The following is a 115,343-nucleotide window of genomic DNA, read 5'->3' on the forward strand; positions in this document are numbered from 1 at the left end:
CCAGGTCAATCAGGCGGTGAGCAATCTGGACCAGATGACGCAACAAAATGCGGCGCTGGTTGAGGAGTCCAGTGCAGCAGCGCTTTCCATGCAGGATCAGGCGCGGCGGCTGGCGCAGGTGGTCTCTATCTTCAGGCTGGGCGCCGATGAAGATGTCTCGCAAATGCCCCCTGTGTTGGCTCCTGCGATGGCACCGAGGCGCATGGGCCTTTCGGGCTCCGGGCCTGTTGCGACCTCTGCGGCGGCTTTCAGGTCAGCCAAGACTGTAGCCGTGGCAGCGCCTGTAAGGCCCGGTCTGGCTGCAGCCAGACCCAAGGCGGTAGCGGCTCCTAGCACGGCGGATGACGATAACTGGGAGCGCTTTTAAGCCAAGTCCTGGGATTAAATAAAAACAGGAGCGCGTCGCGCATGTCAATTCTTGACTTCAGAGGGTTTTGTATCTGAAGTCAAGGAGTGGCAAGCGCAAAGCGCTCTTTTTTGTTCTTTCTCAGGCGCTCGTGTCCGCTTAGAAAAGAGACGTTTTTAAAAGCCCATATTGCCTGCACCACCTTCAAAGTCCTGCGCGGCCTCTACCAAGAACTGCACCTTGCGCTCGCCGCGCCATTCGTTGATGTCCAGGCGGTAGGCCAGCGTGGTGCGTGCGGGCAGCGGCTCGGTGTGGTTGAACCAGATGCCGTCTATTTTTGAGCCGTGGTGCAGCAGCTCCAGCTTCAGGTGCTTTTCGCCAACCAGACGTTGTGAGGTGATCTCCAGCTCTTCGCTGAAAGTCGGCGCGGCAAAGCCCTGACCCCAGACGGCCAGCTGCATTTGCTCGATGAGCTGGGTGTCCAGCCATTGAGGGGATAGCGGGCCGTCGGTTTCGAGCCTGCGCGTCAGCGTAGCGGCGTCCAGCCACTCTCTGGCGACCTGGGCAAAGGCCTGCTCGAACGCGTCAAACTGCGCTTTGTCGATGGTGCAACCCGCCGCCATGGCGTGACCGCCAAAACGCAGAATCAGACCGGGGTGGCGTTTGCTGACCAGGTCCAGCGCATCGCGCAGGTGAAAGCCGGGAATGGAGCGGCCCGAGCCCTTGAGCTCATGCTCCTTGCCCGGCGCACCGCTGGCGGCAAACACAAACGTGGGCCGGTGCAGCTTGTCCTTGATGCGTGAGGCTACGACGCCGACCACGCCCTCGTGAAAGTCGGGGTCGAACACGCTGATGGCGGGCGGCGGTGTCATGCCGTCTTCAAACAGGCCTTCGGCCATGAGCAGCGCATGCTCGCGCATGCTGACTTCGATTTCGCGGCGCTCGCGGTTGATGCTGTCCAGCATGCGCGCCAGATTGTCGGCGCGGCTGGCATCTTCCGTGGTCAGGCATTCAATGCCTATGGTCATGTCGGCCAGGCGCCCGGCGGCGTTGATGCGCGGGCCCAGGGCAAAACCAAAGTCGATGGTGGTGGCCATGTCAAAGCGCCGGCCTGAGGCGTCAAACAGCGCGCGGATGCCGGGCTGCATGACGCCTTTGCGAATCTGCTTCAGGCCCAGCGCCACCAGGCGGCGGTTGTTGGCGTCGAGCTTGACCACATCGGCTACCGTGCCCAGGGCCACCAGCGGCAGCAGTTGCTCAAGGCGGGGCTGGCTGTGGCGGTCAAAATGGCCACGGTTGCGCAGCTCGGTGCGCAGCGCCAGCAGCACATAGAACATGACGCCCACACCAGCCATGGATTTGCTCGCGAACTCGCAGCCGGGCTGGTTGGGGTTGACGATGGCATCGGCCAGCGGCAACTGGTCGCCTGGCAGGTGGTGGTCGGTGACCACGACCGACATGCCCAGCTCCTTGGCTACGGCCACGCCTTCCACGCTGGCAATGCCGTTGTCCACGGTGATCAGCATGTCGGCACCGGTCTCCTTGACGCGGCGCGAGATGGGGGCCGTGAGGCCGTAGCCGTCCACCACGCGATCGGGTACCAGATAGTCGGCGTGCCGTGCCCCTAGCATGCGCAGGCCGCGCAGGCCCACGGCGCAGGCGGTGGCGCCATCGCAGTCATAGTCGGCCACGATGCACAAGCGCTTTTGAGCGGTGATGGCATCGGCCAGCAACTGCACGGCGGCATCCATGCCGCGCAGGCCGGAGGGCGGCAGCAGCCGTGCCGGGGCATCGTCGAGCTCATCGATGGAGCAGACACCGCGTGCGGCATAGAGCCGCGCCAGCAGGGGGTGAACCTGGGCTTGCAGCAAGGCGGAGACGCTGTCGTCAGGAATGCTTCTTGGAATAATTTTCATAGCATTTCGCGCAGATCAGGCAAGCGTTTGGCTCCAAAAAAACTCTTGATCTTGTCTATGAAGTCGCGCGGCTGGCTTTCCCACTGCACGGCATTGCGCTCGCCGCAGAGCGTGAGCTTGACGGGCTCACCCCTGGCGGCGCGCTGCTGCAGGCTGGCAATCAGGCTGCTGTCCAGCTCCCGCCACGCCTTCTGCCAGCCTTGCACATCGCCTTGCAGTGTGGTGTGGCGCAGATCATCAATGCAGACGGCTTGCGCAGGCGTCGCTGGTATGGAGGGCAGGCTGCCCGTGCCATGTACCCAGAAAGAGTTGATGGGCGGCAGTCGGCGCTCGGCGCGCTGGTCGTTGAAGGGATTGGTGTAGAGCAGCATCTGCAGCTCGGTCTGCAGCCGCTGGATGATGGCTCCCTGAATGGGGTCGGGTATCCAGGGGCGCACATCACGGCCCAGGGCGCGATCCATGGATGCGGTGGCGAGATCCTTGAAGGCAGTGCCACGGGCCAGCCAGAGATCGGCGCGCAGATATTCCAGCGTGATGCCGTCGTCGCTGAACCATGGGGCAACCAGAGCCAGCAACTGGCGTGATTCGTCCTCATTCAGCGGTGCGCTGGCGGGATCGGTCTGGTGAACCTGGTCAGGGGCGATATGCCAGTGGCAGGGCGTGATGAAGGCGCAGGCCTGGGCAGTGTCACCGGCCGCCAGTGCGGCCCAGGGAATGAGTCCGGGCACGTCTGGCAGTTGCATGGCCTGAGCCAACGCGCGCTCATGCGGGGGGGAGAAATCCATCTCGTCACCCTGCACCAGCTTGGTGGGAGCAAGAGTTGCCAGCAAACCCTGCAAGTGGGGAAGTTGCAGACCCTCCCATGCCTGGGGAATGTCGGCGGGGCCGCTGGCATAGGCAACGATGATTTCAGAAGCATCGGTTGCCAGGGCTTGGGCGGCAGAGAGCAAAGGCGCGGTCAAAGACATAGGGCTTATTGTCGTGCATGGCTGGCGGCTATGTCCCTGCAAGGGTAGAAGCTCACTGCAGGTAAAAAAATGCACAAGGCTGGGACAGCTCTCAGGACATTCCGGGCAATGCCACAATGCAGGCAACATGCAATTTCCCTACGAACTGGCCGTGGGCTGGCGCTATACCCGCGCAGGGCGCGCTACACGCCGCAATGGCTTCATTTCCTTTATTTCGGGTGTCTCCATGCTTGGCATTGCGCTGGGCGTGGCGGCGCTGATCATTGTGCTGAGCGTGATGAACGGCTTCCAGAAGGAGGTGCGCGATCGCATGCTCAGCGTTGTCTCCCACGTGGAAATTTATGCCCCGCAAGGAGCTCCTTTGCCGGATGTCGAGCGCACCATGCGCGAGGCGCGCTCCAACCCTGATGTGGTCGGGGCATCGCCCTTTGTTGCTGCACAGGCCTTGCTGGCGCGTGGCGAGGACATGAAGGGCGCTCTGGTACGTGGCATTGATCCTGCGCACGAGGGTGACGTGACCGATCTTGCCGCCACCAGCGGTGAAGTGCTCAAGCGCCTAGTGCCTGGTGAGTTCAAGGTGGTGCTGGGCATCGAGCTGGCACGCAGCTTGGGCGTTATCGAGGGGGATGTGATCACCCTGATCGCTCCCAGCGGCCAGGTCACTCCGGCAGGGGTTGTGCCGCGCATGAAGCAGATGACGGTGGCCGGCACTTTTGACTCTGGTCACTACGAATATGACTCGGCGCTGGTCATGCTGCATTACGAGGATGCGCAGCGCATCTTCCGCCTGGAAGGGCCGACTGGCATCCGTCTCAAGCTCAAGGATTTGCACGAAGCCCCACGGGTGGCCCATGAGCTGGCCGATACGCTGACGGACAGGCTCTTCATCCGTGATTGGACGCAGCAGAACAAGACCTGGTTTGCCGCCGTGCAGCTGGAAAAACGCATGATGTTCATCATCCTGACCCTGATCGTGGCCGTAGCGGCCTTCAATCTGGTGTCCACCCTGGTGATGAGCGTGCAGGACAAACGTGCCGACATCGCCATCCTGCGCACCCTGGGCGCTTCACCTTCGTCCATCATGGGCATCTTCATGGTGCAGGGCGCCATGGTCGGCGTGATCGGTACGCTGGCCGGTCTGGCGCTGGGGCTGGCGATTGCCTTCAATATCGATGTCATCGTGCCCGCCATCGAGCAGGCTTTGCATGCCAATTTCCTGCCCAAGGACATCTACCTGATCAGCAAGATGCCCAGCGAGCCGCAATCCACCGACATCGTGCCGATTGCGGTGATTTCCTTGATTCTTTCTTTTGTGGCCACGATTTATCCCAGCTGGCGTGCCAGCCGCGTGAACCCTGCGGAGGCATTGCGTTATGAATGATGTTGTGATGGGGCAGACCGTGCTGCAAGCGCAGGGTCTGACCAAGCGTTTTGCCGAAGGCCGGCTGGATGTGACGGTGCTTCAGGGCGTGGACCTGCAGGTCAGAGCGGGCGAGACGCTGGCGATTGTGGGCGCTTCGGGCTCGGGAAAATCCACTTTGCTGCACTTGCTGGGCGGTTTGGACGCTCCCACGACGGGTAGTGTCAGTTTGATGGGTCAGCCTTTGCATCAGCTCAGCCCGCAAAAGCAGGGCGTGCTGCGCAATCGGCACCTGGGCTTCATCTACCAATTCCACCATCTGCTGGCGGAGTTTTCGGCGCAGGAAAACGTAGCCATGCCGCTGCGCATTCGCCGTGATGCCAAGGAGGACTGCATGGAGCGTGCGGCCGAGATGCTGCGCGCCGTGGGCCTGGGTGAGCGCATGTCGCATCGACCTGCCGAGTTGTCCGGTGGTGAGCGTCAGCGCGTGGCGATTGCGCGTGCGCTGGTCACCCGCCCGGCTTGCGTGCTGGCGGACGAGCCTACGGGTAATCTGGATCGTGGAACTGCCGATTCGGTCTTTGCCCTGATGCTGGATCTGGCGCGCAGCCATGGCACGGCGTTTGTGATGGTGACCCATGATGAAGGGCTGGCTGCCCGCTGCGATCGCATGGTGAAGCTGGTGCGCGGGCAACTGGCCTGAGTGCTGAGCGGCGCGGAGGCACCGCCTCTCCATCCCGGTCCGCCATGGATGTGGTGCCGGGATTTTTTGTGTCAAATTAGGCTGTAGAGCTTTGTCAGTAAGTGCTGACAGCTGCGTTTCTGATAGCGAGGCTGGCCTGAGCCGGGGCTTGTCTTGCAAGTCGACCTTGATGGCCGCTGCTGTGCCGGCTTTCTACATCTTGGGCTGTGAGGTCATCTGTCACTTCACGCAAGCTGGCCGATTGTGTCAGCGAGGTCTGCACAACCTCGCTCATGATCTGCGTGACCTGGCGTGATGAGTTGACGATCTCGGCCATGGTGCTTCCAGCCTGGCGCACCTGCGTCACGCCCTGGGTGACCTGAGTGACGGAGGCCTGAATCAGCTGCTTGATCTCCTTGGCGGCCTCGGCACTGTGCTGGGCCAGTTGGCGCACCTCACTGGCCACCACGGCAAATCCGCGCCCCTGATCGCCTGCACGGGCCGCCTCCACCGCCGCGTTGAGGGCCAGCAGATTGGTCTGGAAGGCGATGGAGTCCATCATGCCGATGATGTCGCTGATCTTGCGCGAGCTGGCGCTGATGGATTCCATGGTGCTCACTACCTCCTGCACGGTGCGTCCACCGGCCTCCGCCACGCTGCAGGCAGCCTGGGCCAGCTCGTTGGCCTGGCGTGCATGGTTGGCACTTTCGGTCAGGCCTTCCACCGTAACTCGCAGTGTCTGGGCGGCAGTGACACGGCGCGTGATGTTGGTGGAAAATTTCACAACCTTGAAGAGGCGGCCTTCTGCATCGAGGATGGGGTTGTAGCTGGCTTCAATCCAGACCTGACGGCCCCCTTTGCCAATGCGCAGGTACTGACCGGCATCGTGATGGCCCATGCCCAGCTTTTGCCAGAAGTGCTGATAGGCCGGGCTTTGGCGTTCATGGGGCTGCACAAACATGCTGTGGTGCTTGCCCAGAACTTCATGCAGCTGGTAGCCCATGGTCTGCAAAAACAGGTTGTTGGCCGTGAGGATGTTGCCGTTCAGATCGAATTCGATGATGGCCTGCACTTTGGCAATGGCCTCCAGCTGCCCGCGTGCGTCGTCTTCATGCTGCTGTTGTTCGGTGATGTCGGTGGCGTATTTGATGACTTTTCGGGGTTTGCCCTGGCTGTCAAAAATCGGGTTGTAGCTGGCTTGCAGCCACACATCCTGGCCCAGCCGGTTGATGAGGCGGTAGCGGCCGCTGTCATGCACGCCTGCGGCAAGCCGTTGCCAGAACTGCGCGTACTCGGGGGTCTCGTGGGTTTGCTCATCGACAAAGATGCGATGGTGCTGGCCGATGATCTGGGGCAGCTCATAGCCCATGGTGCTCAGAAAATTGTCATTGGCCGTGAGCACATGACCTTGCAGGTCGAATTCGATGACGGCCTGCACCTGATCCAGCGCAGCCAGTTTTCCGTGCATATCGTTTTGCTGGTGGCTTTGGCTCAGACGTTGCCAGAGAGAGCTTTGCAGAAGACCTGTCATAACTGCTCCTTGGGCAAGTCGATGAGGGCATGTAGGGCGAAGTTGCTTTATGTTTTGTTTGTTTCAATTTGTTTTTTGTAGGACGAATGAGGATCTTGGGTGTAGGTGCTTGCCGGCTCATTGCCGGGCCTCTCAAGTTGCCAGTTCGCAAGTCGGTGCATGATGTGCAGATGCCAATCTGGATAGATACCCATTGCCACCTGGATGCAGCCGAGTTCGATGTGGATCGTGAGACGGTTCGAATCGCTGCACATGCCGCCGGTGTGCAGCATCTGGTGATTCCTGCTGTGCAGCGCGCGCACTGGCAGGAGGTGATTGCGCTGGCCCATCGACACGGTGACAGCTATGCGCTGGGCATTCATCCGCTTTACACACCTGGCGCACAGCAGTCCGATATCGCGGCTCTGCGAGAGTTGCTGGGCCGGCAGCGCAGCGATTCGCACCTGGTGGCCGTTGGGGAGATTGGTCTGGATTTTTTTGTGCCGGGTCTGGATGCCGAACGCCAGATCTGGTTTTACGAACAACAGATACAACTGGCGCGTGAGTTTGATTTGCCCGTCATCCTGCATGTGCGCAAGAGCAGTGATCGGCTGCTCAAGACGCTGCGCCAGCACAAGGTGGTGGGTGGTATTGCCCATGCTTTCAATGGCAGCGCCCAGCAGGCGCAGGCCTTTATCGATCTGGGTTTCAAGCTGGGTTTTGGTGGCGCGGTGACGTATGACCGAGCGCTCAAACTGCGCGAGCTGGCGGCCAGCCTGCCGCTGTCGGCGCTAGTGATGGAAACCGATGCCCCCGATATTCCGCCGCATTGGCTCTACACCACCGCCGAGCAGCGCGCCGCAGGCCAGAGCCAGGGCCGCAATAGTCCGGCCGAGCTGCCGCGCATTGCAGCGCAGGTGGCGCAGTTGCGTGGCATCAGCGTTGAGGCGTTGGCCCATGCCAGCACAGTTAATGCACAGCAGGTGCTGGGTCTGTCCATGCTGAATATGTAAGAAATTGGCCTCTAACCCATAGCTGATAAGCGCAAGCAGCTATTGTTTTGAATAGCGCTGCCCAACGCAGGCCGATGGCAGCTGGGCGACAATCAGCCTATGCCCAAAGATCGCACTATCCAACCCAATGCTCCTGAGCCAGTTCGCTGGCAGGGGCTGGCTGCGGTGGCTGATAAGCGCACCCTGGCGCTGGTGCTAGGCAGCTTTCCTGGTGTGCGTTCGCTGCAGTTGCAGCAGTACTATGCCCATCCGCAAAACCAGTTCTGGCGCTTGCTCCAGGCCCTGTGGCCCCAGCATGCTCAGCCGCCGCGGGGCGATTACGCGGGTCGCTGCGAATGGTTGCTGGCGCGGGGCCTGGGACTATGGGATGTCTATGACAGCTGCGAGCGCGAAGGCAGTCTGGACAGCGCCATTCGCGCCGCCCAGGTCAATGACTTTGCGGGATTGCGCCAGCGCTGCCCATACTTGAAGCTGGCGCTGCACAACGGCGGCGAGAGCTACAAACATGCACGGCAGACTGAGGCCTTGGGGCTGACGGCCATCAAGCTGCCATCGACTAGCCCGGCCAATGCCAGCTGGTCATTCGAAAAAAAACTGCAGGCCTGGCGCGAGGCATTGAGCGCGCATGGCCTGCTTTGAATATTGGTGAGAAACGTGATTCGTAAAACCCGTGGCGGTGCCAAGTCCGCACAAGACAAGAATGCGCAGGCTATGCCTGAGTTGCCCGAAGTCAGCGTCTCCGACGACGGCGATGTGCGCTATCTGCACCTGGGCACACCCTGGGTGCAGGGCTCCATGCGTATACGTGACCCTTTCGATATCGACCTCGAGTATGTGCAGCGCATGATGGGCTGGCTGCTGTTTGTCGATCCCACCGAAGTGCCCAAGATGCACGCCATGCAATTGGGTCTGGGCGCTGCGGCAATCACCAAGTTCTGCCATAAAAAACTGCGCACCAAAACCACTGCGATTGAGCTGAACCCGCAGGTGCTGGCTGTGTGCCGCAGCTGGTTCAAGCTGCCACCCGACAGCAGTACGCTGCAGGTGGTGCTGGCCGATGCGGCGCAGGAGATCAAGAAGCCCGAATGGCAGGGCACGGTCGATGCGTTGGCCGTGGATCTGTACGACCACGAAGCTGCAGCCCCGGTGCTGGATAGTGCTGAGTTCTATGCCGACTGCCGCAATCTGCTGACCGAGGACGGCATCATGACCGTCAACCTGTTTGGCCGCTCGTCGAGCTTTGATAAAAGTCTGGATCAGATGGCTGAAGCCTTTGGCGAGGACGCACTTTGGGCCTTTCGCCCCACGCGTGAAGGCAATACCGTGGTGCTGGCCCAGCGCACACCGCGCGTGCTGCAGGGCGTGGAGCTGGAAGTGGCCTGCGATCAGGTGCAGGCCCGCTGGGACCTGAACACCACACGCTGGGCCAAGGTGTTTGTGCCGGCGCGGGATGCGGAGGCCGGCAGCAAGGTGGCCAAGCTCAAGCGCATCGGCCGCAGCGCTGCCGACTGAAGGTATAGGCGGCGTCTCGGGCTGTAGCGGCGGCAGTGAAGGCATTTGCGCTGTATCAGCGGCTCGGTGCTTGGTCGCTGGCTCTGGCGTGGAGTTGCGGAGACTCAGAGCTGATGGCGGTACAGTCAAGGCAATTTTGTTGCCCTAGCCTGCCATGTCATTGACTGCTAACTCCTTGCCTTCGACCATCAAGCCCGCTCTTCATCAGGGGCCGCTGGACTGGCGCATGCTGGTGCAATGGTTGAAGGAGGATGGCGTCATCACGGCGCAGGAGGCTGAGCGTACGGTGGCGCGCTGTTCCTCCGCAGAAAGCGCGCAGCTGCCGCTGGTGCGGCTGGCCAATGTGGGCGTGGTCAGTGCGCAGACCACGCAGCCGCTGGATCTGGAAACCCTGACCCAATATCTGGCACAGCGCAGTGGTCTGGCCTATCTGCGTATCGACCCTCTGCGCGTGGATGTGGGCCGCGTGGGCGAGGTCATGAGCGCAAGCTATGCCGAGCGGCACAAGGTGCTGCCGGTGCAGGTGACAGCCAAGGAAGTGGTGATTGCCACTGCCGAACCCTTCATCACCGATTGGGTCGGTGAAGTGGAACGCCAGGCGCGCCGCAGCGTGCGCTGTGTGGTGGCCAATCCTCAGGACATCAAGCGCTACACGGCAGAGTTCTTTGCGCTGGCCAAGTCGGTGCGTGCGGCTGAAAAAGCCGGGGGGGCTGCAGGCGGTGCCAGCTTTGAGCAACTGGTGGAGCTGGGCAAGAGCAACAAGCAACTGGACGCCAACGACCAGGGCGTGGTCAAGGTGGTGGACTGGCTGTGGCAGTACGCGTTTGACCAGCGTGCCAGCGACATCCATCTGGAGCCGCGACGTGAGCAGGGTGTGATTCGCTTTCGCATCGACGGTGTGCTGCACCCCGTCTATCAGATGCCCATGGGGGTGCTCAATGCCATGGTGGCTCGCGTCAAGCTGCTGGGCCGCATGGACGTGGTGGAAAAGCGCCGCCCGCTGGATGGGCGTATCAAGACCCGCAACCCGCGTGGCGAAGAGGTGGAAATGCGCTTGTCCACCTTGCCTACGGCCTTTGGCGAGAAGATGGTGATGCGTATCTTCGATCCGGAAAACACGGTCAAGAACCTGGATGCACTGGGCTTCAGCACCCATGATGCGCAGCGCTGGGAAGAGCTTGTCAAACGCCCGCACGGCATTATTTTGGTGACCGGCCCCACGGGCTCGGGCAAGACCACCACGCTGTACTCCACGCTCAAGCGTGTGGCGACCGAAGAGGTGAATGTCAGCACGGTGGAGGACCCCATCGAAATGATCGAGCCCAGCTTCAATCAGACACAGGTGCAGCCTCAGCTCGATTTCACCTTTACCGAAGGCCTGCGCGCCCTGATGCGTCAGGACCCGGACATCATCATGGTGGGGGAGATTCGAGACCTGGCTACGGCCGAGATGGCGGTGCAGGCAGCGCTGACCGGGCATTTGGTTTTCTCGACCTTGCACACCAATGACGCACCCAGTGCGGTCAGCCGCCTGATGGAGCTGGGCATCCCTTCGTATCTGATCAATGCCACCTTGCTAGGCGTGTTGGCCCAGCGGCTGGTTCGCACGCTCTGCCCCAGCTGCAAAGTGCTTGACAAAGAGGCCAGCTCGCAAGAGCTGATGGAATCCGTTCGCCCCTGGAAGCTCAGCGGTAGCTACCAGCCCTACAAGCCCGTGGGCTGTGAGGATTGCCGTTTCACAGGCTACCGTGGCCGAATGGGTTTGTATGAGCTGCTGGTAGTGAGCGAAGCCCTCAAGAAGCAGATTCACGATGCTCCGTCCATGGATGCCTTGCGCCGTCAGGCTGTGCAAGATGGCATGAGACCTCTGCGCCTTGCCGGTGCATTGCGCGTCGCAGAGGGGGCAACTACCTTGACGGAGGTGCTGGCTTGTACACCGTTGATGAGCGAAATTTGATGCAGGTGTGTGAGCAAATACTTTTCTTGGGTGTAAGCCAGGAAAGCCCAAGTTGTATGAGTGCTAGTTGCGGTACATCGATATCAAACGACGGTATTAGGGTAAGCCCTTTGTAGGTGGAATCCACATCGGTTTGGCTTTTGTATGAAACGAGAATCGCAAAGTCGTGATTTCCGTAAGGAGACGTTTTGTGAAAATCAAGAGCCAAAAAGACTTTTTCTCCGGTCTGATGTTCTTGGTTGTCGGCATCGCTTTTGCGATCGGCGCAACCAACTACACCATTGGCACCGGCGCCCGCATGGGACCTGGTTACTTTCCGTTGATCCTGGGTGTGCTGATGGCCATTCTGGGTGCTGCTATCTGTGTTGGTGGTCTGACCAAGGGCCCCTCCGATGGCGACAAGATCGGTAAGTGGGCCTGGAAGCAAGTGTTCTTCATCCTGGCAGCCAACTTTGCCTTCGGCATTTTGTTGGTCGGTGTTCCCGGTCTGGGCATTCCCCAGTTCGGTCTGATCATTGCGATCTATGCACTGGTCTTCATCTCCAGCCTGGGCGGTCATAGTTTCAACTTCAAAGAAACAGCAATCCTGGCCACCATCCTGGCCGTGGGCAGCTATTTCGCTTTCGTGTGGGCGCTGAATCTGCAGTTCCCCGTGTGGCCTAGCTTCATTGCTGGCTAATCAGGAGCATCGTCCATGGATCTGATTCAGAACTTGTCGACGGGTTTTGGCGTGGCTTTCACGTTCCAGAACCTGATCTACTGCTTTGTGGGCTGTCTGCTCGGTACGCTGATTGGTGTGCTGCCAGGTATTGGCCCTGTGGCGACCATCGCCATGCTGCTGCCCGCAACCTATGCACTGCCCCCCGTGGCGGCGCTGATCATGCTGGCCGGTATTTACTACGGCGCCCAGTACGGTGGCTCCACCACCGCCATTTTGGTGAACTTGCCCGGTGAATCCTCGTCCGTTGTGACGGTGATTGACGGCTATCAGATGGCCCGAAAAGGCCGAGCAGGCCCTGCGCTGGCAGCGGCCGGTATCGGCTCCTTCTTCGCAGGCTGCGTGGGTACCGTGATTCTGGCTGCTTTCGCACCTCCGCTGACCGAAGTGGCGTTCAAGTTCGGCCCCGCCGAGTACTTCTCGCTGATGACCCTGGGTCTGATCGGTGCCGTGGTGCTGGCTTCCGGCTCGTTGCTCAAGGCGATCGCCATGATCGTGCTGGGTCTGTTGCTGGGCATGGTCGGTACCGACGTGAACTCCGGCGTGGCGCGTTACAGCTTTGATATTCCTGAGCTGACCGACGGCATTGACTTCGTCGTGATCGCGATGGGTGTGTTCGGCTACGGTGAAATCATTGCCAACCTGTCCAAGCCCGACGAAGAGCGCGAAGTGTTCGCCGCCAAGGTGACGGGTCTGCTGCCCACGGCTGAAGACTTCAAGCACATGATTCCTGCCATGCTGCGCGGCACGGCCCTGGGCTCGTCCCTGGGTATCTTGCCCGGTGGCGGTGCCATGCTGTCGGCCTTTGCTGCCTACACCATCGAAAAGAAGACCAAGCTCAAGGCTGGTGAAGTTCCTTTCGGTCAAGGCAACATCCGCGGCGTGTGCGCTCCTGAATCGGCCAACAACGCCGGCTCGCAGACATCGTTCATTCCTCTGCTGACTCTGGGTATTCCTCCCAACGCCGTGATGGCGCTGATGGTGGGTGCCATGACGATTCACAACATCCAGCCCGGCCCTCAGGTGATGACCAGCAACCCGGAACTGTTCTGGGGTCTGATCGCCTCCATGTGGATTGGTAATCTGATGCTGATCATCTTGAACCTGCCGCTGATCGGCGTCTGGATCAAGCTGCTGACTGTGCCTTACCGCTGGCTGTTCCCGTCCATCGTGCTGTTCTGTGCGATTGGCGTGTACGGCACCAACAACAACGTCTGGGACGTGTGGATGGTGGGTCTCTTCGGTTTCGTCGGCTATGTGTTCCACAAGCTGGGCACCGAGCCTGCCCCCTTGCTGCTGGGCTTCATTCTGGGCCCGATGATGGAAGAAAACCTGCGCCGTGCCCTGCTGCTGTCGCGTGGTGACTGGTCCGTGTTCGTGACTCGCCCCATCTCTGCCGGTCTGCTGATTGCTGCGGTGATTCTGCTGGTGATCGTGCTGATGCCTGCAGTGAAGAACAAGCGCGAAGAAGCTTTCGTGGAAGACTGATAGTTTCCTGATTGTTGAACCAAGCTTGAAGCGGCCCGCAAGGGCCGCTTTTTTTATCTGAGGACTTTTGCTCGGAAAAATGCTGATTCGGCCGGCAAAATAGCAGCAGTTACTGGAAAGATTGCATGGCCTTGTCTCAATTGCCGACTCAGCACCCGCAACGGGTGCTGCTGCACAACGAAATTCACGCCCGCCCTGCGGAGGTCATTCAGGCCCCGCTGGCCATTACACATGTCGTGATGCTGACCGATGCTGCGCAGCGCGAAGCCAGCCGCGAGCATGTGGCGGCCTTGCTGCGCAACCATCACCAGCCTTTGCCCGATGAGGGAACGACCCATGTGTTGATTGACCTGGGGGCGTTTCGCCTGCGCTGGGAGCAGCACACCGAGTTTGTGGCCTGGACGTTTGCCACGCCCATGGAGCAGGCTTCGGTCACGGATGTGCGCGAGCCTGAAACGGCCATCGACGAAGTGCCGCGAGAGTGGCTTTCGGCCTTGCCGGGGCAATGCCTGAGCAGCATGCATCTGTGGGTGCTCAATGCGCAGAAGGTGGAGGTGCAGCATCTTGTCAGGCACATGCTGCAGACCGATACCTTGGTGGGCTCTGGCGTGGCCGGTGATAGTGCACATCTTTATACGGACTTCGCCATTCATGCTGATGGCTTTTCGCGCATGTTGCTGCTGGCCGATGAAAACCTTTCACCGCGCCGCCTAGGACGACTGGTGCAGCGGGTGCTGGAGATCGAGACCTATCGCATGGCGGCGCTGCTGGGCCTGCCCGCCGCGCGCAAGGCGGCAGCCGTGCTGGCCACGGCCGAGCGTGAGCTGGCCGAGCTGGCCAATGCCATCCGCGATGCAGACCGCGACACCGAACCGGCGCTGCTGGATCGCCTGACCAGGCTGGCCGGGCAGGTGGAGAGCGAATATGCAGCCACGCATTCGCGCTTTTCGGCCAGTTCGGCTTACTTTGAGCTGGTGGAGCGGCGCATTCAGGAGCTGCAGGAAAACAGGGTCGATGGCATTCAGACCATTCGCGAATTCATGGACCGGCGCCTGTCTCCGGCGCGCGCCACCTGCGAATGGGCCACGCGCCGCCAGAATGCGTTGTCTGAGCGGGTGTCGCGCGTCAGCAGCTTGCTGCGCACGCGTGTCGAAATCGAGCAGCAGCAAAGCAGCCAGCAATTGCTGGGCACCATGAATGACCGTCAGGGCATGCAGCTCAAGCTGCAGTCCACGGTGGAAGGTCTGTCGGTTGCAGCCATCACCTACTACATCACCGGCCTCATCAGCTACCTGGCCAAGGGAGCGCAAAAACTGGGCTGGCCCTGGTCGCCAGAGTCAACGGCGGCGGTGGCCATCCCCATTGTGGCTTTCAGCGTCTGGTGGTCGCTGCGCAGGCTGCACCACAAGCTGTTTGGTCGTCATGCATGAAATATGCCTCTAGCGCTTATGTGGCAAGCGCTGGTAGCTATCTGTTTGATATTTCTGGACAAGGGCGTCCAGATGAAAACTATGAAAGGAGTCGGAAATGGACTTTGGTATTGCCGGGCGCTGGGCTTTGGTTTGTGGTGCCAGCAAGGGACTGGGTTTTGGCTGTGCCAAGGCACTGGCTGAAGAGGGCGTGAATCTGGTCATCAATGCCCGCAGCGCAGATTCGCTGAAGGCTGCTGTGCAAAAGCTGCAAGCCATTGCCCCGCAGATCAAGGTGATTGGCGTGGCAGCCGACATCACAACCCCCGAAGGCCGCACGGCCGTGTTTGAAGCCGCAGGCGGCCCCGGCAAGGACTATGACATCGTCGTGACCAATGCCGGCGGCCCGCCTCCCGGCGACTTCCGCACCTGGGATCGCGAAGCCTGGATCAAGGCCGTGGACGCCAATATGCTGACCCCTATCGAGCTGATCAAGGCCACGGTGGACGGCATGGCCGAGCGCGGCTTTGGCCGCATCGTCAACATCACCTCCAGCGCGGTCAAGGCACCCATCGACATCCTGGGTCTGTCCAACGGCGCACGCAGCGGCCTGACGGGCTTTGTGGCCGGTCTGGCACGCTCGGGCATTGCTGCCAAGGGCGTGACCATCAACAGCATCCTGCCCGGCAAGTTCGATACAGATCGTCTGGTTGCCACGCACCAGGCAACGGCTGCCAAGACTGGCCAGGCGCTGGACGCCGTGCGTGAAGCGCAGGCCGCCCAGATTCCTGCCAAACGTTTTGGCACGGCCGAAGAGTTCGGTGCTATCTGCGCCTTCCTGTGCAGCCGCCAGGCGGGCTATATGACAGGCCAGAACATCCTGCCCGACGGCGGCCTGTACCCCGGCACTTACTGATAGCCAGCCGGTCGCCTACAAAAAATCCCCGCATCGCGGGGATTTTTTTATTTGCGCGAGGACACCACGATGCCGGCCACGATGAGTGCAAAGGCAAGCACGTGATACAGATGCGGAGTCTCTCCCAGCACGGGAATGGATAGCAAGGCCGTGAACAGTGGGATCAGATTGCCAAAAAATCCGGCAATGGCGGGTGTGGCGCGCTGCACGCCCATGCTCCAGAAGCGGTAGGCAAGAATGGCAGGGCCAATGGCGATAAAGAGCAGCGTGCCCAGCAATGGCCAGCCTGCTACAAAGCGAAAGCCCCCCAGCAAGGCCTCACCACCGGTGAACAGGCCGGACCAGAGCAGGCCAAAAGTGATTTGTGCGATTAAAAAGCTGGCCCAGTGCGACTTCACCTCTTGCGGGCCGGTGCTGCGCGACAGCAGCCAAGTGTAGAAGGCCCAGGCAATGGTGGCCAGCACCATGAAGAGGTCTCCAGCGACAAAGCGCAGGCTCAGCAGGGATTGCAGATCTCCGCGCGACATCACCACGACAACACCCAGCACGGACAACACGGCCCCACCCATTTGTCTGCGGCTGATGGGAATGCCCCAGCACAGACGGCCAATGGCCAGCATCCACACCGGCATGCTCGAGCCCACCAGCGTGACGTTCAATGGCGTCGAGGTCTTGAGTGCCAGATACAGCAGCGCGTTGTAGCAGCCAATGCCCAGCAGGCCCAGCAGCATGTACTGGCGCCACAGCGGCCAGATGGGGCTGTCCTTGCGCAGCACCCGCCATGCCAGTGGTAGCAGCAGCACAAAGGCGATGCACCAGCGAAAGAAATTGAGTGCAAACGGAGAAATCAAATCGTGAGCGAGGCGACCCACGATGGCATTGCCGGCCCACAGTGCGGGAGCCAGGCTGAGCATGGCCACTGTGGAGGGTTTGAGGGGGGAAGTCATGGAGCGTCACTGTAACGTGCCGAAGCTGGGTGCCTGGCTTTGCGCTCGCTCCAAAGCTGGGTGGGACAGGGTTGCCAGGCACTGCAAATAGTGAGGAGCGTCATCCCGCTTCACGAAGCTGCGCACAATGGCTGCATGGGAGGTTATTCGTGAACCAGAAACTGACACCTCAGCAGCGGCAGTGGCTGCAAACACAGCATGAAAATGCCAATCAGCCAATGCTGCGTATGCGCTACCCGCTATGCATTGATGAGCAACAGGTTGGCAGCATAGAGGCGGACTTTGCCCAGCGGCTGGACGAGCAGCTGCAGGCAAGCTATGGCATCAGCCTGGAGCTGGCCCAAGGCCGCTGGCATTTGCGAGGGCATGGCAGTGCGACGCACAGGCTCAATCAACTGGCGCAAGCCATGCGCAGCCAGGGGCTGGCTGGTGCCTGGCGCGATGAACAGTTGGCAGTATTGGGTGCTGATGGGCAGCCATTGGCGACGGTGGAGCGCGCTGCGGTAAGGCCGCTGGGCATTGCAACCCGAGCCGTGCACTTGGTGGGCACTTGCGCCGATGGCTCAATCTGGGTGCAGCAGCGCTCTGCGGATAAAGCCAACAATCCCGGCATGTGGGACACCCTGATGGGGGGGATGGTCTCCGCTGCTGACAGCCTGCCAGATGCGCTGGCGCGCGAAACCTGGGAGGAGGCCGGCTTGCGGGTGGCCGAGCTGGCGGCCGTTCATCATGGCGGGTATGTGCGCTTTTGCAGGCCCAGCGATGAAGCTGAAGGACAGGGCTATATGGTCGAGCGTATCGACTGGTTCTTTGCACTGGTGCCGGATACTTTGCAACCCGTCAATCAGGACGGCGAGGTGCAGCGCTTTGAGCGCTTACCCCGCACGGAGTTGCAGCAATGGATGCTGCAAGACCGTTTTACGCCAGAAGCAGCACTGGTGCTGGCCGCCTATCTGGGCTGGTAGGCGAAGGGGAAGTTGCCCGCTTTAGCGCTTGGCGTCGGGTGCCGTCGTTTTGAGGCGGCTGGGGGCCAGGGCGCCGGCCTGCTCCAGAATGGGATAGGCGACGGAGCACAGCAGGGAGTTGATGCGCTTCAAGTCGCTGATCATGTCGATGTGCAGCGAGCTGGTCTCGATGCTGGAGACCGTGTGCTGCGACAGGCGTTCAAGGTGAGTGGCCGCATAGGCCAGCTCCAGATCGCGAAAGCGCGCTTTTTCTTCCAGCAGCTTTTGTGCCTCGCGCACATTGCCGTTGAGGAACACGCTCATGGCCAGTCGCAGGTTGTCCAGCAGGTGCTGGGTCAGCTCGTTGATTTCCTGCATGCCCGCTTCAGAGAACTGCCGGCCCTTCTTGATCTTCTTGTCTTCCAGATCCAGCAGCACGCGCTCGATGATGTCGCCGATCTGCTCCATATTGATGGTGAAGCTGATGATTTCCGTCCAGCGCTGACCTTCGCGCTCGTCCAGTTCGGCGCGTGAGATCTTGGTCATGTAGTACTTGATGGCCGAGTACAGATCGTCCACCGTGCCTTCGAGCTCGCGCACTTCGCGGGACAGCTTGGTGTCATCGGTCTCTGCCACCTTTTGCATGCCGATCAGCATGGACTCCACCACATCCGCCTGATGCAGTGATTCGCGCACGGCGCAGGTAATGGCCAGAGAAGGCGTGGACAGTGCAGAAGGGTCCAGGTGGCGAGGGCGCAGCAACTTGGAAGTGCTTTCTTCTTCGGGCTTGGGCAGCATGGCAGTCACCCAACGGGCCACCATCTGCGTCAGGCCAATAAAGCACAGGCTGTTGAAGATATTGAAGGCCAGGTGGAACATCACCACGTTCTGGCCGGCATTGGGCAGATAAGGTTGGGCGTATTGCGTCCAGAGGCCGACAAAGGGAGCGACGATGGCCACGCCCATGATCTTGAACAGCAGATTGCCGATGGTGACCTGGCGCTCTTCCACGGCGGACTTGGCCGTGGTCAGTGCAGCGACCAGGCCGCTGCCCAGGTTGGCGCCCAGCGTCAGGCCCAGAGCCACATCCAGCGGAATGGCGCCCGAGCTGGCCATGGCGGCAATCAGCAGCACGACCGCCAGGCTGGAGTAGGCGAGCACGGCCAGCACGGCACCCAGCAGCAGCTCCATGAACAAGTCACTGCTGATGGAGGCCAGCAGGGCGCGAACGGCTTCGGCCTGCAACAGTGGCTCGGTGGCTTCCACCACCAGGCGCAAGGCCAGCAGCATCAGGCCCAGGCCAATCAGCACGCGGCCGATACGGCCCGGCTTGGAGTCTTTGCGCGAGATGTACAGCACCACGCCGACAAAGATGAACAGCGGCGACAGCCAGGAGAGGTCGGCCGAAAACAGCACGGCCATTAAGGCCGTGCCTACGTCGGCACCGCGCATCACGGCCAGTGCCGAGGGAAGTGTGATTAGACCCTGGCCCACAAAGGAGGAGGTCATCAGTGAAGTGGCCGTGCTGGACTGCACCAGGGCAGTCACGCCCATGCCCGACAGGGCTGCAGAAAAACGGTTGCTCATGCTGCGCGCAAGAATGTTGCGCAGATTGGCGCCAAAGACCTGCAGAACGCCAGTGCGAACCATCTGTGAGCCCCAGATCAGGAGGGCAATGGCTGCTAAAAGATTCAATAAATGCTTCATGTTCTGCCCGCGAAGGAGCGATCTAATATACCCCTGAGTAGGGGTAGTCTGCTGGGGCAGCTCGCTCATCACGCACTCGTAGGTGCGGAATAAGGAAAAAAATAGAACAAAACCGAACTGTTTGCAACATCGTTTTTACCGATAAAAAACCATCTCTGCGCGGGCTTATGCTTGCGCAGTTTTCGTTTGTTGCTATCAAAACAGGTGTTCCATGATTCCTGCCGTACCCGCTGCCGCTTTGGCCGGTCTGGTCCTGATGCTGCTGGCAGCCTTGCTGGGGGCTGGCCTGCTTTCATGGTGGGGCTGGCGCTTGTGGCATCAGCGCCGTGGCAGGCCCAGGCCGCCGCTGCGTATCTGGCAATGGGGGCTGGCGGTGCTGCTGTCCATCCTGCCGATATCAAGCGTGGTGGGACTGGCGGAGTTTGCCTGGAACGATCACCGACAGACGCAGCAGGTGGCCGAGCAGGAGCGGCTGATGCACATCACGCTGGCGCAACCGGTGGTCTGGGGCGAGATCACCTTGCCGGCGGGCAGTCATATCGAGCGCGACATGCCTGAAGCGGGGCTGGAGCGCCCCGATGGCCAGCCGGATCTGAGTGCGCTGCGCAATGTGCGCTTTCCCAAGCCGCTGCAAGTCGATGGTCTGTGGGTCAATGCCTTGAGCGTCTACAACCAGCTGGTGCTGGAGCTGGCCCAGCCTCATCACCTGGCCGCGCGGCCCGGCCAGCCTGCCCAGGACTGCCCGGCGGGCTACATGCTGCAATACGGCAACCGGCAGAAGCTGGCCGAGCAGGACATGTTCCGCATGGCCTTGCCGGTGCTGGCACCTACGCTGGTCATGGCGGACTGGGTGGTGGACACCTGCTATCAGACCACGCCCATACAGCTGCGCTACTGGCAGGGCGATCAACTGGTCTGGGCCAAGACTCCGGAATATGCCTTGCCGGAATGAAAAAAGCCCGCAGCATGCTTGAATGCAGCGGGCTTGGGTGTGTCGATGGGCAGTGCTTTTCAGGTGGGTGACTGGTCTTGTTTCTTGGCCCGTCTGGCGCGCAAGATTTCGTCCAGGATGAGCAAGATGGCGCCCAGGGTAATGCCCATGTCCGCCACGTTGAAGGCCGGGAAGTGGCTTGTGCCCCAGTAGAAGTCCAGAAAGTCCACCACATAGCCGTGCTGCAGGCGATCGACCACGTTGCCGATGGCCCCGCCCAGAATGCTGGACAGCGACAGGCAGAACATTTTTTCATCCGGGTGCTTGCGCAATTGCCAGACAATAAGCACGGTGGCAATCACGCCAATGCCGACGAACAGCCAGCGCTGCCAGCCGCCGCTATCCGCGAGGAAGGAAAAGGCGGCGCCCGTGTTGTGCGCCCGCACGATGTTGAAGAAGCTGGTGATCGGCATCCAGTCCCCATACTGGTAGTGGCTCAGAATCATCTGCTTGGTGATCTGATCCACGCCGATGATGACAAGCGCCCAGAGCAGCCAGGGCCAGATTCGGCCTGTGCCTGCAGAAGAGGTTGGGGTGTTGCTCATGACAGCTCTTTGCTAGAGGGTTGGATAGCGGTTTTTGATAGCGGATAGCGCTGGATTCAAAAGGCTTTCAGTATGGATCAATGCTGAAAATGGCTGCCAGCAAGCGCTGGCAGCTCACTTTTTGAAGGCCTTTCGTCGGTTTACGCCTTGGTGCGCACTTCACCTTCGCCGTGCAGGTTGCTGTCGCAGCGGCCACAGATCGTGGGGTGCGCGGGGTTCACGCCCACGTCTTCGCGGTAGTGCCAGCAGCGCTCGCACTTGGCGTGCTCGCTGGCCTTCACGGTGGTGGTCAGTGCGTCGCCGGCCACGGCAGTCGCCGCCGAGGTGATGAAGACGAACTTCAGATCATCGGCCAGGCTTTGCAGCAGGGCCAGGTCTTCGGGCTCGGCCGTCAGCGTGACTTCGGCTTGCAGGGACGAGCCCACAGCGCCGGTGCCGCGCACCACTTCGATGTCCTTGTTGACCTGATTGCGGATTTCGCAGATGCGGTTCCACTTGGCCAGCAGGGCTTCATTGCCTTCAGGCAGGTCAATGAACTGCTCCAGGAAGATGGATTCGCTGTGGCCCACGATCTTCCAGGCTTCTTCGGCCGTGAAGGACAGGAAGGGTGCCATCCAGCGCAGCAGCGCCTGGGTGATCTGGTGCAGGGCGGTCTGGGCCGAGCGGCGGGCCAGGCTCTTTGGGGCGCTGGTGTACAGGCGGTCCTTCAAGACGTCCAGATAGAAGCCGCCCAGGTCTTCCGAGCAGAACAGTTGCAGCTTGGCGACCACTGGGTGGAACTCGTACACCTTGTAGTGGGCCAGGATGTCTTTTTGCAGCTCGGCCGCGCGGGCCAGCGCAAACTGGTCAATCTCCAGCATCTCGCCGTAGGCTACGGCATCGGTAGCGGGGTCGAAGTCGCTGGTGTTGGCAAGCAGGAAGCGCAGCGTGTTGCGGATGCGGCGGTAGGCGTCCACCACGCGGGCCAGGATCTTGTCGTCAATGCCCAGGTCGCCCGAGTAATCGGTCGAGGCCACCCACAGGCGGATGATTTCCGCGCCCATTTTGTTGGACACGTCTTGCGGCGCCACGGTGTTGCCCACGGACTTGGACATCTTCTTGCCCTGACCGTCCACGGTGAAGCCGTGGGTCAGCAGGCCGCGATAAGGCGCGCGGCCGAAGATGGCCGAGGCCAGCAGCAGCGAGCTGTGGAACCAGCCGCGGTGCTGGTCGTGGCCTTCCAGATACAGGTCGGCTTCGGGGCCTTGGTCGTGGTGGTGCTCGGGGTGGGTGCCACGCAGCACATGCCAGAAGGTACTGCCGGAGTCGAACCAGACTTCCAGAATGTCGGTGCTCTTGGTATAGCTCTTGGCCTCTTCAGCGCCCAGGATTTCCTCGGTGGTCACGCGGCTCCAGGCTTCGATGCCGCCTTCCTCGACCATGGCCGCAGCCTGGTCGATGATCTCCATGGTGCGCGGGTGCAGCGCACCGGTATCCACATGCAGGAAGAAGGGGATGGGAACGCCCCAGCTGCGCTGGCGTGAGATGCACCAGTCGGGACGGCCGGCGATCATGGCGCGCAGGCGGTCCTTGCCGTTTTCGGGGTAGAAGCTGGTTTGCTCGATGGCGTCCAGCGCAATCTGGCGCAGCGTCTTCTCGGGCTTCTGGGCGGGGTCGGTGAACACGCCTTCGCCTTCATCCATGCGCACAAACCACTGGGCGGCGGCGCGGTAGATGACGGGTGTCTTGTGGCGCCAGCAGTGGGGGTAGCTATGCTGCAGGCCGGTGGTGTCCATCAGGCGGTTGGCGACCTTGAGTGCGTCCAGAATGACGGGCACGGCCTTCCAGATGTGCTGGCCGCCGAACATGGGCAGATCGGCTGCGTACACGCCGTTGCCTTGCACGGGGTTCAGAATGTCCTTGTACTCCATGCCGTTGGCCACGCAGGAGTTGAAGTCATCCACACCATAGGCAGGGGCGGAGTGCACGATACCGGTACCGTCTTCGGCGGTGGCGTATTCGGCCAAGTACACGGGCGAGATGCGGTCAAAGCCCTTGTCCACATGGGCCAGCGGGTGCTTGAAGGGCATGTGATCCAGGGCCTTGCCCTGGGCCGTGGCGATGACGGTGCCGTCGATCTTCCAGCGCTCCAGGCACTTTTCGACCAGGGCGGAGGCCACGATCAGCAGGCCGCGCTCGGTGTCGACCAGGCTGTATTCCAGATCGGGGTTGACGTTCAGCGCCTGGTTGGCAGGGATGGTCCATGCGGTAGTCGTCCAGATCACCACAAACGCTTCCTTGGAGAGCTTCTCCAGGCCGAAGGCGGCAGCCAGCTTGGCTGGCTCTGCGGCGGGGAACATCACGTCCAGCGTCTGGCTTTGCTTGTCCTGGTATTCGATCTCGAACTCGGCCAGCGAAGACGAGCAGTCAAAGCACCAGTACACGGGCTTGAGGCCACGGTAGACAAAGCCACGCTCCATCACCTTCTTCAAGGCGCGCAGCTCTGCGGCCTCGTTGGCGTAGTTCATGGTCTTGTAGGGGTGGCCCCAGTCGCCCAGCACGCCCAGGCGCTTGAAGTCCACCATCTGCTGCTCGATTTGCTCGGTGGCAAAGACGCGGCTCTTGGCCTGCATCTCGTCGCGGGGCAGATTGCGGCCATGCAGCTTTTCGATGGCGTTTTCAATCGGCAGACCATGGCAGTCCCAGCCGGGTGCGTACAGCGCATCAAAGCCTTCGAGCTGGCGGCTCTTGACGATCATGTCCTTCAAGATCTTGTTGACCGCGTGGCCGATGTGCAACTTGCCGTTGGCGTAGGGAGGGCCGTCGTGCAGGATGAACTTGGGCGCGCCGCTGCGGGCATCGCGCAGCTTTTTGTAGATGCCCTTGTCGTCCCATTCCTTGGCCCAGGCGGGCTCGCGCTTGGGCAGGTCGCCGCGCATGGGGAAGGGGGTGTCGGGCATGTTCAGCGTGGCGCGGTAGGCGGACGCTTCGGGCTTGTTGGACTTCGAATCAGACATGGGGAACCTTGAAAGCAATGCTGTGCCCGGGCAGAACTGCCTGGGCGTGATAAGTGAGGTATGCGCCAGAGCGCTGCGGCGCATGTGGCGTGCGGGCAGCGAGCGTCAAATTCGGTCGCGCGTGGTCTGGCGACGAGTCTCGGCGTGCGATGAAGTATGAGACGGTATGTGGGCTGAGGCGAAAAACGCGCGCGCGTCATCGCAGTCCTTGGCAATGCCCGCCGTCAGGGCATCGAGACTGTCATACTTCAGCTCGTCGTGCAGTTTGTGCAGAAGTTCCACGCGGATGATTTTACCGTAGGCCCCTTCTCCACCCAGCTGTGCGGGCCAATCAAAACAGTGGGTCTCCAGCAGTACGCGGCCGCCGTTGATGTCGTTGGGGTCCAGCGAAGGGCGTACGCCCAGGTTGGCCACGCCGCGCAAGGGCTCGTCTGAGAGCCCGTGCACCAGTACGGCAAAGATGCCGCTGGCCGCAGGCTTCCAGTGGTCAAAGCGCAGGTTCAGGGTGCGAAAGCCGTCATCAGCCCCGGCCTTGGTCTCTGCCAGTTTGCGGCCCAGCTTGCGGCCGTGAACCACGTGGCCAGAAATCGTATAGGGGTGGCCTAGCAGCTTGGCCGCTTGCTGCATGTCGCCAGCCGCCAGGGCTGCACGCACTTCGGTGCTGGAGACACGCAGGCCGTGCACCTCATAGCTGTTCATACGTGCCACATCAAAGCCCAGCGCCTGGCCGGCGCTGTCGAGCATGGCATAGTCGCCGGCCCGCTTGCGGCCAAAGCGGAAGTCGTCGCCGACCAGTACATAGCGAGCTCCTAGACCCGAGATCAGCACGTCCTGAATGAAGTCTTCGGGGCTTTGATTGGCCAGCGCGTCATTGAAGGGCAGGATCACGACCTGATCGACGCCGCAGATCTCGAGCTGGCTGAGCTTGTCGCGCAGCGTGCCCACGCGGGCCGGAGCCAGTTCGGGTTTGCCGAGCTTCTGGGCAAAGTAGTCACGCGGGTGCGGCTCGAACGTCATGGCGCAACTGGGGATGCCGCGCTGGGCCGCTTCGGCCTTGAGCAGGCCGAGCATGGCCTGATGTCCCCGATGTACACCATCAAAATTGCCAATGGTCACAGCGCAGGCTGGGGCAAGGCCGGGGTGCTTGATTCCACGGAATATCTTCATGGGCTGCTTTGTTATTTGTAGCAGCTGGCGCCGATGCATGCGGCACAAGCCGTCAATTTGACATAGTTTCAGAGTATATTGCTTCAAATCAGGCAGCTGGGGAGGCTGCCAGAGTCTGCCAAAGAGCGCCAAGACGCTCTGCCGTTTTCTGTGTCTGTGTTTGACTGACTGGAGGCGTGTTGTGAAAGTCTTGAAGCTGACAGCCCAGGGGCTGCCGCAGTCCTGGGTCACGCTGGAGCAAGCGGCACTGCATTACGCAGCACAAGATGTGCGCTGGGAAGCAGGCGTGGAAATCGCCTGCTTTCGGGGTGGCCACAATGCGGTGACCGGCAAGCAGTCAGTCATTCACATCAACTCCATCATTGGCACCAAAGGTGTCTCCAATATCAATCCGCATGAGCTGCAGCCGGCCTTGACCAACGCCAAGCTGTTCGCGCGCGACCGCTGTATCTGCGCCTATTGCGGGCGGCACTTCCATGAGGGTGACCTCACGCGCGAGCACATTGTTCCCGTCTGCAAAGGGGGGCAGCACACCTGGATGAACCTGGTCACGGCCTGCCGTGCCTGCAATCACCGCAAGGGGCCTAGAACACCGGAGCAGGCCCGAATGCCGCTGCTCTACACGCCCTATGTGCCCACACTGTGGGAGGACTTCATATTGCGCAACCGCCGCATTCTGGCCGATCAGATGGAGTTCCTCATTGCGCATGTGCCGCGCAACTCACGCTGGCATAACTAAGTGACTGTCTTAGTGGGAGTTGTCAGAAGCGCCTGAAAGCTCTGTGCGCCTGTGTTTGAATCCGTCTTTAGTTTTTATTTCGCGTTTTCATGATCGTCAGAGATCGGCCATCGGGCTTAAAGCTGCTGTGGATTGTCAGAGGCTCGGTGCTCCAGCGCATCAAAGGTGTTCTGGCCCTGAACATCGTGCTGGCCATCATCGTCACGGTGGCTCACGGCAACCTTTTTCACACCAAGATTCCCATTACGCCGATTCCGTTCACGCTGATCGGTCTGCCGCTGGCCATCTTTCTGGGCTTTCGCAATAACACTGCCTATGCGCGGTATTGGGAGGGGCGCAAGCTCTGGGGTGAGATTCTGATTTATGCCCGAACGCTGTCGCGTCAGTGCCAGAGCCTGATTGATTTCGACCACCCCATAGACCCGCGTCAGCGCGCCAACGATGTGCGCGTGCGCATGATTCACCGTGTCGTGGCTTTTTCCCATGCCTTGCGTGCCCAGTTGCGGGGCCTGAATGATGATGTGGCGGCCGAGCATTGGCTGACGCAGGCCGAGTGGCAGCGACTGCAATTGCTGCCGCTGAACCAGCGTACCGATATGTTGATGCAGGCCATGGGGCAGGATCTGGGGCAATGCGTGCGTGACAAGCGCATAGACCCGTGCCTGGCGGTGTCGGTGGACAAGACGCTGAATGGCCTGACTGCGGCCGCAGCCTCTTGCGAGCGCATTCACAACACGCCCATACCGTTCTCATACACCTTGCTGCTGCACCGAACGGCCCATCTTTACTGCTTTTTGCTGCCTTTTGGACTGGTGGATGTGACGGCCTTCATGACACCCTTTGTGGTGGCCATCGTTGCCTATACCTTCTACGGTCTCGACGTGCTGGGGGACGAGCTGGAGGAGCCGTTTGGTGTGGAGAGCAACGACCTGGCGCTGGACAGCATCTGCAGGGGCATCGAGATCAGTCTCAGTCACTCCCTGGGCGACCCTCAGATTCCTGCGCCGCTCAAGCCGGTGGACTATCTGCTGACCTGAGCGTCTTTGCACTCCACAAAAAAGCCCTGAACTCATCACTCAGGGCTTTGTTTTTGATAGCTGCTAACGCATGTACAGCTTGGGTTGCAGCTTAAACGGTGGCTCGGTCTTCATCCACGGCTTTTTGCCAGGCTTCGTACAGGTCTTCTCCGGCGTCACGCACGCGGTGGTTGATGACGGGCATCTCGCGCTTGTCTGCGGGGCGGGCCAGTTCGTCGTAGCCGCGCGAGGCAGACAGGTCATAGGGCTCGCCGTCTTCGTTGGAATAAGCCACAAAGACTTTCTTCACACCCGACAGCAGCATGGCCGTGTGGCACATGCTGCAGGGGTAGCCGCTGGCATACATCACAGCGCCAGACAGGTCGGTGCTACCCTGGGCCTTGGCGCCAATGCGCAGCGCCTGCATTTCGGCGTGGGCCGAGGGGTCGCACAGGTCTTCCACCTGGTTGACGGCACGGGCCAGCACCTTGCCGTCCTTGACCAGCACCGCACCAAAAGGCCAGGTGGCGCGCTCGCGGCCCTTGACGTTGCCCATGGCCAGGCGGATGGATTCCAGCAGGTATTTTTCGGTGTCTTGATTGCTCATTGGTGTCTCCTTATGCGCAGTGATGCGCCGATCATAGGAAGCGATGCCGCCTGCATAGCGCACCCTTAAAGCAAAACAGCACGCCAGGGCGTGCTGTTGACTTGTTGAAAGTTGGCTGAACGTTGCTGAAACTTAGGCAAATACGCCCGCAGAATCCTGCATGTTGGCCGACACAATGCCCAGATGGTGCAAGGTGTCGCCGCCCGTCATCTCCATCTGCGTCAGTCGCTTGAAGTAATGGCTGCCCACATATTCATCGGTCACGCCGATGCCGCCATGCAGCTGTACAGCTTGCTGGCCCACATAACGCATGGACTGGCCCAGCTGCACCTTGGCGCGGGCAATGGCGACATGGCGCTCCTCGGCGGGGGCCGCCAGCTTGAGCGTGCCGTAATAGCTCATGGATCGCGCCAGCTCCAGCTGCATCTTCATATCGGCCACGCGGTGGCGCAGAGCCTGGAAGCTGGCAATGGCCACGCCAAACTGCTTGCGCTGGTTCATGTACTCGGCGGTCAGCTTGAGCGTTTGCTCCATCGCGCCCACACCTTCGGCGCACAGGGCGGCATTGGCCACATCCTGCGCCAGCGTCAGCGCGGGCAGGCCGTTGGCTGTGATCAAGGTGGCAGGCACTGCCTTGCAGATCAGATCGGCGGCGCGGGCTTCATCCTGCGTGGCATAGCTGCGGGTGCTGACGCCCTGAACGCCGTTTTCCACCATGAAGAGGGCCATCTTGCCGTCCAGCAGCGCGGGCACGATGAAGGCATCGGCCTGATCACCTGCGGGAACTATGTTTTTCGTAGCGTCCAGCGCATATCCATCGGCGGTTTTTGTAGCTTTTGCAGTGCAAACGTCAATGCGGTAGCGCGCTTTATGCTCCTGCGATGCGAGCACCACCAGCTTCTCGCCGGTGGCAATCTGGGGCAGCCACAGCTGCTTGGCAGCGTCGTCACCAAACTGGGCCAGCACGGCAGAGGCGACAAACGCCTGCGCCAGCGGCTCCATCACCAGGCCACGGCCCAGCTCCTCCATCACCACCATCACATCGACCGCACTCTGGCCCAGGCCGCCGTATTGCTCGGGAACAGTGAGGGCTGTCAGCCCCAGCTCGGCCAGCTCGCTCCACACCTCGCGTGAAAAGCCGCCTTGCTTGACGATGCTCTGGCGGCGCTCGAAGGTGTAGCCTTTTTCCACCCAGCGGGCCACGGCGTCACGCAGTTGTTGTTGGTCGTCGGAAAAATCGAAATCCATATTTGTCTCCTGCCACCGGGCGCAATTGGCGCGAAGCGCCAAACTCCAACCCAGCGAAGCTCAATCTAGAACCCCCTCCCGGAGGGGGCACGGGGGAGCAGAACGTGAAATCTGTGCCAGACAGTGCTCGGCTTAGCCCAGCACTGTCTGAGCAACGATGTTTCGTTGCACCTCGTTGGAGCCGCCGTAAATCGTGGTCTTGCGCATATTGAAATAGGTGGCAGCCAGCGGCGCATTGCCCAGCACATCGCCGGGGAAGTCGCCCTGGTAGCCTGCCTCCATCGCTTCCTGGATATAGGGCAGGGAATAGGGGCCGGCGGCCAGCATCATCAGCTCCGCATAGCGCTGCTGAATTTCGCTGCCCTTGATCTTGAGCAGACCGGCAATCTCCAGCGGGTTCTTGCCCGACTTCATGGCCGAGAGCACGCGCAGCACCAGCATTTCCAGCGCAATCACATCCACTTCCAGCAGGGCGATCTGGTCGCGGAAGCGCTGGTCGTCCCACACGCCTTCGGTCTTGGCAATGCGTTTGAGGCGCTCCAGCTCACGCTTGGCGCGGTTCACATCGGCGATATTGGTGCGCTCGTGGCTCAGCAGCAGCTTGGCGTAAGTCCAGCCCTTGTTTTCCTCGCCAATCAGCTGGTCGGCAGGCACTTCCACATTGTCGAAAAAGACTTCGTTGACCTCATGGCTGCCGTCCAGCAGCTTGATGGGGCGCACGGTCACGCCGGGGGATTTCATGTCCAGCAGCAAAAAGCTGATGCCGGTCTGGGGCTTGCCTTCGGTGCTGGTGCGCACCAGGTTGAACATCCAGTCGCCGTACTGGCCCAGGGTCGTCCAGGTCTTCTGGCCGTTGACGATGTATTTGTCGCCCACGCGCTCGGCGCGGGTCTTGAGGCTGGCCAGGTCCGAGCCGGAGCCGGGTTCGGAATAGCCCTGGCTCCACCAGACTTCGCCGCTGGCAATGCCGGGCAGAAAGCGCTTTTGCTGCTCGGGTGAGCCATAGGCCATGATGACCGGGGCCACCATCACGGGGCCAAAGGGCACGATGCGCGGCGTGCCCGCCAGCGCGCATTCTTCCTCGAACAAATGCTTTTGCACGGCGCTCCAGCCGGGGCCGCCAAATTCCTTGGGCCAGCCATAACCGAGCCAGCCTTTTTTGCCAAGAATCTTGGCCCAGCGCTGCATATCGTCGCGCGTCAGGCGTAGATCGTTGCGCACCTTGTGCGCAATATCTTCGGGCAAGTTCGCCCTGACCCAGTGGCGGACTTCCTCGCGAAAAGCCTGTTCTTCCGGGGTGAATGCCAAGTCCATGCTTTGTCTCCTGCTAATGCGGGAGTTTTGTAGCACGCACGTTCTTTTTTGTTCTGTCCGAACCGTGACAGGGAAGGGTTACCCCCTGAGCGGCTTCGTCGCTTCCCCCTAGAAGGGGGACGATACCTTCGGTGCGGGGCGGCCCTTCCTCGGTATCTCTGGCTTGGGGTGCGCCGGTTTTGCGCGGTAGTTGGCTTTGCTGGGCTTTGAGTGAAATGGCTGCTAGCGCTTATCTGCTCAGCGCTGGCAGCTATCTTTTTTACTCTGCTGTTGTAGCTGCAGGTGGCTCCACGCCCAGCGATTCACAAAGCATGGCCACGGTGGCGCGCAGGTGGGTGACTTCGGCTTCCAGCGTGTCCACGCGCTGCTGCAGGGCGGATGCGTTGCTGCTGCTAGCGCCCGTGCTGGCGCTGGCTGCTGCCAGTGCGCTGATGTCCACCGGGCCGCAGAGCAGGTGGGCCCAGCGTTGCTCGCGGGCGCCGGGCGCACGGGGCAGTTGCACGACGAGGGGGCCGCCTTTTTCCTCGCTGCGCTCGCGCAGTTCGTCCAGAAAGGCTTCGACCGAGGAGATGTCGGCAAAGCGGTGCCAGCGCTCGGAGTTGATGCGCAGCTCGCCAGCCGTCTGCGGACCGCGCAGCATCAAGAGGGCCAGCAGCACAGCCGACTGGTCGGGCACGCCGATGCCGCGGGGGAAGTTGTGCTCCCAGCGGGTGGATCGGGCGCTGCTGATCTGCACGCTCAGGGTTTTCAGGCGCAGGTTGTCCAGCGCTTCCTGGGCTTCGCCTTCGCTCAGTTCCATCACCGGGTCGCGGCTGGACTTCTGGTTGCAGCCGGTGACCAGGCTGTTGAGGGTGAGCGGATAGCTGTCGGGCACGGTGCGGGCTTTTTCCATCAGCGTGGCCAGAACGCGGGCTTCCACTGGGGTCAGCGGCGTGTTGCGTGGGTCAAAAGGCATGGGGATCTCCTCAAAAAGTCTTAGGGTTTGTTCACATAACGCACGTGGACCGCGAGGGTTATGTGAACAGACCCTAGCGCCGCGCATGGAAACAGGAGCAAACCCCGCAAGCTTGGGGTTGGCAATGCGACAATCGCCGCCCATGAAAAACATCGTGATCCTGATCTCGGGCGGCGGCTCGAACATGGCCGCCATTGTGCGTGCATCCCAGCAGCAGAACTGGGCAAAGCAGTACAACGCCAGGGTTGCTGCCGTGGTGAGCAACAAGGCTGATGCCAAGGGCTTGGTCTTTGCGCGCGACAACGGTATTGCCACCGAGGTGCTGGATCACAAGCAATTCGACAGCCGTGAGGCCTTTGATGCCGAGTTGGCGCAGGTAATTGATCGCTACGCGCCCGACCTGGTGGTGCTGGCTGGCTTCATGCGCATTCTCACGCCGGGCTTTGTCTCGCATTACGAGGGGCGCATGGTCAATATCCATCCCTCGCTGCTGCCCGCCTTCACGGGCTTGCACACTCATCAGCGCGCGATTGATGCAGGCTGCAAGTTTGCGGGCTGTACTGTGCACCGCGTGACGGCCGAGCTGGATGTGGGGCCTATTCTTGATCAGGCCGCCGTACCCGTTTTGCCTGGCGATACGGCCGAGGAACTGGCAGCGCGCGTACTGGTGCAGGAGCACATCATTTATCCGCGTGCCGTGCTCAATTTGATCAAGGGCTGAGTCAGTCTTGCTTGATTATTAATAGCTTCCAGCGCTGGAAGGACAAGCGCTGCAGACCGTTTTAGGACTGCTTTTGCTGCTCGGCGGGTAAGCGGCGAAAGCGCGGCTGCTCCACGCCGTCGATTACCACGGTTTCGTTGAACATGGCTGCAGGGCGCACCCACAGGCCGTGCTCGCCATACAGGGCGCGGTACAGCGTCATGGGTTCCAGCGTCTCGCTGTGGCGCACGGTGTCCAGCACTTCATAGCGCATGCCTTTGTAGTGTTCGTACAGACCGGGCGTGGTGGTGATGAGTGGTGGAAGATCGTGATCGGACATGGTCTTTAAAAAGTGAGCAATCAGCTCTTGGTAGTAAAAGGCTGGAGCCTGTTTTTACTATGAATCCTCAGAGGTAGGCTGGGGCGGGGAGAGTTCTGGCGCAAGCCAGGGCCTAGGCGACAGTGGGACAATCACAGACTATGCATCCCAAAGCCCTTCTCGACGCTTGCTCCGAACTGGTCAAGCGCGCCCTGACTTTTGAACACCCGGCTGATGCCGTGGTGTCCCGCTTCTTCCGCGAAAATCGCTATCTGGGCCCGCGCGAGCGCGCCACTCTCGCTGAAACCACTTACACCGTGCTGCGAAAAAAGCTGCTGTTTGAAGCGCTGGCGCATTCGGGCAGCGGCGCACGCGAGCGACGCCTGGCCATTCTGGGCTTTGCCGCCGTGCTGCGTGAGCAGGGCAAGAAAGAAGGCAAGGTCAAGAACAAGGATGGTCAGGACAGCGAGACCTTTATCAAGGCTGCGCTGACGCCCCAGGAACTCAAGTGGCTGGCCTCCTGCGACAGCGTCAAGCCCGAAGACCTGATGGAAGCCCACCGTCACAACTTGCCGGAGTGGCTGGTCGAGCCGCTCAAGGCCCAGCTGGGCGACGAGTTCTGGGCACTGGCTGCCAGCATGGAGCAGGCAGCCCCGCTGGATCTGCGTGTCAACACACTCAACGACAAGCGCTCCGATGTACGCAAGGAACTGGAAAAAGCAGGCATCAAGGCCGAGCCCACACCGTTCTCGCCTATCGGATTGCGAGTTGACGGCAAGCCTGCGCTGGCCAAGGTCGACGCCTTCAATCGCGGCGCCATCGAGGTGCAGGACGAAGGCTCGCAATTGCTGGCGCTGATGCTGGACGCCAAGCGCGGCGAGATGGTGGTGGACTTTTGCGCCGGTGCTGGCGGCAAGACCCTGGCCATTGGTGCATCCATGCGCAACACGGGTCGTCTGTACGCTTTTGACGTGTCGGGCCACCGTCTGGATGCGCTCAAGCCGCGTCTGGCACGCTCGGGTCTGTCCAATGTGCACCCCGCTGCCATCGCTCATGAGCGTGACGAGCGCATCAAGCGTCTGGCAGGCAAGATCGACCGCGTGCTTGTCGATGCACCTTGCTCGGGTCTGGGCACGCTGCGCCGCAACCCCGACCTCAAGTGGCGTCAAAGCGCCAAGGCTGTGGAAGAGCTGACCGTCAAGCAGGCCTCCATCCTGGAAAGCAGTGCCCGATTGGTCAAAGCCGGTGGCCGACTGATTTACGCGACCTGCTCCATCTTGCCGCAGGAAAACGAAGCCATTGCCGAAGCCTTCAGCGCTGCCCACCCTGAGTTCGTGCCGCTGGATGCTGGCGAGGTGCTGGAGCAATTGAAGGTCGCAGATGGCGACAAGCTGTGCAGCGGTGGTGAAGAAGGCAGGCGCTACCTGCGCCTGTGGCCGCATCAGCATGAAACAGATGGCTTTTTTGCCGCAGTTTGGGTGAAAAAGGCGTAACTTCGGTGCAAGTCTGGTACTGCCCATCAGACTAGTGTCTTTGGGTTTGTAGGCGAGTCACCTAAAATGAAAAAACCGTGCTTTATCCAAGGCACGGTTTTTCTGCTTAAAGGCTGAGTGCGTATGCCGTTGGATATCGGATTGATCTGGAATGCTGTCCTCGATTGGATGGCCAATGGCCTGTGGGATTTGTCCTGGTGGCAGTTGCTGCTGTATGCCTTGTTCACAACCCACATCACGATTGCTGCGGTCACCATCTTTCTGCACCGCAGCCAGGCCCATCGCTCGCTGGACCTGGGGCCGATTCCTTCGCATTTCTTCCGTTTCTGGCTGTGGCTGGGCACGGGCATGGTGACTAAAGAATGGGTGGCGATTCACCGTAAGCACCATGCCAAGTGCGAGACCGAGGATGACCCTCACAGCCCTCAGACGCGCGGCCTGGCCAAGGTGATGCGCGAAGGTGCCGAGCTCTACCGCGCCGAGGCCAAGAATGCGGAAACGCTCAAGAAATACGGTCATGGCACGCCCGATGACTGGATGGAGCGCAATGTCTATCGCCATTCCGTGATGGGGCCTTCGCTGATGCTCGTCGTTAACGTGGCGCTGTTTGGTGCCATTGGCCTGACGATCTGGGCCGTGCAGATGGTCTGGATTCCGTTCTGGGCGGCTGGTGTGGTTAATGGCGTAGGCCACTTCTGGGGCTATCGCAACTACGAGGCCCCAGATGCTTCGACCAATCTGGTGCCCTGGGGTGTCATCATCGGCGGCGAAGAGCTGCATAACAACCACCATACGTACCCAACGTCGGCTAAGTTCTCGGTAAAGCCGTATGAGTTCGATATTGGCTGGGTCTATATCATCGTGATGCAAAAGTTGGGCTGGGCGAAGGTCAAGAAGACGCCCCCGCGCCTACGCAGCGGGGTGGTCAAGCCTGTGGCTGATGAGTTAACGCTGGAAGCTATCATTGCCAACCGCTACGAGGTTATGGCTCGCTATGCGCGTGGTGTGCGTGCTGCGGTGCAGCAAGAGCTAGATTTGCTCAAGCAAAAACAGGCCCACAAGGCAGATGTTTCGCTGCTCAAGGGTGTGCAGCGCTGGCTGCATCGCGATGTAGACAAGGTGCCTGAGCGCGCCAAGAGCCAATTGGCCCAGGCTCGTGCCGCGTACCCGGTGATTGACCAGATGCTGACCATGCGCGAAGAGCTGCGGCAGTTGTGGCTGAATACCAGTCTGAGCCGTGAACAGTTGACCGGCCAGTTGCAGGCCTGGTGCCAGCGTGCGGAGGCCAGTGGCATTGCCGTGCTTAAAGATTTCTCCATCAAGCTGCGCTCGGCCCAAGCTTGAAAGTGCTGGTCTGTAGACGGCTCATCCCCTGACTCAGCCGCCCCGCTCCTGCAAGAACATTGCAAGAGCGGGCGGCTTTTATGTCTTTCTATGAGGGCAGGCATAAAAAAACCGCCTTCACTTGCATGAGGCGGTTTTTTCAAGAAACAGTCTGAATTACTTCAGCTTGGTTTCCTTGTACTCGACGTGCTTGCGAGCCTTGGGGTCGAACTTGATGATCGACATCTTCTCAGGCATCGTCTTCTTGTTCTTGGTCGTTGTGTAGAAGTGACCTGTGCCGGCACTGGAAGCCAGCTTGATCTTTTCGCGTCCGCCTTTAGCAGCCATGGTGTTTCTCCTTCAGGAAATTAAGCTTGGCCACGAGCACGCATGTCTGCGAGCACGGAGTCGATGCCGTTCTTGTCGATCAGGCGCAGAGCAGCGCTGGAAACGCGCAGGCGCACCCAACGGTTTTCGCTTTCCACCCAGAAACGACGGTATTGCAGGTTAGGCAGGAAACGACGCTTGGTCTTGTTGTTGGCGTGGGAAACATTGTTGCCCACCATGGGCTTCTTGCCCGTAACTTCACATACGCGTGCCATTTGGACACTCCGATAGTTGAATCGGCCGCCGGCTCTGAGCTCCTGCTTGCGCAGCAGGATGTGCCGACAACCTCACCTCGCCAGTTTGTAATGGGTGGCGGTAGCCCGATTGCGGAAGTCCCGATGGCACAAGATGCTGCGAAGCACCTAGTCTGTACTACCTAGAATTCAGCAAAGTCTGCGATTATAGCGTTTTCGCCAAAAAGCTCTTGGGTATGGTCAAAGCTGGCCTGTCTTGAGGGCTTTTGCTATGAGCCGATTTTTTCTGCTTTGCAGCAGAGGGCGCGGCTGCAACGGGCATATCGAGATAAAAAAGGAGCGCATAGCGCTGATTGCACCTTCACTTCAGTTTGAAAAGTATCTGAAGTGAAGGGCAGGCAAGCGCTAGCAGCTCCTGTTTTTATATGGCAGACCTTTTTCAGGCTTCTTGATCGAGGAAGCGCTGAGCATCCAGCGCTGCCATGCAGCCTGTGCCGGCGCTGGTGATGGCTTGGCGGTACACATGGTCCTGGCAGTCGCCAGCGGCAAACACGCCGGGCACGCTGGTCTGGGTGGCAAAGCCCTTGAGGCCGCCCTGGGTCACGATGTAGCCGTTTTCCAGCTCCAGCTGGCCCTGGAAGATGTCGGTGTTGGGGTGGTGGCCGATGGCGATGAAGGCGCCTTGCAGCTTGACGTCTTCGGTCGTGCCGTCCTGCGTGCTCTTGATGCGGATGCCGGTCACGCCGCTCTGGTCGCCCAGCACTTCATCCAGGGTGAAGTGGGTCTTGAGCTCAATCTTGCCTTCCTTGACCTTCTCCATCATCTTGTCCACCAGGATGGGTTCGGCCGTGAACTTGTCGCGGCGGTGCACCACGGTGACCTTGCTGGCGATGTTGGACAGGTACAAAGCCTCTTCCACGGCAGTGTTGCCGCCGCCGATCACGCACACGGGCTGGTCGCGGTAGAAGAAACCGTCGCAGGTGGCGCAGGCCGAGACGCCGCGGCCCATGAAGGCTTCTTCAGAAGGCAGACCCAGGTACTTGGCCGATGCGCCGGTGGCGATGATCAGGCTGTCACAGGTGTAGGTGCCGCTGTCGCCGGTCAGTGTGAAGGGGCGCTTGGACAGATCCACCTTGTTGATGTGGTCAAACACCATCTCGGTCTTGAAGCGCTCGGCGTGTTCTTGAAAACGCTGCATCAGCTCGGGGCCTTGCACACCCATGACGTCTGCGGGCCAGTTGTCCACTTCCGTTGTTGTCATCAACTGGCCGCCCTGGGCCATGCCGGTGATCAGCAAAGGCTTGAGGTTGGCGCGGGCCGCGTAAACGGCGGCGGTGTAGCCGGCAGGGCCGGACCCAAGGATGAGAACTTGTGCGTGTTTGGTAGAGGACATGAAGCAGATCTCTGAAAAAAGGCAGGCCGACAACCGGCGTGCAGTCATGAAGATATGGGGAAGATGTGGGAGTATCGCTCTGGATCAAGCTCTGCGTGTGCAGCAGTTTTAATCACCGGAATTGTTAAAAATGATAGTGATGAAGCGAGCGATGTCTCGATCTGCTGGTTTTGTTGCATGTACTTGCATTACGCTGTCCGTTAGCTTGGCCGAACGTCCCGCTTGGATAAGGGGCTAAGGTAAGCTTGCGCCTGCGTATGACATACACATTGAACGCTTCAAAGGCGTCTTCTTCCAGCAAAGCCAAATCCCGCGCTGCCACTCCGCGCTACGGGGTGATCCGTTTCAGCCAGGAGGTTTTGCTGCTGATTGGCCTGCTGGGTCTGGTGTTCTGGCTGATGGCCATGTTTACCTACTCACCACAAGATGCAGCCTGGTCCACCTCCGGGGCCGGGCAAATGCCGTTCGTCCATAACTGGATGGGGCGTGTAGGGGCCTGGCTGGCTGACGCCTGCTACTTTGGTTTTGGCATGTCCGTGTGGTGGCTGGTGCTGGCGGCCGTGCAGGCCTGGATCACCTCGCTGGTGCGCTGGATGCGTGGCGGAGTGAACAAAGACGGAAGCCCCCTGGCATTGATGCCGCTGTGGCGTCGCCGCTTTCTGTTCTGGGGTGGACTGGTCATCTTGATGGTGGCCAGCTGCGCACTGGAGTGGACCCGTCTGTATCGCTTCGAAAGCCTGCTGCCTGGGCCCGCAGGCGGCGTTTTTGGTTACATGATGGGCTTCAATGCGCTGAAATGGCTGGGCTTTTCGGGCTCGGGCCTGATTGGTATCTGCCTATTTGTGCTGGGCGCAGCCATGGTGTTTGGCTTCTCCTGGGGGAAGCTGGCCGAAGGGCTGGGCGCGCGTCTGGATGGAATGATTCAGTTTGGCCGCGAGCGTCGTGAAATCGCCAAGGATGTGTCCGCCGGCAAGAAGGCGGCGCGTGAGCGTGAAGAAGTGGTGTTTGACCGCAGCGAAGGCGCCATCACGGCCCCTGTCCATCAGCCGGTGCAAATCATTGAGCCTTCTTTGCAAGAGCAAGCCCAGCCCAGCGCCCGCGTGGTCAAGGAGCGCCAAAAGCCGCTGTTTACCGATCATCCCGATAGCAAGCTGCCGCAGGTCGACCTGCTCGATGAGGCACAGCAGCGCCAGGAGTCTGTCTCTGCTGAAACGCTGGAGATGACCAGCCGCCTGATCGAAAAGCGCCTCAAGGACTTTGGTGTGGAGGTGCGCGTGGTTGCGGCCATGCCGGGCCCGGTCATCACGCGTTACGAAATCGAGCCAGCCACGGGCGTCAAGGGTTCGCAGATTGTGAACCTGGCCAAGGACCTGGCGCGCTCGCTGTCCTTGGTGTCGATTCGTGTGATCGAAACCATCCCCGGCAAGAACTTCATGGCGCTGGAGCTGCCCAACGCCAAGCGCCAGTCCATTCGCCTGTCCGAAGTGCTGGGCTCACAGGTCTATCACGATGCCAAGAGCATGCTGACCATGGGGCTGGGCAAGGACATCGTGGGCAACCCGGTGGTGGCCGATCTGGCCAAGATGCCCCACGTGCTGGTGGCCGGTACCACCGGCTCGGGCAAGTCCGTGGGTATCAACGCCATGATCCTGTCTTTGCTCTACAAGGCAGAGGCGCGTGATGTTCGCCTGTTGATGATCGACCCCAAGATGCTGGAGATGTCGGTCTACGAAGGCATTCCGCACCTGCTGTGCCCTGTGGTCACCGACATGAAGCAGGCCGCCAATGGCCTGAACTGGTGCGTGGCCGAGATGGAGCGCCGCTACAAGCTGATGAGCAAGATGGGGGTGCGCAATCTGGCGGGCTACAACAGCAAGATCGACGATGCCAAAGCGCGTGAAGAGTCCATTCCCAACCCCTTCAGCCTGACGCCCGAGGAGCCCGAGCCGCTGCAGCGTCTGCCGCATATCGTCATCGTGATCGACGAGCTGGCCGACCTGATGATGGTGGTGGGCAAGAAGATTGAAGAGCTGATTGCCCGCCTGGCGCAGAAGGCGCGTGCGGCTGGCATTCATCTGATTCTCGCCACCCAGCGCCCCAGCGTGGATGTGATCACCGGCCTGATCAAGGCCAATATCCCCACGCGCATTGCTTTCCAAGTCTCCAGCAAGATCGACAGCCGTACCGTGCTGGACCAGATGGGTGCCGAGACCTTGCTGGGCATGGGTGACATGCTCTACATGGCCAGTGGCACAGGTCTGCCGGTGCGTGTGCACGGTGCCTTTGTCTCGGATGATGAAGTGCACCGCGTGGTCAGCTACCTCAAGGAGCAGGGTGAGCCTGACTACATCGAGGGCGTGCTGGAAGGCGGCTCTGTGGATGGCGAAGGTGGTGAGGATGGCGCAGAGGGCGGTGGTGAGAAGGACGAGCTGTACGACCAGGCGGTAGAAATCGTGCTGAAAGACCGCAAGGCCAGCATTTCCTACGTTCAGCGCAAACTACGCATTGGTTACAACCGCTCGGCCAATTTGCTGGAGCAGATGGAGAGGGCCGGTCTGGTCAGCTCGCTCACTTCCAGTGGGCAGCGTGATGTGCTGGTGCCTAATCGAGAAACCTCCTGAGCTGCTTTGAGGCTTCCCCGAGGGGGATGACCCCTTCGCAGTGAGGCGGCTCTTGCTCGGTGTCTCTGGCACCGGGGTACTTTTGGAGAGCTTCTATGAAGAAATTGATTACTGCAATTTTGATAGCTGGTAGCGCAGGTGCTGCTTTGGCTGATGGCCTAAAAAGCCTTGAGTCCTTCATGACGAACACGCGTGCAGGCAAGGCCGAATTCACGCAGACGGTGACTTCCCCCCCCAAGGCGGGACAGGAAGCGCGCAGCAAGGTTTCCAGCGGAAGCTTCGAGTTTCAGCGCCCGGGCAAATTCAAGTTCAACTACACCAAGCCTTTTGAGCAGCTCATCGTCGCCGATGGCAAGACGCTGTGGCTGTATGACGCCGACCTGAATCAGGTGACGGAGCGTGCACAGGCCCAGGCCTTGGGCAGTACGCCAGCGGCCATTTTGACGTCCGCTACAGATCTGAAGGCCTTGAAAGCCGACTTTGATCTGAGTGCCGAGCCTGATGCCGATGGGCTGGAGTGGGTGATGGCATCGCCCAAGCAAAAAGGCGGTCAGCTCAAGAGCGTGCGCGTAGGTTTTACACCCGAAGGACAACTGGCGGCGCTGAGTATTGAGGACAGCTTTGGCCAGCATTCGCTGATGAAATTCAAGTCCTTGCAGACGCAGGCTTCGCTGCCAGCCTCGACTTTTCAGTTCACCGCCCCCAAGGGCGCAGATGTGCTCAAGCAATAAGAGTTGCGCTGTCCGAAGCGCTGATTCCATTCATTCATAAAAAGGCCTGCAGGCAAAATCTGCAGGCCTTTTTTATAGGTGAAATTCGGCTCTAGCCCAGATGGGTAAAGCGCAGCTAGCTACGCTTTTGATGTTTGGGGTGGAATTGGTTTGGCAATCAGGCGCGATTCGCACTGGCTTGTACTGGCTTGCGGTTGGAAGCAAGGTCCAGCAAACCTGTAATCACCAGCACGCAAATGACAGGGGAGATCCAGCCCATGCCCAGGGCGGCACCGGGCAGGCTGTCCAGCCAGGCGGGCACCAGAGCATCCAACTTGGCGGCCTTGGCTGCGTCAAACAGGCCAAAGACCAGTGCGGTCAGCATCACGGGGATGTAGACACGCGAAGGAGTGTTCCAGCGGCGCAGAAGGCTCAGGGCAATCAGCGCAATGGCCAGAGGGTACAAACCCACCAGAACCGGCACAGCCACAGCAATCAACTGGGCCAGCCCTTGATTGGCCACGGCTGCGCTGAAAATCGACAGACCGATGACCATGGTGCGATAAGAGATGCCGGTCAGGTTGCTGAAGAACGCGCTGCAGGCCGTGATCAGGCCCACGCCGGTGGTCAGACAGGCCAGCATGATGACCACTGACAGCAGCCACATGCCTGCAGGGCCGAAGGTCTGCTGCACAAAGGCCGTGAGGATTTGGACGCCAGTTGTGGCATTGGCTGCCAGATGACTATTGGTTGCGCCCAGATACATCAGCGAAACGTAGACCAGACCCAGGCAGGTTGCAGCAATGACGCCGGCATAGATGCAGTAGCGGGTGTGCAGCTTGCTGTCGGTAATGCCCGCAGCCTTGATGGCATTGACGATAACCAGGCCGAAAACCAGAGAGGCCAGGGCATCCATGGTCTGGTAGCCCTGCAAAAAGCCCTCTGAAAAAGCGGCGGCCTGAGTCGCGTAAGCCGCAGTGCTGGTGCTGTAGCCATCCACGGGGGCCAGCACGGCTGCACCTCCAAGCACCACCAGCGCCAGAATCAACACGGGGGTGATGATCTTGCCCACGTTGTCCATGAGCTTGCCGGGGAACAGGGAGAGCAGCGCGACCAGTACAAAGTAGGTGACAGTAAAGGCCAGAAGCATGCCGGGCGTGTTGCCGACAAACGGCGCCAGACCCATCTCGAAAGACACGGTGGCGGTACGCGGCGTCGCGAACAGCGGGCCGATGGTCAGGTAAATTGCCACGGCCAGCACGACACCGGCGATGCGGCCCATGGGGCTGGTCAAGGTGTCCAGACCGCCGCCTACACGGGCGAGCGCCACAACACCGAGTAGTGGCAGGCCTACGCCGGTCAGCAAAAAGCCAATGGAGGCACCGAACAGGTTTTCGCCGGCGGCCATGCCCACCATGGGTGGGAAGATGATGTTGCCTGCTCCGAGAAACAGGGCGAAGGTCATGAAGCCAAGGGCAAAAATGTCCCAGGTCTTGAGTTTTTTCATACGCGTTAGCTCTGGCGTGCGGAGATTGCACGCCGCAGAAGCGGTTGGGAACCAAGGAAAGTTGCGGATGCTTTCGATTGATTTCTGGCTGATGGTGGTGGCCGAATCAGTCACAAGCACTGCGCGAAGCCGATGAGGCGACAGGCAATGAATCTAAACGCGCTGCCTGGCCTGGCTTTTGGCAGGCTGAAAAGGCAGTATTTCCATGAAGAAGAGGGGTGGCCTCGCCAATGGAGAGAGTTAATCCGTTGAAACGCTATTCTCTCTTATGCGAAATTCTGATAGCTACGCAGGGTTTAAAGTGAGTCTGTACATGCGGCTCAGGCAGCGCTGAGTTGTGCTGCTGTATGCATTGAGTCCACCATGCGGGCTCAGGCATTGGATACTTGAGGGGTCATGGTCAAGCACAACAACACCCAATCTTCAGCTTCTTCCCATCAACCGCTGGCCGAGCGTCTGCGCCCGCGTACGCTGGCCGAGGTCATTGGACAGCAGCATGTGCTGGGAGAGGGCATGCCCTTGCGGCTGGCCTTTGAGTCAGGTCGGCCACACAGCTGCATTCTTTGGGGCCCTCCGGGCGTGGGCAAGACCACGATTGCACGACTGATGGCTGATGCCTTTGACGCGCAGTTCATTTCCATCAGCGCCGTGCTGGGCGGTGTCAAAGATATTCGTGAGGCGGTGGAGCAAGCCCAGGCGGCCCGTGATGGCCTGATGCAGCAGCGCACCATCGTGTTTGTGGATGAGGTGCACCGCTTCAATAAAAGCCAGCAGGATGCGTTCTTGCCGCATGTGGAAAGCGGACTCTTCACCTTCATTGGCGCGACGACGGAGAATCCCTCATTCGAGGTCAACTCTGCCTTGCTCTCGCGTGCAGCCGTCTATGTGCTGCAAAGCCTGACGACGGAAGATTTAAAGCAAATAGTGGCGAAAGCCCAGGCGATTCAAGCGGTTCCAGCTATAGAAGATGAAGCGCTGGAACGCCTGATTGCCTATGCCGATGGCGATGCGCGCCGCTTGCTCAATACGCTGGAGACCCTGTCCATCACGGCCGAGCAGGCGGGGGTGGAAAGCATTACCGATGGCTGGCTGCTCAAGGTGCTGGGCGAGCGCATGCGCCGCTATGACAAGGGGGGCGAGCAGTTCTACGACACCATCAGCGCGCTGCATAAGTCGGTGCGTGGCTCAGACCCCGATGCGGCGCTGTACTGGTTTTGCCGCATGCTCGACGGTGGGGCCGATCCGCGTTACCTGGCGCGCCGCATTGTGCGCATGGCCTGGGAGGACATCGGCCTGGCCGACCCCCGAGCCATGCAGATGTGCAACGACGCTGCGGCCACTTATGAGCGGCTGGGAAGCCCGGAAGGCGAGCTGGCGCTGGCGCAAGCCGTGATCTATCTGGCAGTCGCCCCCAAGAGTAATGCGGGCTACATGGCCTACAACAAGGCCAAGGCCTTTGTGAAGAGCGATACGACAAGACCTGTGCCTTTGCATCTGCGCAACGCGCCAACAAAGTTGATGAAGCAGCTGGACTATGGCCGCGATTACCGTTACGCGCACAGCGAGGAAGGCGGCTTTGCCGCAGGGGAGCGCTATTTGCCTGAGGGCATGGAAGAGCCCGGCTTCTACCAGCCCGTGCCGCGTGGGCTGGAAATCAAGATTGGTCAGAAGCTGGCGGAGCTCAAGGCGCTCAATGACGAGGCTCGTGCCCAGGAAGGTGAAGAGGGCCATTTGTAAAGCGCGACTTGCCCGGATGTTGCGCGGCGGGCACTTGTTGTGGCCTGCACCCTTTGCCGCATTGGCATGCGTTTTTACGTGCTTGAAAAGCGATGCGTAACTTAAGTGCCTGTATTTATTGGACTTGAGCTACTGCAGCAGGGTGAGGGCCGCAGTATTTTGTGATGCGCACGGGAAACCCCGGCCCTGAGCGCTGACGACTGCTTTCTAGAATCGATTCACTTTTTTGCGGCAAGCCACCCACAAAGTGGCAGACGGCATCAGAGGAACCATGGCATCGCTGGCTCCGTCGTTCGGGATGAGAGGCTTGCAGTGTCTCCATCTTGGGTCGAGAGAAGGAGTCGCGCTTATGGATATCTTGCTGCAGCAGATCATCAATGGTCTGGTTCTGGGCAGCATGTACGCTTTGATAGCCTTGGGCTACACCATGGTGTACGGCATCATTCAGCTGATCAACTTTGCGCATGGCGAAGTGCTGATGGTGGGGGCTTTGACCAGCTGGAGCTGTATAGGGCTGATGCAGGAAGCCATGCCTTATTTGCCCGGCTGGCTCATGCTGCTGATAGCCGCCGTGATTGCCTGCGTGGTGGCTGCCTCATTGAATTTTGTCATTGAGAAAGTGGCTTATCGGCCGCTGCGCAGCAGCCCGCGACTGGCACCTCTGATTACCGCTATCGGCGTCTCCATCTTGCTGCAGACGCTGGCCATGATTATCTGGAAGCCCAACTACAAGGCTTATCCCACGCTACTGCCAAGCACGCCTTATGAAATCGGCTCGGCGGTGATTACGCCCACACAAATTCTGGTGCTGGTGGTGACGGCGATCGCCTTGGCGGTGCTGATGTATCTGGTTAACTACACCAAGCTGGGCCGTGCCATGCGAGCCACGGCAGAGAACCCGCGCGTGGCTGCGCTGATGGGGGTCAGGCCGGATATGGTGATTTCCGCCACCTTCATCATCGGTGCCATTTTGGCAGCCATTGCTGGCATTCTGTATGCCTCTAACTATGGCACTGCACATCACACCATGGGTTTTTTGCCGGGGCTTAAAGCCTTTACGGCGGCAGTGTTCGGAGGCATTGGCAACTTGGCCGGAGCCGTTGTCGGAGGCCTGCTGCTAGGGCTGATCGAGTCGATTGGCTCGGGTTACATCGGCGAGCTGACGGGAGGTGTTCTGGGCAGCCAGTACACCGATATCTTTGCCTTCATCGTGCTCATCATCATCCTGACGCTGCGCCCTTCAGGTCTGTTGGGTGAACGTGTGGCGGACCGTGCTTGAGGACTACCCATGAAAAACAACAAGATACTTCCTTGGGTTCTGGGCGGCATTGGCCTGTTGGTACTGCCGCTCATCCTGCAGTACTTTGGCAATGCTTGGGTGCGTATTGCAGACTTGGCACTGCTGTATGTGATGCTGGCGCTGGGTCTGAATATCGTGGTGGGCTATGCCGGTCTGCTGGATCTGGGCTATGTGGCCTTCTATGCAGTGGGAGCGTATATGTTTGCGCTCATGGCCTCGCCCCACTTGGCAGAGACCTTCGAAGGCTTTGCAGCCATGTTTCCTAACGGGCTGCACACCTCTATCTGGCTGGTGATTCCGCTGGGCATGCTGCTGGCTGCTTGTACGGGAGTGTTGCTGGGCATTCCCGTGCTCAAGTTGCGGGGAGACTATCTGGCCATTGTGACGCTCGGCTTTGGCGAGATCATTCGCATCTTCATGAACAACCTGGATCAGCCGGTCAACATCACCAATGGACCCAAAGGGATTGGGCAAATTGATTCCGTGAAGGTTTTTGGCCTGGATCTGGCAAAGCGCCAGGAAATCTTCGGGTTCGATGTGGCTTCAGTCACGCTGTACTACTACCTGTTTCTGGTGCTGGTGCTGGTGACGGTGCTGATTTGCTACCGCTTGCAGGATTCGCGTATTGGCCGCGCCTGGATGGCGATTCGTGAAGATGAAATTGCCGCCAAGGCCATGGGCATCAATGTGCGCAATATGAAGCTGCTGGCTTTTGGCATGGGCGCTTCGTTTGGTGGTGTGGCAGGCGCCATGTTTGGAGCATTCCAGGGCTTTGTGTCACCGGAGTCCTTTAGCCTCATGGAGTCCGTGATGATCGTGGCCATGGTGGTGCTTGGCGGCCTGGGGCATATCCCTGGCGTGATTTTGGGGGCTGTGCTGTTGTCAGCTCTGCCTGAAGTGCTGCGCTATGTGGCGGGCCCGCTGCAAGAGATGACAGGCGGGCGGCTGGATGCCTCCATCCTGCGTCAGTTACTGATTGCGCTGGCCATGATTGTCATCATGCTGATGCGCCCGCGTGGCCTGTGGCCCACGCCAGAGCATGGCAAGAGCCTCAATACCCCGTCCTGATGACGAGAAGAAAAGGAATGTGAGCTGATATGGCAGAGAGCATGACTTCCACCGTTCTTCAGGTCTCGGATATTTCCAAGCGCTTTGGCGGACTGCAGGCATTGTCTAGCGTGAATATGACAATTGAGCGCGGCCAGGTTTACGGTTTGATTGGCCCCAATGGCGCAGGCAAGACGACCTTCTTCAATGTGATTACAGGGCTGTACACCCCCGATACCGGCAAGTTTGAGCTGGCAGGTAAGCCCTATGAGCCAACTGGCGTGCACAAGGTGGCCAAGGCTGGTATTGCACGCACCTTCCAGAACATTCGCCTGTTTGCCGAAATGACGGCGCTGGAGAATGTCATGGTGGGTCGCCATGTGCGCACGCACTCGGGTCTGATTGGCGCAGTCTTTCGCACCAGGACCTTCAAGAATGAAGAGGCCGCCATTCGTGCGCGAGCACGTGAACTGCTTGACTATGTGGGTATAGGGAAATACGCCGATTTCAGGGCGCGTACGCTGTCCTATGGCGATCAGCGGCGTCTGGAAATTGCCCGAGCGCTGGCGACCGATCCTCAATTGATCGCTCTGGACGAACCTGCAGCAGGCATGAATGCGACAGAAAAAGTCCAGTTGCGTGAGTTGATCGACCGTATTCGCAACGACCACCGCACCATCTTGCTGATTGAGCATGATGTGAAACTGGTGATGGGACTGTGCGATCGTGTCACGGTGCTGGATTACGGCAAGCCCATTGCCGAAGGTACGCCAGCCGAGGTGCAGAAGAATGAAAAAGTGATTGAGGCCTATCTGGGCACAGGAGGGCACTGAAGATGCAGGAGCAAGTACAGGAGCATCCCCGTGCCAGCAGGGCTGAAGGCAAGATCTTGCTGGAGGTCAAAGGACTGAAAGTGGCCTACGGCGGAATTCAAGCCGTCAAAGGCGTGGATTTTGTGGTGCGAGAAGGGGAGTTGGTCTCGCTGATTGGCTCCAACGGTGCAGGCAAGACCACGACGATGAAGGCAGTCACGCGCGGCTTGCCTATGAGTGATGGCGACATCTTCTACCAGGGTAAAAGCATCAAGAGCAAGGGAGCCTGGGACTTGGTGGCCGATGGCTTGGTCATGGTTCCTGAGGGGCGCGGTGTATTTGCGCGCATGACCATTACCGAGAACTTGCTCATGGGGGCTTACACGCGCAATGACAAAGCGGGTATTCAGGCGGATGTTGAGCGGATGTTTGGCATCTTTCCGCGACTAAAGGAGCGCAAGGATCAACTGGCTGGAACCATGTCGGGAGGCGAGCAGCAAATGCTAGCCATGGCCCGTGCTCTGATGAGCCAGCCCAAAGTGCTGTTGCTGGATGAGCCTTCGATGGGTTTGTCTCCCATCATGGTGGACAAAATCTTTGAAGTGGTCAGCGATGTCTATGCTCTGGGGGTGACCATGGTGCTGGTGGAGCAAAACGCCAGTCGTGCCCTGGCGCTGGCAGATCGTGGCTACGTCATGGAGTCCGGCATCATTACGATGACTGGCTTGGGCCAGGACTTGTTGAGTGACCCTCGTGTGCGCGCAGCCTATCTGGGAGAGTAAAAGCAGGTGCATATTCAGCGCTGGACAGGGCCGAGCGAGGAGTTGGAGTGCTTGTTGTGCCCTCTGTTGCAGCGAAAAAATTCCCCTGAAACATTAAAAGTGACAAAAATATGACGTTTTTAAGTCAGTTTTAAATGTTTTAATTGGTTTTTTTTAATTCCTTTTTATTCTTTTTTATGTTTTTTTGTAATTTGTATATTGCAAAAAGAAATTTTTAGAACTTATCCGCGTGAAGCAATGAGGGCGGTTTGCTTGGCATGTGCAGGCAAGACTACATAAAATTTCCGCCATTTCTATACGAATCGCGAGGCAATAGCTCTAGCGCTTATTAGCATGCAGAGGGTTGTGTTTTTTATTTTTCGTGGTCTTGGGAGGGGTGTCTTGAAGACGCGCAGAAACGCACAATGACTCAAGAGTAAACTTCGCCCCGTTTAAGCCGGGAACCATGCACTTTTTTGCAGTGAGTCGCCTGGTTTCTTTTCCCCGGTAAGGAGCATTCATGCTGTTTGGCAAGCTATTGCCGCGCGAAGGTAATTTTTTCGAGATGTTCAATCAACATGCAGACCGCATTGTTGAAGCAGCTCACGCCTTCTCGCAACTCGTTGCAAACTATAACGACCCCCATCTGCGCGAAAAATACAACGCTGATGTGGATAACGCCGAGCGTGCGGCAGACCGCGTGACGCATGACGTCAGCAAGTTGCTGCATCAGACGTTCATCACACCTTTGGATCGTGAGCATATTCACTCGCTGATCAACACCATGGATGATGTTGCGGACCTGATTCAGGATTCGGCAGAGACCATGGCGTTGTATGACGTGCGTCATATGACAGAGGAAATCACGCGTCTGACCGATTTGTGCGTGCGCTGCTGTGAGCGTGTGCGTGATGCCGTGAAGCTGCTGGACCGCCTGTCGGATCCTTCTATCGTTGAAGCAGCCAGCAAGACCTGTGACGAAATCGATCGCCTGGAAAGCGATGCTGACCGCGTGATGCGCGCTGCCATGAGCAAGCTGTTCCGTGAAGAGCCCGATGTGCGTGAAGTGATCAAGCTCAAGGCCATCTACGAGCTGCTGGAAACCATCACGGACCGCTGCGAAGACGTTGCGAATCTGATCGAGGGCATCGTCCTCGAGAATTCCTAATTCTCGCTGGAGTCCGATCATGGAACCGGTACAGGCAGCCCTTTGGGTTGTGATTTTGCTGGTGGCTCTTGCTTTGCTGTTCGATTTTATGAACGGCTTTCACGATGCTGCCAATTCGATTGCCACCGTGGTGTCCACGGGCGTCCTTAAGCCAACTCAGGCTGTGGCGTTTGCTGCATTCTTTAACGTCATTGCGGTCTTTGTGTTCCACCTCAGCGTGGCCGCAACGGTCGGTAAAGGCATTGTGCAGCCAGGGATTGTGGATACGCACGTGGTGTTCGGCGCTTTGGTAGGCGCCATCGTCTGGAACGTGATTACTTGGATTTATGGCATTCCAAGCAGCTCTTCGCATGCCCTGATTGGCGGCATTGTGGGCGCTGTGATTGCCAAGGCAGGTGCTGGCGCGCTGATTGCGAGCGGTATCTGGAAGACTGTGGCCTTCATTTTTGTGTCGCCAGTGCTGGGCTTTGTGCTGGGGTCGTTGATGATGGTTGTAGTGGCCTGGATTTTTCGCCGTACCAGCCCCAACCGGGTAGATAAATGGTTTCGCCGTCTACAGCTGGTATCCGCGGGTGCCTACAGCCTGGGACACGGTGGTAATGATGCGCAAAAGACCATCGGTATCATCTGGCTGCTGCTGATCGCAACGGGCTACACCAGTGCAGGTGATGCAGAGCCTCCTCTGTGGACTATTGTCAGCTGCTATTTGGCGATTGGTCTGGGCACCATGTTTGGTGGCTGGCGCATCGTGAAGACCATGGGGCAGAAGATTACCAAGCTCAAACCTGTTGGTGGCTTCTGTGCCGAAACCGGTGGTGCTATGACCTTGTTTTTGGCGACTTTCCTCGGTATCCCTGTGTCGACGACGCACACGATCACCGGTGCGATTGTGGGCGTAGGTTCCACGCAACGTGCCAGTGCCGTGCGCTGGGGGGTTGCTGGCAATATTGTCTGGGCCTGGATTCTGACCATCCCTGCAAGTGCTTTTGTCGCTTCGATTGCATACTGGGTGAGTCTGCAACTGTATTGATAGCACGTAGCCCTTTTCAAAAAAGGGCTAGATGGCAAAAGGCTTCGCATTGCGAAGCCTTTTTTATGGGCAGATCTTTCTTAGGCAACGTGCTTTTGCGGAGCAAAGAGCGCAGGTTTTTGCAGCAGCGATTTGAGCTGGTCGGCGGGAACTGGGGCATTGAACAGATAGCCCATGAAATGATTGCAGCCATGCTGTGCGAGCAGAGCTCGTTGCTCCAAAGTTTCCACGCCAGCTCCCACTACGGCTATCTGTTGCTGGGCTGCCATGGTAATGGCTACCTGTATAGCTGCTTCACTGGAGTTATTGGGTCCAAGGCGTTGCACTAAAGAATGGGCCAATTTGATTTGCTGCAGAGGCAACTGGCGCAGTATTTCCGGTGTGCTGCAAGATCCGCCGAAATCATCGATCGAAAGGCGTACGCCCAAGGCGCTGAGACGCGTCAGCGAGCGAGATGCTGCAACACTCATTGTGCTCAAGCTGCGGGTGGACATCTCCAGCCAGAGAAAAGCGGGATTGATGCCTGTATGAGTGATGATGCCTTCTACTTGCTCGGCAAAATCAGGCTGCTGCAGCTGCTTGGTACTGATATTGACGCAAATGGGGTGGTTGCAAAGCAGAGGGTCTGCTTCCCATTTCGCTAGTTGTTCACAGGCGGTCTGAACGGTCCAGTGGCCTAGCGGGACAATGATGTCAGTCTCTTCTGCAATAGAGAGAAAAATGCTCGGTGGCACAAGTCCGCGGCTAGGGTGGCGCCAGCGCAGCAAAGCCTCAAGGCTACTGATGTCCCCTCGCGTAGAGTACTGAGGCTGATAGTGCAGCTCGAACTGCCCTAGTCTCAGAGCTTCTCGCAGGTCCAGCTCCATGCGATTGCGATCAGGTGTCTGGATTTGCTGTTTGGGGTCGAAGAAGTGCAATCCTCGAGGCTCTCCATCTCTCAGTCGATACATGGCCATCTCTGCCTGCTGCAGCAATTCGGTTGCTGAGCGCGAATGTGGGCCGAATAAGGTAGCGCCGATGTTGGCTTCCAGCGTCACGTTTCTATCGTCGACTTGGTAATAAGCATTGAGGCTCTCTTGAAGGCGTTCACCGAGGCGCTCGACCAGAAGGTTTGTGAGTTCAATGTCAGGTGACAAGTCCGAAACCATGATCACAAAATGCTGCTTATCCAGTCGTGCAACCGTGTCGCAGGCGCGAACGCAACTAAGCAGGCGCTGTGAAATGAGTTGTGCCAAATGGGCTTGACTCTCTCTGAGGAAATCTTTGCTTTGGGCTCCCGTTGCCTGCATGTCAATGGTCAGCAGAGCACCACGCCAGCCTGTTCGCTCGGACTGGATCATGGCTTGAGACAGGCGGTCGAGCAGCAGTCTTCGGTTGGGCAAGTTGGTCAAGGTGTCGAAGAAAGCGAGGCCTTCTCCTGAGTCCTCTGCATCCAGTAGCTCTTTGCAAGCGAGCACTGTGTAGCTGGCAGAGAGTGCGTGTGCGGAGAGGCTGACTTTGCGTCCACTCGGCAAGAGAAGCTTGATGGACGCTTGCTTTCGGGTAATCAGCGAGTGGTGGTTTTCTGCAATATGACTGAGAGTCTGAATGGACGCTGCAGGAGCGCTTGCTGCGGCAGCCTGCAAAGTAGTGATCAGCGGTGCCCCGACCTTGAGCGCAGGTGCCAGCCATGGAAAGAGCTGCAAGTAGCCATCGTTCCATCGCTGAGCGCGATTTTGCGAGTCCAGCACGATATAGCCACTGCTGGTTTGCTCAAGTATGCGAAAAAGTTGCTCACCATAGACGCCTACAAGGCTGGTGGCTGCAGGAAAAGTACTGTGGCCGTGCATTTCTGGTTTGACATACTTGTCGGTAGGTGTAGACATAAAACCTCGTCAGGCAGTTACAGCAACGGAGCACAAGTGTCCAAGTGCATTTGTAGTGCGCTCGTTGTAAGAGATGCTTTTCAGTGGGCCATTGTGGGATCTGTGTTGTAGGTGGGACGCAATTCAAGGCGTATTCTTTAAAAATTAGACTTTTACTTACAAAAGAAATCTTATTGAAGCAAATTTGATGGAGTGTTCGAAGCCTTACTGCGATATTTTTCGCGCTTCTTCCACCTGATATTCAAAGTAGTGCTGAAAGCTGTAGGCTAGGCTGGCCATGAGCACTGTGGCTCCAAGCATCAATGACAACGCAATACCAATAATGGTGCTCCATTGGCTGTGGCCGGCTGCTGCATCTGTGCTGTGACTTGGATTGAATCGGCGGTTCCAGGTGTCGGAGTCAGTCAGGCCGTAGAGGACGGCTCTCAATGCACAACCAGCGATGCAAAAGCCGAGCAGAGGGATCAAAATCCAGCTCACTCTGTCATCTTGTCCCAATTGTTGTACACGCTCCATGCCGTAGAAGCCTAAGGCGGTGGGAACCGGAAGCAGCCAGCCTATCCAGTCACCAAAGCCATGCAGGTAGAAGCGGTGGAGTCCGAGAGGCCCGCCAATCAAGGTCAGCCAGGTAGCAAGCGTTTTATTTTTGGTGCGCGGCAGGGCTACAGCTGTGGATGCGACAGGGCTCATGAGACAGAACTCCAAGGCTTGAATAAAACAATCTGATTATTCCCAGCCTAAATGTCTTGTGCCTCGGGATAACTGCGGGCTTTTCGCCAGAGTTGTCTGCTCATGGGCTGTGTATTGCTTGTGCGGTAGGCAGATTTGACAGAATTCGATACAATGGCGCGTTTTACGGCGTGTCGCTGGCCGGGTGGTCATGTCGCGTGTCTCAAACGCTGTAAGAAAACCTGCGCAGCTGGTCAAATTTTTGATGGCACTGGCTGTAACCACCCGAAGGAAAAATCATGGTTGTTATTCGTCTCTCCCGCGGCGGCTCTAAGGCTCGTCCCTTCTACAACATCGTTGCAGCTGACAAGCGCGTGCGTCGCGATGGTTCGTTCATTGAGCGTCTGGGTTTCTACAACCCTAACGCCCGTGGCGCCGAAGAAGGCCTGCGCCTGGCACTGGACCGTGTGAACTACTGGAAGAGCGTTGGTGCTCAAGCTTCTGAAACGGCTGAACGCCTGATCAAGGAAGCCTCCAAGAAGGTTGCTGCCTAATTCATTAGGTGGTCGCTGTCTAGGCACCTTTCCAAAACGGGTTCCGTTGGCTTGCCTAACGGAACCCGTTTTTTATTGATTTTCTGTATTTTTATCGTTGAATTCCATGAGCTACATGCCTCCTCTTCAAACTACGAGCTTGCCTGCTGATGCGGTTGAAGTTGGCCGCATTGCGGATGCGTGGGGAATTAAGGGCTGGTTCAAGGTTTATGCCTTTAGCAGTGCTCCAGAGGCACTGTTTGCAGCCAAGAGTTGGTTTTTACAGCCGGCAGAAAAAGGTGCCAAGCAATTCAGTGGAACGGTCGAGCTGCCTGTCAAGCAAGCACGCTTTCACGCCGATACGATCGTGGCAACTTCACCTGAGGTGGCAGATCGCAATGCAGCCGAAGCTTTGAAGGGTGCTCGCATCTTTGTGGCTCGTGAGCACTTTCCAAAGACTGAAGATGGCGAGTTTTACTGGGTGGACCTGATGGGTTTGAACGTGCTCAATCGGGAAGGTGTGGCACTGGGTGCAGTCAAGGATTTGATGTCCACCGGGCCGCAGACTGTGCTGGTGCTGGGCTATGAACAAGAGGGCAAGGAGCAGGAGCGCCTGATTCCTTTTGTCGATGCTTACGTGGATTCCGTGGACCTGCCTGGCAAGAAAATTGTTGTCGACTGGCAACCAGACTATTGAAGTGAGTGCGTGTGTTGCTGCATATTTAGTAGCTTCAAACGCTTATAGATCATGCGTTTTGACATCATTACACTATTCCCGGAGCTGTTTGCGCCATTCCTTGAGGTGGGGGTGACGCGCCGCGCCTACAGTTCGGGTCAGGTGGATGTGCATTTGTGGAATCCTCGGGACTGGGCGGAAGGGAATTACCGCCGTGTCGATGACCGCCCATTTGGCGGTGGCCCGGGAATGGTGATGATGGCCGAACCGCTGCAGCATTGTCTGGAAGCAATCCGAGCGGCGCGTATCGAGGCCGATGAGAAGGAGCAGGTCGAGTCGGCCCCCTTAATTTTGTTTTCCCCCATTGGCACCACGCTCAAGCATGCCGTGGTGGCCCAGTGGGCAGAAAGCAGCGGTGCAATTTTGCTTTGTGGCCGCTATGAGGGCATTGACCAGCGTTTTATTGATACTCATGTCACGCATCAGTTGAGCCTGGGGGATTTTGTGCTCTCCGGTGGGGAGCTGGCAGCAATGGTGTTGCTCGATTCTTTGGCGAGATTGCAACCCGGTGTGCTCAATGATGAAGGCAGTTTTCAGCAAGACAGCTTTAATCCTGCACTGGATGGCTTGCTGGACTGTCCGCATTACACGCGCCCGGAAGTTTGGAATGGACAGGAAGTGCCTTCTGAATTGCTCTCTGGTCATCATGCGAACATTGATCGCTGGCGCAGGGATCAGCGTTTGCGTATCACGCAGCAGCATCGCCCTGAGTTGCTGGATCAGGCGCGTCAGAAGGGCTTGCTCAATGCCAAGGATGAGGGTTTTTTGGCAAAAACAGGGACCAAGCTATAATCACGGGTTCTTTGATCCTCTATCCGGCCGCTGCAAGGAAATGCGTAACAGCTTTTGCGCTGTTCTCGTAATGCAGCAATAGCACCAATCCCGGTGCTTGCCAATTCTGGCGCGGACAAGATCAAGGTGGACTTACATCATGAATTTGATCCAGACCCTCGAGCAAGAAGAAATCGCTCGCCTGAACAAGACCATCCCCGAATTCGCACCTGGTGACACCGTCATCGTGAGCGTGAACGTGGTTGAAGGCTCGCGCAAGCGCGTGCAGGCTTATGAAGGCGTGGTGATTGCCAAGCGTAATCGTGGCCTGAACAGCGGCTTCACAGTGCGCAAGATCTCCAGCGGCGAAGGCGTGGAGCGTACGTTCCAGACCTACTCTCCCCTGATCGCCAAGATCGAAGTCAAGCGTCGCGGTGATGTGCGTCGTGCCAAGCTGTACTACCTGCGTGAGCGCAGCGGCAAGTCTGCTCGCATCAAGGAAAAGCTGCCCCAGCGTGTTAACAAGACTGCAGCAGCAGCTGTCGCCGAGTAAACCACGCGTCGGAAGTGATTCCGTGAAAGCCGCTACAGTTCGCTGTAGCGGCTTTTTTTATCTTTTGATTCTTAGGTTGGGTTGAGCTCAGCACTTACATGTCTGCATCTGAATATTCTTCGAGCCCTTCAGGGGGCATTGTGGATCCGCGCAGCGCGCGTCTTCTGAGTGTTGATGGCGATCTTCCTGCTGTGCCTTTGACTGAGCAGACGCCGCAGGCTTTACGCACACGTTTTGCTCGCCCGCCAAGCTGGCTGCCGGAGGTCATGCAAGAAAAGCGCATGACAGCTCGGCCGCCTCTGGATGCTGCGGTGCTGGTGCCTATCGTTTTGCGAGAGCAGCCGACAGTGCTGCTGACCGTGCGCTCTGCTAAGCTCTCTAGCCACTCCGGCCAGGTGGCATTTCCGGGCGGCAAACGAGATCCTCTGGATGTATCGGCTGAGGCCACGGCCTTGCGTGAAGCACACGAGGAAGTGGGGCTGGCACCTCAGAACGTCGAGGTGCTGGGGCGTCTTCCGATTTATGTAACGGGAACTGCGTTTCACGTCACCCCCGTCGTGGCACTGGTTCGTCCTCAGCCCAGTTATTTTCCCAATCCAGGAGAGGTCGCTGATCTGTTTGAGGTGCCTCTGTCTTACTTGCTCAACCCCGCCCACCATGAGCGTCGTGTAATGCAATGGCAAGGCATTGATCGCGAGTGGTTTGCCATGCCATATCAAGATGGTGAGCAGCAGCGCTATATCTGGGGAGCTACGGCCGGCATGTTGCGCAATCTCTATCGTTTTTTGTCGGCTTGACGAGGAACTTGTAACAAGCGGACAAACAGCACCGCTATGATGAAACCATGAGCTTTTTTGCCATCCTGATCGCATTGCTGCTGGAGCAGGCCCGTCCATTGGCCCGCTCCAATCTGGTGCAGGCGGGCTATCGTGCCTGGACTGTGACTGTTCGCCGCAACTTTGATGCTGGCAAGCCCCATCATGGATGGTTGGCCTGGGCCATGGCTGTCCTGCTGCCCAGTCTTATCGTGCTGGGTATTTTCTGGGGTTTGCTGAAGCTGATTGGCTGGCCGGCTGCCATGCTGTGGAATGTGGCAGTGCTGTATGTCACCCTAGGCTTTCGCCAATTCAGTCATCACTTCACGCGAATTCGCGATGCTTTGGATGCCGGTGATGAGTTTGCGGCACGACAGGCATTGGCAGACTGGCAGCAGGTAGATGCAAGCGAAGTGCCGCGCAGCGAGGTTGTTCGACATGTGATCGAGTACTCGGTCCTTGCTGCCCACCGTCATGTGTTTGGCGTGCTGTTCTGGTTCTCTGTCCTCTCTGCAGTGGGACTGGGTCCACTGGGGGCTATTCTCTATCGCATGGCGGAGTATCTTTCGAGGGCCTGGTCGCGCAAGGGTGTGGAGGGCTTGCAGGCTCCTACCAGCGAGCGCTTGCAGGTGGCTGCTGCCAGAGCCTGGTATGCGATCGACTGGCTGCCCGCGCGCTTGACGGCACTGGCATTTGCCATGGTGGGCAGCTTTGAAGAGGCAATAGACAACTGGCGTGTCTATGCCCAGCGTTTTCCCAATGACAACGATGGCGTGATTTTGTCGGCCACGGCGGGTGCCATTAATGTGCGTCTGGGTGGGGAGGCCTTGCGCCGTCGCGATGCTTCTTACGTCGAGGATGGCGAAGAGACGCAATGGGATGTGGGCAGCGATGTGACCCCGGGGCGGGAGCCTGAAATGGCTCATCTGCGTAGTGTGGTGGGGTTGGTTTGGCGCTCGGTCATCGTCTGGCTGTTGCTGCTGGCCTTGCTGACTTTTGCTCGTCTACTGGGATAAGATATAAAAATAGCAGCCAGCGCTTATAAATAAAGCGCTGGCTGCTATTGTTTTTGATTTTTCGAGCTTCTTGCGCCTATTCAATACCCGACTTGACTCAGTTCATCGAAAAGTTCACTGTAAATCCGATAGCGGTTATCGCTGATGGGCAGGGTGTCTGAGCCGTTTTTGACGGCATCAATCACGCCGCAGCCAGGCTCGTGCAAGTGCGTGCAGTTATAGAACTTGCAGTCCTTGGCATGGGCACCGATATCGGGCATGCAGGCGGGCAGTTGCGTGGGAGCGATGTGGTAGATGCCAAATTCCTGAAAGCCGGGGGAGTCGATGATGGCCGTGGTGCGCTTGTCGTCCACCCAGTACAAGGTGGTGCTGGTCGTGGTGTGCTTGCCGGTATTCAGTGCCTGAGAGATTTCATTGGTCGCGACCTTGGCATTGGGCAGCAGCAGATTGATCAGTGTGCTCTTGCCTACGCCCGAGGGGCCCAGCACCAGGGTGGTTTTGCCTTGCAGTAGACCGATGATGGCATCGCGATCTTCTTCGTCTGCATCTTCCAGTGACAGTGGCAGCACCATGTAGTGCGGCGGATCATCCACCGTATCGCGCATGCTGCGGTAGGGCGCAAGGCGCTCCCAGGCGCGCAGAAACGGCTCTTCCAAGTCCATCTTGTTGAGCGCGATGATGGGTGTGATGTGCGCGGCTTCGGCAGCAATCAGGGCGCGGGCCAGCTGCACTTCGCTGAAGACGGGCTCGGCAGCAATCAGGATCAGCAACTGGTCGAGGTTGGCCGCAAAGGTCTTGGTGCGAATGTCATCCTGGCGGTAGAAGACGTTGCGTCGCTCAAGGACTTTCTCAATCGTTCCCTCATCGCCCTGACCGGGCGGGGGGGCCAGCCATTGCACATGGTCGCCCACCACGGCCTGACTCTTCTTGCCGCGAGGGTGGCAGATGCGGCGTTTACCGTCCATTGTCTCGACCACACAGTGGCGGCCATAGCTGGCGACGACCAAGCCTGTCTGCATATCTCCAGAGGCTTGCTGCGCATCGGGGCGACGTCCTTGTTTTCCCATACAGATCAGGCCAAGTTCAGCAGAGCTTCGATGCGGCGTGCACAGTCGATGTCGGTTTCAGAGATGCCGCCCACATCATGGGTGTTCAGGCTGACCTGGCAGCGGTTGTAGCCCACCTCGAGGTCTGGATGGTGGTCTTGCTGATGGGCAATCAGGGCCACTGCATTCACAAACGCCATGGTTTCGTAGAAGTTGGCAAAGCGATAAGCCTTGCGAATAACAGGGCTGGTGGCGGAGCCAGCCAGCTCCCAGCCGCTGAGAGTGGCGAGTTGCTCTTGTGCTTTTTCCAGGCTCAGGGCACTGCGCTTTTGCTCAGACCAGTCTTTCTGTTGCAAGGTGGATGTGCTCATGTCAGAAGTTCTTGTGGAGTTACAAACTGCCCGAAGGAGCTGGCATGCGCGCCAGGCGATCCACTGCGGGAGGGTGTGAATAGTAAAAGCTCACATACCAGGGATCTGGCGTGAGGGTGGAGGCATTGTCCTCGTAAAGCTTGAGCAGCGCAGAGGCAAGCTGTGCGCCGTCGGCCTGTTGCATGGCATAGGCGTCTGCTTCAAACTCATCGCGTCGTGACATGGCAGACATCAGCGGCGTGATGAAAAAGCTGAAGACCGGCACGGCCAGCATGAACAGCAGCAGGGCTAGTGCGTTGTTTTCGGCAGGCACGCCCAAGTATTTGCTCTGGAGAATATCTACGCCTAAACCGGAATAGAACCAGGGTTGCTGGCTCAACCAGCCCAGCAGTGCAAAGCCCAGCAAAGAGACGCCAAACATCATCACCATGCGTTTGGTGATGTGCTTGTGTTTGAAGTGGCCTAGCTCGTGGGCCAGAACGGCTTCGACTTCACCGGGGTTGAGCTGTTTGAGCAAGGTGTCGAAAAATACAACCCTTTTGGAGTTGCCAAAGCCGGTGAAATAGGCGTTGGCATGGGCTGAGCGGCGACTGCCATCCATGACGAAAAGACCTTTGGCTGCAAAGCCGCAGCGCTCCATCAGCTGGGTCACGCGGGACTTGAGGCTTTCGTCGGCCAAGGGTTCGAACTTGTTGAACAGGGGGGCGATAAAGCTGGGGAAGATCCACATCAGCAGCAGATTGAAGACCGTCCAAGTGCCCCAGGCCGAAAGCCACCATAAAGAGCCTGTAGAGCCCATTACCCAGAGAATAAGCGCCGCCAGCGGCAAGCCGATGATGGCGCCCACCAGCGTGGATTTGCACAGGTCGCCAAGCCACAAGCCCAGCGTCATTTGGTTGAAGCCAAATCGCTGCTCCAGCCTGAATGTCTGATAGAGCGACAGTGGCATCTCGATCAGCGTCGAGATCGCCGCAAAGCTGGCCAGCAATGCCAGCTGCTGACCCAAGCCGGGGCCCATGAGCTCCAATAACCCGTGGTTGAGCCGGTCCAGGCCGCCCAGAAGGGTCCAGCACAGCAAAACGGCTGCCGACAATGTGATGTCGATCAGTGAGAGCTTGGCCTTGGCCAGCGTGTAGTCGGCTGCCTTTTGATGGGCCGCCAGACTGATGCGGTTGGAGAACGCCTCAGGAACAGTCGCGCGATGCCTGGCAACGTGGCGTACCTGCCGTGACACCAGCCAGATGCGCAGCAGCCATTGCAGCAGAACTGCTGCAGCAAACAGCAGTGACAGCGTCAGTGAAAAATCTAAGTTGGAAGCCATGTCTTGGCAGTGTAGGCGACAATTTATGCCATGTCTGAAGCTTCCTGTATGAATTCCGTTGCCGCTGTGCCAGTGGCCGACGCAGTGCCTGCCTTGTCCAAATCCGATCTCAATATGGTGTGGCTGGACTGTGAAATGACCGGCCTGAACCCCAATCACGACCGCATCATTGAGATTGCCGTCGTGGTCAGCAGCTCAGATCTGCAAACCCGTGTGGAAGGGCCAGTTTTCGCCATTCACCAGTCCGACGAGCTTCTCAACGGCATGGATAACTGGAACAAAGGCACGCACGGCAGAAGCGGGCTGATCGATAAGGTCAAAGCTTCCACGATCACCGAGGCTGAGGCCGAGGCTGCATTGATCGCTTTTCTGAGTAAATACGTGCCCAAGGGTAAGACGCCTTTGTGCGGCAACAGCATCGGTCAGGACAGGCGCTTCATGGAGCGCTACATGCCAAAGCTCAACAATTTCTTTCACTATCGCAATATCGACGTGAGCACGCTCAAGGAATTGGCCAAGCGCTGGAAGCCCGAAGCCTATACCTCCTTCAAGAAGGCGCAGCGCCACACGGCCCTGGCCGATGTGCATGAGTCGATTGACGAGCTGCAGCATTACCGCCAGCAATTGCTGAGTGTCTGATAGGGGTGTACTGAGCAGCATAGCCCTGTGACTTGCGGGAAAACCCGGTACATGAGATAATTCGCTGCTTACCCGATCCATGGGTAATTTTTGCGCATCTCCATCACACACGGGCTCTTACTTGCGTAGAGCGGCCTACACACCGCCGACACGCCAAGCCATAACGCCCATCTGCCCCGTTTTGCGAACGGGCCAGTCAAAGTCTGACGGTGGATGTTGATAACCAACCGTCAAAAGAAGTGGGCAGCACGCTGACTGCGCCGCTTTTTTCGTGAGCTATTCATGACAGAAAACTCCCTAGAGCAGGGCCTGGTGGCCGCTGCTGATATCGCCGTGTCTTCCCCTGAAATCGATTCCCGTCTGGACGCCATGCTGGCCGACATGGATGTTGAAGACGCCGCTGCTGAAGAAAATACCGCTGAAGAAGTTCCTAACGGCTTCGTAGAACTGGGTCTGGCTCCTGAGCTGGTTCAAGCTGTAGCCGATCTGGGCTACACCCAGCCCACACAAGTGCAGCAAAAGGCCATTCCTCTGGCCATGGGTGAGGCTGCTGACGCCAGCGGCTTTATCGACCTGATGGTGTCCAGCCAGACTGGCTCCGGCAAGACCGCTGCCTTCCTGCTACCCGTGCTGCACACCCTGATTCAGCAACGCGCTCAAGCCGATGCAGAAGCCAAGGCTGAATTCGAGCGCCTGTGCGCAGAAGCGACCGCCAAGGGCGAGCCTGCTCCCAAGCGCAACAAGCGCAAGGACCCTACCAACTCCCGCAACTTCAAGGCTGCCGTTCCCGGCGCCCTGGTGCTGTGCCCCACGCGTGAGCTGGCTCAGCAGGTGGCCCATGACGCCATCGAGCTGGTCAAGCACTGCCGCGGCATCCGCATCGCCAACGTGGTGGGCGGTATTCCTTATCAGCTGCAAATTGCCAAGCTGCAAAACGCCGATCTGGTGGTGGCTACTCCTGGTCGTCTGCTCGATCTGCAGCGCTCCATGCAGATCAAGCTGGACAAGGTGCAGTTCCTGGTGGTTGACGAAGCCGACCGCATGCTGGACCTGGGCTTCTCCGACGATCTGGCTGAAGTCAATGTAATGACTTCCCAGCGCAAGCAGACCATGATGTTCAGCGCTACGTTCGCACCTCGCGTGCAGCAGCTGGCCATGCGTGTGATGCATGACAACGGCTCAGGCGTGAAGAAACTGACGATTGATTCGCCTCAGGAAAAGCACGCCAACATCAAGCAAGTGCTGTTCTGGGCTGACAACGCTCAGCACAAGCGCAAGCTGCTGGACCATTGGCTGCGTGACAGCAGCATCAATCAGGCCATCGTGTTTGCTTCCACGCAAGTGGAGTGCGACGGTTTGGCCAATGATCTGCAGCAAGAAGGTTTCTCTGCAGTGGCACTGCACGGCGCGCTGAGCCAAGGCCTGCGTAACCGCCGCCTGATGGCGCTGCGCAATGGTCAGGTGCAGGTTCTAGTGGCTACCGACGTGGCAGCTCGTGGCATTGACGTGCCCAGCATCACCCACGTCTTCAACTTTGGCCTGCCGATGAAGGCAGAAGACTATACGCACCGTATCGGTCGTACCGGTCGTGCCGGTCGCGAAGGTACGGCAGTGACGTTTGCGGAATTCCGTGACCGTCGCCGCGTGTTCGACATCGAAGGCTATACACGTCAGCAATTCAAGTCTGAAGTGATCCCCGGCATGGAACCCCAGCAACGCTTCCCCGCAGCGGGCGAGCGTGATGGTCGCCGTGGCGGCGGTGGTGGTCGCGGTGGCTTTGGTGGTCGTCGTGATGGCGAAGGCTATGGCCGCAAGTCTGGCTTTGGCAGCTTCGGTGGTGGCCGTGGCAACGACCGCGGTGGTTTTGGCGGTGATCGCTTTGGTGGCGATCGTGGTGGTGACCGCCCGGGCTTTGGTGCACCTCGTGGTGATCGTTTCGCTGATCGCGGCGGTGATCGTGGCTTCGGCGGTGGTCGTCCCAGCTTTGGTGGCGAGCGCCGTGATGATCGCGGCAGCTTTGGCGGCGACCGTGGTGGTTTCCGTGGTGGCGATTCGCGTGGCGGCTTCGGCGGCGGTCAGCGCCGTGAAGGCGGTGACTTTGGTCGCAAGAGCTTTGGCGGTCGTGATGGCGGTCAAGCCGCTGGTGGTCGCGAAGGTGGCTTCCGCGGTGGTGAATCGCGTGGCTTCGGTGGTGGCGATCGTCGCCCCGCTTTCGGTCAGAGCGCTGGCAAGCCCTATCAGCCCCATGGCGAACGTGGTGGTGAGCGCAGCTTTGAGCGCAAGCCCCGTGCTCCCCGTCGCGATGAGCGTTAATCGCTGACTCGGGGTCTTGGCCCTGAGCACAAAAAAGCCAGCTTTCGAGCTGGCTTTTTTGTGTCTGAAACTGCTTAAAAAGTGAGCTGCTAACGCACGTTTCTATTGAGTTTCAGATAGTTTTCTATTTGAAATCTATGAGTAGCATGCGCTTGCAGCTATCGATTTTTAATGTTCTGAGGCGTGGCGGCCAATCTCCGGCCAGCGGTGATGCAGATATATCCAGGCAATCAGGCCAATGGCCATCAGCAGAATCGATCCCGTAGCCAGCAGCGCGGCTGAATGCATGACCAGCGGGGCAATGATGCCGGCCACAAATCCGTTGGCGGTCGAGCCGACCACGGCTTGCAGGGATGAAGCCAGGCCGCGGCGCTCGGGGTGAATGTCAAGCACCAGCAGGGTCACTACCGGCACCATCAATGCCCAGCCATAGGCGAACAGGCTGATGGGAATCAGAGCCCAGCTCACATGGGCGGGCCAGATCAGGTTGGCCACCAGGTTGACGATGGAGGTGACGCACATCACCAGAAAACCGTGGCGAATCTGGCGCTTGGGAGGGATGCGTCCGGCTAATCTGCCGCTGGTCCAGCTGCCTGCCATGATGCCGCCGATGGTGGAGATGAAGAACCAGAAGAACTGCGTGGGCTCCAGCTGCAAGATGGTCCCCAGAAATTCGGGTGCCGACAGCAGATAGAGAAACATGCCGTTGAAGGGAATGCCGCTGGCCAGGGCCAGCAGCAAAAAGCGCGGGTCGCTGAGCAGCAGACCGTAGCCCTGCATCAGGGGCTTGAACTGAAAAGGCTGGCGCTTTTGTGGCGGCAGGGACTCTGGCAGAAACTTGATATTGATGGCCCACAGCAGCACACCCACGATGGTCAGAAACCAGAACACGGATTGCCAGCCCAGATGCACAAACAGCCAGCCACCCATCATGGGAGCCAGGGCAGGGGCCACGCCAAAGAAGATGGTGATCTGCGCCATCAAGCCCTGTGCCTGTGCGGGCGGGAAGATGTCGCGCACGATGGCGCGCGAGACCACGATGCCAGCCCCTGTGGACAGGCCCTGCAGCGTTCTGAAGATCACCAGTTGAGTGATGTTCTGCGACATCGCGCAGCCAGCTGAGGCAATGGTGAACATCACCAGTCCCCACAGGATGACGGGGCGGCGCCCGAAACTGTCGGCCAAAGCCCCATGAAACAGGTTCATGAAGGCAAAGCCCAGCAGGTAGGCAGACAGCGTCTGCTGCATCTCTACGGGCGTGGCACCCAGTGCCTTGGCAATGCCCGAGAAGGCGGGGATGTATGTGTCAACCGAGAACGGCCCGAGCATGCCCAGAATGGCAAGCAGCATGGCCAGAGTCCAACGCGGTCCGCGCCAGAACGTGGAGAGGTCGTTTTGCATGATGTGAACGAAGTGGGAGCTGGCGAGGTGTGCGTTGCAGCTCTCGCCTAGCAGTGTCTGCATGATGCCCGATCATGGGGCGCTTTCGTGTCAGCGTGGCTGCATTTGCACGGGCAACTCAGCAAACAAAAAGCCAAAGTCCGTGAGAACTTTGGCTTTTGAATGTTGGTGGGCCCTGAGTGATTCGAACACTCGACCAACGGATTAAGAGTCCGCTGCTCTACCAACTGAGCTAAGAGCCCGCCGGATAAACCGGAGGATCAGCCTGAAAGATCAGACTGAAGAATAATTGTGGTGGGCCCTGAGTGATTCGAACACTCGACCAACGGATTAAGAGTCCGCTGCTCTACCAACTGAGCTAAGAGCCCGCCGGATAAACCGGAGGATCAATCCGGTGTAAAGCCGAACTGAAGAAATTTTGGTGGGCCCTGAGTGATTCGAACACTCGACCAACGGATTAAGAGTCCGCTGCTCTACCAACTGAGCTAAGAGCCCGCCGGAGTAAATCCGGAGGATCAATCCGGTGCAAAGCCGAACTGAAGAAATTTTGGTGGGCCCTGAGTGATTCGAACACTCGACCAACGGATTAAGAGTCCGCTGCTCTACCAACTGAGCTAAGAGCCCCACACAAAGCCTGCACTGCAAGCAAGACCGCAATTATGCGCCAATTCTGAGGCGCTTGCAGGAAAACCCGAAGGTTTTTTTAGTCCAGCGCGTTCCTGCGTTGCAATTCCACAAACAAGCCGGCCTGATCCAGATCGCCCAGACCATTCTTGACGCCTTCGGTATAGAGCTGCTCCAGCAAGCTTGTGATAGGGGTGTCCAGCCCCACTTCATCGGCGGTTGCAATAGCGTTGCGCATGTCCTTGAGCTGCACGGTCATGCGCCCGCGCGGCGCAAAGTCGTGCTTGACCATGCGCTCGCCATGTACTTGCAGAATGCGGCTGTCGGCAAAGCCGCCGGAGATAGCCTCGCGTACCTTGGCGGGGTTGGCGCCGCCCCGTTCGGCCAGCAGCAAAGCCTCGGCCACGGCGCCAATGGTGATGCCCACAATCATCTGATTGGCGAGCTTTGCCAACTGGCCTGCGCCGTGAGGGCCCACATGGGTGCTGCGGCCCAGGGCAGCAAACACGGGCTGTGCACGTTCGAAGTCCGCCGCTTCGCCGCCCGCCATGATGGCCAGGGTGCCGGCTTCCGCGCCCAGCGTGCCGCCGGAGACGGGGGCGTCGAGATGCTGCACACCCAGCACCTGCAACTTGCCGGCATGCTCGCGTGCTTCACGCGGCTGGATGGAGGCCATGTCAATGAACAGCGAGCCCTTGGGCATGGCATCGGCCACGCCCAGCTTGAACAGCACTTCGCCCACGATGGCGCCGCTTTCCAGCAGGCTCACGGCAAAGTCCACGCCGCGCACGGCGTCGGCTGCGTTGTCGTGAATGGTCACGCCATCGGCAGCCAGCGGCTCGGCCTTGGTACGGGTGCGGTTCCAGGCGTGAACTTCGTGACCGGCTTGGGCCAGTCGGCGTGCCATGGGCAAGCCCATCATTCCGGTGCCGAGAACGGCTATCTTCAAAGTGCTCATTGCGTTGTTTCCTTGGATTTTTTATGAATGCTCACATGCTAAGGCCTGAGGACGTATGCAGTTGCAGGTGTGACCGCAGATCAGTTGTGAGCGCGGGATGCAGAAACAACAAGGGCAGCCGAAGCTGCCCTTGATGCTTTTTTTTGGAGGTTCACCTTCGCGCTGGTGAGTCGCGCTTGCGCGCTTACATCAGCAGATGCTCGCCAGCGTTGTCGCCGCCGAGGATGACGTAATTGACCTTGCGGATGTCCATGAGCTTGGTGCCGCCCGAGTAGCTGATGGAGGACTGCACGTCCTGCTGCATCTCGATCAGCGTATTCATCAGAGGGCCCTTGATGGGCTCCAGAATGCGCTTACCTTCCACGTGCTTGTACTCGCCCTTGTTGAAGTCGGAGGCAGAGCCGTAGTATTCCTTGAACAGCTGGCCGTCGACTTCCACGGTCTTGCCGGGCGACTCTTCATGGCCGGCAAACAGGGAGCCGATCATGATCATGGTGGCGCCAAAGCGGATGCTCTTGGCAATGTCACCGTGGCTGCGGATACCGCCGTCGGCAATGATGGGCTTGGTGGCCACGCGTGCGCACCACTTGAGGGCCGAGAGTTGCCAGCCACCCGTACCAAAGCCGGTCTTGAGCTTGGTGATGCACACCTTGCCTGGGCCCACACCGACCTTGGTGGCGTCAGCGCCCCAGTTTTCCAGATCGATCACGGCTTCAGGGGTTGCGACGTTGCCGGCAATCACAAAGGCCGCAGGGATCTTTGCCTTGAGGTAGGCAATCATGTTCTTCACGCTCTCGGCATGGCCGTGGGCAATGTCGATGGTGATGTACTCGGGGCAGATGCCGTCGGCCACAAAGCGGTCAACGATGTCGTAGTCGGGTTGCTTGACGCCCAAAGAGATGGACGCGAACAGTCCCTTGGACTGCATGTCCTTGGTGAAGGCCACGTTGTCGATGTCAAAACGGTGCATCACGTAGAAGAAACCGTTTTGCGCCAGATAGGTACAGATCTTCTCGTCCACCACCGTCTTCATGTTGGCGGGGACCACCGGCAGCTTGAAGCTGCGGTTGCCCAGCTGCACGCTGGTGTCACATTCCGAACGGCTTTCCACGCGGCACATGCGGGGCAGCAGAAGAATGTTGTCGTAGTCGAAGATTTCCATGGTTCCAAGCTCCGGAAAAGGTCACGGTGGGAATCTCACCCACCTCAATTTTCAAGGATAGGCGCTTGGCTTGGAGACCGGTTTTCTGCGGCGCTGAGCGGGCAGCGGGCAAAAAAAACCGGACCTCAAAAAACTTGGGCCCGGTGATTGATTCTATACGGGGGACAGCCAAAGTGTATGTCTCCTCGTTTTTATGAAGGTTATAAGAATTTTCTTATGAACTGCTTGATGGCTGCATGCCGTAGAGCTGCATGAAGGTGTTGACCGCTCGTGCAGCGCATTGAGAGATTTCTGTAGAGGACGGTGCGGGTAGGTGCTGAAACATGAAGCGTGGCAGCAATTCGGCCTCCAGCAGGGCCAGCAGCTGGTGCTGCATGAGTTCGGGGTCCGCGCAGCGCAACAGCTTGCGCTGTATGCCCTGCTGCAAAAAAGACTGAATGGCGACATTGCCTCGCGCAGGGCCCATTTCCCAGCAGCGCTGACCAATCTGTGAGCGCCCGCCTTCGGCAATCAGCAGTCTGCGCACGGACATGACACCGGGTGAGTAAAGCAGGCTCAGAAATCGCTCGCCAAAGTCGCGCAGCGCCTGGTAGGCATCTTTCTGGCTGGTCTGCAGGGCCAGCATGGTGTTCTGAAAGTCGGCTTCGGACGCTTGGAACATCACCTCCAGAAACAGCGCTTCTTTGGACGGGAAGTAGTTGTAGAGCGTGGCCTTGGAGCCACCCAGACGCGTGCAGATTTCGGACATGGAAGTGCGCTCAAAGCCCAGTTCGCCAAAAGTGGCTGCAGCCACATCAATGATGGCTTGTCGCTTTTCTTCCGTTTTGGTGCGCATGGGGCGAAATGTCCTTTGACTGATGTGTTGTCTTTCAGTGTAGCGCTTGCGATCGGAAACCTCTAAAACATATACTGTACCGTACAGTTCATTAATAGAGTATTTCATGACAACACGCATCGCAGCAGCGCAGCAAAGGCAGACGCGCTGGCGCACCGGTTGGCTGGCTTTGGGCTTGCCAGCCTTGCTGTCAGCCTGCGCACAGGTTCCAGAGTGGGAGGGAATGGCATCGCTGGCGCAGGTCGAGACAGGCCGTTTGCAGATGGCGCAAAACGCCCCTCGAATGGACTGGCCTCAACAGCGTTGGTGGCAGCGCTATGGCGATGCACAGCTCAACGAATTGATTGACCAGGCCCTGCAAGGCGCGCCGGATATGGCTGCTGCTGCCGCCCGTGTGCAGCAGGCCAAGGGCATGCTGGGCCTGAGCGAGTCAGCCAGCGCGCCGCAAATTTCTGCACGCGCAACGGCGACTCAAGACAAGCTCAGCTACAACCATCTGACCCCTGAAACCTTCACGCCGCGCGGCATGAATGACTATGGCCGCGCCACGCTGGATTTGAGCTGGTCACTGGATCTCTGGGGCAAGCAGCGCGCTGCAGTGGCAGCTGCGGCAGGTGAGTTGGCCGCGCGCGAAGCCGATGCCGCGCAGGCGCGTTTGCTGTTGGCCAGCAATGTCGCTACGGCCTATGCGCAACTGCTGCGACTGGCCGCCAATGAGCAAACGTTGGCGCAGTCCGTCAAAGTGCGCAAGACAACGGCCGAGCTGTTTGCAAAGCGCTATGCCAACGGGCTGGAAAACCAGGGCAGTGTTCACAGCGCTCAGGCACGCCTGGCTGCAGCCGAGGCCGAGCTGGCACAGATGCAAGAGCAAGTTGGCTTGCAGCGCAACAGCATTGCCGCTTTGATAGGGGCTGGGCCTGATAGAGGTGCCGCTATTCAGGTCGATGTCAAACGTCTGCAATCGCCTTGGCAGCAGCAATGGGCGCTGCCAGAGCAGATACCGGTCAATTTGCTGGGGCGTCGCCCCGATGTGGTGGCAGCCCGCTTGCAGGCGCAGGCGCTGGAGTCGCGGGTCGCATCGCAGCAGGCCGAGTTTTATCCCGATGTGAATCTCAGCGCCTTTATCGGTGTGCAGTCGCTTGGCTTGAATATGCTGACCCAAAGTGGCTCCAGCATTGCCAGCGTAGGCCCGGCCATCAGCCTGCCCATCTTCAATGGCGGCCGACTGCGCTCGCAGCTGGGGGCAGCGCGCGCCCGCTATGACGAGGCAGCGGCGCACTATCAGGCAACGCTCACTCGCGCTTTGCAGGAGGTGGCAGACAACGCCACCAGCCAGCGTGCGCTGCAGCAGCAGTTGAGCGCCATGCAGCAAGCTGTGAATGCCGCCACAGAGGCGCACCGTGTGGCGCGTAATCGCTATGAGGGCGGGCTGGCACGTTATCTCGACGTGCTGTCGGCGGAAGACCAGCTGCTGGCCAATGTGCGCCAGCTGGTGGATGTGCAGTCCCGTGCCCTGACGCTCGATATCGGCTTGCACCGCGCCTTGGGTGGCGGCTGGAGCGAGTCCGGCACTGCATCCGGTGCAGCCCAAACAGCCTCCCCAAACGCCGCACAGCCCCAAGCTTGAGCCGCATTTTCGAATTGAATATTTCCAAGGTTTTGTATGACTGAAAACGCTTCTTCCGTGAGCGCGAATCCTGCTGTGCGTGAACAGCGACGCAACAAATTGCTGGCTGGCCTGGCCGGAGTGGTTGTGGTGGCCGGTGTGGCCGCTGGCGCTTACTGGTGGCTGCATGCGTCCAACTTTGTCTCCACCGACAACGCCTACGCGGCAGCTGAGGTGGCACAGGTCACCCCCTCCATTGGCGGCACGGTGCTGGAGGTGCTGGTCAAGGACACGCAGGCGGTGAAAAAAGGCGATGTACTGGTGCGCATCGACCCCACCGACGCCAAGCTGGCGCTGGCCCAGGCCGAGGCGGAGCTGGCCCGTGCCACGCGCCGGGTCAAAGGCTATGTGGCCAATGATGGCGGACTGAAAGCCCAGGTCAGCGCGCGTGAGGCCGATGAAAAGCGCGCTGCAGCACAGTTGCTGGCAGCGCAAGCCGATATGGAGCGTGCCACCATTGACTTGCAGCGCCGTGAGGCGCTGGCCAAAAGTGGCTCCGTCTCTGGCGAAGAACTGACGCAGGCCAAGAACGCTTTTGCCGCTGCCAAGGCGCAACTGGCGTCGGCCGTGGCAGCGCAGGCTCAGGCCAAGGCCAATCGCGAAGCGGCCATGGGCGCCAAGCAGGTCAATGCCGCGCTGATCGAAGGGGCTGAGGCCGAGAACAACCCCGAAGTGCTGCTGGCGCAGGCGCGGCGCGATCAGGCGCAGGTGGACCTGGACCGCACGACAGTGCTGGCCCCGGTGGATGGAGTGGTGGCCAAGCGCAGTGTGCAGATCGGCCAGCGTGTGCAGGCCGGTACTCCGTTAATGAGCGTGGTGCCTGTGCAGCAGATCTATGTGGATGCCAACTTCAAGGAAAGCCAGCTGGGCAAGGTACGTGTGGGGCAGCAGGTGGAGCTGCAGTCAGACCTGTACGGTAGCTCCGTGAAATACAAGGGCACGGTCGTGGGTTTCAGCGGAGGCTCTGGCTCCGCGTTTGCCGCGATTCCCGCACAGAACGCCACGGGCAACTGGATCAAGGTGGTGCAACGCCTGCCGGTGCGTGTTCAGCTGAATGCGGCTGAGCTGGCGAAAAATCCGCTGCGTGTGGGCCTGTCCATGCATGTGACGGTGGACACTCGTACCGGCCCTGCCGATGGCGCTGGCGTGGCTGCAGCGCAGTGAGCCCGTCATGAGTAACAAGCAAAGTGATGGCGCAGCGAGTGCGCTGCCAGCCGCACCCGTGGGCACAGGGGCTAATGCGACCGCCATGCCCATGGCTGCGGGCATGGTGCCACTGACCGGGGGCACGCTGTGGCTGGCCGCGCTGGTGCTGGCGGCGGCCAACTTCATGGCCGTACTGGACATGACGGTGGCCAACGTTTCTGTGCCCAGCATTGCGGGCAATCTGGGCGCGACCACCAGCCAGGGCACCTGGGTCATCACCAGTTATGCGGTGGCCGAGGCGATTACCGTGCCGCTGACCGGCTGGCTGGCCGCACGCTTTGGCGCGGTACGCGTGTTTGCCACGGCCATGGGCTTGTTTGGTGTGGCATCGCTGCTGTGTGGCCTGGCCAATTCGCTGGGCATGCTGGTGTTTGCGCGCATCTTGCAAGGACTTGCCGGTGGTCCGCTGATGCCGCTGTCCCAGTCACTGCTGCTACGCATCTTCCCGCCCAATATGGCGCCTGCGGCCATTGGCCTGTGGTCCATGACCACGCTGATTGCACCCGTGCTCGGCCCCATTGTGGGCGGCTGGATTTGCGATGAATACACCTGGCACTGGATCTTTCTGATCAACATTCCCGTGGCACTGGTTTGCGCATTCGCGGTCTGGCACCTGGTCAAGCGCTATGAGCAGCCGCTGCTCAAGAACCCGATTGATACCGTGGGCCTGATCCTGCTCATCGTCTGGGTGGGCGCGCTGCAGCTGATGCTCGATGAGGGTAAGAATCTGGACTGGTTTGCTTCGCCCATGATCGTGGCGCTGGCCGTGGTGGCCGCTGTGGGCTTTGCCGCCTTCATGATCTGGGAGCTGCATGCCGAGCACCCGATTGTGGACTTGCGGGTGTTCCGGCACAGAGGCTTTTCCATGGCGGTGCTCACCATTAGTTTGGCATTTGCAGCCTTCTTTGCTGTCAACGTGCTCACGCCGCTGTGGCTGCAAAGCTATATGGGCTACACGGCGACGATGGCGGGTTTGGTCACGGCATGGACGGGGCTGTTTGCACTGTTTGTCGCTCCTGCCGCAGCAGGTTTGTCGGCCAAGGTAGACCCGCGCCGGCTGATCTTTGGCGGTGTGTTCTGGATGGGTGTCATCACCCTTTGGCGCGCTTTTGCCAGCACCGACATGGGCTATTGGGACATTGCCCTGCCGCTGATGTTCATGGGCTTTGGTCTGCCGTTCTTCTTCATTCCGACCACCGGGCTGGCGCTGGCCAGCGTGGAGCCGCATGAGATGGACAACGCAGCCGGTCTGATGAACTTCTTGCGCACCTTGTCTGGCGCGGCGGCGGTCTCCGTGGTCAATACGGCCTGGGAGAACGGCACCACGCGCAAGCATGCCGAACTGGTGGGACTGAGCGACAGCAGCGGCGAAGTGTTGCAAGGGATGCAGCAGTCCGGCATGAGTGCGGATGGTGCGCTGGCAGCACTCGATCAGCTCATCACAGGGCAGAGCGTGATGCTGGCCACCAACCAGATCATGTTCATCATCGCGGGCGGCTTTGTGCTGGCGGCCTGTGCGATCTGGTTGGCACCCAAGCCGACCCGTGTGGTGGATCCGGGGGCTGGCGGGCATTAATCGCTGGCGCTATTGAAAACGAAGCTGCTTGCGCTGAATTTATATTGATTTCAGATGAGTTTCCATCTAAATTCTATGAATATCAAGCGCAAGCAGCTTTTCTTTTGATAGTGCAATGCAGCAGCAGATCATGGGGAGTCGCGCGCATTTCTACAATGTGGGGCTATGTTCCCGATTGACCTGCTTGATAGCGCACCCGAAGGTGCTCGCTCCGCCTCCCACTCCCCCTTGCTCACCGGCCTGAACGATGAGCAACTGGCGGCCGTCACCCTGCCCGCAGGCCATGCGCTGATTCTGGCGGGCGCGGGCTCGGGCAAGACCCGCGTGCTGACCACGCGCATTGCCTGGCTGCTGCAGACGGGGCAGGCCACGCCGGGCTCCATCATGGCCGTGACCTTTACCAACAAGGCCGCCAAAGAAATGCTGGCGCGTCTGTCGGCCATGCTGCCCTACAACGTGCGCGGCATGTGGATTGGTACTTTTCACGGCCTGTGCAACCGCATGCTGCGCGCCCACTATCAGGCCGCCAAGCTGCCGCAGGCGTTTCAGATTCTCGATACGCAAGACCAGCTCTCGGCCATCAAGCGCCTGTGCAAGCAGTTCAATGTGGACGACGAGCGCTTTCCGCCCAAGCAACTGATGTACTTCATCGCCGGCTGCAAGGAAGAGGGCATGCGCCCATCAGATGTGGTGGCGACCGACCCCGACACGCGCAAGAAAGTGGAGCTGTACCAGCTCTATGAAGAGCAATGCCAGCGCGAAGGCGTGGTGGATTTTGGCGAGCTGATGCTACGCAGCTATGAGCTGCTGCGCGATGACACCCATCTGCGCCAGCACTATCAGCGCCGCTTTCAGCACATTCTGGTAGACGAGTTTCAGGACACCAACAAGCTGCAATACCAGTGGCTCAAGCAGCTGGCGGGCGATGAGGCGGGAGGGCGTTACGAGTCTGCTGCCAGCGTGATTGCCGTGGGCGACGATGACCAGAGCATCTATGCCTTTCGCGGTGCGCGCGTGGGCAATATGGCGGACTTCATCCGCGAGTTCGACGTCAAAAACCAGATCAAGCTGGAGCAGAACTACCGCTCTTACAGCAATATTCTGGACTGCGCCAACGCCCTCATCAGCCACAACAGCAACCGCCTGGGCAAGAACCTGCGCACCACGCAGGGGCCGGGCGAGCCCGTGCGCATTTATGAGTCGCCCAGCGACTTGGCCGAGGCCGCTTGGATGGTCGACGAGATCAAGCAACTGGTCAAAAACGATGGATTTACGCGCCAGGAAATCGCCGTGCTCTACCGCAGCAATGCGCAAAGCCGGGTGATCGAATCGGCGCTGTTCAACGCAGGCATTCCCTATCGCGTCTATGGCGGTTTGCGCTTTTTTGAACGAGCCGAAATCAAGCATGCGCTGGCCTATCTGCGCCTGCTGGAGAACCCGCACGACGACACCAGCTTTATGCGCGTGGTGAATTTCCCCGCACGCGGCATTGGTGCACGCACGATTGAGCAACTGCAAGATGCGGCGCGCAGCAGCGGTTGTTCGCTCAGCGATGCCGTGACTGCCGTGCCCGGTACTGCTGGCACCAAGCTGCAAGGCTTTGTGGCCAAGATCGATGTGCTGCGCGAACAGACCCAAGGCAAGACGCTGCGCGAAATCATCGAAACCGTGGAAGAGCAAAGCGGACTGCTCGAGCATTACCGCAACGAACGAGAAGGCGCGGACCGTATCGAAAACTTGCAGGAGCTGGTGACCGCTGCCGAGAGCTTTGTGACCCAGGAAGGCTTTGGCAAGGACGCGGTGGCTTTGCCGGTGGATGCGCAGGAAATTCTGCCTGGTGCCAACCTGTCGCAAAGCCCGGTCAGCCAGGGCCTGGACCCCAACGCACCGCTGCTCGATCAGCCTTTGACACCGCCTGCAGGCACGCTTGCCTCCATGGTCAATGAAGACACGGGCGAGACCATGTCGCCACTGGCGGCCTTCTTGTCACACGCCTCGCTGGAAGCGGGCGACAACCAGGCCCAGGCCGGTCAGGATGCGGTGCAACTGATGACCGTGCATGCATCTAAGGGTCTGGAGTTTGATGCCGTGTTTATCGGCGGCGTGGAAGAAGGCTTGTTCCCGCACGAGAACGCGATGATGGACCGCGGCGGCCTGGAGGAAGAGCGCCGCCTGGCCTATGTGGCCATCACGCGGGCGCGCAAGCGCTTGTACCTGAGCCATTCGCAGACGCGCATGCTGCACGGCCAGACGCGCTACAACACCAAGAGCCGCTTCTTTGACGAGCTGCCCGAAGAGGCGCTGAAGTGGATCACGCCCAAGCAAAGCGGCTTTGGCAGTTTTGCTCCTTCTTCAGGAGCTGGTAGCGCTTGGGGGTCAAGGGCTTCAGGCCAATTTGGCTCTAACCCGGGCTGGGGCAGCAAGCAGACCGAAGTCTTTGCCAGCCCGCCGGTGCCCAAGCAAAAGGCCGAGCCCTCGCACGGCATCAAGGCAGGCATCACGGTGTTCCATAACAAGTTCGGCGAAGGCAAGGTGCTGGCGGTGGAGGGCACGGGCGACGACGCCCGCGCTCAGGTCAGCTTTGGCCGCCATGGCACCAAATGGCTGGCGCTTGCGATTGCCAAGTTGACGATTGTGGAGTGAGTGGGTGTAGTGGGGTTAGTGGGATTTTGTGACGGGGTGATGACTTGAGGCGAGGGACATTGGCGGAGTAGGGGTGTCACATCTCCGTCGTGAATGTTTCCTAAATTGCGGTGCATTCCAAACCCGCAACCCACGAGGAGTCACGCTCTCATGAGCAAAACTATTTCTGACAAGGTCATTCGCAATCACGCAGGCAATGCGCCTTTCAGTACCATTCTGGAAGCCAATCTTTCCCGTCGTACGCTGACTCGTGGCGGCCTGAGCGCTGCACTGGCCGTGTTCAGCGGGAGCATGCTAGCCGCTTGCGGCGGTGGCAGTGATGACAAAGTGGCCGAACCTGGTCCAGCTCCTCAACCCACACCTGATCCCAAGCCCGAGCTGAAGCTGGGCTTTGAATCTCTGTCTGCTTCCATGACCGATGCTTGCGTCGTGCCTGCTGGCTATGTGGCCCATGTACTGGGTGCCTGGGGTACGCCTTTGAACGACAAGGCGGCTGACTGGAAGAGCGATGGCAGCAATACCGCTGAAGACCAGTTCAATGCCACCGGAATGCACCACGACGGCATGCACTTCTTCCCACTGGAAGGCAGCTCCACCGAAGGACTGCTGGTGGTGAATCACGAGTACATCGATGAGAATGCGCTGCACCCCCATGGACCGACCGGTACGGGCTCTGGTGAGAAGCGACCTGCGGAAGAAGTGCGCAAGGAAATCAATGCGCATGGCGTGGCCGTCATGCACATCAAGAAGAACGCGAGCAACTGGGAGATCGTCAAGAATTCCAAGTACAACCGTCGCTTCACCTCGGCAACGCCTATGAACCTTGCTGGCCCCGTGGCCAAGACGGACTGGGTGAAGACCGCTTTCTCCAAAGATGGCAGCCAGATTCGCGGCACGAACAACAACTGCGGCAACGGCACGACGCCCTGGGGAACCTACATCACGGCAGAGGAGAACTGGGCTGCCTGCTTTGTGAACCAGGTGGCGGTCTTGCCCGAGCATCAAAAGCGTGTGGGCGTGTCTACAAAGAGAGGGCGTTATCTATGGGAGACCGCTGCAGGCGATGCCTCGGAGAAGGATGGAGAGTTTGCCCGTTTCAACATCACTGAAACGGGGGCCACAGCGCTGGATGACTACCGCAACGAAGTCAACGGCTTTGGCTATCTGGTGGAAATTGATCCCTACGACCCCTCCAGCGTTGCCACCAAGCGCACAGCCATGGGCCGCTTCGCCCACGAAGGCGCTGCCTACAGCCTGCCCGAAGCGGGCAAGCCGCTGGCGTTCTACACGGGCGATGACTCGCGCTTTGAATACATTTACCGCTATGTCTCCGATGCTGTCTGGGACCCCGCCGATGCCAAGCGCAGCGACCGCCTTGCCGTGGGCAACAAGTACCTGGACAAGGGCACGCTGTACGTGGCGCGTTTCAATGAAGACGGCACGGGCACCTGGCTGCCTTTGACGCTGGACAGCGTGGGCAAGGATGGCAGCAAGCTCGGCTCCAAGTACAAGAGCATTGAAGAAATTCTGATCAACACCCGTGGTGCCGCTGACTTTGTGGGGGCTACGCCCATGGACCGTCCCGAGTGGACGGCCGTGAACCCCACCAATGGCGACGTCTACCTGACACTGACCAACAACACCAGCCGCAATGCGACCACCGGCACCAATGCTGCCAACCCGCGCCTGAACAACGTCAACGGCCACATCATTCGCTGGCATGACGATGCGGGCAAGAACAGCTTCCAATGGGAAATTTTTGTTTTTGGCGCAAATGCAGGCGCTGATCCAGATATCAACCGCTCGGGGCTGACGGAGTTGAATCAGCTGGCCAGCCCTGACGGGATTGCCTTTGATGACCGTGGCATTCTGTGGGTGCAGACGGACAACGGCATCGACGGTGGCCGCAAGAACGACGTGGCCAAGGCAACCAACGACCAGATGCTGGCGGTGATTCCTGGGGCTCTGGCGGACAGCAAGGCGACAGGCCCGGTCATCAATGCCAGCAATCAAGGTGAGCTGCGTCGCTTCTTTATCGGCCCGAATGAGGCTGAAATCACCGGCTTTGCCTATACGCCGGACCACAGCACGATCTTCCTGAATGTGCAGCACCCCGTGAACTGGCCGGCTTACGACACCAGCGATGCCACGGCTTTGCCTTCGGGCACCGTACGTCCCCGTTCCTCTACAGTGGTGATTCAGAAGAAGGATGGCGGCCCGGTCGGCGTGTAAAGCCTCAGGTCAGTGCGGCGGTATAGGCTGATACCGCTGCACCGGACATCAAAAAAGCCGCTGCAGTTAGGTCTGCAGCGGCTTTTTTGAGGATGCTCAGAGCGATCAGGCTTGAGGCGGGGTGTCGTTGTGCTGGGAGTCGTTGACGATTTCCATCTCATCCTTGCCATCGGGCGCAGCAAAGCTGTCGCGGAAGGTAAAGACAATCGAGGTGAAAAAGAGGGCAGCCAGCATCAGGGCCGTGGCCACCATCAGGCCGCCGGCGATGCTGCCGATCAGCATGGCGAGAATGCCGGTCACGATGGCCAGCGCCATGCCGGAGGCAATGAAGACGCCGATCCAGCAGACGCCGAAAACCAGGTAGGCGGCGATATTGCGAAAACAGCCGACAAAGCTGAAGAACAGAGCCTTGACGGGGCTGACGCCATGCCAGTGAATAAGAGCGGGTGCATGCCAGAAGGCCAGGGACAGCGGCAGGTAGAGCAACATGCTCATCCACATGGCGGACTGGAACTCGGGCTCTTCGGCCAGCTCCCGGGTCATGGGAGTCTGACCCAGATAGACGCTGGCAAAAGTGCCGCCATCGACGATGCTGGATGCGCCAATGATGAGCAAAAAGCCTGCCGCGTACATGCCGCCCAGCATCAGCATGGAGTGCATGTGCTGGCTGCCGGAGCGAAAGGCTACCAGTAGCAGTGCGGGCGTGGGCTTGCGGCCGTGGGCCGCTTCAGAGGCGGCCACCATCATGGTCAGGGAGATGCTGGGAAGCAGTGCCAGTGCAATGACGGGGCCGATCAGTGGCAAGGCCGAGATCAGTGACATGCTGGCCATGCCCAGAAAAAACAGGGCAGCCAGAGCCAGAGGCTGGCTTCTGAACGTGCGCAGGCCTTGCAGCACCCACTGCAGGCCAGTGCCGGGTGTAACGATTTGAAGTTTCATGGGAGAGGCAGAAATACTTTTGCGAGAGCGAGCAAAAGTCGCTCTTGCACTGTACCCGAGACAGCGGGACGGGGCCATATAAAGCCCCGAGGCTCTCGCCAGCTTGGACTGTTCCTGGCTGGTGATCAGGCCAGCGACAGGGGCTGAGCAATGCGCTGCTTGAGCACGCGCTCGAAGTGAGTCGGGTCGTGGGGCTGCAGCAAGGCGGCTTCACGGGGCAGGTGGAAGTCCCAGAGGCGGGAGATCCAGAAACGCAGGGCACCGGCGCGCAGCTGGGCGTTGAGCAGCTCGCGCTCTGAAGCGGTCAGGGGACGAACGGCTTGATAGGCGTCGATCATGGCCTTGGCACGAGGGGCATCATGGGCGCCTGTTGCGTGATCGATACACCAGTCGTTGAGGCAGACGGCCAGATCAAACAGCCAAGTGTCCACACCTGCGAAGTAGAAGTCGAAAAAGCCGGTCAGTTTGTCGCCATCGAACATCACGTTGTCGCGGAACAGGTCGGCATGCACCGGACCACGGGGCAGGGCTGCATAGGTGGCCGATGCGGCGATGTGATTCTGGTAGGCCAGCTCGGCGCGCAGCAGGGCGGCGGCTTCTTCGTTCAGGTGGGGCAGAACCACGGGAGCGGTTTCATTCCACCAGGGCAGGCCGCGCAGATTGGGCTGCTGGCGGTTGTAGTCCTGCCCAGCCAGGTGCATACGCGCAAGCATGTCACCCACGGCGGCGCAATGCACAGGGGCCGGGGCCAGCTGGCTCTTGCCGGCGAGACGGTTGACGATGGAGGCCGGCTTGCCGCAGACCTTGAGCAGAATGTCGCCGCTGCGGGCTTCACCCTGCGGGTCGGGAACCGGGATGCCGGCCTGCGCCAGATGCTTCATCAGGTACAGGTAAAAGGGCAGTTGCTCGGCGCTCAGGCGCTCGAACAGGGTCAGCACCCATTCACCCTGGTCGGTGGTCAGAAAGTAGTTGGTGTTTTCAATGCCGCCCTGAATGCCGCGCAATTCTTTGAATGAGCCAAGGGACATGCGGCGCAGCAGATCGCGGGCATCTTTATCGGAAACTTCGGTGAAAACAGCCATGGTGAATACGTCGCTCAGCCGCAGTGGGTGAGCGGGACAGGGAAGATGGTTCTATACGCAACAGGGCAGTGCTTTGCTGCACTGCCCTGTCATGAACGGGAAAAGCGCGCAGCGCTTCAGAATTTGATGAAATTCCAGACGCGGGTGCCCGTGGTGTCACCGCTGTTGTTGTCGCGGTTGCGGGCAGCACGGGCGCCGTCGTTGGACTGCACTTCGTACTCGGGCATGGAGCCGACCTTGGGTTGCACGGTAATGCTCTGGGTCTGGCCGCCCACGCGGGTTTCATCCACACGGCTGCCCGCATCTTCCACGCGGATATGTTCAATCCGCTGGTTGTGCTTGCTGGTGGCAGCCGCATTGTCCTGCTGGCTCTGGGGCGCAGGAGCTGCCACGGCCTCAGCGGTGGCAGGGGTGGAGGACTGGGCCAGAACGGATCCGGCAGCCAGGCTCAGGAGGATGAAAAGAGGTGCAGCGCGCATGATGAGTGGATTGTAGGGCGACTTGGAATTCTCCCACCATGCGCTTGCCCGTCTTTGTGGTTCAGGGCGGCCAAGCCAGCCACGCGTGCACAATTGGCGGCTATGAGCAATTCCAAGACCCTGGTGCTGGTGGACGGCTCCAGCTACCTCTACCGCGCCTACCATGCCATGCCCGATCTGCGGGCCATTCCCGGCGACCCGACCAGTCCGGCCACGGGTGCCATTCGCGGCATGGTGAACATGATGCAGGCGCTGAGGAAGGATGTGCAGTCCGATTACGCCGTGTGTGTGTTCGATGCGTCCGGCCCGACTTTCCGCGATGAGATGTACACCGAGTACAAGGCCACGCGCTCGCCCATGCCCGATGACTTGCGCAGCCAGATAGAGCCCATCCACGAAGTGGTGGCCATGCTGGGCTGGAAGGTTGTGGCCGTGCCTGGTGTGGAAGCCGACGACGTGATCGCCACGCTGGCGCAGCTGGCGGCGGCCCAGGGCATCAACGTCATCGTCTCCAGCGGCGACAAGGACTTGAGCCAGCTAGTGAACGAGCATGTGACCATCATTGACACCATGAACGGCAAAAAGCGCGACATCGCTGGCGTGACCAGCGAGTTTGGCGTGCCGCCTTCGCTGATGATCGACTACCAGGCGCTGGTGGGCGACACGGTGGACAACGTGCCTGGCGTGACCAAGGTCGGCCCCAAGACTGCAGCCAAGTGGCTTGATGAATATGGCACGCTGGACGGGCTGATTGCCAATGCCGATGCCATCAAGGGTGTGGCGGGCAATAACTTGCGCGAGGCCATTGCCAATGGTCAGCTGGCGCTGAGCCGCCAGCTGGTGACCATGAAGACCGACTGCGATCTGGCGGATTACATCAGCGGCCTGCCCCAGCTGGACGCCATTGTGCTGGCCGAGCCGGACAATGCGGCGCTGGCGCTTTTCTATGAAAAGTACGGCTTCAAGGGCTTGGCGCGTGCGCTGGGTGCTAGTACTTCTGAAGCAAAAGCCAGCAAGCCAGCCAAGGCTGGAAAAGCAGACAGTGCCCAGGGGGGCCTGTTTGATGCCGATGATGCGGCAACGACGGAAATCGCCGTCGAAGCCCAGCAGCGCGATGTGGTCTACACCACCATCCTGACCCAGGCGCAGTTCGACGAGTGGCTGACCAAGATCCAGGCCGCCGAGCTGACGGCGATTGATACGGAAACCGATTCTCTGGACGAGATGCGGGCGCAGATTGTCGGTATTTCCTTCAGCGTAGCGGCTGGCGAAGCGGCCTATATTCCGCTACGTCACGAAGGCATGGATGTGCCCGAGCAGCTGGATATGGCCATGGTGTTGGCCAAGCTCAAGCCCTGGCTGGAAGACGCCTCCAAAAAGAAGCTGGGCCAACATGTCAAATACGACCAGCATGTGTTTGCCAACCACGGCATCACTGTGCGCGGCTATGCGCATGACACCATGCTGCAGTCCTATGTGCTCGAAGCCGACCGCCCGCACAACCTGACGAGTCTTGCGCTGCGCCATGTGAACCGCACTGGCATCAGCTACGAAGACCTGTGCGGCAAGGGCAAGAGCCAGATTCCGTTTGCCCAGGTGCCCGTGGAAAAAGCCGCAGCCTACAGCTGCGAAGACTCTGACCAAACGCTGGACGTGCACAACACGCTGTGGCCGCGCATCCAGGCTCATGCCGGTCTGCTGCATATCTACGAGCTGGAAATGCAGACCAGCGAAGCGCTGTTCCGTATCGAGCGCAATGGCGTGTGCATTGACGCGGGCGAGCTGGCACGCCAGAGCAACGATCTGGGTGCACGCATCCTGAAGCTCGAGGAAGAGGCCTACGAGATTGCGGGCCAGCCCTTCAATCTGGCGAGCCCCAAGCAGCTGGGTGAAATTTTCTTCGACAAGCTGGGCATGCCCGTGGTGAAGAAGACCGCCACCGGCGCGCGCAGCACCGATGAAGAAGTGCTGGAGAAGCTGGCCGAGGACTATCCGTTGCCCGCCAAGCTGCTGGAGCACCGCTCGCTCTCCAAGCTCAAGGGCACCTACACCGACAAGCTGGCGCAGATGGCATTGCCTAGCGACGGCCGCGTCCATACCCATTACGCCCAGGCCGTGGCGGTGACGGGGCGGCTGTCCAGCAACGACCCCAATCTGCAGAACATTCCCGTACGCACGCCCGAAGGCCGCCGCGTGCGCGAAGCCTTTGTGGCCCCTGAGGGCAAGCTGATTGCCAGCGCCGACTATTCGCAGATCGAGCTGCGCATCATGGCCCACCTCTCGGGCGACGAGGCACTGCTGAGCGCCTTCCAAAACGGCCTGGACGTGCACCGCGCCACAGCCGCAGAAGTGTTTGGCGTGAGCGTGGATGAAGTCAGCAGCGAGCAGCGCCGCTATGCCAAGGTCATCAACTTCGGCCTGATCTACGGCATGAGCAGCTTTGGCCTGGCCAAGAATCTCGGCATCGAGACCAAGGCCGCCGCAGCCTATATCGACAAATACTTTCAGCGCTATCCCGGCGTGAAGCTCTATATGGATCAGACCGTGGAGCTGGCCCACGCTCAGGGTTATGTGGAGACCGTGTTCGGTCGCCGCCTGGTGCTGCCCGAGATCAACGGCGGCAACGGCCCGCGCAAGAAAGCGGCCGAGCGCGCTGCCATCAATGCGCCCATGCAGGGCACGGCGGCCGACCTGATCAAGAAGGCCATGGTGGCCGTGCAGGCCAGGCTGGATGCCGAAAAGCCCGAGGTGCTGGTCATCATGCAGGTGCACGACGAACTGGTGTTCGAGCTGCCCGAGTCCGCCAAAGACTGGGTCAAGGCTGAAATCCCCGCCATCATGGCCGGCGTGGCCGATTTGTCCGTGCCGCTGCTGGCTGAGATTGGCTTTGGCAGCAACTGGGAAAAGGCGCACTAAGCCTTTGAGATGAAGGGCACTGAGCATTGATGCTCAAGTCCCTCAAATAAATGAGCTGCTAGCACAGGTAGATAAGGCATTTCAGATTGTTTTATATCTGAAGTGCCTTATTTCATTGCGCTGTCAGCTATCAATTTTAATGTGAGGGTGATTGTGTTCAAAGGTCTTGCAATGACGCCCGCGACGCGCATGGGGCTGTCGATCTCCGTGGCCACGGGTTTGTACGGCATCTCGTTCGGAGCGCTGTCCGTGGCGGCGGGTCTCAATATCTGGCAGACCATGGCGCTGAGTGCGCTGATGTTCACGGGCGGCTCGCAGTTCGCCTTTGTGGGCGTGATTGCCGGCGGCGGCAGCGGCTTGGCGGCCGTGAGTGCTGCGACCTTGCTGGGCTTGCGCAATGCCATCTACGGCATGCAGATGAGTCGTTTTCTGGGTGTGAAAGGCTTGCAGCGCTGGCTGGCTGCGCACTGGACGATTGACGAGTCCGCCGCCACGGCATCGGGCCAGCAGGATCTGGCCGAGCAGCGGCGCGGCTTCTGGGTGGCGGGGGCGGGCGTGTTTCTGCTGTGGAATCTGTTCACCCTGCTGGGCGCGCTGATGGGCAATGCGCTGGGCGATACGCGTCGCTTCGGGCTGGATGGTGCGGCCGTGGCGGCCTTTCTGGGCTTGCTGTGGCCGCGCTTGAATGCGCGTGAGCCGGTGGCCCTGGCGCTGGCCTGCGGGTTGGTGACGGCCGTGGCCATTCCCGTGGTTCCTGCAGGCGTGCCGATTTTGCTGGCGGCAGCGGTGGGAGCGTTGTGGGGCTGGGTGCGCCCTTCGGAGGCTGAGCAATGACGCTGTTTCTGAGCTTGTGGCACTGGATTTTGCTGGCCTGTGCGCTGGCTTTTGTGACCAAGCTGCTGGGCTACAGCCTGCCTGAGCGCTGGATGCGCAGCCCGCGCATGGCCCAGATTGCGGCCAGCCTGACGGTAGCGCTGCTGGCATCGCTGACGGTGATGAACACGCTGGCCAGCGGCACGCAAATCAGCCTGGATGCGCGCCTGGGTGCTTTGCTGGTGGCTGCGCTTGCGCTGTGGTTCAGAGCCCCGTTTTTGCTGGTGGTGATTCTGGGCGGTGCCGCAGCGGCACTGCTGCGCTGGCTGGCCTGAGGGTTGGTGCCGGGCAGGCCTTAGACTGCATGACGCTGGCAGTTGCTTGCGTGTGCCGGCGCAGCTTGAGATTTCATCAACCCGAGGAGGATTCATGAAGTACGAAGACGTCGCTCAGGATATGCAGAGCCTGTTGGGAGGCAAGGAGCAACCCAGCCGCCGCACGGCGCTCAAGGCCGCGATCGGGGCAGGGCTGGGTGTGGGCTATGCCTGTGCGGCTGGCCCGGTGATGGCGCAAACGGCGATCAAGACCTCATCGGCGGAGCTGACGGCAGGGGAGGTCAGCATAGCGGTCAAGGGCTTTCAGCTGCCTGCCTATCGCGCCATGCCTGAGGGAGGGCAGAACCTGCCCGTGGTGCTGGTGATTTCCGAAATCTTTGGCGTGCATGAATACATTGCCGATACCTGCCGCCGTCTGGCCCATACTGGCTATCTGGCGATTGCCCCTGATTTGTTCGTGCGTCAGGGCGACCCCATGGCCTATGGCGAGATGGCCAAGCTGATGGCCGAGGTCATTGCCAAGGTGCCCGATGCCCAGGTCATGAGCGATCTGGATGCCGTCGTGCAATGGGCTGGCGCCAATGGGGGGAATGCCAAGAAGCTGGCCATTACCGGTTTTTGCTGGGGCGGGCGCATTACCTGGTTGTACGCGGCACATGGCGCGGTCAAGGCGGGCGTGGCCTGGTATGGGCGTTTGCAGGGCAGCAAGAACGACTTGCAGCCCAGCCAGCCGCTGGATCTGGTCGGGCAGCTCAAGGCGCCGGTGCTGGGGCTGTATGGCGGCCAGGACACAGGCATTGCGCTGGAATCGGTCGAAGCCATGAAGGCTGCGCTCAAGAGTGGATCGCCTGCAGCAAAGGCCTCGGAGTTTGTGATCTACCCCGATGCACCGCACGCCTTCCACGCCGACTATCGCCCCAGCTATCGGGAGCAGCCTGCGCAGGATGGGTGGGCGCGCATGCTGGCCTGGTTCAAGCAGCACGGCGTGGCCTGATGGGCTGCTTTGGAGTGCGGGGGGCTTGACAGCTTTGCTAAGGTGAAAAGACCCGGTGCAGAAGAAGAGCGATAGAGCCTTCACATCGGGGCTGACGGCATGGAGATAGTCAGAGTACCCCGCACAGCCAGGGGTATTCTGCGAAAATCCATGGAATTCGCCTGTAAAAGGTTGCGGTTAAGCCATATAAAGCTATGACATTGGTAGCAATTATTCTGGCCACCCTGGCTGCTGGTATCGGCAGTGTCTGGGTGGCCGCGTTGTTGATGAGTCTGGGAGGGGGGCGCACGCCCGGGGTCATGCCCCAGCGTTTGCTGAGTCTGGCTGCAGGAGCCTTGCTGGCCACGGCCTTCATGCACTTGTTGCCCGAGGCGTTCGAGACCCATGGAAAGTCCCATGACTTGTTTGTGGTGCTGCTGATCGGACTGGTGTTCTTCTTTCTGTTGTCCAAGGCAGAGCTGTGGCATCACGGCCATGAGCATTCACATGGGGATGTGCATCAAGCAGCCCATTCACATGAGCATGGGCATCACTCGCACGGGCACCATGAACATGGTGATCACGCCCATGGCCACGGCAAAGGTGGCTGGGCCATTTTGACGGGCGACAGCGTGCATTGCTTTGGCGATGGCGTATTGATTGCATCGGCCTTTATTGCCGATATCCGTCTGGGTGTCATTGCCGCGCTGTCGGTGCTGGCGCACGAGGTGCCCCACCACATGGGAGACATCGTGGTACTGCGCCAGTCCAGCAGCAACCGCCGTGTGGCCTTGATCAAGGTGTCCATGGCTGGGGCGGTGACTTCGCTGGGCGGCATCGCTGGCTATTTCCTGATCGGGCAGCTGCATGACTTGCTGCCTTATTTTCTGGTTATCGCTTCCAGCAGCTTCATCTACGTAGCGCTGGCAGACCTGATTCCTCAGCTGCAAAAGCGTCTGAGTGCCAAGGAAACAGCGGCGCAGGTGTTTTGGCTGCTGCTGGGCATCGTCATCGTGACGGTGATGAGCGGGGCGGCGCACAACCATGCCCATGTCGATGAGCACGGCCATGATCACGATCATGGGGCAGAGGCAGGGCATGTCCATGAGGCAGCGCCGGCAAAGTCGCAACCCGCAGCGCCTCATCTGCACGAGCACTAGCACTGGCCTTTGCGCCATTCATCAAAAAACCGGCCTTGCGCCGGTTTTTTGATTCAGGAGAGTTCCCTGAGCTGTGTCTTGACGGCAGCCAGTTGGCGGCGTGAAACCGGCAGCAGCTCCGTCACGCCCTGCAGGCGCAAGCCCCAGCCCTCACCTTCGTTGGGGTCGTCGTACTTTTCCAGTCCGCGCAGGGCGGCGCGTAGCACCAATGCATTGCGATGAATGCGCAGCAACTGCTCGCCATGGCGGGCTTCGAGGTCGGTCAAGGCTCCATCGAGAATGTAGTTGCGCTGCTCGGTACGCACCGTGATGTACTTTTGTTCGGCCTTGAGAAAGCGCACCTCGGACAGAGGTAGACGCAGTGTGCTGCCGCGCTCTTGAATCAGCAGTGCCGGGCCGCTTTCCATGACATGGCGTGAGGCTAAGGCGCGCTCTGCTCTTTGAAGTGCTTGCTGAAGGCGCTCCAAGCGTACAGGCTTGGTCAGATAGTCCACGGCATCGAGCTCAAAGGCCTGCACAGCGTGGTTGGAGTGGGCCGTTACAAAAGCAATGGCTGGTGGGGCCGGTAGCTGCGACAGGGACTGTGCAAGCTGCAGGCCGCTCAGGCCGGGCATGTGAATGTCCAGCAGCAGCAGCTGTATGGGGGGCGCTTGAGGTGTTTGCAGAAGCTGCAGGGCCTGTGCGGCATCTGCGGCTTCCTGAATGTAGTGCGGGCCATGTGCGCAGTCGCCGAGCAAGGTGCGCAGCCTGGCCCGAGCCAGCGCTTCGTCATCAACGATCAGTATGTGCATGCGTGGATTCTCCGGCACTTGGCGTGGTTTGGGGCAAAGGCACGCTGATGCGCACTACGTACAGCCCATCACGCTCGCGAGCACTGAAGCTGCCTTGCAGATCGTGCAGCAGCGCCAGTCGGGCCTTGACATTGGCCAGCGCCATGCCATGGCCGCTGCTCTGGTGCTGGGCATCGGCGGCAGGCAAGGTGTTGGTGATCTGAATCAGCGCTTCCGGTCCGCGCCTTTCGGTGCGTACCTGCAGTTTTCCGCCGCGTGCATTGGGCTCTACGCCATGGCGTATGGCGTTCTCCACCAGCGGTTGCAGCAGCAGCGGCGGCAGCAGCGCGCAGTGCACGCTGTCGTCAAGCTGCCACTGTATTTGCAGGCGTTCGCCAAAGCGGACCTGTTCGATCGACAGATAGCGCTGGGCCAGCTCGATCTCCTGTGCCAGCGTGGTCGTCAGGTTGGGCTCGGCCAGCGCATAGCGAAACAGGTCGCTGAGGTCTTCGAGCAAGGCCTCGGCCTTGGCCGGCTCGGCGCGCACCAGGGCAATCGCGCTGTTGAGGGTGTTGAACAGAAAGTGCGGGCGTATGCGCGACTGCAGCTCGGTCAGCCGGGCCTGGGTCTGTGCCGGCGTATTGCCCCGTGCGCGCAGGACCAGCGCAGTGACCAGCAGGGCGGCCAGCAGCCCACCGCTGACGGCGCTGGCCAGCCAGGGCGCCTGGTCAATGCCGATGAACAGCAGCATGCCGCAGGCATAGAGGCCGGCAAGGGCTCCCAGCAGCACACCGGCCAGGTACTGGCCTCGCATGCTCAGCCGCTGAAGCTGGTGCTTGAGGCTGCAGGCCGCTATCAGCCAGACCAGGGTGCCGGGCAGGCAGGCGCCGGTGAGCAAGGCCGTTTTGCTGAACCATTCCCAGACCGAATCCGCACCATAAAGAGTGACCGTGGCCACCACGACCTGTACAAACAGCACGGCTCGCAGCACTACGCCGGCGTTGCAGGCGTCAAATACCAGCGCAGTGCGAGGCGTGCTGGGTGTGGCAGCAATCAGTGTGGACAGGGGCACAGGCAGTCTGAAGCAAAGTGATGCCCCGGATTATTGGCCGAGAGCAGCCTTGAGCAGCCAATATCTGCCACCTCTGTCGGTTTGATGCCTCAGCACCTGGGCCGGATTTGTGCTGGCTCAAACCTGGCGAGCGGATTGAAAGCGCCTGAGAGACCAGACTACGCCAGCCACAATAAGCACCATTGGCGCAAGCTCGCGAGCCTGTGGCAGGCGCTGCTCGTAGATGAAGTGATAGGCCAGTGCGAACAGGGTCTCGAACACCAAGAGCTGCCCCACGAAGGTGATGGGCAGTCGCTGGCTGGCCGCGTTCCACATCCAGTTGCCCAGCCAAGACGAGAAAATGGCCACGGCCAGATTCAGCAGCCAAAACAGATGCCAGCGCTGACTGGGTATGTCAGTGCGGGCTGCACTGCTGGATTCTGGCCAGAGCAGCAGCATCAAAGCCCAGAGCAGGGCGCTGATGACGCCCACCACCAGACCCCAGAGCGTGGACCATTCCGTGCCATTGAACTGGCTTTGAGCCAGATAACGCGTGTTGTCCAGCGCATAGCGGCTCCAGCACAGCACGGCGAGTATGGCCATCAGCACGCCCAGCAGATAGCGGCCTTGGTCGGCGGCGGGAATGGCAGTCAGCGCATGGGTGTTGATGAGCACAATGCCGGCGAGAATCAGCGCCATGGGCGCCAGCATGCGGCGCAGCGGAATGGCGCCACTGCTGTTGCGGCCCAGCAGTGGAACGGTAACGGGCACCAGACCGACGATCAACGAAGTCACGGCCATGCCTATCCACTGCACGGCCGTGGCAACCAGGGCGAAATACACCACATTGCCCGTCAGCGCCAGCCAGACCAGGTGCTGGATGTCAGACTTTCTCAGTTTGGGCAGCAGGCGTGCGGCCTGCGGCAGAAACACACAGATAGCGACCAGGCCGTACAGCACAAAGCGGCCAAAGGTCAGTTGCAGCGGCGAGAACTCCGGCAGCATGGCTGGCACCAGAAAGATCGCACCCCAGAGCGCGCAGGCGGCCATGGCAAAGCCAAGGCCGGAAATCAGGGAAGAACGGGAGTGCATGCCGGGGCGGCGCACAAGCTTTGCAGGCTGCGGCCAGTGGAAAAAAAGCGAAGACGGCGCGATTTTCTGCGCAAGGCAAAAACCAGAGCGCAGCAGCCAGATTCATGTGGTTTAAGTTAAATCGCCTTGCAGCGCTTATGCATAAAACGCTGGTAGCTATTGAAATATGAGTAACTGGGCCATGAAAACTGCTTTGTCGCAGCTGAAGGCAATGGCTCTGGGCCTGTCTGACGCTGCGGGCGAGTCAGGCCGATAAAATCCCTGCTTCTGCTTTGCACAGCCGTCATGCCAAAGTTCTGAATCGGCGGCCTGTGGTTTTACGGGATTGCTGTCCTCACATGTCTACATCTGCTCCTTCGCACAATCAGCTCGACACCAAGGCCGAGGCCTGGTCTGCCCTGTTCTCCGAACCCATGAGCGACCTGGTCAAGCGCTACACCTCCAGCGTGTTCTTTGACAAGCGCATGTGGCAGGCCGACATCCAGGGTTCGCTGGCCCACGCCGAAATGCTGGCCGCCCAGAAGATTATTGGTGCCGATGACTTTGCCGCCATCCAGAAGGGCATGGCGCAGATTACGTCCGAAATCGAAGCCGGCACTTTCGAGTGGAAGCTGGATCTGGAAGACGTGCACCTGAACATCGAAGCGCGCCTCACGGCCTTGGTGGGTGATGCTGGCAAACGCCTGCACACCGGCCGCAGCCGTAACGACCAGGTGGCCACCGACGTGCGCCTGTGGCTGCGCAGCGAAATTGACCTGATCGAAGGCTTGCTCAAGGAGCTGCAGCTGTCCCTGGTCGAAGTGGCTGCCAAGAATGTGGACGTGATCCTGCCCGGCTTCACCCACCTGCAAGTGGCCCAGCCCGTGAGCTTTGGTCACCACATGCTGGCCTATGTGGAAATGTTCAAACGCGACGCCGAGCGCATGCTGGACGTGCGCAAGCGCGTCAACGTGCTGCCGCTGGGCTCTGCCGCCTTGGCTGGCACCACCTACCCGCTGGACCGCGAGCGTGTGGCCAAGAGTCTGGGCATGGAAGGTGTGTCGCAAAACTCGCTGGATGGCGTGTCCGACCGCGACTTTGCGATTGAGTTCACCGCTGCTGCATCGCTGTGCATGGTGCACATCTCGCGCCTGTCGGAAGAGCTGATTATCTGGATGAGCCAGAACTTCGGCTTTATCAAGATTGCCGACCGCTTCACCACCGGCTCGTCCATCATGCCCCAGAAGAAGAACCCCGACGTGCCCGAGCTGGCACGCGGAAAGACCGGCCGCGTGGTCGGTCACCTGATGGGCCTGATCACCTTGATGAAGGGCCAGCCTCTGGCCTACAACAAGGACAACCAGGAAGACAAGGAGCCGCTGTTCGACACCGTGGACACCTTGAAGGACACGTTGCGCATCTTTGCCGAGATGATTGGCGGCCAGATCAACCCAGTGACCGGTGCCAAGGAAGGCGGCATCACTGTCAACGCCGAGAACATGCGTGCTGCGGCTCTGAAGGGCTACGCCACCGCCACCGATCTGGCCGACTACCTGGTCAAGAAGGGCCTGCCTTTCCGCGATGCCCACGAAACCGTGGCCCACGCCGTGAAGCTGGCCACCATGAAGGGTGTGGACCTGACCGAGTTGCCACTGGCCGAGCTGCAGGCCTTCAACCCCAACATCGAAGCCGATGTGTTCGAGGCCCTGAGCCTGGAAGGCTCGCTCAACGCCCGCAACACGCTGGGCGGCACTGCACCTGCCCAGGTGCGTGCGCAGCTGGCCAAGCACCAGGCTCGTCTGGCCTGATAGGCTCCAGCCCTGTGGCGTAACACTCACGCCTTGAAAGCGCCCTTTGCCGGGCGCTTTTGTTTTGGTTAGTCTGCAAAAAAATGAATAAGGGGAAAAACATGACGCAATCTCGTCGTCAACTGCTCAAGGCAGGTGTGGGAGCAGCGGCAACTTCGGCTGTGGGTTCTGTGGCCTGGGCCTCTTCGGGTCAGCCCATTCGCATTCTGGTGGGCTTTCCGCCCGGCGGCGGCTCGGATGCGATTGCACGCTTGCTGGCAGACAAGCTCAAGGACGAACTGGGTATGACGGTGCTGGTGGAAAATCGTCCCGGCGCAGGTGGCCAGATTGCGGCGCAACTGCTCAAGGCATCGCCTGCCGATGGTCACACGCTGTTTCTCACACATGACCACACCATCTCCATCCTGCCCAAGGTGGTGAAAAAGCCGGGCTTTGATTCGCAGCAGGATTTCATTCCCGTGGCTGGTATTGCCACTTTTGTGAATGCGCTGGCGGTGTCCAGCAACACACCGGCCAAAAATCTGGCCGAGTATGCGGCTTGGGTCAAGACGGGAGCCAAGAACGGCACCATCGGCATTCCTGCGCCCGCATCGACGCCAGAGTTTCTGGTCAAGATTCTGGCCGACCACTACAAGCTTGACCTGGTGGCCGCGCCGTATCGCGGCAGCGCCCCGCTGCTGGCCGACATGCTGGGCAATCAGATCCCTGCGGGCATTGCTTCCGTGCCCGATTTCATGGAGAACCAGAAGGCCGGCAAGCTGCGCGTGATTGGTGTGCTGGGTGCCAAGCGCCAAGCCTCCATGCCCGAAGTGCCGACCCTGCTGGAGCAAGGTATCAAGGGCTTTGAAGACATGCCTTACTACGGCATTTTTGCGCCCAAGGGTGTGCCTCAGGCTTTTGTCGAGCGCTTCTCTGCAGCGGTGGGCAAGGTGCTCCAGCAGCGCGATGTTTATGCGCAGCTGACGGCCCTGGGTCTTACAGTTGGATACATGAATCCCCGCCAGTTAGGGGAGCGTGAAGCGGCTTATTCGAGGGTCTGGGCCGGTATCATTCAGCGCAGCGGATTCCAGCCGCAGTAGTTTTCGCGCGTGTAGCACATGCTCAAAGCCCTGCTTTATTCATGATGCAGGGCTTTTTTGTCTGCCGGCTTCACTGCTGGGTGTCTGGTTCCAGACTCCAAATTCAAACAGCCGTGGCGAGAAAGACTCAGCCATCAAAGGGGATCACTGTATGAGCAAGCCGTATGAGATTACGGGCGGGAAGGGGAGGCAGACTGGGCCGGGGTGGCGCAGCTTGCTGAGTGCAGGTTTGCTATGGAGCCTGGCGGCCACGGCCGCTCATGCCGTGGGGGTGCGCCAGTTCAGTCCGCAGGGGGATGTGAGCAAGGTCGGCCAGGTGGTGGTGCAGTTCGATGGGGCTGCCGTGCGCTTTGGTGACCCCAAGGCCGCTGCACCGGTCAAGCTGCAGTGCAGTGATGAACAGGCCGCCAAGGGGCAGGGACGCTGGAACAGCGACAAGGAATGGGTGTTTGACTTCGCCCAGAGCCTGCCCGCAGGTGTGCGCTGCACGGCACAGCTGGATCCCCAGTTCAAAACCGTCTCAGGCACAGCACTGACGGGCGCTTCCAGCTATCAATTTCAGACCGGGGGTCCACAGGTTGTCAGGATTGCTCCCGGCACCTATGAAGAGGTCGATGAGGAGCAGTACTTTGCCCTGCGCCTGACGGGAGCCGCTTCGGTTGACAGCCTCAAGCAGCGCGTCTGGTGTACCTCCGAAGGCGTGGGTGAGCGTATTCCCGTGCAACTGATCGAGGGCAAAGACCGCGAGGCCGTGCTCAAGCAGCGCTACTGGGACAAGGATGCCGTCAAAAATCCGCAGAACTATGCGGTGCTGGCCTGTAACCGCCGCCTGACCTCGGGCAGCAAGATGACCTTGGTCTACGGCAAGGGCGTGACCATGGCCAATGGTCTGGCCAGCAAGGACGAGCAGCGCTATGAATACCAGGTGCGTCAGCCGTTCAGCGCCGATTTCAGCTGCGAGCGCGAGAATGCCAACGCCGCCTGTCTGCCCATCCGCCCCATGCGCCTGTCCTTCAGTGCGCCGGTGCCGCGCAAGCTGATGGAGGGCATACGCCTCAAGAGCGGTGCTTCCGCCGTGGCTCCCATCATTGAAGCCTATGGCGACAAGCTGGCCGAGGACTCGCTGGTGGACAGTGTGAGCTTTCCGGCCACCATGCAGGCCAACACCAAGTATGTTGTTGAGTTGCCGCCGCAGTTCAAGGATGCAGCAGGTCGTACGTTGACCAACGCCAATCTGTTCCCGCTGGCCACGGCCACCGGCAATATGCCGCCGCTGGTGAAGTTCGCGGCATCGCCCTTCGGTATCGTCGAGCGCTTTGCCGAAGGCCCCAAGGGCCCGGCACTGTTGCCTGTGACGCTGCGCAATGTGGAGCCGCTGCTAACCGGCAAGTCGCTGGACGCCAGCGTGGTGCGTACCAAGAAGGGGGGCTCGGACGCTGACATCATCGCCTGGCTGAAAAAGGTTGAGCGCTATGACAGCTATAGCGTGCAGCGCAAGCACGCTGTGCGTGATGTCAAGGTTTTGCCACCAGTCATCAACGACGACAAGCACTGGGTGCAGACCCGCATGCTGTCGCTGCTGGACGGCCAGAGCCAGACACAGACACTGGAGCTGCCCAAGGCTGCCAAGAATGATCCACGTCCTTTCGAGGTGGTCGGCATACCGCTGAACCCCGGCTTTCAGGTGGTGGAAATTGCCTCGCCCATGCTGGGTCAGTCTTTGCTGGACGAGGGTTATGGCGCGGGTCGCACCATGTATGTGCGCACCTCGGTGCTGGTGACCAATCTGGCTGTGCACTTCAAGCTGGGCCGTGAAAATTCCGTGGCCTGGGTGACGACGCTGGATAAGGGCAAGGTTGTGCCTGGCGCCACCGTCCAGGTGTCGGACTGCAATGGTCAGGCGATTGCTTCTGCGGTGAGCAACGAGCAGGGCATTGTGACTTTCAACGGTCTCAATCCCAACCCGCCGTCTTGCCGCAACGAAGACGGTTATTACCGTAGCAACTCCTATTTTGTGAGCGCACGGGCCAAGACCGATGCGGGCGAAGAGCTGGCTTTTGTCTGGAGCAACTGGAACAAGGGTATCGAGTCCTGGCGCTTCAATGTGCCCACCAGCTCCAGCAACAAGCGTGATGCGGTGGCGCACACGGTGTTTGACCGCATGCTGTTCCGCGCCGGTGAGACCGTGTCCATGAAGCACTTTTTGCGTGCACAGACTGGACCGGGCAAGAACTCCAGCGGCTTTGAGCAAGCCGAGGAAAAGCCTGACCGCCTGACCATTACCCATCTGGGCAGTGGTCAGCGCTTTACTCAGGCGGTGAGCTGGAGTGCCAATGGCAGTGCCATCAGCGAGTTTCCTATCTCCAAGGCAGCCAAGCTGGGTGAGTACTCGGTAGAGCTGGGCTATACCAGCGGCAGTCGTGGAAACATCTTCAGCACCGGCATCTTCCGGGTGGAGGAGTTCCGTCTGCCCGTGATGGAAGGCCGCGTGGGGCCTGCGGGCAAGGAGCCGCTCTACGGTGTCAGCAGCGTGCCTGCAGAAGTGCAGATCAACTATGTCTCTGGCGGCGCTGCCGCCAATCTGCCGGTCAAGGTATCGGCCTTGCTGCGAGCCAAGTCGCTGGACTTCGCGGGCTGGGATGGCTTTAGCTTCAACTCGCCGCGCAGCGCCCAGGATGTGGGCAGCAGTGATGATGAAGAGAGCACCGCAGCCGATGAGAGCAAGGTGGTTGCCGACAAGCTGCCAGTGACGCTGGACAAGAACGGCCTGGGCAAGGTCACCATCGACAAGCTGCCCAAGTCCACCGAGCCGCGCGAGCTGCTGATGGAAGCGACTTACGCCGACCCGAATGGTGAGGTGCAGACGCTGCGCAGCACGCGCACCATCTGGCCGGCGGCCGTGGTGGCGGGAGTGCGTTCTGAGCACTGGATCTCCGTAGACCGCAAGCTGCGCTTTCAGGCGCTGGCGCTGGATACCGCAGGCAAGGCCCAGGCCGGTGTACCCGTCAAGGTCGAGGCCGTGGCACGCATCACTACCTCCAGCCGCAAGCGACTGGTGGGGGGCTTTTATAGCTATGACAACCAGACCACGCTCAAGTCTTTGGGCACGGTCTGCTCGGGCACCAGCGACAGCCATGGTCTGCTGCAGTGCGAAGCCCATCTGTCTCAGCCGGGCGAAGTGGAGCTGATTGTCAAAGCCTCTGACAAAGATGGCCGCAGCAGCCAGGCCGCGACCTCGGTCTGGGTTACCGGCCGGGGCGAGCTCTGGTTCGGTGGCGAAGACCATGACCGCATGGATGTGCTGGCCGAGCGTAAGAGCTATGAGCCCGGCGAGACTGCACGCTTTCAGGTGCGCATGCCATTCCGCCGTGCCACGGCACTGGTGGCGGTGGAGCGCGAAGGCGTGGTCAGTACGCAAGTTGTGGAGCTGACGGGTGAGAACCCGACGGTGGATGTCAAGATCGAAGAAAACTGGGGCCCCAATGTCTACGTCAGTGTGCTGGCGCTGCGTGGTCGACTGATGGAAGTGCCCTGGTATAGCTTCTTTACCTGGGGCTTCAAGTCGCCGATGGAATGGTGGCGTGCCTTCTGGAATGACGGCAAGGAATTCATCGCACCGACTTCCATGGTCGATCTCTCCAAGCCCGCCTTCCGCTTTGGCATGTCCGAAGTGCGCGTGGGTCTGAAGAATCACCAGATCGATGTCAAGCTGTCTTCGGACAAGTCCAGCTACAAGGTGCGCGGCAAGGCCAAGGTCACCGTCAAGGCCACGCTGCCTGATGGCAAGCCTGCTGCTGGCGCGCATGTGGCGCTGGCAGCCGTGGACCAGGCCCTGCTGGAGCTGATGCCCAACACCAGCTGGAACCTGCTGGACGCCATGCTGACGCGCCGCGACTGGGGTGTGAAGACATCCACCGCGCAGATGGAAGTGATTGGCCGACGCCACTATGGCAAAAAAGCCGTTCCAGCAGGTGGTGGCGGTGGCCGCAGCCCCACGCGTGAGTTGCTCAACACCTTGCTGGTGTGGATGCCCAATGTGGTGCTGGATGCCAATGGCATGGCGCTGATCGAAGTGCCGCTCAACGATGCGTTGACCACCTTCCAGGTGGTGGCCGTGGCCGATGCGGGCGTGAGCCTGTTTGGTACGGGGCAGACGGCAATCCGCACTACACAGGACCTGCAGATCATCAGCGGTCTGCCGCCACTGGTGCGCGAGGACGACCTGTTCCGCGCTCAGGTTACGCTGCGCAACACCTCGGCCAAGGCCATGAAGGTCGATGTCTCGCCGCGTGCGACGCTGCTGGAACTCAAGCACCAGGTAGTGGATATTCCCGCCGGTGAGGCGCGTGAAGTGGCCTGGGAGGTCAAGGCTCCGGCTCAGCTTTCCGGCACACGTGCCGAGGCGCTGATCTGGGAGATTGAAGCCCGCGACCTCAATGGCGGCGCTGATGCTGCGCAGGATGCACTGAAAGTCAGTCAACGCATCGTGCCAGCCGTGCCTTTGAGCGTGCAGCAAGCTACGCTGGTACAGGTCAACGGAACATACACCGTGCCCGTGAGCCCGCCCGCTGATGCGTTGCCCGGTCGTGGTGGCCTGCAGATGTCGCTGGTGCCCAAGCTGACCGAAGGTCTGCCCGGCGTGCGCGACTGGTGGGCTCGCTACCCTTACTCCTGCCTGGAACAGACCACCAGCAAGGCGGTAGGCATGCAGGATCCGCAGCTGTGGCAGTCGCTGATGGTGCAACTGCCCAACTATCTGGATAGCGATGGCCTGACCCATTACTTCCCGCCGCAGGATGGCTCGGCCAGCCGCGGCAGCGATACGCTGACTGCGCATCTGCTCAATATGTCGGCCATGGCGCAGGGCGTGGACAAGCGCTTTGTGATTCCGGCAACTGAGCGTGCGCGCATGGAAGAGGGTCTGATCGCCTTTGTGGAAGGCCGCATTCAGCGCAACTTCTGGAGCCCGCGCAAGGATCTGGAGATGCGCAAGCTGGCGGCAATTTCCGCGCTGGCGCTGTCTGGCAAGGCCACGCCGCGCATGTTGGACAGCATCAACGCTACGCCCAACCAGTGGCCTACGCACACCGTCATCGACTGGGTGCAGCTGCTGCAGCGCATGAGCGATGCTCCACAGCGCGAAGAGCGACTGGCGCAGGCCATGCAGATTCTGCGTGCGCGCCTGACGTTCAATGGCACCCGTGCCGGCTTCTCCACCGAGCAGGACGACAGCTGGTGGTGGCTGATGCAAGGCCCGGATGTGAATCTGGCGCGCCTGATTCTGACCACCATCAACGACCCGGGCTGGGCGGAAGACATGCCACGCCTGATCAGCGGTTTCATCGCCCGCCAGCAGGCCGGAGCCTGGAGCACAACCACGGCTAACCTCTGGGGGGCGCTGGCGCTGCGCCGCTTCTCGCAGAAGTTTGAGTCCGAGCCCGTGGCCGGCAGCACCGTGGCCAGCATGAACGGTAATGAGGCCAAGGTGAACTGGGCCGAGGTCAAACGAGCAACGTCTGAAGATGTGCAAGGCGCAGCCCATGCGACCAGCGCCTTTGGAGAGCCCGTGCGTGCCGGCGGTCTGATGAACAACACCATGTTCATGCCCTGGGCCAAGGTCGCTGGATCTGGTAAAGGCCAGCTCAGCGTGACCCAGCAAGGCACAGGCAAGCCATGGCTGACCGTGCAGTCTGTGGCGGCCGTGGCCCTCAAGGCTCCGTTCAGCTCCGGCTACAGCATCAAAAAGACCGTTACGCCCGTAGAGCAGGCGGACAAGGGCTTGTTTGGCGGCGGCCAGTACACACGCGGTGATGTGCTGCGTGTGACGCTGGAGGTGCAGGCCAAAACCGATATGACCTGGGTGGCCATTACCGATCCTGTGCCCACGGGGGCCACCATTCTGGGTGGCGGCCTGGGCCGCGATTCGGAAATGGCTTCCAGCGGTGAAAAGCGCGAAGGTGCCGGCTGGCTGGCCTATGAGGAGCGTAGCTTCGAGTCTTACCGGGCCTACTACCAGTATCTGCCTGCAGGCACGACCAAGGTCGAATACACGGTGCGTCTGAACAACGCCGGTGAATTCGCCTTGCCGCCCACACGTGCAGAAGCGCTGTATGCCCCCGAAATGTTTGGCGAGACACCCAACGCCAAACTCAAGGTGGTAATGCCCAAGTAATTGGAACCGTGCTGATCAAGCCCCGCACAGTGCATGCTGGCGGGGCTTTTTTCATGCTTGTTGCACGGTATCAAGTCAATATCACGCAGCAGAGCACTGCGGCTCTCAAGAGGCACAAAATATCAAAGTGATAGCTGCTTGCGCTTTCTGTGTAAGCGCTTGAGGCAGTTTTTAGTCAAATTACAAACTATGAATATCCTGACCTGGAATACGCAATGGTGCTGCGGCATGGATGGCCGTGTCAGCGTGGAGCGCATCGTGCGGCACGCCTTGCAGATGGGGGAGAGGACCGATGGGGGCGCTGCTACAGCCGGTGTGGATGTTCTGTGTCTGCAAGAAATTGCCGTCAACTATCCGCAGCTGCAGGGTGCTCCGGGCGATCAGCTGGCCGAGCTGCAGGCCTTGCTGCCGGGCTGGCAGATCTTCATGGGCGCCGCCGTGGACGAGTTCACGGCGCAAGGCCGCCAGCGTTTTGGCAATGTGATTGCGACCCGGCTGCCGGTGCTGCAGGTTCAGCACCATCCGCTGCCCATGCCTGCTGAAGCTGATATGCGCTGCATGCCGCGCATGTGCTCGGTGGTGATGGTGGCCGATGCAGCGCTGGGGCCGGTTCGCATCATGACCACGCACCTCGAGTATTTCTCGCGCCGCCAGCGTATGGCCCAGGCCAAGGCGCTCAGAGCGCTGCAAATGCAAGCCTGTGCGCTGGTGGATGCGGCGCCCAGGCCAGCCAGCGACGGCTCGCCCTATCAAACCAAGCCGCATACACGCCATGCAGTGCTGTGCGGGGACTTCAACTTCGAGCCACACGAGGCCGAATATGCAGAGCTGTCTGCCCCATGGGCCGTCGGCGAGATGGGTTGTGCCCAGCCGGGGCAGTGGCTCAACAGCTGGAGCGTGCTTCATCCGCAGCAGCCTCAGCCGGCGACTTTCAGACTGATTGACCGAACCTGGGGGCCAGATCCCGGGGCGTGTGATTTCATCTGGGTCAGTGACAGCCTGCAATCGCGTGCGCGCAGCTGGCGGGTGGACAGTTGCACGCAAGCGTCCGATCATCAGCCGGTATTGCTGGAACTGAGCTGACAGCAACAGGCGTTATTGCCGACAGGCGCGCATTTTCTTACATGTTTTGATAGCTCATCTCAAGGAGAACTTATGACTGCAGAAATCGCTTCCATGTCCGTCATGTTTAGACGCAACTGGTGGGTGCTGCTGCTCAGAGGCATTGCGGCCATTGTGTTTGGTGTGCTGACCTGGATGCAGCCTGCTGCGTCTGCTGCAGCGCTGGTGCTGGTGTTTGGTGTGTATGTGCTGGTCGATGGCGTGCTGGGCATCTTCACGGCCTTCAAAAGCCGCGGCGAATCGCGTCACTGGTGGGTTGTTCTTTTATGGGGCGCTATCAGCGCACTGGTCGGCGTGCTGATGCTGTTCCAGCCCGTGGCAGCTGCGCTGGTGATCACCATCTACGTCGGTGTCTGGGCGGTGATGACAGGGGTGATGGAGATTGTTGCGGCCATTCGTCTGCGCAAGGAAATCCAGGGCGAGTGGCTGCTGATTCTGGGCGGCGCGATTTCTGTGCTCTTCGGTATTTTTGTGCTGATTCAGCCTGCCGCCGGCATGATGGCCATGCTCTGGGTGCTGGCCACCTATGCCGTGATCTTTGGTGTGCTGATGGTGATTCTGTCCTTCAAGGTCAAGAAGTCCGCCTGACGGTATTGGCTTGCCACGGCAAAAACGGCTCCGAAAGCGTGCCGTTTTTGTTGAAGCCTGTTGCGGCCCAGAGAGAAAGCAGGGAGCCGGACTGCTGCTCCAAGTATTGGCTTTGTATAAGAATCGGCCTCTAACGCTTGTAGATCAAGCGTTGCTTGCTATTTTTTTATAAGCGCCATGCTAGGGTGAAGCCTTTTTGCTTGAAAGGGAACCCTGCACCTCATGAATATCGGCAGACGAGCGCTTGACATCCAGATCAGGCAAGCCCGTCGCCCTGCAGTCGTCGTGCTGCAGGCGCTCGCCCTAGGCGCATCACGGCCTGTGTTTGTGGCCTCTGTTCCCGGGCCGAGCTGAGTAAGGAAACCTTCAATAATGAATTTCTGTGATCCGACACTGCAAGCCCTTTTGCCTGCGCAGGAGGCTTGCTGGCAGTGCTTGAATCAAGTTGCATTGAAACAGGAGAGCAAGCATGTCTGAAGCCCTGGATAAAGCACTGGAGACTGCGGACCCCTCCGGGTCGTCGCCTTCACCGGGTGATGAGGCGCCACGCCCGCGCATCACTTTTTCGGCACCTGTGGTCATACCGGCCTTGCTGACGCTGGGCTGCTTGCTGCTGTATTGCGGACTCATGCCGCGACGTGCCGACGCGCTGTTCTCTGGGGCTCAGGCCTGGGTGGTCGGCAATCTGGACTGGTTCTATACCGTCTCCGTGACCGTGTTTCTGGTGTTTCTGGTGCTGCTGGCTTCCAGCCGCTTTGGCGACATACGACTAGGGCCGGACGATGCGGAGCCGGAATTCAGTTTTCTGTCTTGGACGGCGATGCTGTTTGCCGCTGGCATGGGCATCGGCCTGATGTACTTCGGCGTCGGTGAGCCGCTGCAGCATTACCTGAAGCCGCCCACCGAAGTCGGCTCCACCCCCGCTGCTGCGCGTGAGGCCTTGCAGTCCACCTTTTTCCACTGGGGCTTTCATGCCTGGGCGATTTACGGAACCATGGGGCTGGTGCTGGCCTACTTCGGCTTTCGCTACAACCTTCCGCTGACCATGCGCTCGGGCCTGTATCCGCTGCTCAAGCAGCGCATCAACGGCCCCATTGGCCACGGTGTCGATGCTTTTGCTCTGGTTGGCACGATTGCCGGTATTGCGACCACGCTGGGCTATGGCGCCATGCAGCTGTCTGCCGGGTTGAATACGCTGACGGGCTGGGACACCACGACCACAGGCTTTCGCGCCATGGTGATCGTTGTCGTGGTCATGCTGGCCGGAATTTCTGCAGTCTCCGGGCTGGAGAAGGGCGTGCGTCGACTGAGCGAGTTCAACCTCTCGCTGTCCTTGCTGCTGCTGGGCTTTGTGGTGATCGCAGGGCCCACGGTGTTTTTGCTTCAGGCGCTGAGCGAGAACATCGGCAACTACTTCTCCGGACTGGTGCAGCTGTCGCTGCGCACCTTTGCCTATGAGCCGGCCAATGACACGAGCTGGTTTGGCGGCTGGACGATTTTGTACTGGGCCTGGTGGATTTCATGGTCGCCTTTTGTGGGCATGTTCATTGCGCGTATCTCGCGCGGTCGCACGATTCGCCAGTTCGTCATTGGTGTGCTGCTGGTGCCCACGACGTTCAACCTGGTGTGGATGACCGCCTTTGGCAACAGCGCCATCTGGATTGATAGCCATGTGGCCCATGGCGCCTTGGCCGCATCGGTTGGCAATGTGGATGCGCTGCTGTTTCGCTTCTTTGAATACCTGCCCTGGTTCAAGCTGGTGGCCTGGCTGGCCATTGTGCTGATTGCCGTGTTTTTCATCACCTCGGCGGACTCGGGTGCTTTTGTGGTGGACACGATTGCCTCGCGAGGTCACCCGGATTCGCCCATCTGGCAGCGCCTGTTCTGGGCCGTGGTGCTGGGCGTGACGGCCTTGGTGCTGTTGCTTGCCGGTGGGCTGAAAGCCTTGCAGGCCATGACGCTGGTGGCGGCCGTGCCGGTGACCATCATCATGTTGTCGCTGTGCTATGGGCTGTGGAAGGGGCTGGAAGCCGACCGGGCGCATTTCACGCAGGAACTGGCTCCGGCCACCAGCTTCTGGAATGGCCAGCACTGGCGCAAACGCCTAGAGCAGATCGTGCACCAGCCTTCGCGTGAGGACATACGCAAGCTGATGCGCAATCTGGTGCTGCCCGCCATGAACGAGGTCGCCCTGGAGATGCAAAAGCGTGGCGTGCAAGTCAATGTCAGCGAAGACTTCAGCGGTGATGGAGAGCTGCGCCTGACGGTGCCTGATCCTTCGCTGCGTGATTTTGTCTATGGCGTGCGCAATACGCGCCGAGTGGTGCCGACCTTTATGGTGGTTAGCGAGAAGACGCGTAGCCATGTGTATGAGCCCATTACCTTCTTTGAGGATGGGCGGCTGGGTTATGACGTTCAGTATTTGCGCTCGGAGGAAATCATTGCCGACATCCTGCGCCAGTACGAGCGCTACCTGTCGCTGAGTGCGGACCAGCGCACACAACTGCTCAACCGTGCCCCAGGGCATAGTTGATTCTGTCCGTATCAAAAAAGGGAGCTGAGGCTCCCTTTTTTGATGGGTATTGCTGAATGCGCACGCCGCCAAGAGGTTGACTGCAAGACATGGAGTGTTCTCATCTTTGGGAGAATGTTTGCTGGCAGCAAGCGTCAAACAACAGAGATGGAACAAGGCATGGGGCGATATTTCAAAGCGGGGAAAGCGGGACTGGGCAGCGTCAGGCTGCTCGTGGTGACTGGCTTGTGCTTGGGCTTTTCGGCAGTCAGCCATGCCTTGCCGAGCTTTGAGGAGGTGCGCAGCGATCACCGCTCGTCCGAGACCTTGCTGCTGTCGCGTGAAGGCGAGGTCTTGCAGCGACTGCGCACGGACAACACGGTCCGGCGAGGCCCCTGGGTCGCCCTGGCAGATGTGTCTCCTGCCTTGCGCACAGCGCTGTTGCTTAGTGAAGACAAGCGTTTTTATGAGCACAGCGGTGTGGACTGGACGGCTGTTACCGCTGCCGCCTGGGGCAATCTCTGGAACACGCGCACACGGGGCGCTAGCACCATCACCATGCAACTGGCCGGCCTGCTCGACGGCGACTGGCGCCAGGGGCCGGGTGGACGTACTGTGGTGCAGAAGATTGGTCAGACCGTAGCCGCACAGGTGCTGGACCGTCGCTGGCGCAAAGATCAAATTCTTGAGGCCTACCTGAACATGGTGCCGTTCCGGGGCGAGATCGTGGGCATTGATGCGCTGTCGCAAAGTCTGTATGGCAAGGCTGCGCATGGCCTGGATGCGCGCGAGGCAGCCATTGCTGCGGCCCTGGTGCGGGCTCCCAATGCTTCGGTGGAGCGAGTGGCTCAGCGTGCATGTGGTGTGCTCCAGGTCATGGCCCCCGATGATGTGGCGGCCCGAGATTGCTCGGCCATGCAGCTCTATACCCAGAGCGTGCTGCAGCGCAGGCAATGGCAGCCGGTGGAAGGTATTGCGCCGCACTTTGCCCGGCGCTGGCTGGCGCTGCCCGAGAACAAAGGGCGAGAGCAGGTGCGCTCCACCCTGAGCGCTCCGCTGCAGCGCTTTGCCGTGGATAGCCTGCAGCAGCATTTGCGCGAGCTGCAGGGGCGCAATGTGGAGGATGGTGCGCTGGTGGTGCTGGACAATCGCAGTGGCGAGATTCTGGCCTGGGTGGGCTCCTCGGGGACGTTGAGCCAGGCTGCCGAGGTCGATGGTGTTACCGCACTGCGCCAGCCCGGCTCCACGCTTAAGCCCTTTCTCTATGCGCAGGCGATTGCCGAAAAGCGCCTGACAGCGGCCTCGCTGATTGAAGATTCCTCGGCACATATTCCCACGCAAAACGGCCTCTATATTCCGCAGAACTACGACCGGCGCTTTAAGGGCTGGGTGTCGGCGCGCACGGCTTTGGCTTCATCGTTGAATGTGCCGGCCGTGCGCACTCTGGTCATGGTCACACCCGATGCTTTCTTTGCACAGTTGCAAAAACTGGGCATGCCACTGCGTGAAAGCGGGGGCTACTACGGCTTCAGTCTGGCGCTGGGCAGCAGCGAGGTCACCTTGCTCAATCTCACCAATGCGTACCGTGCTCTGGGTAACGGCGGTGAATATCGAACCGTCAGCTGGGCATTGCCGCAGTCTGCACAGATGCCGAAGTCTGGCAGTCAAAAGACTGCAGGCAAGTCCCGTGCAGATGTAGTCAGCAGCGACGCTGCCGTGCAGGCGCTGGATGCAAGGGCCGCGTTTATCGTGGGCGATATCCTTTCCGACAATATGGCCCGTGCTCCCACTTTTGGTACTGATAGTGTGCTGGCTACGCGTTTCTGGACGGCGGTGAAAACCGGCACCAGCAAGGACATGCGGGATAACTGGGCCGTGGGCTGGTCTCAGCGCTACACGGTAGGCGTCTGGGTGGGCAATGCCGGTGGTGAAGCCATGCACTCTGTCAGCGGCACCAGCGGTGCTGCCCCCATCTGGGCCGAGATCATGGGCTTTTTACATCGCAATCAGTCCAGCCGAGCCCCCAAACCACCTGCGGGCGTGCTGCAGCAGCCGGTGCAGTTCGGTGCACTGGGAAGCGGTGCAATGCCAATCGAAAGCGCGCGCAGCGAATGGTTTGTGCAAGGTACGCAGCAGTCGTTGTTTGCTATGGATCACATAGCTGATACCGCAAGCAGGACAAGCGCTGCAGGCCCAAAAGGCTTGAAAACCACAGCGGCCAAAAATGCGGTGCTTGTGACGACCGCTGTACGCATCTCTCGTCCTGCCAATGGCACCATCCTGGCGCTGGACCCGGACATTCCGCCCGACAGCCAGCGCGTGCAACTGGTGGCGCGCCAGGCGGGCATGGCTGGCGAACAGGACTGGCGCGACAACAGCCTGCGCTGGCGGTTGGTGACGCGCCAATACTCTGCGCCAGTCGATAAAACCGCTAAGCCTGTCATGCGTGAAGTACAGCGAGAGCTGGGGCGCGGCAGCCAGCTGGGGTGGCTGCCCTGGCCGGGCCGCCACAAGCTGGAGCTGCTAGATGCCTCGGGCAAGCTGCTGGACAGCATCAGTCTTGAAGTGCGCGGTGCTGGCGCCCTGGTTGCAGGCCCTGAAGACATCAAGAAGAAACGATAGGCACGAAAGCATTGTTGCTTTCGGTCGGCAGCTTTGCGCCAGGGCATGGCGCAAAGCTGCCCAACCCTGGTGGTCAGCGTACCAGCAGATCGCCCGTGATCTCACTCACGTTCTTGACACTGGTTAGCGTCATGGCCACGCGCATTTCCTTCTCGAGTAGCTCCAGCAGGTTGCTTACTCCTGCCCCGCCTTCTGCTGCCAGGGCGTAGATGAAGGCGCGTCCGATCATCGTGCAGTCGGCGCCCAGGGCCAGCATGCGCACGATGTCCAGACCGTTGCGAATGCCGGAGTCAGCCAGGATCTTGATCTGTCCTTTGACGGCATCGGCAATGGCTGGAAGCGCCCGTGCCGAGGAGAGGGCGCCATCGAGCTGACGACCCCCATGGTTGGAGACGATGATGCCGTCGGCGCCGAAACGCACAGCATCCTTGGCATCTTCGGGGTCGAGAATGCCCTTGATGAGCATGGGCCCCTTCCAGAAATCGCGAATCCACTCCAGATCCGACCAGGAGATCGAAGGATCGAAATTCGCACCCAGATAGCCCATGTAGTCTTCGAGGCTGACGTTCTTGCCCAGATAGGTGGAGATATTGCCCAGTGTGTGGGGGCGGCCCAGCAAGCCGACATCTAAGGCCCACTGTGGGTGGGTGGCGGCCTGCAGATAGCGGCGCATGGCGGCGTTGGGGCCGCTCATGCCCGAGTGTGCATCCCGATAGCGTGCGCCGGGCACGGGCATGTCCACGGTGAAGACCAGGGTGGAGACACCGGCGGCCTGAGCGCGCTCGAGCGCATTCTTCATGAAGCCCCGGTCCTTGAGCACATAGAGCTGAAACCACATGGGGCGGTTGAGCTTGGGTGCCACTTCTTCGATGGGACAGACCGAGACGCTGGACATGGTGAAGGGGATGCCCTTTTTGTCGGCAGCCATGGCGGCCTGTACTTCGCCGCGGCGTGCATACATACCGGTCAGGCCGACGGGGGAGAGCGCTACGGGAATCGAGAGCTTTTCGCCAAACAGCTCCATGCTGGTGTCCAGCTGGCTCATGTCCTTGAGTACGCGCTGGCGCAGGGCCACATCGGCGAGGTCATCAACATTGCGGGCCAGCGTTTTTTCAGCGTAAGCACCACCGTCGATGTAGTGGAACAGAAAGGGCGGCAGGCGTTTTTGCGCGGCTGCGCGGTAGTCGGTGGTGGAGGAGATGATCATGACAAGGTCACCGGGTAGATGAAAGGCGGTCGAGGCGTCTGATACGGGCCGCATCGGCATCGGCAGCGGCCAGTTTGTCGTGCACGAAATCGAGGTGCTCAATGATCAGGGCACGGGCTTGCTCTGGATCGCCTGTCACCACGGCTTGCATGAGGTCATGGTGTTGCTGTGTCAGCCGTTCAAGCACTTTTGGGTCGTTGTGCTCAAACATGACGCGGCGGTTCTGGGACACGGTGTTGAGCACCATCTCGAAAAGGCCACGCATGATTTGCACGATGACGACGTTGTGTGATGCTTCGGCGATGGCCAGATGAAACCGGGCATCGGCGCGCGAGGAGTTTTCGGCGTCGTTGCGTTGCTGGTGATGCAGCATTTCATCGAAGCAGCGACGGATGTTGTCGCGGTCTTTGGCGGTGGCACGCTGCGCAGCCAGCTTGGCGGTGCTGAGCTCCAGAGCCTGGCGGGTTTCCAGTACATCAAGGCGGTACTGAGGGTCGTCCTGCATCAGCAAAGCGAGCGGCGCCAGGGCCTGTTCGCTCCATTGAGGTACTTTGGCGCAAACAAAGGTGCCAGCGCCGACACGGCTTTCCAGCAAGCCTCGGCTGGAGAGCTGCTGAATCGCTTCTCGTACTGCGACACGCGAAACCCCCAGCTCTGTGGCTAGTTGCCGCTCGGCGGGGAGGCGTTGACCGGGTTGCAGCTGCCTTTGCCTCACCAGCTCATGGAGCTGCTCGGCGACTTGATCAGAGAGACGCATAAAGTGGGTGTCCACAGATTCTGTGGCAACTGCCCCGGCGGCCTGGCTGCTTCAGCATGGCCACACCGGGGCAGTGTGGGAGGAGGTTTAGGAGGCAGTGACCAGAGGCTTGCCCTTGGATGCCGATAGAACGGTCAGCACCAGAATCAGCCATCCCAGCGCAGCGCCCCACCACAGCATATTTCCGGAGATGAGCGCCTGGCCGATCAGGCCTGCCTGGATGCAGTAGTAGGCCATAGGCATCAGTGTTTTGCGAATGACCTCACCTTCGCGGTTCATCAAGCCCACCACCGCGCCTGCGGCGACCACATTGTGCACGCAGATCATGTTGCCGGCTGCGCCGCCGACGGCCTGCAGTGCTACCACGACGGCGGACTGGTCAAGGTTCAGACCGATCTGCTGTGCCGTGGAGAACTGGAAGTACGAGAACATCATGTTGCTGACAGTGTTGGAGCCGGCAATGAAGGCACCGAGGCTGCCGACCCAGGGGGAGACGTTGGGCCATGTGCCACCAGCCACGGCTGCGGCACCTTGCGCCAGCACCAGAGGCATGCTCAGCATCGAACCATCAGCAGAGGCCGAGTTGATGAATACCTGCACCATGGGCACGGCCAGCAACAGCGCAGGGGCTGCTTCGGTCATGGTGTGAGCCGATGACTTCACCGCACGACCGTACTGCCCTTGCTTCATGCTGAAGATGAAGATACAGGCCAGCGAAGTCAAAATTAGGATGAAGCCCGGAGAGAACAGGAACTGGGCGGATGGCGAGATGCTGGTGCCGAACAGGGCCGGAATCTTGAGCGTGGTCATTGGGCCCGTCAGAAATGCCTTGAGCGGAGCAATAGTGCGTGTGAGGATCAGCAGGGCGACAACCAGCACATAGGGAGAGAAGGCGCGTAGCACGGAGAATTTGGGTGCGCTGCTGTCTGCGTCGCTGGCGTCATCCGCAAGTGTGCCGACCCACTTCTTTTCCCAGCTGGCACGGGGAGGAAAGTCAAAGCTTTGCTTGGGAACCAGAAAGCCTTTTTTCGCAGCGCCGATGACGATCACCAGACCGATCAGGGCACCGACCATCGACGGAAACTCCGGACCCAGGGTGCTGGCGATCAGGTAATAGGGAACGGTGAATGCCAGACCTGCGAACAGAGCGAACTTCCAGGCCTTCAGACCTTCGGTGAAGGATTGTCGGGCACCGAAAAAGCGTGTCAGCATGCCGCACAGGATCAGCGGAATGGCAAAGCCGACGATGGCGTGAATCAAGGCCACATTGCTAACGATCTGCAGCAGGTAGTCCATGGGCTGCATGGGGGCGATGAGCTGCGCAACATCTGCTTTGTTGTCGATGCCGGAGCGCACGCCCACCAGCATGGGCGTGCCTACGGCGCCAAAGGACACGGGCGTGGACTGGATCACCAGCACCGACATCACTGCTGCCATGGCGGGAAAGCCCAGAGCCAGAAGCAGAGGGGCTCCCACAGCGGATGGTGTGCCGAAGCCGGAGGAGCCTTCGATCAGCGAGCCAAACAGCCAGGCCACGATGATGACCTGCACGCGGCGGTCGGGGGATATGTCCATGAAGCCCTGACGTATTGCCCGCAGCGCGCCGCTTTCCTTGAGCGTGTTGAGCAGCAGCACTGCGCCGAACACGATGAACAGCAAGGTGATGGCTGTGACGATGCCATTGACCGTGGCGGCCGCCACCACGGCGCCGGGTGCTTTCCAGACGAACAGCGCCAGCAGGGCCGTGACTATGTAGGCAGAACTCATGGAGAGCTTGGCAGATCGCCCAAGTACCACCATCAAAAGAAAGACCACCGCGATGGGGGTCAGGGCTAAAAGCGTTTGTCCAAGATTCATGCGCAATGTCTCCCCAAATGTCACAGGCTTTGACATGGCACGTCAGGCACATGGCAAGTCTGAGTCTGTTTTAATTGGTATGACCAATAAGTTTGTAAAAATGATTGTGGATTGTAGAAATGACTTCAAATAAGTCATTGCATGGTTTTCCCTTGAGTTTTGAAATTAATTGGTAATACCAGTTTGAGTGCTTTCTTGAGCACAGCTGATATTGGAGAGGCAGTTTTTCTGCCGGAAAGCGTTAACTTGGCCTCGGTTCTGAGGACAATGCGCTGATGAGCGATCTTTCCAAAATCACCTGTATCGAAGACCTGCGCGTAGTGGCCAAGCGCCGTGTGCCGCGCATGTTTTATGACTATGCAGATTCGGGCTCCTACACCCAGGGCACCTATCATTCCAACGAGGACGACTTCCAGAAAATCAAGCTGCGACAGCGTGTGGCGGTGAATATGGAGGGGCGCAGCACACGCAGCACCATGATTGGTGAGGATGTGAGCATGCCGGTGGCCATCGCACCCACAGGGCTGACCGGCATGCAGCATGCCGATGGTGAAATCCTGGGCGCCAAGGCAGCCAAGGCGTTTGGCATTCCGTTCACGCTGTCCACCATGAGCATCTGCTCGCTGGAAGACATTGCCGAGCACACGCAGCAGCACCCCTTTTGGTTTCAGCTGTATGTGATGCGCGACAAGGCCTTTATGGAGCGCCTGATCAACCGTGCCAAGGCCGCCAACTGCTCGGCGCTGGTGGTGACGCTGGACCTGCAGATCCTCGGTCAGCGTCACAAGGACATCAAGAACGGCCTGTCCACACCGCCCAAGCCCACGATTGCCAACCTCATCAATCTGGCGACCAAGCCGCACTGGTGCATGGGCATGCTGGGTACCAAGCGACGCACTTTCGGCAACATCGTCGGTCATGTGGATGGCGTGGGTGATGTGTCTTCGCTGTCGTCGTGGACGGCGGATCAGTTCGACCCCACGCTGAACTGGAGCGATGTGGAATGGATCAAGAAGCTCTGGGGCGGCAAGATCATTCTCAAGGGCGTGATGGATGCCGAAGACGCCAGACTGGCTGCGCAAAGCGGAGCGGACGCACTGGTGGTCAGCAACCATGGTGGCCGCCAGCTGGACGGCGCACCTTCATCGATTGAGGCGCTGCCTTCGATTGCCGAGGCTGCCGGCAAGGACATCGAAGTCTGGATGGATGGCGGTATTCGAAGCGGTCAGGACGTGCTCAAGGCCCGTGCGCTGGGTGCGCAGGGAACGATGATCGGCCGCAGCTTTCTCTATGGTCTCGGTGCTTATGGCCAGGAAGGCGTGACCAAGGCGCTGCAGATCATCCACAAGGAGCTGGACACCACGATGGCTTTCTGCGGCCACACCAATATCAACAACGTGGGCAAAGAAATTTTGCTGCCGGGAACCTACCCCAAGCCGTTTGAGCAGAACTAAAAATCATGATCCATAAAAAAAGGTCAGCCCTTTGGGGCTGACCTTTTTTTGTGAGTGCAGTGCGTGGGTCGAATGCGCTTTATTCAAAGCGCTTGCGCATGGCAAAACCGTAGCTCAGGCCCAGTACTGCGGCAATACCTGATGCCGCCAGAATGCCCAGCTTGGCGGCGCCCAGCAGGCTGGCATCGTCAAAGGCCAGACCACCCACAAAAATGGACATGGTAAAGCCGATACCTGCCAGCAGGCCCACCAGCAAAACACCGCGCCAGTTCAGGCCTTCGGGTAGGCTGCACAGCCCGCTCTTGACGGCCAGCCAGGTGCAGATGAATACGCCCAGTGGCTTGCCCAGCACCAGTGCCAGAACCACGGCCAGCGCCGTAGCCTGAGGTGCAGAGGCACTCAGGTCAATGCCCGAGAACTGCACGCCCGCATTGGCCAGCGCAAAGATGGGCATGACGCCAAAAGCCACCCAGGGATGAAGAATCATGGGCAGGCGCAGCGCCGGAGGCAGCATGTCGCGCTGTGCCAGCTGGGCTGTGCGCAGATCGCTGAGCAGGTGCTGAGGGTCGGGCTCAGCGGTCAGCATTTGCTCGCTGGCCTTGCGCATGGCCGTCTGTGCGGTCATCAGTGGTGGAACGGGAGAAGGGCGCACAAACACGGGCGTCATCAGGCCCAGAACCACACCGGCCAGAGTCGGGTGAGCCCCGGTCTTGAGCAGGCCAAACCACAAGATGGCACCAGGCAGCACATACAGGGGAGCGGCCGCAATGCCCATGCGGTTGAACAGCAGCACCAGCAGCACGCCGGCGCCGGCAATCACAAAGCCCATGGCCTGCAGGCCGCCCGAATAGAAGAAGGCAATGATGAGCACGGCCACGATGTCATCGATGATGGCCAGTGCTAACAAGAAGATGCGCAGCGCACCCGGAATATTGCGGCCCAGCAGGGCCAGAACACCCACGGCAAAGGCAATGTCGGTGGCCGTGGGAATGGCCCAGCCGTTGAGCAGCGTCTTGTCGCTGCCCACCAGTGCCACATAGATGAGTGCGGGAACCACGACACCGCCAATGGCAGCAATCAGCGGCAGGCTGGCCTGACGAAGGCTGGCCAGCGCCCCGTTGTGCAGCTCGCGGCGGATTTCCATGCCAACGACCAGAAAGAAGATGGTCATCAGCACGTCGTTGACGATGAAGTGCAGATCGGTGCTGAAGCTCCTGGGACCCAGTGTCATGGCGACTGGCGCATGCCAGAGGTCGAAGTAGCTTTGCGCTGCGCCGGAGTTAGCCCAGACCAAAGCGACGGCTGCAGCCAGCATGAGCACCATGCCGGCAAAGGACTCGATATGCAGCAGGTGGGTGATCTGGGCTTGCACGCGCTCCGTCATGGACTGCAGCGCGGGAATGCGGGGGGAGGCGGGAGATGCCGCAGAGGCAGCGGGCGCAGGGGCCTGCACAATTTTTTGTGGGTCCATGTGTCGATTCAGGTGGAGCAGGTCGTGCAATGACGATAAGCGAGCAGCCCGAGGGCTGACCTCAGACATTGCTTGCAAATTGCGTGCGACCAGCGCGCAGGCGGCCCGACCTGCGCAAGAACATTCACCTGCCATCGCCACCTTGTGTGACGGGCACCCATCGAAAATTGTAGCGAACTGTGCTTTACAGGTACTGATTTGAGGGGATTTTCTCGATATCCGGTGATCGCCAGCCAGCGCAGAGCGCTTCGTGCATGGCGTCACCTCCGCTCAAGCGGGCTTGCTGCACCAATGGCGTCAGCGGCGGTTGCGGCGCAGAGCTATGCTCGCTCGATTGCTGAAAAAGAAGGTGTGTATGTCAGGCTTGGGGGCGGAATATGTGTGGGTGCTGGTGGTGCTGTTTGCCGCAGCGGCGCAGACCGTACGCAATACGGCGCAGCGTTCGCTGACGGCGCAGGTCGGCACTTTGCCGGCCACACTGGTGCGCTTTCTCTATGGCCTGCCGTTTGCCGCTGTGTATCTGCTGGCGCTATACAGCTTTGGAGATTCAACGCTGACCCTGCCTCGCTTCAGTGCCGCTTATCTAGGCTGGATTGCCCTGGGCGCCTTTTTTCAGGTCGCAGCCACGGCGGCCTTGCTCATGGCCATGAAGGAGCGCAACTTTGCCGTGGCCGTCACCCTGTCCAAAACCGAGGTGCTGCAAGTGGCCTTGTTTGCCGCCATGTTCCTGCACGAACTGCCAACCCGGCTGGCGCTGCTGGCCATGGTGCTGGCCACGGTAGGCGTGCTGATGTTGTCGCTGCCGCCACGCGGTCAACTTTTCACGCTCTCGGCCTGGGCCAGCAAGTCCTCCATGTATGGTCTGATCTGCGGCGCCTGCTTTGCACTGGCCACGGTGGGCTTTCGCGGCGGTGCGGTGGAGATTGTCAGGCTGGGCGTGACTTCGCCCTGGCTGTCCGGTGCCTGGGGCGTACTGGTGGCGCAGACCATGCAGTCTGTGGTCATGGGCATCTGGATTGGCCGTACCCATGAGCAGGGGCTGTGGCCCATCTTCAGAGCCTGGCGCATCTCGCTGCTGGCCGGAAGCATGGGCGCCGCCGCATCGCTGGCCTGGTTCACCGCTTATGCCATGCAGGGGGCGGCCGCCGTGCGCACGCTGGGCATGGTGGAGGTGGTCTTCAGCTACCTGGTGTCGCGCAAGGTGTTCAGCGAAAAGCTGTCGCTGACGGAGAAGCTGGGCATGGCGCTGATGATGCTGGGGCTGGTGCTGATTTGTCTGCAGCTCTGATATTGAGAGCTGCCTGCACTTTATCTGTCATTGTTTCAATATCAAAAGATGTTGAAACATAGAAAAATCAAGCGCAAGCAGCTTTCATTTTGGTAGCTGTATCACTTCACGATCAGGCGCTGGCGGTGGTCAGCGTGGGCGGGCGGGGCTGCTTGCTGGCGCTGCCCATGGACTGAAGAACCACGTTGCCAATCATGTCGGCGGTAATGGCAGACAGCGTCCAGCCCAGGTGGCCGTGACCGGTGTTGTAGAACACGCAAGGCTTGTTGCCGGGGCCCACGCGCGGCATCAGATTGGGCAGCATGGGGCGCAGGCCCGCCCAGGGCACGACGCTGCGCGTGCTGATGCCCGGAAAGCACTGCTGCACCCAGTCAATCAGCGGGCGAATGCGGTCGGCGCGAATGTCCTTGTTGTAGCCATTGAACTCCGCCGTGCCGGCCACGCGGAACCGGTCTTGGCCCAGGCGGCTGGTGACCAGCTTGGTTTCGTCGTCCAGCAGGCTGACCACGGGGGCTGCTGCCTGGCTGGCCTCATCGAGCAGGTTGACGGTGATCGAGTAGCCCTTGACCGGGTAGATATTGACGCTGTCGCCCAGCTGGCTGGCCAGTGCACGGCTGGCCGTGCCGGCGCAGACCACCATGGCATCGAAAGTGGACGTCACCTCTTGTTGATCCTGGCGCACGGTGACGCTGGCCTGTTTGCCGTTGCTGGCAACCGACACGATCTCCTGGCCGTAAAGGCATGTCACGCCCAGTCTTGCGCAGGCGGCGGCCAGGCCGCTGGTGAATTTGTGAATGTCGCCGGTGGAGTCGCTTTCCGTGAAGTAGCCGCCGTAGTAATTGCCCGACAGCGTGGGCTCGATGGCATGCATTTCTTCGGGGGTGACGGCACGGCGCTCCAGGCCGCCCTGGGCCAGCAGTTGCGACACCCGGCCCGCATGCTCGAAGCCGGCGCGGTCACGATAGATGTGCAGGATGCCTTGCTTCTTGAGATCGAAGTCGATGCCCTCTTGCTCGGCCCAGCTGAACAAATGCTCGCGCGCCGCAACGGCCAGACGCGCCGTCTCCACGGTGTTTTTTTCGTAGTGGGGAATGGCAGCAAGAAACTGGGTAAACCACGACAGCTTGTGCCAGCTTGGCTTGGGGTTGAGCAGCAGCGGTGCATCGCTCTTGAGCATCCATTTGAGGCCCTTGACGATGGTGGACCAGTGCGTCCACACCTCGGCGTTCGATGCCGAGAGCTGGCCGCCGTTGGCGAACGAAGTCTCCATGGCCGCGTAACGCTGCTTTTCGAACAAGGTGACGGAAAAGCCGCGGCGTGCGAGGGCATAAGCGGTGGTCACGCCCGTGATACCACCACCGATAACGGCGATTGTTTTCATGATTCAGATTCCAGATGCGTCAAAGGGTGGAGTTCCCGCGCAATATGCGCAGCAAACGCCCCCTCTGTTCTGGACCTGAGAGATTCACGAGGCTGGGCGCTGGTTGCGCCGCTCGCTTGCTCCTTCGGTATGCCCGGCGGACGATGACGTCCGGACATTCTTCAGAGTGTGTATCAAAGCGATGCCGATCCTTTGGCCTGAGAGTTTCCGGGGCGGTTGCTCCTTCGGCGCTGCCGGCGCAATGTTGGCGCTGCAGTCTCTCTCGGCATTGCTGGGCTGAAAGCCTGGGCGCCAATGTAAGAAGAATGCAGTTGGCGGGCTATACGGGTTTGCCAGAGGCGGCTGGCAGATCACGCTGCTTGGTGAAGCCCCATTCATGAATTTGATAGCGATTGCCGCTTGCCAAATGTTGGTCTTGGAGTAATTTGATCTTGAATCGAAAGAAATGCATGCGCATGCTGCTTTCATTTTCATAGTGATCTGGGCTGTCAAGTGCGTGTGATCAGCCCCAGAGTCCACCCCCGCATTGATGGGCCGGCGCATGACGGCGGGCGGATTTGGGCAAAATGCCATCTTTGCCTGTCAGTGGGCCCGGTGATATCTCCGCCTGGCCATTGAAGCACCCGACCGGGGTAGCTGCCGAGATCGAATGCCGCTGGCTTATCCGCCACAGCGCTTTGCTTTCATGGCTTTGTTCCTTTGTCCCTGTTGCCTGCGATCCTTTGCGTGATCGCTTTTTCGCGTTGCCGTCTGGCAGCGCTTGTGGGATGGCTGGGTGGTCTGTCTGAATGGGCGCAAACCATTAAAACAAGACATATGTCTCAACCCAACGCAAACCATCAGCCTGCGCCGCTGACTGGTAGCAGTGACAACAACACGCAGCCCCAGCTGCACCGGGTGCTCAAGCAGCGCCACCTGAGCATGATTGCCATTGGCGGCGCCATTGGCACCGGCCTGTTTGTGGCTTCGGGCTCGGCCATCGCCCAGGTCGGCCCTGGCGGCGCGGTGCTGACTTATTTGCTCATTGGCATCATGGTGTACTACATCATGACCAGCCTGGGCGAGCTGGCGGCCTTCATGCCGGTGGCCGGCTCTTTCTCGACCTATGCCTCGCGCTATGTGGATCGCGGCTTTGGCTTTGCATTGGGCTGGAACTTCTGGTTCAGTTGGGCCGTGGTGGTGGCCGTGGATCTGGTGGCCTCGCAACTGGTCATGGCCTACTGGTTCCCCGATGTGCCGGGCATTCTCTGGAGCGGCCTGTTTTTGCTGCTGATGGTGGGGCTCAATGCGTTTTCCGCGCGTGGCTTTGCCGAGGCCGAATACTGGTTCGCTCTGATCAAGGTGGTGGCCGTGGTGGCGTTTCTGATCACCGGCGTGCTGATTCTGTTCGGCATCATCACGTCGGGCCATGTGCCCGGCTTTGAGAACTGGACAGTGGGCGAGGCGCCTTTTGTGGGCAACTTCGCCACCTTTGTAGGCGTGGCCATGATCGTGGCCTACTCCTTCCAGGGCACGGAGCTGGTGGGCGTGGCGGCGGGCGAATCCGAGAACCCGCGTGAGAACGTGCCGCGCGCGATTCGTCAGGTGTTCTGGCGCATTTTGCTGTTCTATGTGCTGGCCATCATCGTCATCGGTTTTCTGATTCCCTATACCGATCCGCAGCTGCTGCGCACCGAGGTGGCGGATATTGCCGTGAGCCCGTTCACACTGGTGTTTCAGCACGCGGGCCTGCTGTCGGCGGCCACGGTGATGAATGCGGTGATTCTGACTTCGGTGCTGTCGGCTGGAAATTCGGGCATGTATGCGGCCACGCGCATGCTCTACAACATGGCGACCGAAGGCAATGCGCCGCGCATTTTTTCGCGCCTGACCAAAAACGGCGTGCCACTGATTGCCTTGATCGGCAGCACCTTGATTGCCAGCCTGTGTCTGCTTTCTTCGCTCTACAGCCCGCAGGCCGTCTATATCTGGCTGCTGAATCTGGCGGGCATGACGGAATTTATCGTCTGGCT

General features: G+C 59.8%; 91 protein-coding genes, 4 tRNA genes, 1 pseudogene and 2 riboswitches (1 of these 98 running past the window's edge). Of the genes and pseudogenes, 55 read left to right on the forward strand and 41 right to left on the reverse strand.

From position 1 onward, the window contains the following. A pseudogene (locus AC2I9W_RS03770) lies at positions 1–367 on the forward strand (methyl-accepting chemotaxis protein); the annotation flags it as partial. Positions 368–522: 155 nt separating this feature from the next. On the opposite strand, the gene recJ reads toward AC2I9W_RS03770, so the two are convergent. Continuing rightward, a complete protein-coding gene (gene recJ, locus AC2I9W_RS03775) occupies positions 523–2,262 on the reverse strand; it encodes a single-stranded-DNA-specific exonuclease RecJ (protein ID WP_486408715.1) in 1,740 nt (579 codons plus the stop codon). Further along, the gene (locus tag AC2I9W_RS03780) at positions 2,259–3,230 is read right to left on the reverse strand and encodes a phosphoglycerate mutase (RefSeq protein ID WP_486408716.1); all 972 of its coding nucleotides are present in this window, start codon (positions 3,228–3,230) and stop codon (positions 2,259–2,261) included. The genes recJ and AC2I9W_RS03780 overlap by 4 nt, the downstream gene beginning before the upstream one ends. 127 nt (positions 3,231–3,357) lie before the next feature. Between AC2I9W_RS03780 and AC2I9W_RS03785 the strand changes: the two genes are divergently transcribed. Both AC2I9W_RS03785 and lolD read left to right on the forward strand, forming a co-directional pair. Then, positions 3,358–4,611, forward strand: coding sequence for a lipoprotein-releasing ABC transporter permease subunit (locus AC2I9W_RS03785; RefSeq protein ID WP_486408717.1), 1,254 nt, complete (start codon positions 3,358–3,360; stop codon positions 4,609–4,611). Next, on the forward strand, positions 4,604–5,293 hold the full coding sequence (lolD, locus tag AC2I9W_RS03790; RefSeq protein WP_486408718.1) for a lipoprotein-releasing ABC transporter ATP-binding protein LolD: 690 nt from the start codon (positions 4,604–4,606) through the stop codon (positions 5,291–5,293). The genes AC2I9W_RS03785 and lolD overlap by 8 nt, the downstream gene beginning before the upstream one ends. A 94-nt stretch (positions 5,294–5,387) precedes the next feature. Here the strand turns inward: lolD and AC2I9W_RS03795 are convergent, their stop codons facing one another. Beyond that, positions 5,388–6,803, reverse strand: a complete 1,416-nt coding sequence (locus AC2I9W_RS03795) for a PAS domain-containing protein (RefSeq protein WP_486408719.1) — start codon at positions 6,801–6,803, stop codon at positions 5,388–5,390. 170 nt (positions 6,804–6,973) lie between these two features. Here AC2I9W_RS03795 and AC2I9W_RS03800 point away from each other — a divergent pair, with 170 nt between their 5' ends. The 8 genes from AC2I9W_RS03800 (at position 6,974) to AC2I9W_RS03835 (ending at position 15,795) form a co-directional block, all read left to right on the forward strand. After that, positions 6,974–7,795, forward strand: coding sequence for a TatD family hydrolase (locus tag AC2I9W_RS03800; RefSeq protein WP_486408720.1), 822 nt, complete (start codon positions 6,974–6,976; stop codon positions 7,793–7,795). Positions 7,796–7,894: 99 nt separating this feature from the next. Then, the gene (locus AC2I9W_RS03805; protein ID WP_486408721.1) at positions 7,895–8,434 is read left to right on the forward strand and encodes a DNA-deoxyinosine glycosylase; all 540 of its coding nucleotides are present in this window, start codon (positions 7,895–7,897) and stop codon (positions 8,432–8,434) included. Between the two features lie 15 nt (positions 8,435–8,449). Then, entirely contained in the window at positions 8,450–9,307 is an 858-nt protein-coding gene (locus AC2I9W_RS03810) for a spermine/spermidine synthase domain-containing protein (protein ID WP_486408722.1), read from the forward strand. 154 nt (positions 9,308–9,461) lie between these two features. Next, complete coding sequence (gene tfpB, locus AC2I9W_RS03815; protein WP_486408723.1) at positions 9,462–11,264, forward strand: type IV pilus assembly ATPase TfpB; 1,803 nt, start codon at positions 9,462–9,464, stop codon at positions 11,262–11,264. Between the two features lie 190 nt (positions 11,265–11,454). Then, complete coding sequence (locus tag AC2I9W_RS03820) at positions 11,455–11,943, forward strand: tripartite tricarboxylate transporter TctB family protein (RefSeq protein ID WP_486408724.1); 489 nt, start codon at positions 11,455–11,457, stop codon at positions 11,941–11,943. Between the two features lie 15 nt (positions 11,944–11,958). Further along, the gene (locus tag AC2I9W_RS03825) at positions 11,959–13,470 is read left to right on the forward strand and encodes a tripartite tricarboxylate transporter permease (RefSeq protein ID WP_486408725.1); all 1,512 of its coding nucleotides are present in this window, start codon (positions 11,959–11,961) and stop codon (positions 13,468–13,470) included. A 125-nt stretch (positions 13,471–13,595) separates the two neighbouring features. Further along, entirely contained in the window at positions 13,596–14,900 is a 1,305-nt protein-coding gene (locus AC2I9W_RS03830) for a DUF3422 family protein (protein ID WP_486408726.1), read from the forward strand. Between the two features lie 97 nt (positions 14,901–14,997). Then, on the forward strand, positions 14,998–15,795 hold the full coding sequence (locus AC2I9W_RS03835; protein ID WP_486408727.1) for an SDR family oxidoreductase: 798 nt from the start codon (positions 14,998–15,000) through the stop codon (positions 15,793–15,795). A 47-nt stretch (positions 15,796–15,842) separates the two neighbouring features. Here the strand turns inward: AC2I9W_RS03835 and AC2I9W_RS03840 are convergent, their stop codons facing one another. Next, positions 15,843–16,742 carry a DMT family transporter gene (locus AC2I9W_RS03840; RefSeq protein ID WP_486408728.1) on the reverse strand — a complete coding sequence of 300 codons (900 nt, stop codon included), beginning with the start codon at positions 16,740–16,742 and terminating at the stop codon, positions 15,843–15,845. 218 nt (positions 16,743–16,960) lie between these two features. On the opposite strand from AC2I9W_RS03840, the gene AC2I9W_RS03845 reads away from it, so the two are divergent. After that, a complete protein-coding gene (locus AC2I9W_RS03845) occupies positions 16,961–17,707 on the forward strand; it encodes an NUDIX hydrolase (protein WP_486408995.1) in 747 nt (248 codons plus the stop codon). Positions 17,708–17,728: 21 nt separating this feature from the next. Here the strand turns inward: AC2I9W_RS03845 and AC2I9W_RS03850 are convergent, their stop codons facing one another. Further along, on the reverse strand, positions 17,729–19,393 hold the full coding sequence (locus tag AC2I9W_RS03850) for a Na/Pi cotransporter family protein (protein WP_486408729.1): 1,665 nt from the start codon (positions 19,391–19,393) through the stop codon (positions 17,729–17,731). A 211-nt stretch (positions 19,394–19,604) separates the two neighbouring features. On the opposite strand from AC2I9W_RS03850, the gene AC2I9W_RS03855 reads away from it, so the two are divergent. Further along, the gene (locus AC2I9W_RS03855) at positions 19,605–20,345 is read left to right on the forward strand and encodes a hypothetical protein (RefSeq protein ID WP_486408730.1); all 741 of its coding nucleotides are present in this window, start codon (positions 19,605–19,607) and stop codon (positions 20,343–20,345) included. Between the two features lie 59 nt (positions 20,346–20,404). On the opposite strand, the gene lspA is transcribed toward AC2I9W_RS03855, so the two are convergent. From lspA to AC2I9W_RS03870, 3 genes are all read right to left on the reverse strand, one after another. Beyond that, complete coding sequence (gene lspA / locus AC2I9W_RS03860) at positions 20,405–20,929, reverse strand: signal peptidase II (RefSeq protein WP_486408731.1); 525 nt, start codon at positions 20,927–20,929, stop codon at positions 20,405–20,407. A 140-nt stretch (positions 20,930–21,069) separates the two neighbouring features. Continuing rightward, complete coding sequence (gene ileS, locus AC2I9W_RS03865) at positions 21,070–23,925, reverse strand: isoleucine--tRNA ligase (RefSeq protein WP_486408732.1); 2,856 nt, start codon at positions 23,923–23,925, stop codon at positions 21,070–21,072. A gap of 105 nt (positions 23,926–24,030) precedes the next feature. Further along, a complete protein-coding gene (locus AC2I9W_RS03870) occupies positions 24,031–25,092 on the reverse strand; it encodes a bifunctional riboflavin kinase/FAD synthetase (RefSeq protein WP_486408733.1) in 1,062 nt (353 codons plus the stop codon). Between the two features lie 181 nt (positions 25,093–25,273). Here AC2I9W_RS03870 and AC2I9W_RS03875 point away from each other — a divergent pair, with 181 nt between their 5' ends. Together AC2I9W_RS03875 and AC2I9W_RS03880 are read left to right on the forward strand one after the other, a co-directional pair. Then, positions 25,274–25,831 (forward strand): HNH endonuclease, encoded by a 558-nt coding sequence (locus tag AC2I9W_RS03875; RefSeq protein WP_486408734.1) that lies wholly within the window; start codon positions 25,274–25,276, stop codon positions 25,829–25,831. A gap of 89 nt (positions 25,832–25,920) precedes the next feature. Next, complete coding sequence (locus tag AC2I9W_RS03880; RefSeq protein WP_486408735.1) at positions 25,921–26,868, forward strand: bestrophin family protein; 948 nt, start codon at positions 25,921–25,923, stop codon at positions 26,866–26,868. A 91-nt stretch (positions 26,869–26,959) separates the two neighbouring features. Here the strand turns inward: AC2I9W_RS03880 and AC2I9W_RS03885 are convergent, their stop codons facing one another. The 4 genes from AC2I9W_RS03885 to AC2I9W_RS03900 form a co-directional block, all read right to left on the reverse strand. Further along, positions 26,960–27,454, reverse strand: coding sequence for a nucleoside deaminase (locus AC2I9W_RS03885; protein WP_486408736.1), 495 nt, complete (start codon positions 27,452–27,454; stop codon positions 26,960–26,962). A gap of 132 nt (positions 27,455–27,586) precedes the next feature. Continuing rightward, positions 27,587–28,702, reverse strand: a complete 1,116-nt coding sequence (locus AC2I9W_RS03890; protein ID WP_486408737.1) for an acyl-CoA dehydrogenase family protein — start codon at positions 28,700–28,702, stop codon at positions 27,587–27,589. 132 nt (positions 28,703–28,834) lie between these two features. Next, positions 28,835–30,016 (reverse strand): acyl-CoA dehydrogenase family protein, encoded by a 1,182-nt coding sequence (locus AC2I9W_RS03895; protein ID WP_486408738.1) that lies wholly within the window; start codon positions 30,014–30,016, stop codon positions 28,835–28,837. 259 nt (positions 30,017–30,275) lie between these two features. Next, positions 30,276–30,971: a YceH family protein gene (locus AC2I9W_RS03900; RefSeq protein ID WP_486408739.1), complete on the reverse strand. Its 696-nt coding sequence runs from the start codon at positions 30,969–30,971 to the stop codon at positions 30,276–30,278. Between the two features lie 142 nt (positions 30,972–31,113). Here AC2I9W_RS03900 and purN point away from each other — a divergent pair, with 142 nt between their 5' ends. After that, the gene (gene purN, locus AC2I9W_RS03905) at positions 31,114–31,692 is read left to right on the forward strand and encodes a phosphoribosylglycinamide formyltransferase (RefSeq protein WP_486408740.1); all 579 of its coding nucleotides are present in this window, start codon (positions 31,114–31,116) and stop codon (positions 31,690–31,692) included. 61 nt (positions 31,693–31,753) lie between these two features. Here the strand turns inward: purN and AC2I9W_RS03910 are convergent, their stop codons facing one another. Next, a complete protein-coding gene (locus AC2I9W_RS03910; protein ID WP_486408741.1) occupies positions 31,754–32,011 on the reverse strand; it encodes a DUF1653 domain-containing protein in 258 nt (85 codons plus the stop codon). Positions 32,012–32,151: 140 nt separating this feature from the next. Between AC2I9W_RS03910 and AC2I9W_RS03915 the strand changes: the two genes are divergently transcribed. Both AC2I9W_RS03915 and AC2I9W_RS03920 read left to right on the forward strand, forming a co-directional pair. Next, positions 32,152–33,483 carry an RsmB/NOP family class I SAM-dependent RNA methyltransferase gene (locus tag AC2I9W_RS03915; protein ID WP_486408742.1) on the forward strand — a complete coding sequence of 444 codons (1,332 nt, stop codon included), beginning with the start codon at positions 32,152–32,154 and terminating at the stop codon, positions 33,481–33,483. A 123-nt stretch (positions 33,484–33,606) separates the two neighbouring features. Continuing rightward, positions 33,607–34,827, forward strand: a complete 1,221-nt coding sequence (locus AC2I9W_RS03920) for a DesA family fatty acid desaturase (RefSeq protein WP_486408743.1) — start codon at positions 33,607–33,609, stop codon at positions 34,825–34,827. 156 nt (positions 34,828–34,983) lie between these two features. On the opposite strand, the gene rpmG is transcribed toward AC2I9W_RS03920, so the two are convergent. From rpmG to trxB, 3 genes are all read right to left on the reverse strand, one after another. After that, positions 34,984–35,154 (reverse strand): 50S ribosomal protein L33, encoded by a 171-nt coding sequence (gene rpmG, locus AC2I9W_RS03925; RefSeq protein ID WP_158382837.1) that lies wholly within the window; start codon positions 35,152–35,154, stop codon positions 34,984–34,986. A 20-nt stretch (positions 35,155–35,174) separates the two neighbouring features. Further along, positions 35,175–35,408, reverse strand: a complete 234-nt coding sequence (gene rpmB, locus AC2I9W_RS03930) for a 50S ribosomal protein L28 (RefSeq protein WP_003058229.1) — start codon at positions 35,406–35,408, stop codon at positions 35,175–35,177. A 418-nt stretch (positions 35,409–35,826) separates the two neighbouring features. Next, positions 35,827–36,780 carry a thioredoxin-disulfide reductase gene (trxB, locus tag AC2I9W_RS03935; protein ID WP_486408744.1) on the reverse strand — a complete coding sequence of 318 codons (954 nt, stop codon included), beginning with the start codon at positions 36,778–36,780 and terminating at the stop codon, positions 35,827–35,829. A 257-nt stretch (positions 36,781–37,037) separates the two neighbouring features. Between trxB and AC2I9W_RS03940 the strand changes: the two genes are divergently transcribed. Together AC2I9W_RS03940 and lolA are read left to right on the forward strand one after the other, a co-directional pair. After that, the gene (locus tag AC2I9W_RS03940; protein ID WP_486408745.1) at positions 37,038–39,401 is read left to right on the forward strand and encodes a DNA translocase FtsK; all 2,364 of its coding nucleotides are present in this window, start codon (positions 37,038–37,040) and stop codon (positions 39,399–39,401) included. A gap of 95 nt (positions 39,402–39,496) precedes the next feature. Then, the gene (lolA, locus tag AC2I9W_RS03945; RefSeq protein ID WP_486408746.1) at positions 39,497–40,132 is read left to right on the forward strand and encodes an outer membrane lipoprotein periplasmic chaperone LolA; all 636 of its coding nucleotides are present in this window, start codon (positions 39,497–39,499) and stop codon (positions 40,130–40,132) included. Positions 40,133–40,289: 157 nt separating this feature from the next. Here lolA and brnQ read toward each other — a convergent pair whose 3' ends face one another. Beyond that, positions 40,290–41,618 (reverse strand): branched-chain amino acid transport system II carrier protein, encoded by a 1,329-nt coding sequence (brnQ, locus tag AC2I9W_RS03950; protein ID WP_486408747.1) that lies wholly within the window; start codon positions 41,616–41,618, stop codon positions 40,290–40,292. A gap of 396 nt (positions 41,619–42,014) precedes the next feature. Here brnQ and AC2I9W_RS03955 point away from each other — a divergent pair, with 396 nt between their 5' ends. The 7 genes from AC2I9W_RS03955 (at position 42,015) to AC2I9W_RS03985 (ending at position 49,473) form a co-directional block, all read left to right on the forward strand. Then, on the forward strand, positions 42,015–43,355 hold the full coding sequence (locus AC2I9W_RS03955; RefSeq protein WP_486408748.1) for a replication-associated recombination protein A: 1,341 nt from the start codon (positions 42,015–42,017) through the stop codon (positions 43,353–43,355). A 349-nt stretch (positions 43,356–43,704) separates the two neighbouring features. After that, positions 43,705–44,634 carry a branched-chain amino acid ABC transporter permease gene (locus tag AC2I9W_RS03960; protein WP_486408749.1) on the forward strand — a complete coding sequence of 310 codons (930 nt, stop codon included), beginning with the start codon at positions 43,705–43,707 and terminating at the stop codon, positions 44,632–44,634. Between the two features lie 9 nt (positions 44,635–44,643). Beyond that, positions 44,644–45,723: an ABC transporter permease subunit gene (locus AC2I9W_RS03965; RefSeq protein WP_486408750.1), complete on the forward strand. Its 1,080-nt coding sequence runs from the start codon at positions 44,644–44,646 to the stop codon at positions 45,721–45,723. A gap of 29 nt (positions 45,724–45,752) precedes the next feature. Continuing rightward, complete coding sequence (locus AC2I9W_RS03970; RefSeq protein WP_486408751.1) at positions 45,753–46,535, forward strand: ABC transporter ATP-binding protein; 783 nt, start codon at positions 45,753–45,755, stop codon at positions 46,533–46,535. Between the two features lie 2 nt (positions 46,536–46,537). Continuing rightward, positions 46,538–47,296 carry an ABC transporter ATP-binding protein gene (locus AC2I9W_RS03975; RefSeq protein WP_486408752.1) on the forward strand — a complete coding sequence of 253 codons (759 nt, stop codon included), beginning with the start codon at positions 46,538–46,540 and terminating at the stop codon, positions 47,294–47,296. Positions 47,297–47,795: 499 nt separating this feature from the next. Further along, entirely contained in the window at positions 47,796–48,443 is a 648-nt protein-coding gene (locus AC2I9W_RS03980) for a DUF47 domain-containing protein (protein WP_158389947.1), read from the forward strand. 19 nt (positions 48,444–48,462) lie between these two features. Then, positions 48,463–49,473, forward strand: coding sequence for an inorganic phosphate transporter (locus AC2I9W_RS03985; protein WP_486408753.1), 1,011 nt, complete (start codon positions 48,463–48,465; stop codon positions 49,471–49,473). Positions 49,474–49,553: 80 nt separating this feature from the next. Here the strand turns inward: AC2I9W_RS03985 and AC2I9W_RS03990 are convergent, their stop codons facing one another. Together AC2I9W_RS03990 and AC2I9W_RS03995 are read right to left on the reverse strand one after the other, a co-directional pair. Next, the gene (locus tag AC2I9W_RS03990; RefSeq protein WP_486408754.1) at positions 49,554–51,098 is read right to left on the reverse strand and encodes a putative bifunctional diguanylate cyclase/phosphodiesterase; all 1,545 of its coding nucleotides are present in this window, start codon (positions 51,096–51,098) and stop codon (positions 49,554–49,556) included. A gap of 444 nt (positions 51,099–51,542) precedes the next feature. Next, entirely contained in the window at positions 51,543–52,028 is a 486-nt protein-coding gene (locus AC2I9W_RS03995; RefSeq protein ID WP_486408755.1) for a TM2 domain-containing protein, read from the reverse strand. Between the two features lie 278 nt (positions 52,029–52,306). Between AC2I9W_RS03995 and rpsP the strand changes: the two genes are divergently transcribed. From rpsP to AC2I9W_RS04025, 6 genes are all read left to right on the forward strand, one after another. After that, positions 52,307–52,561, forward strand: a complete 255-nt coding sequence (rpsP, locus tag AC2I9W_RS04000; RefSeq protein WP_158389953.1) for a 30S ribosomal protein S16 — start codon at positions 52,307–52,309, stop codon at positions 52,559–52,561. Positions 52,562–52,667: 106 nt separating this feature from the next. Next, positions 52,668–53,237, forward strand: a complete 570-nt coding sequence (rimM, locus tag AC2I9W_RS04005) for a ribosome maturation factor RimM (protein ID WP_486408756.1) — start codon at positions 52,668–52,670, stop codon at positions 53,235–53,237. A 51-nt stretch (positions 53,238–53,288) separates the two neighbouring features. Continuing rightward, the gene (gene trmD / locus AC2I9W_RS04010; RefSeq protein ID WP_486408757.1) at positions 53,289–54,068 is read left to right on the forward strand and encodes a tRNA (guanosine(37)-N1)-methyltransferase TrmD; all 780 of its coding nucleotides are present in this window, start codon (positions 53,289–53,291) and stop codon (positions 54,066–54,068) included. A gap of 139 nt (positions 54,069–54,207) precedes the next feature. Next, positions 54,208–54,600, forward strand: coding sequence for a 50S ribosomal protein L19 (gene rplS, locus AC2I9W_RS04015; protein ID WP_158389959.1), 393 nt, complete (start codon positions 54,208–54,210; stop codon positions 54,598–54,600). A gap of 98 nt (positions 54,601–54,698) precedes the next feature. Continuing rightward, on the forward strand, positions 54,699–55,397 hold the full coding sequence (locus AC2I9W_RS04020) for a CoA pyrophosphatase (protein ID WP_486408758.1): 699 nt from the start codon (positions 54,699–54,701) through the stop codon (positions 55,395–55,397). Positions 55,398–55,444: 47 nt separating this feature from the next. Then, the gene (locus AC2I9W_RS04025) at positions 55,445–56,431 is read left to right on the forward strand and encodes a CobD/CbiB family protein (protein WP_486408759.1); all 987 of its coding nucleotides are present in this window, start codon (positions 55,445–55,447) and stop codon (positions 56,429–56,431) included. Between the two features lie 80 nt (positions 56,432–56,511). On the opposite strand, the gene rsgA is transcribed toward AC2I9W_RS04025, so the two are convergent. The 3 genes from rsgA to AC2I9W_RS04040 are packed head-to-tail and all read right to left on the reverse strand — an operon-like array spanning position 56,512 to position 59,169. Continuing rightward, positions 56,512–57,498: a ribosome small subunit-dependent GTPase A gene (rsgA, locus tag AC2I9W_RS04030; RefSeq protein WP_486408760.1), complete on the reverse strand. Its 987-nt coding sequence runs from the start codon at positions 57,496–57,498 to the stop codon at positions 56,512–56,514. A 5-nt stretch (positions 57,499–57,503) separates the two neighbouring features. Next, positions 57,504–57,848, reverse strand: a complete 345-nt coding sequence (locus AC2I9W_RS04035) for a 4a-hydroxytetrahydrobiopterin dehydratase (RefSeq protein WP_486408761.1) — start codon at positions 57,846–57,848, stop codon at positions 57,504–57,506. A 19-nt stretch (positions 57,849–57,867) separates the two neighbouring features. After that, the gene (locus AC2I9W_RS04040; RefSeq protein ID WP_486408762.1) at positions 57,868–59,169 is read right to left on the reverse strand and encodes a M48 family metallopeptidase; all 1,302 of its coding nucleotides are present in this window, start codon (positions 59,167–59,169) and stop codon (positions 57,868–57,870) included. A gap of 30 nt (positions 59,170–59,199) precedes the next feature. On the opposite strand from AC2I9W_RS04040, the gene orn reads away from it, so the two are divergent. Both orn and AC2I9W_RS04050 read left to right on the forward strand, forming a co-directional pair. Further along, a complete protein-coding gene (orn, locus tag AC2I9W_RS04045) occupies positions 59,200–59,808 on the forward strand; it encodes an oligoribonuclease (protein WP_486408763.1) in 609 nt (202 codons plus the stop codon). Between the two features lie 282 nt (positions 59,809–60,090). Next, positions 60,091–62,121 carry a DEAD/DEAH box helicase gene (locus AC2I9W_RS04050; RefSeq protein ID WP_486408764.1) on the forward strand — a complete coding sequence of 677 codons (2,031 nt, stop codon included), beginning with the start codon at positions 60,091–60,093 and terminating at the stop codon, positions 62,119–62,121. A 168-nt stretch (positions 62,122–62,289) separates the two neighbouring features. On the opposite strand, the gene AC2I9W_RS04055 is transcribed toward AC2I9W_RS04050, so the two are convergent. The 8 genes from AC2I9W_RS04055 to AC2I9W_RS04090 all read right to left on the reverse strand — a co-directional run bounded on the left by AC2I9W_RS04055 (position 62,290) and on the right by AC2I9W_RS04090 (position 67,101). Then, a complete protein-coding gene (locus AC2I9W_RS04055; RefSeq protein WP_486408996.1) occupies positions 62,290–63,522 on the reverse strand; it encodes a multidrug effflux MFS transporter in 1,233 nt (410 codons plus the stop codon). Between the two features lie 166 nt (positions 63,523–63,688). Then, positions 63,689–63,764, reverse strand: a tRNA-Lys gene (locus AC2I9W_RS04060). Between the two features lie 50 nt (positions 63,765–63,814). Next, positions 63,815–63,890, reverse strand: a tRNA-Lys gene (locus tag AC2I9W_RS04065). Positions 63,891–63,941: 51 nt separating this feature from the next. After that, positions 63,942–64,017: transfer RNA gene (locus AC2I9W_RS04070), tRNA-Lys, on the reverse strand. Positions 64,018–64,070: 53 nt separating this feature from the next. Continuing rightward, positions 64,071–64,146: transfer RNA gene (locus AC2I9W_RS04075), tRNA-Lys, on the reverse strand. Between the two features lie 79 nt (positions 64,147–64,225). After that, positions 64,226–65,104, reverse strand: a complete 879-nt coding sequence (locus AC2I9W_RS04080) for an NAD(P)-dependent oxidoreductase (protein WP_486408765.1) — start codon at positions 65,102–65,104, stop codon at positions 64,226–64,228. Positions 65,105–65,288: 184 nt separating this feature from the next. Next, entirely contained in the window at positions 65,289–66,266 is a 978-nt protein-coding gene (locus AC2I9W_RS04085) for a GMP reductase (protein ID WP_486408766.1), read from the reverse strand. Between the two features lie 214 nt (positions 66,267–66,480). Further along, on the reverse strand, positions 66,481–67,101 hold the full coding sequence (locus AC2I9W_RS04090) for a TetR/AcrR family transcriptional regulator (RefSeq protein WP_486408767.1): 621 nt from the start codon (positions 67,099–67,101) through the stop codon (positions 66,481–66,483). Positions 67,102–67,207: 106 nt separating this feature from the next. On the opposite strand from AC2I9W_RS04090, the gene AC2I9W_RS04095 reads away from it, so the two are divergent. From AC2I9W_RS04095 to AC2I9W_RS04115, 5 genes are all read left to right on the forward strand, one after another. Further along, complete coding sequence (locus tag AC2I9W_RS04095) at positions 67,208–68,728, forward strand: efflux transporter outer membrane subunit (protein ID WP_486408768.1); 1,521 nt, start codon at positions 67,208–67,210, stop codon at positions 68,726–68,728. 36 nt (positions 68,729–68,764) lie between these two features. After that, positions 68,765–69,931: an EmrA/EmrK family multidrug efflux transporter periplasmic adaptor subunit gene (locus tag AC2I9W_RS04100; RefSeq protein WP_486408769.1), complete on the forward strand. Its 1,167-nt coding sequence runs from the start codon at positions 68,765–68,767 to the stop codon at positions 69,929–69,931. Between the two features lie 7 nt (positions 69,932–69,938). Beyond that, positions 69,939–71,549: a DHA2 family efflux MFS transporter permease subunit gene (locus AC2I9W_RS04105; protein WP_486408770.1), complete on the forward strand. Its 1,611-nt coding sequence runs from the start codon at positions 69,939–69,941 to the stop codon at positions 71,547–71,549. A 165-nt stretch (positions 71,550–71,714) separates the two neighbouring features. Continuing rightward, entirely contained in the window at positions 71,715–74,192 is a 2,478-nt protein-coding gene (locus AC2I9W_RS04110) for a UvrD-helicase domain-containing protein (protein WP_486408771.1), read from the forward strand. Positions 74,193–74,342: 150 nt separating this feature from the next. Continuing rightward, positions 74,343–76,424 carry a PhoX family protein gene (locus AC2I9W_RS04115; protein WP_486408772.1) on the forward strand — a complete coding sequence of 694 codons (2,082 nt, stop codon included), beginning with the start codon at positions 74,343–74,345 and terminating at the stop codon, positions 76,422–76,424. A 105-nt stretch (positions 76,425–76,529) separates the two neighbouring features. On the opposite strand, the gene AC2I9W_RS04120 is transcribed toward AC2I9W_RS04115, so the two are convergent. The 3 genes from AC2I9W_RS04120 to AC2I9W_RS04130 form a co-directional block, all read right to left on the reverse strand. Then, positions 76,530–77,363: a BPSS1780 family membrane protein gene (locus AC2I9W_RS04120; protein ID WP_486408773.1), complete on the reverse strand. Its 834-nt coding sequence runs from the start codon at positions 77,361–77,363 to the stop codon at positions 76,530–76,532. A gap of 125 nt (positions 77,364–77,488) precedes the next feature. Beyond that, positions 77,489–78,445 (reverse strand): homoserine kinase, encoded by a 957-nt coding sequence (locus AC2I9W_RS04125; RefSeq protein WP_486408774.1) that lies wholly within the window; start codon positions 78,443–78,445, stop codon positions 77,489–77,491. Between the two features lie 116 nt (positions 78,446–78,561). After that, on the reverse strand, positions 78,562–78,924 hold the full coding sequence (locus AC2I9W_RS04130; protein WP_486408775.1) for a hypothetical protein: 363 nt from the start codon (positions 78,922–78,924) through the stop codon (positions 78,562–78,564). 102 nt (positions 78,925–79,026) lie between these two features. Between AC2I9W_RS04130 and polA the strand changes: the two genes are divergently transcribed. The 5 genes from polA (at position 79,027) to AC2I9W_RS04155 (ending at position 85,121) form a co-directional block, all read left to right on the forward strand. After that, positions 79,027–81,840 carry a DNA polymerase I gene (gene polA / locus AC2I9W_RS04135; RefSeq protein WP_486408776.1) on the forward strand — a complete coding sequence of 938 codons (2,814 nt, stop codon included), beginning with the start codon at positions 79,027–79,029 and terminating at the stop codon, positions 81,838–81,840. Between the two features lie 171 nt (positions 81,841–82,011). After that, positions 82,012–82,674: an AzlC family ABC transporter permease gene (locus tag AC2I9W_RS04140; RefSeq protein WP_486408777.1), complete on the forward strand. Its 663-nt coding sequence runs from the start codon at positions 82,012–82,014 to the stop codon at positions 82,672–82,674. After that, entirely contained in the window at positions 82,671–82,988 is a 318-nt protein-coding gene (locus AC2I9W_RS04145; RefSeq protein ID WP_486408778.1) for an AzlD domain-containing protein, read from the forward strand. Before AC2I9W_RS04140 ends, AC2I9W_RS04145 begins: the two co-directional genes overlap by 4 nt. Positions 82,989–83,082: 94 nt before the next feature. Next, positions 83,083–83,982: a dienelactone hydrolase family protein gene (locus tag AC2I9W_RS04150; RefSeq protein ID WP_486408779.1), complete on the forward strand. Its 900-nt coding sequence runs from the start codon at positions 83,083–83,085 to the stop codon at positions 83,980–83,982. Positions 83,983–84,176: 194 nt separating this feature from the next. After that, entirely contained in the window at positions 84,177–85,121 is a 945-nt protein-coding gene (locus AC2I9W_RS04155) for a ZIP family metal transporter (RefSeq protein ID WP_486408780.1), read from the forward strand. A gap of 53 nt (positions 85,122–85,174) precedes the next feature. On the opposite strand, the gene AC2I9W_RS04160 is transcribed toward AC2I9W_RS04155, so the two are convergent. The 3 genes from AC2I9W_RS04160 to AC2I9W_RS04170 all read right to left on the reverse strand — a co-directional run bounded on the left by AC2I9W_RS04160 (position 85,175) and on the right by AC2I9W_RS04170 (position 88,034). Then, complete coding sequence (locus AC2I9W_RS04160; RefSeq protein ID WP_486408781.1) at positions 85,175–85,912, reverse strand: LytR/AlgR family response regulator transcription factor; 738 nt, start codon at positions 85,910–85,912, stop codon at positions 85,175–85,177. Continuing rightward, positions 85,893–86,963 (reverse strand): sensor histidine kinase, encoded by a 1,071-nt coding sequence (locus AC2I9W_RS04165; protein WP_486408782.1) that lies wholly within the window; start codon positions 86,961–86,963, stop codon positions 85,893–85,895. The genes AC2I9W_RS04160 and AC2I9W_RS04165 overlap by 20 nt, the downstream gene beginning before the upstream one ends. A 117-nt stretch (positions 86,964–87,080) precedes the next feature. Then, entirely contained in the window at positions 87,081–88,034 is a 954-nt protein-coding gene (locus AC2I9W_RS04170; RefSeq protein WP_486408783.1) for a DMT family transporter, read from the reverse strand. Between the two features lie 338 nt (positions 88,035–88,372). Between AC2I9W_RS04170 and argH the strand changes: the two genes are divergently transcribed. From argH to pbpC, 7 genes are all read left to right on the forward strand, one after another. Next, positions 88,373–89,821, forward strand: a complete 1,449-nt coding sequence (gene argH, locus AC2I9W_RS04175; RefSeq protein ID WP_486408784.1) for an argininosuccinate lyase — start codon at positions 88,373–88,375, stop codon at positions 89,819–89,821. A gap of 101 nt (positions 89,822–89,922) precedes the next feature. Next, a complete protein-coding gene (locus tag AC2I9W_RS04180; protein ID WP_486408785.1) occupies positions 89,923–90,900 on the forward strand; it encodes a Bug family tripartite tricarboxylate transporter substrate binding protein in 978 nt (325 codons plus the stop codon). A 151-nt stretch (positions 90,901–91,051) separates the two neighbouring features. Then, positions 91,052–97,072, forward strand: coding sequence for an alpha-2-macroglobulin family protein (locus AC2I9W_RS04185; RefSeq protein WP_486408786.1), 6,021 nt, complete (start codon positions 91,052–91,054; stop codon positions 97,070–97,072). A gap of 189 nt (positions 97,073–97,261) precedes the next feature. Then, positions 97,262–98,155: an endonuclease/exonuclease/phosphatase family protein gene (locus tag AC2I9W_RS04190; RefSeq protein ID WP_486408787.1), complete on the forward strand. Its 894-nt coding sequence runs from the start codon at positions 97,262–97,264 to the stop codon at positions 98,153–98,155. Between the two features lie 72 nt (positions 98,156–98,227). Beyond that, positions 98,228–98,782: an HdeD family acid-resistance protein gene (locus AC2I9W_RS04195; RefSeq protein WP_486408788.1), complete on the forward strand. Its 555-nt coding sequence runs from the start codon at positions 98,228–98,230 to the stop codon at positions 98,780–98,782. 469 nt (positions 98,783–99,251) lie between these two features. Continuing rightward, the gene (locus tag AC2I9W_RS04200) at positions 99,252–101,315 is read left to right on the forward strand and encodes a BCCT family transporter (protein WP_486408789.1); all 2,064 of its coding nucleotides are present in this window, start codon (positions 99,252–99,254) and stop codon (positions 101,313–101,315) included. Positions 101,316–101,462: 147 nt separating this feature from the next. Then, the gene (gene pbpC / locus AC2I9W_RS04205) at positions 101,463–103,916 is read left to right on the forward strand and encodes a penicillin-binding protein 1C (protein WP_486408790.1); all 2,454 of its coding nucleotides are present in this window, start codon (positions 101,463–101,465) and stop codon (positions 103,914–103,916) included. A gap of 73 nt (positions 103,917–103,989) precedes the next feature. Here pbpC and lldD read toward each other — a convergent pair whose 3' ends face one another. From lldD to AC2I9W_RS04220, 3 genes are all read right to left on the reverse strand, one after another. Then, a complete protein-coding gene (gene lldD, locus AC2I9W_RS04210; protein ID WP_486408791.1) occupies positions 103,990–105,123 on the reverse strand; it encodes an FMN-dependent L-lactate dehydrogenase LldD in 1,134 nt (377 codons plus the stop codon). A 7-nt stretch (positions 105,124–105,130) separates the two neighbouring features. Next, entirely contained in the window at positions 105,131–105,880 is a 750-nt protein-coding gene (gene lldR / locus AC2I9W_RS04215) for a transcriptional regulator LldR (RefSeq protein WP_486408792.1), read from the reverse strand. An 87-nt stretch (positions 105,881–105,967) separates the two neighbouring features. Further along, positions 105,968–107,737, reverse strand: coding sequence for an L-lactate permease (locus AC2I9W_RS04220; RefSeq protein ID WP_486408793.1), 1,770 nt, complete (start codon positions 107,735–107,737; stop codon positions 105,968–105,970). A gap of 275 nt (positions 107,738–108,012) precedes the next feature. Between AC2I9W_RS04220 and AC2I9W_RS04225 the strand changes: the two genes are divergently transcribed. Continuing rightward, the gene (locus AC2I9W_RS04225) at positions 108,013–109,191 is read left to right on the forward strand and encodes an alpha-hydroxy acid oxidase (protein ID WP_486408794.1); all 1,179 of its coding nucleotides are present in this window, start codon (positions 108,013–108,015) and stop codon (positions 109,189–109,191) included. 79 nt (positions 109,192–109,270) lie between these two features. Here the strand turns inward: AC2I9W_RS04225 and nhaA are convergent, their stop codons facing one another. Continuing rightward, entirely contained in the window at positions 109,271–110,662 is a 1,392-nt protein-coding gene (nhaA, locus tag AC2I9W_RS04230) for a Na+/H+ antiporter NhaA (protein ID WP_486408795.1), read from the reverse strand. A 355-nt stretch (positions 110,663–111,017) separates the two neighbouring features. On the opposite strand from nhaA, the gene AC2I9W_RS04235 reads away from it, so the two are divergent. After that, positions 111,018–111,950 carry an EamA family transporter gene (locus AC2I9W_RS04235; RefSeq protein WP_486408796.1) on the forward strand — a complete coding sequence of 311 codons (933 nt, stop codon included), beginning with the start codon at positions 111,018–111,020 and terminating at the stop codon, positions 111,948–111,950. Positions 111,951–112,062: 112 nt separating this feature from the next. On the opposite strand, the gene AC2I9W_RS04240 is transcribed toward AC2I9W_RS04235, so the two are convergent. Next, complete coding sequence (locus AC2I9W_RS04240; protein ID WP_486408797.1) at positions 112,063–113,331, reverse strand: D-amino acid dehydrogenase; 1,269 nt, start codon at positions 113,329–113,331, stop codon at positions 112,063–112,065. Between the two features lie 54 nt (positions 113,332–113,385). Further along, positions 113,386–113,506, reverse strand: a riboswitch (glycine riboswitch). Then, a riboswitch (glycine riboswitch) is annotated at positions 113,507–113,606 on the reverse strand. It lies immediately after the preceding riboswitch. Between the two features lie 541 nt (positions 113,607–114,147). Here AC2I9W_RS04240 and AC2I9W_RS04245 point away from each other — a divergent pair. Then, a protein-coding gene (locus AC2I9W_RS04245; protein ID WP_486408798.1) for an amino acid permease crosses the window boundary here: on the forward strand, positions 114,148–115,343 show its 5' portion. The gene runs 331 nt beyond the window's last position; 1,196 of the gene's 1,527 nt are visible here — the first part of the coding sequence; it begins with the start codon at positions 114,148–114,150; its stop codon lies beyond the right edge, outside the window.

This window comes from Comamonas sp. FUJ_7 (assembly GCF_057369555.1).

Bases quoted from the DNA above. Each gene is read 5' to 3' on its own strand.
- AC2I9W_RS03830 (WP_486408726.1), top strand. From the start codon at position 13,596: ATGGCCTTGTCTCAATTGCCGACTCAGCACCCGCAACGGGTGCTGCTG.
- AC2I9W_RS03985 (WP_486408753.1), top strand. From the start codon at position 48,463: ATGGAACCGGTACAGGCAGCCCTTTGGGTTGTGATTTTGCTGGTGGCT.
- AC2I9W_RS04150 (WP_486408779.1), top strand. From the start codon at position 83,083: ATGAAGTACGAAGACGTCGCTCAGGATATGCAGAGCCTGTTGGGAGGC.
- AC2I9W_RS04125 (WP_486408774.1), bottom strand. From the start codon at position 78,445: ATGGCTGTTTTCACCGAAGTTTCCGATAAAGATGCCCGCGATCTGCTG.
- AC2I9W_RS04050 (WP_486408764.1), top strand. From the start codon at position 60,091: ATGACAGAAAACTCCCTAGAGCAGGGCCTGGTGGCCGCTGCTGATATC.
- trxB (WP_486408744.1), bottom strand. From the start codon at position 36,780: ATGTCCTCTACCAAACACGCACAAGTTCTCATCCTTGGGTCCGGCCCT.
- AC2I9W_RS03890 (WP_486408737.1), bottom strand. From the start codon at position 28,702: ATGGATTTCGATTTTTCCGACGACCAACAACAACTGCGTGACGCCGTG.
- AC2I9W_RS03850 (WP_486408729.1), bottom strand. From the start codon at position 19,393: ATGAAGCATTTATTGAATCTTTTAGCAGCCATTGCCCTCCTGATCTGG.
- AC2I9W_RS04095 (WP_486408768.1), top strand. From the start codon at position 67,208: ATGACAACACGCATCGCAGCAGCGCAGCAAAGGCAGACGCGCTGGCGC.
- AC2I9W_RS04040 (WP_486408762.1), bottom strand. From the start codon at position 59,169: ATGGCTTCCAACTTAGATTTTTCACTGACGCTGTCACTGCTGTTTGCT.
- AC2I9W_RS04115 (WP_486408772.1), top strand. From the start codon at position 74,343: ATGAGCAAAACTATTTCTGACAAGGTCATTCGCAATCACGCAGGCAAT.
- AC2I9W_RS04190 (WP_486408787.1), top strand. From the start codon at position 97,262: ATGAATATCCTGACCTGGAATACGCAATGGTGCTGCGGCATGGATGGC.
- recJ (WP_486408715.1), bottom strand. From the start codon at position 2,262: ATGAAAATTATTCCAAGAAGCATTCCTGACGACAGCGTCTCCGCCTTG.
- lspA (WP_486408731.1), bottom strand. From the start codon at position 20,929: ATGAGCAACACCCCAACCTCTTCTGCAGGCACAGGCCGAATCTGGCCC.
- purN (WP_486408740.1), top strand. From the start codon at position 31,114: ATGAAAAACATCGTGATCCTGATCTCGGGCGGCGGCTCGAACATGGCC.
- lolA (WP_486408746.1), top strand. From the start codon at position 39,497: ATGAAGAAATTGATTACTGCAATTTTGATAGCTGGTAGCGCAGGTGCT.
- ileS (WP_486408732.1), bottom strand. From the start codon at position 23,925: ATGTCTGATTCGAAGTCCAACAAGCCCGAAGCGTCCGCCTACCGCGCC.
- AC2I9W_RS04120 (WP_486408773.1), bottom strand. From the start codon at position 77,363: ATGAAACTTCAAATCGTTACACCCGGCACTGGCCTGCAGTGGGTGCTG.
- rpmB (WP_003058229.1), bottom strand. From the start codon at position 35,408: ATGGCACGCGTATGTGAAGTTACGGGCAAGAAGCCCATGGTGGGCAAC.
- lolD (WP_486408718.1), top strand. From the start codon at position 4,604: ATGAATGATGTTGTGATGGGGCAGACCGTGCTGCAAGCGCAGGGTCTG.
- AC2I9W_RS03975 (WP_486408752.1), top strand. From the start codon at position 46,538: ATGCAGGAGCAAGTACAGGAGCATCCCCGTGCCAGCAGGGCTGAAGGC.
- AC2I9W_RS04025 (WP_486408759.1), top strand. From the start codon at position 55,445: ATGAGCTTTTTTGCCATCCTGATCGCATTGCTGCTGGAGCAGGCCCGT.
- AC2I9W_RS03800 (WP_486408720.1), top strand. From the start codon at position 6,974: ATGCCAATCTGGATAGATACCCATTGCCACCTGGATGCAGCCGAGTTC.
- rsgA (WP_486408760.1), bottom strand. From the start codon at position 57,498: ATGGGAAAACAAGGACGTCGCCCCGATGCGCAGCAAGCCTCTGGAGAT.
- AC2I9W_RS03805 (WP_486408721.1), top strand. From the start codon at position 7,895: ATGCCCAAAGATCGCACTATCCAACCCAATGCTCCTGAGCCAGTTCGC.
- AC2I9W_RS03895 (WP_486408738.1), bottom strand. From the start codon at position 30,016: ATGGACTTGGCATTCACCCCGGAAGAACAGGCTTTTCGCGAGGAAGTC.
- AC2I9W_RS03970 (WP_486408751.1), top strand. From the start codon at position 45,753: ATGGCAGAGAGCATGACTTCCACCGTTCTTCAGGTCTCGGATATTTCC.
- pbpC (WP_486408790.1), top strand. From the start codon at position 101,463: ATGGAACAAGGCATGGGGCGATATTTCAAAGCGGGGAAAGCGGGACTG.
- AC2I9W_RS04080 (WP_486408765.1), bottom strand. From the start codon at position 65,104: ATGAGCACTTTGAAGATAGCCGTTCTCGGCACCGGAATGATGGGCTTG.
- AC2I9W_RS03940 (WP_486408745.1), top strand. From the start codon at position 37,038: ATGACATACACATTGAACGCTTCAAAGGCGTCTTCTTCCAGCAAAGCC.
- AC2I9W_RS03885 (WP_486408736.1), bottom strand. From the start codon at position 27,454: ATGAGCAATCAAGACACCGAAAAATACCTGCTGGAATCCATCCGCCTG.
- AC2I9W_RS04090 (WP_486408767.1), bottom strand. From the start codon at position 67,101: ATGCGCACCAAAACGGAAGAAAAGCGACAAGCCATCATTGATGTGGCT.
- AC2I9W_RS03840 (WP_486408728.1), bottom strand. From the start codon at position 16,742: ATGACTTCCCCCCTCAAACCCTCCACAGTGGCCATGCTCAGCCTGGCT.
- AC2I9W_RS03795 (WP_486408719.1), bottom strand. From the start codon at position 6,803: ATGACAGGTCTTCTGCAAAGCTCTCTCTGGCAACGTCTGAGCCAAAGC.
- AC2I9W_RS03780 (WP_486408716.1), bottom strand. From the start codon at position 3,230: ATGTCTTTGACCGCGCCTTTGCTCTCTGCCGCCCAAGCCCTGGCAACC.
- AC2I9W_RS04160 (WP_486408781.1), bottom strand. From the start codon at position 85,912: ATGCACATACTGATCGTTGATGACGAAGCGCTGGCTCGGGCCAGGCTG.
- AC2I9W_RS04055 (WP_486408996.1), bottom strand. From the start codon at position 63,522: ATGCAAAACGACCTCTCCACGTTCTGGCGCGGACCGCGTTGGACTCTG.
- AC2I9W_RS03980 (WP_158389947.1), top strand. From the start codon at position 47,796: ATGCTGTTTGGCAAGCTATTGCCGCGCGAAGGTAATTTTTTCGAGATG.
- AC2I9W_RS04195 (WP_486408788.1), top strand. From the start codon at position 98,228: ATGACTGCAGAAATCGCTTCCATGTCCGTCATGTTTAGACGCAACTGG.
- rpmG (WP_158382837.1), bottom strand. From the start codon at position 35,154: ATGGCTGCTAAAGGCGGACGCGAAAAGATCAAGCTGGCTTCCAGTGCC.
- AC2I9W_RS04140 (WP_486408777.1), top strand. From the start codon at position 82,012: ATGACGCCCGCGACGCGCATGGGGCTGTCGATCTCCGTGGCCACGGGT.
- AC2I9W_RS03825 (WP_486408725.1), top strand. From the start codon at position 11,959: ATGGATCTGATTCAGAACTTGTCGACGGGTTTTGGCGTGGCTTTCACG.
- AC2I9W_RS04200 (WP_486408789.1), top strand. From the start codon at position 99,252: ATGTCTGAAGCCCTGGATAAAGCACTGGAGACTGCGGACCCCTCCGGG.
- argH (WP_486408784.1), top strand. From the start codon at position 88,373: ATGTCTACATCTGCTCCTTCGCACAATCAGCTCGACACCAAGGCCGAG.
- AC2I9W_RS03855 (WP_486408730.1), top strand. From the start codon at position 19,605: ATGATTCCTGCCGTACCCGCTGCCGCTTTGGCCGGTCTGGTCCTGATG.
- AC2I9W_RS03920 (WP_486408743.1), top strand. From the start codon at position 33,607: ATGCCGTTGGATATCGGATTGATCTGGAATGCTGTCCTCGATTGGATG.
- AC2I9W_RS04240 (WP_486408797.1), bottom strand. From the start codon at position 113,331: ATGAAAACAATCGCCGTTATCGGTGGTGGTATCACGGGCGTGACCACC.
- AC2I9W_RS04170 (WP_486408783.1), bottom strand. From the start codon at position 88,034: ATGCACTCCCGTTCTTCCCTGATTTCCGGCCTTGGCTTTGCCATGGCC.
- AC2I9W_RS04035 (WP_486408761.1), bottom strand. From the start codon at position 57,848: ATGAGCACATCCACCTTGCAACAGAAAGACTGGTCTGAGCAAAAGCGC.
- tfpB (WP_486408723.1), top strand. From the start codon at position 9,462: ATGTCATTGACTGCTAACTCCTTGCCTTCGACCATCAAGCCCGCTCTT.
- AC2I9W_RS04110 (WP_486408771.1), top strand. From the start codon at position 71,715: ATGTTCCCGATTGACCTGCTTGATAGCGCACCCGAAGGTGCTCGCTCC.
- AC2I9W_RS03835 (WP_486408727.1), top strand. From the start codon at position 14,998: ATGGACTTTGGTATTGCCGGGCGCTGGGCTTTGGTTTGTGGTGCCAGC.
- AC2I9W_RS03870 (WP_486408733.1), bottom strand. From the start codon at position 25,092: ATGAAGATATTCCGTGGAATCAAGCACCCCGGCCTTGCCCCAGCCTGC.
- AC2I9W_RS04100 (WP_486408769.1), top strand. From the start codon at position 68,765: ATGACTGAAAACGCTTCTTCCGTGAGCGCGAATCCTGCTGTGCGTGAA.
- AC2I9W_RS03955 (WP_486408748.1), top strand. From the start codon at position 42,015: ATGGTCAAGCACAACAACACCCAATCTTCAGCTTCTTCCCATCAACCG.
- rplS (WP_158389959.1), top strand. From the start codon at position 54,208: ATGAATTTGATCCAGACCCTCGAGCAAGAAGAAATCGCTCGCCTGAAC.
- AC2I9W_RS03965 (WP_486408750.1), top strand. From the start codon at position 44,644: ATGAAAAACAACAAGATACTTCCTTGGGTTCTGGGCGGCATTGGCCTG.
- AC2I9W_RS04020 (WP_486408758.1), top strand. From the start codon at position 54,699: ATGTCTGCATCTGAATATTCTTCGAGCCCTTCAGGGGGCATTGTGGAT.
- AC2I9W_RS04235 (WP_486408796.1), top strand. From the start codon at position 111,018: ATGTCAGGCTTGGGGGCGGAATATGTGTGGGTGCTGGTGGTGCTGTTT.
- rimM (WP_486408756.1), top strand. From the start codon at position 52,668: ATGAGCTACATGCCTCCTCTTCAAACTACGAGCTTGCCTGCTGATGCG.
- trmD (WP_486408757.1), top strand. From the start codon at position 53,289: ATGCGTTTTGACATCATTACACTATTCCCGGAGCTGTTTGCGCCATTC.
- AC2I9W_RS04220 (WP_486408793.1), bottom strand. From the start codon at position 107,737: ATGAATCTTGGACAAACGCTTTTAGCCCTGACCCCCATCGCGGTGGTC.
- AC2I9W_RS03900 (WP_486408739.1), bottom strand. From the start codon at position 30,971: ATGCCTTTTGACCCACGCAACACGCCGCTGACCCCAGTGGAAGCCCGC.
- AC2I9W_RS03995 (WP_486408755.1), bottom strand. From the start codon at position 52,028: ATGAGCCCTGTCGCATCCACAGCTGTAGCCCTGCCGCGCACCAAAAAT.
- rpsP (WP_158389953.1), top strand. From the start codon at position 52,307: ATGGTTGTTATTCGTCTCTCCCGCGGCGGCTCTAAGGCTCGTCCCTTC.
- AC2I9W_RS03960 (WP_486408749.1), top strand. From the start codon at position 43,705: ATGGATATCTTGCTGCAGCAGATCATCAATGGTCTGGTTCTGGGCAGC.
- AC2I9W_RS04180 (WP_486408785.1), top strand. From the start codon at position 89,923: ATGACGCAATCTCGTCGTCAACTGCTCAAGGCAGGTGTGGGAGCAGCG.
- lldD (WP_486408791.1), bottom strand. From the start codon at position 105,123: ATGATCATCTCCTCCACCACCGACTACCGCGCAGCCGCGCAAAAACGC.
- AC2I9W_RS04155 (WP_486408780.1), top strand. From the start codon at position 84,177: ATGACATTGGTAGCAATTATTCTGGCCACCCTGGCTGCTGGTATCGGC.
- AC2I9W_RS04085 (WP_486408766.1), bottom strand. From the start codon at position 66,266: ATGGAAATCTTCGACTACGACAACATTCTTCTGCTGCCCCGCATGTGC.
- AC2I9W_RS03845 (WP_486408995.1), top strand. From the start codon at position 16,961: ATGCTGCGTATGCGCTACCCGCTATGCATTGATGAGCAACAGGTTGGC.
- brnQ (WP_486408747.1), bottom strand. From the start codon at position 41,618: ATGAAAAAACTCAAGACCTGGGACATTTTTGCCCTTGGCTTCATGACC.
- AC2I9W_RS03910 (WP_486408741.1), bottom strand. From the start codon at position 32,011: ATGTCCGATCACGATCTTCCACCACTCATCACCACCACGCCCGGTCTG.
- AC2I9W_RS04185 (WP_486408786.1), top strand. From the start codon at position 91,052: ATGAGCAAGCCGTATGAGATTACGGGCGGGAAGGGGAGGCAGACTGGG.
- AC2I9W_RS04145 (WP_486408778.1), top strand. From the start codon at position 82,671: ATGACGCTGTTTCTGAGCTTGTGGCACTGGATTTTGCTGGCCTGTGCG.
- AC2I9W_RS04105 (WP_486408770.1), top strand. From the start codon at position 69,939: ATGAGTAACAAGCAAAGTGATGGCGCAGCGAGTGCGCTGCCAGCCGCA.
- AC2I9W_RS03915 (WP_486408742.1), top strand. From the start codon at position 32,152: ATGCATCCCAAAGCCCTTCTCGACGCTTGCTCCGAACTGGTCAAGCGC.
- AC2I9W_RS03880 (WP_486408735.1), top strand. From the start codon at position 25,921: ATGATCGTCAGAGATCGGCCATCGGGCTTAAAGCTGCTGTGGATTGTC.
- orn (WP_486408763.1), top strand. From the start codon at position 59,200: ATGTCTGAAGCTTCCTGTATGAATTCCGTTGCCGCTGTGCCAGTGGCC.
- AC2I9W_RS04225 (WP_486408794.1), top strand. From the start codon at position 108,013: ATGAGCGATCTTTCCAAAATCACCTGTATCGAAGACCTGCGCGTAGTG.
- AC2I9W_RS04130 (WP_486408775.1), bottom strand. From the start codon at position 78,924: ATGCGCGCTGCACCTCTTTTCATCCTCCTGAGCCTGGCTGCCGGATCC.
- polA (WP_486408776.1), top strand. From the start codon at position 79,027: ATGAGCAATTCCAAGACCCTGGTGCTGGTGGACGGCTCCAGCTACCTC.
- AC2I9W_RS03785 (WP_486408717.1), top strand. From the start codon at position 3,358: ATGCAATTTCCCTACGAACTGGCCGTGGGCTGGCGCTATACCCGCGCA.
- nhaA (WP_486408795.1), bottom strand. From the start codon at position 110,662: ATGGACCCACAAAAAATTGTGCAGGCCCCTGCGCCCGCTGCCTCTGCG.
- lldR (WP_486408792.1), bottom strand. From the start codon at position 105,880: ATGCGTCTCTCTGATCAAGTCGCCGAGCAGCTCCATGAGCTGGTGAGG.